The organism is Brachybacterium horti (assembly GCF_054777615.1).
In genome coordinates this window covers 1,011,202-1,124,577 of the sequence record NZ_BAAHAM010000001.1, presented here as the reverse complement: position 1 = coordinate 1,124,577, position 113,376 = coordinate 1,011,202, and the positions used below count along the sequence as shown (strand labels likewise).

Genomic DNA, 113,376 nt, shown 5'->3' with positions numbered 1-113,376 from the left:
CCTCGGCCACCCGCACGCTCGAGGACCAGGAGGTGGACGGCGAGGCGGATCTGGGCGACCTGGGCCGCGCCTTCACCCTCGAGATGGACCTGACCTGGGAGGACGCGAGCGCCGTGGGCCTCGTGGTGCTCGGCTCCGAGGACGCCGCGCGCGGCACCCGGATCACGATCGGCGGGGGCGCGCTCACGGTGGACCGCAGCGGGAGCGCCGCGACCGACGGGACCCTGGGCGAGGGCGATCCCTTCGCCGGGCTCACCGCGGCGAGCGCCCCGGTGGACGAGGCGGCGCGATCGGCGCACCTGCACGTCGTCGTGGACACGCAGAGCGTCGAGGTGTTCCTCGACGACGGCCGCACGGTGATCTCGCTGGGCGCGCATCCCGCGGAGGGCGAGCAGCAGGTGCGGCTGCTCGCCGAGGGCGGGACCGCGCAGGTCACGGGGATGGTGCTGCGCTCGCACTGAGCGGCCCTGGCCCGGCTCCGCGAATCCGATGTGATCAAACGCTTGACCACACGACGACCGGAGATCTACAGTCCGTGATCAAACGATTGATCACGAGGATGTGACATGCACCGAGCACCGTTCTTCACCCCCGCGCCGGACTGGGTGGGCGACACGATCCCCTTCGTCCACGAGGACACGCTGTACGTCTACTACCTGCACCATCGCCGCGAGGCGATCGGCGAGGGCACCTCCTGGCACCTGCTCACCACGACCGATCTGGTGACCTGGACGGACCACGGCGAGGTGCTCCCCCACGGCGGCCCCGAGGACGAGGACCTCAACTGCTACACCGGCAGCGTCGTCACCGACGACGACGGCCTCCACCACCTCTTCTCCACCGCCCAGAACCCCGCGCGCACCGCACCGGACGGCCGGCCCCTCCAGCTCGTCGCCCACGCCACGAGCACCGACCTCCTGCACTGGGACAAGCAGCCCGCGCACACCTTCGGCGCCCCCGAGGGCTGGGACCCCGCGGACTTCCGCGACCCCTTCGTGCACCGCACCGCCCCCGGCGAGCCCTGGCAGATGCTGCTCGCCGCCCGCCGCAGCACGGGTCCCGAGCGCCGTCGCGGCATCGTCGGCCGCCTCACGAGCGCCGACCTGCAGCGCTGGGAGCCGGCCGCCCCGCTCTGGGACCCGCGCCGCTTCCTCACCCAGGAGTGCCCCGAGGTGTTCCGCATCGGCGAGTGGTGGTACCTCGTGTACTCCGAGTTCACCGACGCCTTCGTCACCCGCTACCGCATGTCCCGCTCCCCCGGGGGCCCCTGGCACGCACCCCGCCACGACTCCCTCGACGCCCGCTCCTTCTACGCCGCGAAGTCCGCGACCTGGAAGGGCCGGCGGATCTTCGCCGGCTGGATCGCGACCCGCGAGGGACGCCGCGACGACGGCCCCTGGCAGTGGGCCGGCACGCTCTCCCTGCTCGAGGCCGTGCAGCAGGCCGACGGCACCCTCGACCTGCGCCTCCCGCCCGAGGTGCTCGCTGCGGACGCCGCCCCCGTCGAGGCCGGGCTCGCCCCCACCACGATCGCGGCGCCCACCCACTACGAGTCCGCCGTCGGCTCCCACGAGCTCCCCTCCCGCGCCACGATCCGCGCCCGCCTGCGGCTCGACCCCGAGGGTCGCGCGGGCGGGCTGCTGCTGCGCACCGACGCCGAGGGCGAGCGCGGCTACGTGCTGCGGCTCGAGCCGCGCGCCGGGCGCATGGTCCTGGACCGCTGGCCCCGCACCGTCACCGGCACCGAGCAGTGGCAGATCTCCGGCGACGTCCCCCACCTCATCGAGCTCGAGCGCCCCGCGGACCTCTCCTCCCCCGAGCACTGCCTGGACCTCGTTCTCGAGGAGGACCTGCTCGTCGCCGTCCTCGACGAGAAGGTCGCCCTCTCCACCCGGATCTACGACCACCCCGTCGGCCGCCTCGGCGTCTTCGCCGAGGACGCCACCCTCAGCCTCACCGATCTGCACGTCACCACCGCCTGACCCGCTCGGACCTGTCGAAGGAGACACTCATGAAGCGCAAGCAGTTCCTGGCCCTCGCCGCCGGTGCGGCCTCCCTCCCCCTCGTCGCCGCGTGCGGCGGCTCCTCCGGGGGCGCCGCCTCCACGGCCGCCGCCGTCGACGGCGAGATCGAGCCCCGCGCGATCTCGTGGCTGCTCTCGCGGCCCGCGAACGGCCCGGTCATCGAGATCATGACGGCCCTCGCGGAGGACTACGCCGCCGAGCACGACGGCTTCTCCCTGAAGCTCATCACCACCCCGGACCGCCCCAGCTACATCCAGAAGTACGAGACCCTCGCCGCCGCGAACGAGCTGCCCGAGCTCTTCGACACCGACGCCACGCCCTTCGCCGCGAAGCTCAACAGCGCCGGGCGCATGATCGACGTCGAGGACCTGCTCACCCAGCTCGGGGTGCTCGAGGACTTCCGGCCCGCGGCGCTCGACTACCAGCGCTTCGACGACGGCTCCCTGCGGATGATCCCGCTCGAGTTCGGCGTCGAGCTGTTCTGGTACAACAAGGGCCTCTTCGAGGAGGCCGGCGTCGAGGTGCCCTCCACGCTCGACGAGCTGACCTCCGTGTGCGAGGCGCTCGCGGCGACGGGCGCCACCCCGATCGCCGTGGGCGGGCAGGACGCCTGGCCGCTCGAGCGGTACGTCGCCTATCAGCCCTTCCGCATCGCCGGCCCGGACTACGTCACGAAGCTGAAGTCCGCCGACGCCGCCTTCGCGGACGAGCCCGGCGCGGCCTCCGCCGCCTGGCTCGCGAAGCTCGGGGAGGTGGGCGCCTTCCAGCAGGGCTTCTCCTCCGTGGGCTACGCGGACGCCCAGGCGCTGTTCACCTCCGGGAAGGCCGCGATCTACAACATGGGCACCTGGGAGCTGCCGAACCTCGCGACCTCCGCGCTGCCCGAGGCGATGCGCGAGCAGATCGGCTTCTTCACCCTCCCCGTGACCGACGGCTCCGTCACCGGGGCCGACGAGTTCGTCGCCCCCTCCGGCATCGGCGTCGCCGTCAACGCGCAGACCTACGACCCGCTCGTGCGGGACTTCCTCGCCTTCGTCCTCGAGCGCTACCCCGCGGAGTACGCGAAGAGCGGCCTGCTGGGCCCCACCGGCATCGACCCGGTGGTCCCCGAGGACGCGCTGCCGATCTACCAGGAGGCGATCGATGTCGCCGCGGAGCTCGGCGAGGCGACCCTCATGCCCTGGGACACGCAGCTGGACCCGGCGACGAACTCGCGCCTCCAGCAGGAGCTCGTGCTGCTGGTCCAGGGGGACGTCACCCCGGAGCAGTTCCTCTCCACGATGGACGAGGCCCTGACCACCAACGCCCCGAAGTATTTCGAGGACTGAGCGGCTCCCGCTCGTCATGGAAGGAGGAGGCATGCTCCCCCATCGCTCACGGCTCTCCGTGCTCGTGTTCCTCGCCCCGCCCCTGCTGCTCTTCGGCGGCGGCGTGCTGCTGCCGATCGTGCAGTCGCTCGTGCTGAGCTTCTTCGAGTGGGACGGCATCACGGGCCTCGACTTCGTGGGGCTCGAGAACTACCGCGCGCTGCTGCTGCACGACGACGTGTTCCGCACGGCCTTCGGCAACCAGCTCGTCTACCTCGTCATCTGCCTGCTGCTGCAGGTGGGCGGCGGCCTGCTCGTCGCGACGCTGCTCATGACGATCACCCGCGGCCGCGAGGTGCTCAAGGTGCTCTACCTGATGCCGGCCGTGATCTCGACCCCCGCGATCGCCCTGCTCTTCCAGCGCATCTATTCCTTCGAGCCCGAGGGGCTCGTGAACACGCTGCTGGGGGCCGTGGGCCTCGACGCGCTCGCGCGGCCCTGGCTCTCCGATGTCTCCACGGTGCTCACCGCGGTCTCCGTCCCCGAGGGCTGGAGGTTCCTGGGCCTGTACACGGTGATCCTCTACGCGGCGCTGCTCTCCGTGCCCCGCGAGCTCGAGGAGGCCGCGTCGCTGGACGGCGCGAACGCCTGGCAGGTGTTCGCCCGGATCCGCTTCCCGCACATCATGCCGGTGTTCGTCACGACGCTGATCATGGCGACGACCTACGCGCTGCGCGGCTTCGACATCCCGTTCCTGCTCACGAACGGCGGGCCCGGCCAGGCCTCCGAGCTCGTGACCACCTACACGTACAAGACGGCGTTCACCTCCGGGCACTACGGCTCCGCGAGCGCGATCTCCGTGATCATCGTCCTCGAGTGCCTGGTCGCGGTGGGTCTGATCCTGCTGGTCCTGCGCAGGAAGGCGGACTGACATGACCTCCGCACCGCTCGCTCCCCCCGTCCCCGCCCGTGAGGCGGCGGCCCCCGCCCTCGGGCGCCGTCCCCCGGCCCGCCGCCGTCGGGAGCGCCCCACCGGCCTGCGGATCTCCCGCATCGTCTCCCGGGTGCTCATCGCGGCCGTGCTCGTGATGCAGGTGTACCCGTTCCTGTGGCTGCTGCAGACGAGCCTCCGGGACCGGGAGGACTTCGCCGCCGCGAACCCCTTCTCGATCCCCACGCAGCTCACGCTCGACAACTTCTCCCGGGCGTTCGAGCAGGGGCATCTGCTGCGCAGCATCCTCAACAGCCTGATCATCACGGGCGGTGCGTGCCTGCTGCTCGTGGTGTGCGGCATGGCGGGCGCCTACGCGATCGCCGTGCTGGGCTTCCGCTTCTCCGGCCTCGTGCGGGGACTGTTCCTGCTGGGCATCGTGGTGCCGGTGCAGGTGGCGCTCGTGCCCCTGTTCATCGACTACTCGCGGATCGGGATGCTGGACACGCACCTGTCGGTGATGATCCCGCTCGCGGGCTTCGCCCTGCCGATGGCGCTGTACCTGTTCCTCTCCTTCTACAGCTACATCCCGCGCGAGCTGTACGAGGCGGCGATGCTCGACGGCGCCGGCCCGTACCGGATCTTCGCGCGGATCACGCTGCCGATGTCCTGGAACACCGTGGTGACGGTCGTGATGGTCAACGCGATCTTCATCTGGAACGACTTCGTCTTCGCGAACACCTTCATCCTCAGCGAGGAGCTCAAGACGATCCCGCTGGGCCTGCAGGACTACGTGGGGGCGATGGGCAACACGGACTGGACGGCGACCTTCGCGGCCGTGTCGATCACGGTGACGCCGCTGCTGCTGGTCTTCCTCGTGCTCAACCGCGCCATGATCTATGGTCTCGAGAGCGGAGCGAGCAAGGGATGACGGGAATGACGAGCACGGGGCGAGCGGACCGCACGGTCACGATGCGCGAGGTCGCCGAGCGCGCCGGCGTCTCGGTGACCACGGTCTCCCACGTCGTCAACGACAAGGCCGGCGCCCGGATCGGCGCCGAGGCCCGGGCCCGCGTGCAGCAGGCGGTCGTGGACCTCGGCTACCGGCCCAACGTCCTCGCGAAGAACCTCGTGCAGGGCACGAGCGCCTTCATCGGCCTGGTCGCGGATTCGATCGCGACCACGCCCTTCGCGGGGCAGATCATCCGCGGCGCCCAGGAGGAGGCCTGGCGGCACGGTCACGTGCTGCTGGTCGCCAACACCGAGGCCGACGAGGCCGCCGAGCGGGACGCGCTCGCGATGATGCTCGAGTACAAGGTGCGCGGCATCCTCTACTCGACCTGGACGCACCGGGCCACGCAGCTGCCGCCGGCGCTCGCGGAGACGGACCACGTGCTCGTGAACTGCTACGCCCCGGGCACCGCGACCCGGGCCGTGGTGCCGGACGAGGTCGCGGGCGGCCGCTCGGCGACGGCGCTGCTGCTCGCGCAGGGGCACCGTCGGATCGCCTTCGTCAACACGACCTCGCCCTCCCCGGCCCGGGAGGGCCGCCTGCAGGGCTACCGGGAGGCGCATGCGGAGGCGGGCGTCGAGGTGGACGAGGCGCTGGTCCTCGACGCCTCCCCCGAGCAGGAGGGCGGCTACGGCGCCGCGGAGCGGATCCTCGCGCTCGGCGCCACGGGCGTGTTCTGCCACAACGACCGGGTCGCGATGGGCCTGTACGACGCCCTGCGCGAGCGGGGCCTGCGGGTGCCGCGGGACATGGCGGTCGTCGGCTTCGACAACCAGGAGGTCATCGCCGGGCACCTGCGCCCGCCGCTGTCCACCGTGGCCCTGCCGCACTACGAGCTGGGCGCCGCCGGGGTGCGGGTCCTGCTGGGCGAGCAGCGGGTGGAGCCGGGCGCATCGCTGCGCGTGGCCTGCCCCGTGATCGCGCGGGACTCGGTCGCCGCGCGCTGAGCCGCGCGCCGCTCCCCCTCCACCGCAAACCCCGGACCCCGGTCGCCGCCGTCGGCGCCCGGCTGTTCGCCGCACCCCTCAGATCCCCGCTGTGCCGATCCCACCGACGATGATGGAGAACGCCCGATGATCCGACCCACCCGACGCGACCTCCTCCGCAGCACCGGCTGCGGGGCCCTCGCGCTCACCGGAGCCCTCATGACCACTCCGCCCACCGCCCGCGCCGAGGGACCCGAGTCCCTGCGGGCCCGCTTCCACCTCACCCCGCCGCAGGGCTGGCTGTGCGACCCGCAGCGTCCCGTCGTCACCGGCGGCGCGACCCAGCTGTACTACCTGCACTCCGCGGAGAACTCCGGGGACGGCGGCTGGGACCGCGCCTCGACCACGGACCTCGTCACCTTCACGCACCACGGCGAGGCGATCCCGCTGCGCCCCGACTTCCCCGCCTGGAGCGGCTCCCTCGTCATCGACGAGGAGGACGACGCCGGGTTCGGGGCGGGAGCCGTGCTCGCCTTCGCGACCCAGCCCACCGACGGCGTGCGCCGGTACCAGGAGCAGTACCTGTACTGGTCCCTCGACGGCGGGGCGACGTTCACGCAGGTCGAGCAGCCGGTCATCGTCAACGAGGACGGCCGCGAGGCGAGCACCCCGGAGGAGGTCGAGAACGCGGAGTGGTTCCGCGACCCGAAGATCCACCGGGACACCGCGCGCGGCGAGTGGGTGTGCGTGATCGGCCGCCACCGCTACGCGGCCTTCTCCACGTCCACGGACCTGCGCACCTGGACCCTGCGCCGCAACTTCGACTACCGCCTCGACGCCGCGGAGCCGGACCTCGGCGGCATCGAGTGTCCGGACCTGTTCGAGATGACGGCGAGCGACGGCAGCTCCCACTGGGTGCTCGGCGCCTCGATGGACGCCTACGGCGCGGGCCTGCCGATGACCTACGCCTACTGGACCGGCAGCTGGGACGGGGAGCAGTTCCTCCCCGACTCCCGCACCCCGCAGTGGCTCGACCACGGCTGGGACTGGTACGCGGCGGTCACCTGGCCCTCGGAGGAGGACCCGGCGGGCGTGCGGTACGCGATCGGCTGGATGAACAACTGGAAGTACGCGAACCGCGAGGTCCCCACCGATGCGAGCGACGGCTACAACGGTCAGTTCTAGGTGGTGCGGGAGCTGCGCCTGCGGCGGGAGGCCGACGGCCGCTGCGCGCTCGTCTCCACCCCCGTCCCCGCCCTCGCCGCCGCGGCGACCGCGGAGCGCACCCTGCCCGACGTGACGGTCGAGGATGCCGCCGTGCTCGACGTCGACGCCCGCGCGTACGAGCTCGAGCTCGACCTGACCTGGGACGCGGCGAGCAACGTCGGCCTCTCCGTGGGCCGCTCGGCGGACGGCGCCCGTCACACGAACATCGGGATCACGGGCGGCCGGGTCTACGTGGACCGGGGCCCGTCGGACCTCGAGGGCTTCTCCTTCGGGGAGTTCCGCCAGGCGGAGGCCCCGATCGACCCGGCGGCCCGCGCGGTGCACCTGCGGGTGCTCGTGGATACGCAGAGCGTCGAGGTGTTCGTGGACGACGGGTACACGGTGCTGTCCCAGCAGGTGCACCTGCTGCCCGGGGACACGGGCGCCTCGCTCTACGCCGACGGCGGGCCGCTGCAGGTCACCGGGGTGACGCTGCGCGAGCACTGACGCCGCCCGCGCAGCGACGCGGCGCCGCCCCCGTTCCCGGGGACGGCGCCGCGCGCGTCAGCTCAGCAGGGGCCGCCGATCACTTGTAGTGGCCGACGCCGCCCTTGCGCTTGTTGGTGGGGATGTAGGCGTACGGGCCGAGGCCGTTGTCGCCGAAGGAGTAGTCCACCGCGGAGGTCGCGGTCGCGCCGTCGACGTCCACCTTCACGGTGGGCGAGAGGGTGCCGCCGCGGCGGCCGTCGACGTTGTCGATGAAGGACTGCACGAGCCCGCCGGGCTGGATGTAGTGCGAGTACGCCTGGAACTGGCGCGGGTTCTGGCCCGCGGTGGGCGCCTCGGGGGCGTCGGCCGGGAGGTTGAGGTCCACGGGGCTGCCGAGCACCACGCCGGAGGAGTTCAGCGGCTGGAAGTCGGAGCGGATGCCGTCGCCAACGAAGCCGTAGACGCCGTCGGGGCCGCGCAGGCCGGCCGCGTAGGTGAACTGGTGGGAGATGGTGAAGAGGAAGTACTTGCCGTCCTCGATGATCATCTGGGGGCGCTCGGTCTGATCGTTCACGCCGTAGGCGGTGAGGATCGGGGGGAGCATCGTCCAGGAGGTGAGGTCGCTCGAGTCCGCCCAGGCCAGGCCGATGTTGCCGCGCTGGTACTGGACGCCCTTGGCGTTGACCTCGTCGACGGTCTCCGCGAAGGGGTCGCCGTCCACGTAGCCGAGGTCCTCGGCGGTCGCGTTCGTCTCCTCGGTGCCGGGGACGCCGGCGCCGCAGCCCTCGAAGAGCATGAAGGTGATCCCGGGGGTCGCCGGGTCCTCGAAGGTGAAGGGGTCGCGGAACGAGAAGTACTGGTTCTGCTCCTGGGTCTGGTACCAGGTGCCGTCGGGCTCCGCGATCTCGACGTGCTCGCCGAAATCGGAGAAGCTCACGCCCTTCTTGGTGGCCTTGATCTTGCCGAGCACGGTCGCGAGCACGGCGGGCTTGCCGTCGGTGCCGGGGCGCTTCTCGCCGAAGGTGGTGGCGGTGTAGAAGACGCGGATCTTGTTGCCCTGGAGCAGGCGAGCGGAGCCGGACCACTCGGTGTTGGACAGGGAGGTCTCGTCCTCGAAGAGGTAGCCGCCGTAGGTCCACGCCTCGTCGGGATCGGCGCTCGAGGGGCGGGTGAAGTAGCCGATGCGGGCGCTCCAGTGGCGCTCGTCGAAGGGGATGTCGCGCGGGGCGACGAGGGAGAAGATGACGTCCCAGCCCTTGTAGCTCATCTGGTTGGAGTGCTCGTCCGTCAGCGACCAGGTGTCCCAGACCCAGACCTCGTCGGTCATGATCGGGAAGTCCTTGGGGATCTCCGGCATGGTGATCGACTCCGGCATGGAGTTCTCGCCGCGCGCCACGGAGGCGTCGTTCTGGGTGCGCATGATCTGGCGGGCGTCGGCGCGGGTCCAGCGGGCGTGGAAGTCGCTGTCGATCGGGTCGTACGCCTTCTGCGTGTGCGGCGTGGGCTGGGGACCCTCGGCGGCCGGGGCGGCGGGGGCGGCCGCGGCGCGGGGGGCGGAGAGCGCCGAGGCGGTGCCGGCGGCGGCGAGGGTGCCGAGCGCGAGGGCGCCGAATCCGCGGCGGGTGGGGTTCAGGGGGGTCATGTGGGAGGACACGTCTTCTCCTGGGGTGGGGGATGGCGGTGACGTGATCCGGGGCTGACGGCGGGACTGCGGCCGTCGACCTCCGGCGCTCGTCGGCCACGACATTGACACGTGGCGAAGTGGGGCCGTCAAACCCCTGTGAGGTGACCCACGCGTCACTGAAACCCTTCAACCGCGCATCGTGAACGTGACCGACGAACGCGACGTGAACGGTAACGCCGCAGGTCAGAGCTTTACGTCGGGAAGCGCTCCGCGAGCCCAGCGCGCGGCTCCCGCGAGATCGCGGAAATCACCCGTCGGCGTCCCCATCGCGCGCAGCAGCGCGCGCTCCGCCGCCGGGATCCGGTCCATCAGCACCCAGCCGGGGAGGTTCGCCGTCGCGACGGGGCGCAGCGGGCTCCGCTCGAGGAAGCGGTCCATCGCCCGCTGCCGCCCCCGCTTCGCGGGATCCGCCGCGGAGCCCGAGCACGTGAACACAGCGAACGGCCGGCCGGCGAGGGCCTCGCCATGGTGGCGGGTCCAGCGCGCGAAGGACTTCTCGACGGACTCCCCGCGCACCGCGGAGCCCGCGATCACCGCCTCGTGCTGGGCGGGGTCCGGATCCTCGGCGACGTCCGCGAGGACGACCTCCCGCCCCTCCTCCTCGAGGGCCGCGGCCATGGCCTCGGCGAGGCTGCGGGTGGCGCCGGAGTGGGTCGCATAGGCCAGGAGCACGCTCATGCGTCCATCCTCGAGCGACCCTCCCCCGGCATGCCAGGGACCGAAGGCCCGATCGTCCCCGGACACCGTCGCCCCGGAGGTGCCCGGGCGGTCACGTCACGATCCGGTGGTCATCGCCCCCTGCCCTCTCGCGCTCCGCGCGCCGGAAAGGGACAATCCAGGCACGGTCCTGGTCGCAGGGGCCCGGACCCGGGCACGAAGGAGTGCACCATGACACGGTTCCTCGCGGCCCTCGCCGGCGTGCTGCTGCTCGTCGGCCTCGGCGCCGTCGCCCCCACGGCCGCCACTGCCGCTCCCTCCTGCGGCATCGGCTGGGGCTCCGTCACGAAGGTGAGGGCGGGCACGTCCGCCGCCCATCTCACCGACCTGCGCACCGGCGAGCACACGTGCTACGACCGGCTCGTCATCGACCTCGACCACAAGGCGACCGGGTACACGGTGCGCTACGTGAGCGCGGTCCACCGCCCAGGCTCCGGTCAGGTGGTGCCGCTCGCCGGCGCCGCGGACCTCGAGATCATCGTGCGCGCCCCCGCGTACGACGACGCCGGGCGTCCCACCTTCCCCGTCTCCCGCTGGTCCCGCGCCGCGGACGTCACCGGCTACGCCACCTTCGAACAGGTGACCGTCGCCGGGAGCTTCGAGGGCGAGACCACGATCGGCCTGGGCGTGCGTGCCCGGCTGCCCATGAGGGTCCTCGTGCTCGACGGCCCCGGGACCGGCTCCCGGATCGTCGTGGACGTCGCCCATCGCTGGTGAGCACACCACCCACCGACGCCCGTGCGCCGTGCCCCCGCGGAGGAGGGCACGGCGCACGCGGCCGTCCGGGGGCGAGGTGCTCAGGCGGCCTGCTGCCGGCGGTCCTCCCGGGCATGGCGCAGGTGCTGGACCACGGAGACCACGACGATGCCGATCAGCACGATGTACACGCCGATCGTGATCGGGCTCGAGACGAGGATCGAGGGATCCCCCTCCGAGACCGCGAGCGCGCGCCGCAGCTCCGTCTCCGCGAGCGGGCCCAGGATCACGCCGATCATGAGCGGGGCGAGCGGCATGCCGAAGCGGCGCATGAGGAAGCCGAGCACACCGAGCCCCACCAGCAAGTAGAGGTCCACGTAGGAGGAGGACGTCGCGTACACGCCGAGCATGGCGAGCACCGTGATCCCCGCGTAGAGGTAGTGCTGGGGGATGAACAGCAGCCGCGCCCACACCGGGGCGAGCAGCATGTTCAGCAGCAGCAGCACCACGAGGCCGATGAACAGCGAGGCCAGCAGCGTCCACACGAGCTCACCGGAGCGCTGGAAGAGCAGCGGCCCGGGCTGCATGCCGTACTGCTGGAAGGCGGCGAGCAGGATCGCGGCCGTCGCGGAGGTGGGCAGGCCCAGGGCGAGCAGCGTGCCGAGCGCCGTGCCGGCGGTCGCGTTCGCAGCGGCCTCCGGGGCGGCGAGGCCCTTGATCGACCCGCTCTTCCCGAACTCCGGGTCCTGGCGGCGGTCGGCGAGGCGCTTCTCCGTGCCGTAGGCGAGGAACGTCGGGACCTCGGCGCCGCCCGCGGGGATCATGCCGAAGGGGGCGCCGAAGGCGCTGCCGCGCAGCCAGGCGGGCAGGGCCTTGCGGAAGTCCTTCTTCCCGATCCGGGCGATGCCGCCCGTGGGCAGCGTGATCGAGGAGGGGTCGCGGTGGATCCGGGAGGCCGCGTGGAGCACCTCGCCGAGGGCCAGCAGGCCGACGGTGACGACCACGATGTCGATGCCGTCGAAGAGGTTCGGGATGCCGAAGGAGTAGCGCTCGGTGCCGCTCGGGCCGTCGATGCCCACGAGGGCGAGGGCGACGCCGAGCAGCAGCGCGCCGATGCCGCGCAGCACGGACTCGGAGACCACCGAGGAGATCGCGAGGAACGCGAAGACGGCGAGGGCGAAGTACTCCGCGGGACCGAACTCCGTCGCCATGGTGACGAGCACGGGCGAGAAGAACACGACGATCGTGGTGGAGATGAGCCCGCCGATGAACGCGCCGATCGCGGCGGTCGCGAGGGCGACGGCGGCGCGGCCGTTGCGGGCCATGCGGTGGCCCTCGAAGGTCGAGGCGATCGCGGAGGACTGCCCGGGCGTGTTCAGCAGGATGCCGGCGGTGGAGTCGCCGAACAGGCCGCCGAAGTACACGCCCGCGAACATGATGAACGCGGCGGTGGGGTCCAGGGCGAAGGTGATCGGCAGCAGCAGGGCGACGGCCATCGAGGAGCCGAGCCCCGGCAGGACGCCGACGGCGGTGCCGAGCACCGCGCCGATGAGCACGAACAGCAGGTTGTACGGGGTGAGGGCGGAGGCGAAGCCGTCGAGCAGCAGGGGGATCTGTTCCATCAGAGGACACCTCCGAGCAGGACGGGGAGCGAGAGGCCCAGCAGGCCGCCGAACACGAGCTGGATGAACGAGGAGAGCAGGAGGGCCACGCCGAGGTCGATCCAGGTGCGGCGGGAGCCGAGCGCCCGGGCGACGCACCAGAACAGGGCGGCGGCGGAGAGCACCCAGCCGGCCCAGGGCAGGATCAGCACGAAGCCGACGAGGCTCGCGAGGACGTACCCGGTGGTGCGCAGATCGCTCGCGACGGGCTTCTTCGCGGTGTCCTCGGCGGCGTCCGACGTGGCGGCGGTGGTCGTCGGGTCAGCGGGGCTCGCGTCCTCGGCGAGGTCGGCGACGCCGACGGCGCGGAACTCCGCGGTCCCGGTGTCGGAGAGGTCCTGGAGGAGGTCGCGGGAGATGTCACGGCCCTCGTCGGGCAGGACCCGCTCCTCCTCGGGGTGGCGGATCACCTCGGTCGCGAGGATCACGGCGACCACGAGCAGGGCGACGCCCACGATGACGGGCACGAACTGGGGCCCGGGCGCGGAGTCGCCGAGAACATGCATGGTCTGCGCGCCGATCAGCAGCACGAGGCCCACGATCAGCAGGATCGCGGCCATGACCAGCTCCTTGCGGCGCCAGAGGGCGCCGCGGCCGGAGGGGCGGGTGGGGGTGGATGTGCTCACGGTGCTCCTCACAGCCCGAGGTCCGAGACGATGCCCCGGGCCTGCTCGGTCTCGTCGGCGATGTACTGGGCGAAGTCGTCGCCGGTGAGGAAGGAGTCCGTCCAGTCGTTGCGCTGGAGGGTGTCCTTCCACTCGGCGCTCTCGCGCATCTCGGTGATGATCGCGGTGAACTCCGCGCGGGCCTCCTCGGTGATCCCGGGGGCGGCGACGAGGCCGCGCCAGTTGGACATGGCGATGTCCACGCCGAGCTCGGTGAAGGTGGGCACGTCGATGCCGTCCAGGCGCTCCGGGGAGGAGATCGCGAGGGCGCGCAGGGTGCCCGCCTCGATCTGGTCGGAGAGCTCGTTGTACCCGGAGCTGCCGGCCGTCGTGGTGTGGGAGAGCAGGGAGTTCAGGGCCTCGCCGCCGCCGGAGTAGGCGATGTAGTTGAGGTCCTTCGGGTCGATCCCGGCGAGCTGGGCGAGGCGCCCGCTCATGAGGTGGTCGATCGAGCCGAGGGAGCCGCCGCCGATCGAGGTGCCGCGGGGGTTCTCCTTCCAGGCCGCGAGGAAGCCGTCGAGGTCCTGGATCTCGGAGTCCGCGGGGACCACGAGGGCGGCGAAGTCGTCGGCGAGGCGGGCGATGGGGACGACGTCGGCGAGGGTCGTGTCGCCCTCGTCGAGGGCGATCGCGCCGACCATGACGCCGCCGGTGACGAGCAGGGTGTCCTCGGAGCCGGTCTGGCCCACGAACTGGCTGAGGCCGATCGTGCCGCCCGCGCCGGGGATGTTCACCACCTGCACGTTGTTGACGATCGAGGCGCCGCGCAGCACCTGCTGGGCCTCGCGGGCGAAGCCGTCCCAGCCGCCGCCGGGGGCGGCGGGGGCGATCAGGGTCAGGGTGCTGCGGGCCTCGGCGCGCCCGCTGGATCCGGCGGCGCTGGCGAGGGCCGCTCCCGTGGTCACGGCGACCACCGCCCCGAAGGCGCCATGGAGGAGGGTCCTCCGCTGCATGCTCCACTCTCCTCGAACATCGTCGTCCCGCCGGTCTGGCGGAGTGGTCCGGTGAGTGTATGCACGGCGAGGAAGCGGCGCGCAACACGCTTGCCGTCTGTTCTCCCTGGACACACGTGTATCCGCCTGAGAACATCAGGATGCGCGACGAGGACCTGTCGCGACCGGACCGAAGGGATGCCCCATGCAGCACGACGCCGACGTCATCGTGGTGGGAGGCGGCAACGCCGGCTTCAGCGCGGCCCACGCCGCCGCGGAGCGCGGCCGCTCCGTGATCGTCCTCGAGCGCGGCGAGGGCCCCACGGCCGGCGGCAACAGCTTCTTCACCGCGGGCGCCACCCGCATCGCCCACGAGGGCCTCGCCCAGCTCCAGGAGTTCGTCGAGCCGGACGACCGCCACGCCGTCTCCACCGTCCCGCCCTACTCCGAGCAGGAGTACCTCGCGGATCTCGAGCGCGTCACCGAGGGCCGCAACGACCCGGAGCTCAGCGCCGTGCTCGTCGCCGAGGCCCAGCCCACCCTGCGCTGGCTCGCGGGCCTGGGCCTGCGCTACCGCCTCATGTACGAGCGCCAGGCCTACGCCCGGCCGGACGGCACGTACCTCTTCTGGGGCGGACTGCACGTGGGCAACGTCGGCGGCGGCGAGGGCCTCGTCGCCGATCACACCGCCGTCGCCGCGCGCCTCGGGGAGGACGTCCGCTACGGGCACCGCGCGCTCGAGCTCGTCGTCGAGGACGGCGCCGTGGTGGGCGTGGTCGCCGAGCACGCGGGCGAGCGGGTGACCCTCCGCGCCGAGTCCGTGGTCCTCGCCGCAGGCGGCTTCGAGGCGAGCGCGGAGCTGCGCGCCGAGCACCTCGGCGAGCGCTGGGCCGCCGCGAAGGTGCGCGGCACGGCCTTCGACGTCGGGGACATGATCACCGCGGGGCTCGCCGTCGGCGCCGCGAAGGGCGGGGACTGGTCCACCTGCCACAGCGTCCAGTGGGACGCCTTCCACCCCCGCAACGAGGGCAACCTCGCACTCACCAACCGCCTCACCCGGCAGTCCTACCCGCTGGGGATCCTCGTGAACACCGAAGGCCGCCGCTTCCTCGACGAGGGCGCGGACTTCCGCAACTACACCTACGCCAAGTACGGCAAGGTCATCCTCGAGCAGCCCGGCTCCCTCGCCTTCCAGGTGTTCGACGCCGCGACCCGGCCGCTGCTGCGCGCCGAGGAGTGCGAGATGCCCGGCGTCTCCGAGCTGCGCGCGGAGACCCTCGAGGAGCTCGCCGCCCTCATGGAGGTCCCTGCGGAGCAGCTGCGCTGCACGGTCGAGGACTTCAACGCCTCGATCGTGGAGGCGCCGCTGGATCCCACGGTCAAGGACGGCCGACGTGCCGCGACCACGCCGCCGAAGTCGAACTGGGCGAGCGCGATCGCCGAGGCGCCCTTCTACGCCTACCCCGTGACCTGCGGGATCACCTTCACCTTCGGCGGGCTCAAGGGGGACACGGAGGGCCGGGTGCTCGATGCGCAGGGCGCGCCGATCCCGGGCCTGCTCGTGTGCGGGGAGATGCTCGGCGGGCTGTTCTCCACGAACTACCCCGGCGGCTCGGGTCTCGCCGCGGGCGCCGTCCTCGGCCGCCGCGCAGGGTCGATCGCATAGCGCCCACTAGGCTCACCGCTCAGCACACCCCGCACCCGCCAGGAGGACCGGAATGAGTGGTCGTCACGACCGCGAGAGCATCTTCGCGCTCCTGCACGCGGAGATCCTCGACGGCACCCTCGCCCCCGGCACGCCCCTGCGCGAGGTGGCGCTCGCGGAGCGCTTCGAGGTCTCCCGCACCCCCGTGCGGGACGCCCTGTCCCGCCTCGAGCAGGCGGGGCTGCTCACCCGCGCCCAGCGGGGCCTCGAGGTGCAGAGCGTGGACCCGCAGACGATCATGCAGGTCTACGACGCGCGCATCCTGCTCGAGGAGCAGGTCGCAGGGGACGCGGCCCTGCAGCGCACGGTGAGCGACGTGCTGCGCATCGAGGCCCTGCTCGAGCGGGACCGCGCGCTCATCGCCCGGGACGACGCCGCGCTCATCCGCGCGAACCTCGAGTTCCATCACGCCGTGTGGACGGCGAGCCATAACCCGGTGCTGCAGGACCTGCTCGCCCAGCTCTCCCGCCACCTCGTCCACGCCCCCCATTCGACGCTCACCGTCGAGGGCCGCTGGGAGCAGGCGCTCGAGGAGCACGCCCGGCTCGTCGCGGCGATCTCCGCGCGGGACGCGGACGCCGCCCGCGCGACCGCCCGTGCGCACTTCGAGACCGCCCGCGCGATCCGCCTGGACCTGCTGCGCGCCTCCGCGCGCGAGGAGACCACGGCCTCCGCCGCCGGCTGACCTCGTGCGCACCGCGCGCACGTCGGCGCCGGCAGGTCCGAGGACCCGCCGGCGCCGAGGTGCTCCGGCTCAGCTGAGGAAGCGGTCGTAGGCGGCGTTGGTGAGGAAGGCCGGGAAGTCCTCGCCGAGGACGGCGTCCCGCAGCAGCTCGGCGGCGTCGGCCGCGCGGCTGCCCTCCTCGCGGCCCATCTCCTCCGCGTAGCGCTCGATGAGGAACTCGACCTTCTCGCGCACCACGGGCATCCCGTCGGCCGTGGTCATGCCCTGGTTGATCCACAGCCACAGCTGCGAGCGGGAGATCTCCGCGGTCGCGGCGTCCTCCATGAGGTGGTCGATCGCCGCGGCGCCCTGGCCGCGCAGCCAGCTGTCGAGGTAGCGCAGCGCGACCCGCACGTTCTGGCGGACCCCGGTCTCGGTGATCGCGGCGCCCTCCACGGACATGTCCAGCAGGTCCTCCGCGGTGACGTGCACGTCCTCGCGCAGGCGGTGGCGCTGGTCGGGGTCGGTGCCGAGCACGGCGTCGAACTCCGCCTGGGCCGCGGGCACGAGGTCCGGGTGCGCCACCCAGGTGCCGTCGAAGCCGTCGGTCGCCTCGCGGCGCTTGTCCTCGGAGACCATCTCGAGCGCCTGCCGGGTGACCTCCGGGTCGCGGCGGTCCGGGATGAAGGCGCTCATGCCGCCGATCGCGTGGGCCCCGCGCTGGTGGCAGGTGCTCACCAGCAGCTCCGTGTACGCCCGCATGAACGGGACGGACATGGTGAGCTCGCCGCGGTCCGGCAGCACGCGGCGGCGGCCGCGATCGCGGAACATCTTGATGACGCTGAAGAGGTAGTCCCAGCGGCCCGCGTTCAGGCCCGCGCAGTGGTCGCGCAGCTCGTAGAGGATCTCCTCCATCTCGAAGGCCGCGGGGAGGGTCTCGATGAGCACGGTCGCGCGGATCGTGCCGTGCTCGAGGCCCAGCTCCCGCTCGGTCTTCGTGAACACCTCGTCCCAGAGCCGCGCCTCCTGGTGGGACTCGAGCTTGGGGAGGTAGAAGTACGGGCCGCGGCCGCGCTCGATCAGCTCGCGGGCGTTGTGGAAGGCGTAGAGGCCGAAGTCCACGAGGCCGGCGACGGCCCGTCCGGTGCGGCCGCGGGGGCAGGTGTAGCGCAGGTGCGCCTCGCTCAGGTGCCAGCCGCGGGGGCGCAGCACGATCGTCGGGGTCTCCTCGCCGAGGCGGTACTCCTTGCCCTGCGGGGAGGTGAAGTCGATCTGCCGACGGATCGCGTCGAACAGGTTCACCTGCCCGCCGACGATGTTCTCCCAGGTGGGGCTGAGGGCGTCCTCGTGGTCGGCGAGCCAGACGCGGGCGCCGGAGTTCATGGCGTTGATCGCCATCTTCCGGTCGGTGGGGCCGGTGATCTCCACGCGGCGGTCCTCGAGGCCGGGGCCGGGGCCCGCGACCCTCCAGCCCGGGTCATCGCGGATCGCGGCGGTCTCGGGGAGGAAGTCGAACATGGAGCCCGCGCCGATCGCGTCGCGGCGCAGCTCGCGGGTGCGCAGCAGCTGGTAGCGGCGGTTCTCGTAGAGGTCGTGGAGGTGGGCGACGAAGTCGAGCGCCTCGGGGGTGAGGATCTCGTCGAACCGGTCGTGCATCGGGCCCAGCACGGTGAGCGTGCCGCGGGGCTCGTCGCCCCGCTCGGTGGTGGTGGTCGTGGTGCGGTCCTGGGTGATGGTCATCGTTCTGCTCCTGCTCGGGAGGTGGGGCCGGGTGGTCGGGGGCCGGCGAGCGCTCAGTGGAACTGGGCGGTCTCGGTGGAGCCGGCGAGGGCGAGGGTGCTGCTGCCCGGGTTCAGCGCGGTCGCGACCCGGTCGAAGTACCCGGTGCCCACCTCGGCCTGGTGGCGATGGGCGGTGAAGCCGGCGGCGGCGGAGGCGAACTCCGCCTCCTGGAGGTCCACGAAGGCGCTCATCTGGCGCTCCTCGTAGCCCCGGGCCAGCTCGAACATGCCGTGGTTGAGGGAGTGGAACCCGGCGAGGGTGATGAACTGGAAGGCGTAGCCCATGGCGGCGAGCTCGCGCTGGAAGCGGGCGATCTCGTCGTCGTCGAGGTGGCGCTTCCAGTTGAAGCTGGGCGAGCAGTTGTAGGCGAGGCGCTGCTCGGGGAAGTCCGCGTGGATCCGCTCGGCGAAGGCGCGGGCCAGCTCGAGGTCCGGCTCCGCGGACTCCACCCACAGCAGGTCCGCGTAGGGGGCGTAGGCGAGGCCGCGAGCGATGACGGGCTCGATGCCCGGTCGCACCTCGTAGAAGCCCTCCGCGGTGCGCTCCCCGGTGAGGAACTCGCGGTCCCGCTCGTCGATGTCGCTGGTCAGCAGGTTCGCGGCGAGGGCGTCGGTGCGGGCGATGATGACGGAGGGCACGCCGGCGACGTCCGCGGCGAGGCGGGCGGCGTTCAGGGTGCGCACGTGCTGGGAGGTGGGGATGAGGACCTTGCCGCCCATGTGCCCGCACTTCTTCTCGCTCGCGAGCTGGTCCTCCCAGTGCACGCCCGCGGCGCCCGCCTCGATCATCGAGAGCATGAGCTCGTAGGCGTTCAGCGGGCCGCCGAACCCGGCCTCGGCGTCGGCGACGACGGGCGCGAGCCAGTCGCGGCTCGTGGTGCCGGCCTCCGCGTGCTCGATCTGGGCGGCGCGCATGAGCGCGTTGTTGATGCGCCGCACGACGTGGGGGACCGAGTTGGCGGGGTAGAGGGACTGGTCGGGGTAGGTCTTGCCGGAGAGGTTCGCGTCGGCCGCGACCTGCCAGCCGGAGAGGTAGATGGCCTTGAGGCCGGCGCGCACCTGCTGCACGGCCTGGTTGCCGGTGAGGGCGCCGAGCGCCCGGACCCAGCGGGTGGGGTCCTCGGCGTTCTCCTCGACGAGCTGCCAGAGGGTCTCGGCCCCGCGGCGGGCGAGGGTGTGCTCCTCGCGGACGGGGCCGGCGAGGGAGAGGACGTCCTCCGCGGTGTGGTCGCGGCGGACGCCGCGCCAGCGGGGGTCCACCTCCCAGGAGGCGGCGAGCTCGGCGGCGGTGACGTCCTGGTCTCCGTGGCGACGGGTGAACTGGTCCATGATGGCCTCCTTCGGCCGCAGCGTTGCGGGGGAACACCGGTGAACTTCACCGGGTGCTCCCACCCTGGTGCCCCCGCAACCCCCTGCGAAGGGGAGATTCCGAAGAACTTTTCCCGAAGTTCTGTCCTGGAGAACTTCCACGTGGCACCCTGCCTCCATGGCGCACGACGACGTGACCCCCGCCCCCGGCCGCTCCCCCGCGGCCACGTTCCCCGACGAGGACCCCACCGACCAGCTCACCGTCGGCCGGCGCATCCGCGCCCGCCGCCTCGAGCAGGGGCTCTCCCTGCGCGAGCTCGCGCAGGCGCTGGACCGCGCCCCCTCCCAGCTCTCCGTCATCGAGAACGGCCGCCGCGAGCTGCGACTCGGCGAGCTGCGCCGCATCGCCGCGGTGCTCGAGGTGGAGGTCGCGGACCTCCTGCGCCCCGAGCCGCCCACGCGCCGCGCGGCCCTCGAGATCGCCCTCGAACGGGCCCAGGCCGGCGCCCTCTACCAGGGCCTCGACCTGCCCGAGCTGCCCGTGCGCCGCTCGCTGAGCGACGCCGCGATCGAGACGATCCTCGGGCTGCACGAGGAGCTGCGACGGCTCCATGAGGAGCGCGCGGCGACCCCGGAGGAGGCCCGCCGCGTCAACGGCCAGCTGCGCGAGGAGCAGTCCCGCAGCGGCAACTACTCCCCCGAGCTCGAGGCCACCGCCCGGGAGCTGCTGGACCGGATCGACCACGCCGGCGGCCCCCTCTCCCACCGCAAGGTCTCCCTGCTCGCCGGGGAGCTCGGCTTCACCCTGCACTCGGTGCCGGACCTCCCCCACTCCACCCGCTCGATCACCGACGCGGAGACGATGCGGATCTACCTGCCGCTCGAGCGGGGCGGTGCCGACCCGCGGATCACGGTGCTGCAGGCGATCGCCGCGCACGTGCTCGGCGAGCAGGAGCCCGCGGACTACGGCGAGCTGCTGCGCCAGCGGGTCGAGGTCAACTACCTCGCCTCCGCGCTGCTGCTGCCGGAGGAGGGCGCGGCGGAGTTCCTGCGGGCCGCGAAGGCGCAGCGGGAGCTGTCCGTGGAGGACCTCCGGGACGAGTTCGCGGTGAGCTACGAGATGGCCGCGCACCGCTTCACGAACCTCGTCACCCGCCACCTCGACATCCCCGTGCACTTCCTCAAGACCCATTCGAGCGGGGCGATCCTCAAGGCGTACCAGAACGACGAGGTGCGCTTCCCGACGGACGCCCTCGGTGCCGTCGAGGGCCAGGTCGTGTGCCGCTGGTGGAGCGCACGGCAGGTGTTCATGAGCGAGGACCGGATGAGCCCGTACTGCCAGTACACGGACAAGCCCGGCGGCACGTACTGGTGCACGTCGCACATCGAGTCCGGGCAGGGCGGGGAGTACTCGATCTCGGTGGGCACGCGCTTCGAGCACACGCGCTGGTTCCGCGGCCGGGAGACGACGCGCCGCTTCGCCTCCTCGTGCCCCGATCCCACGTGCTGCCGTCGCCCCCGGCCCGAGCTCGCGGAGCGCTGGCAGGGCTCCGCGTGGCCCGTGGCGCGGCTGCACGCCTCGCTGCTCGCGGCGATGCCGTCGGGCACCTTCACCGGGGTGGACCGGGTCGCGATGCTCGAGTTCCTGGACCGGCACGCCCCGCAGCAGCAGTAGGGCGGGAGCTCAGCGGCTCAGAGGAGACTGCCCAGCAGCAGCCCGATCGCGGCCGACGTGGTCGCCGCGACGAGCGTGCCCAGCGCGTTCACGATCCCGTCACGGCGCCGGCCCGCCTGCAGCAGCCGCACCGTCTCGAGGCTCGCGGTGGAGAAGGTCGTGTACCCGCCGAGGAACCCCGTGCCGAGCACGAGCTGCGCCGATCCGGCCAGCAGGTGCTGGCCGACCATCCCCGTGACCAGGCCCAGCAGGAAGGAGCCGGTCACGTTGATGAGGATCGTGCCCCAGGGCAGCGACTCCCCCGCCCGGGAGCGGATCACGCCATCCAGGGCGAAGCGGGTCGCGGCGCCGAGCCCGCCCGCGAGGGAGAGCAGCACGAACAGCAGCGGGCTCATCGCTCACCCCGGGGCCGGGCGAGGGCGGCGCCGGCCATGATGCCGGCGAGGCTCGCCCCGGCGCCCAGCAGCAGCGTCGCCGCGACGTAGGCGAGCGCGAGCAGCGGCCGGCCCGCGCCGAGCAGGCCGGCGGTCGCGACCGCGAAGGTCGAGTAGGTGGTGAAGCCGCCGAGCACGCCCGTGCCGAGGCCCAGGCGCAGCAGGCGGCGCCGTCCCGCGTCCGGTCCGCTGCGGGCGAGGGCCTCGAGCAGCAGGCCCAGCAGGAACGCGCCGAGGACGTTGATGCCGACGATCACCCAGGCCACGCCGCCCGTGGCGGGGACGGCGAGGCTCAGCGCCTCCCGGGCCGCCGTGCCGAGCGTGCCGCCCGCGAGGACCACGGCGAGCAGGCCGGGCCGCAGGTGCGCGGGGCGGCTCTCCGACGTCGTCACGCGCTCTCCCCGGCGAGGATCGCGGCGTACCCCGCGCGATGGTCGGGCACCTCGAGGTGTCCGAGGAGGCGATGGAGCGCGGCGCCGTCGAGCACGGTGCCCGAGCCCGGGTCCGGGAGAGCCCGAGGAGGCACCGGAAGGTCCAGCTGCGCGGCGATGTGGCCCACGACCTCGCCGAGCGGTGCCGGTGCGGCGTCCACCGCGTGCAGCAGTCGGGGCGGGTCCGCGGCCTCGAGCAGGGCGACGACGGCCCGGGCGAGATCCTGCTCGTAGATGCGGTTGGTGCGACGGTCGTGCTCGACGGGCCGCTGCTCGCGCACGGCGCGGATCAGGCGGTCACGGCCGGGACCGTAGATCCCGGCAGCGCGCAGCACGATCGCGTCGAAGAGCTCCCGCGCCGCCTCCTCCCCCTCCACGAGCCGGCGCGCGCGCTCCGATCGGGGGCGTGGAGGATCCGCCTCGGTGAGCGGACGGCTCGCGTCGTACCCCTCGAGCACCCGCGTCGAGGAGATCAGGACCGTGCGGACGGGCAGCGCCGGCACGGCGTCGCGGAGATGCTGCAGCGGCGCGCGGAGGTCGGCGAAGCCCGAGGGCGGCAACGCGATGACCAGGGCATCCGCCGGCGGCAACGGGGACGTGAGCGGTGCGGAGAGATCTGCGGCGACCGGGATGATCCCCTCCGGCAGATCGCGGGGATCACGCCGGAGCCCCAGGACCTCACCGCCGGCCTCCTGGAGCAGCGCGGCGATGCGCAGACCGAGCCGCCCGCAGCCCGCGATCAGCGTCGTCCGTCCCATCAGGCGCCTCCCTCTCCGTGCTCTGCCGACGTTCCCGCCGCAGGACCTGCGGCGATGGCCGACACTACCCCGCACCTCAGTCCGGCCCGGCCCATGGGCCCGGCGCACCGTGCCGCGGCGCGCCGGGCGCTCCCGGGAACGCCGAGACGGCCGCGCCGTGCTCCTGGCAGAACGCACCGGTTTCCCGCGAGCACCAGCACCCCACACCATCCGCAGATCCTCTCGTGGTTCCGCTGAGTCGTAACGCGCGTAGCGCTTCTGCCGCTACGTGCGTTACGTGCGATAGGCTGACGGAGCGCGGAGAGATCGGCACGCGCCGGACCAGGGAGAACGTCATGACCGAGCAGAACAGCACCGAGACCCAGCCCCTCTCGGAGGCCGAGGAGCGGGCGCTGCAGGCCGCCGAGGCCCTCGCCGCCGCCGATCAGCCGGTCACCGCACGCTCCGTCCGCGAACGGGCCGGCGTCGCCATGGCCGTCGCGAGCGCCGCCGCCACCGCCTGGAACGAGAAGGTCGCCGCCGCGGAGGCCGTCCCGGACATGCCCGACGACGTGCTGCGCCGCTTCGCCGGCGTCTGGGCGGCCGCCCACGAGCAGGCCAAGGGCGCCTTCACCGAGGAGCGGGACGGCCTCCGCGCCTACGTGCGGGAGGTCGAGGCCGAGCGCGACGGCCTGATCTCCGACCTCGAGCAGGAGGAGAGCCGGCGCGAGCAAGAGGTCGCCGCCGTCGAGGACCAGCTCGAGGAGGCGCGGCTCGTGATCACGGACCGCGAGCGCCAGCTCGAGGAGCAGCGTGAGCGGTACGAGGAGCAGGTCACCGCCCTGCAGGACGAGCTGATCGAGACCCGCACCCGGGCCGAGCGCGCGGAGGCGGCGCTCACGGCGCTGCAGGACGTCCTGGGGCCCGCACTGGCCCCGCTCATCGCCGCGGCGCAGAAGAACACCGCCGAGGCGCCCTCGGCGGGCTGACGACCGCACCCCAGACGGACATGCAGAAGGCCCCTCCTCCGGGAGGGGCCTTCTGGTGGATCTGTCCGTGGAGACTAGGGGGGTCGAACCCCTGACCTGAAGCTTGCAAAGCTACCGCTCTACCAACTGAGCTAAGTCCCCTGATGCAGTTGTGGTGCTGCAGCCCGTGGCCGCGTCCCGCCGGGAGGTCAGGCCCGCGGTGCGGGGACGGACTCCGTGGTGTAGACGGTCTCGGCGCGAGGAGCATCCTGCTCGGAGGAGATCTTCTCGGCCTCGGCCCAGAGATCGTCGCGGTGCTGGTCCGCCTCGACCTTGCGCCAGACGAGGACTCCTGCGACGGCGCTTCCGGCCAGCAGGGCGGTGTACGCGAGAAGCTTCTTCACGAGTCCTCCGATCATGGGAGTGGGCCTAACTGGACTTGAACCAGTGACCTCTGTCTTATCAGGACAGCGCTCTAACCGACTGAGCTATAGGCCCATGGGGGCTGGAACCGGATCGTACCGGGTGGGCCACCGACGCACTACTGTACGGGCGCCCCGCCTGCACGTCCAACCGAGAGCCCGTGCTGTACCCGAGGTCACAGCGGATTCGGAGCCTGGGGGCGCACGCTGGCCCTCGCAGCCCGCACGACCACCGCAGGGAAGGGGAGCCCATGACCGCCTCACCGCACATTGTGCGCATCCGCTCCACCCTCGCGGGCGTGGCCGCGGGGCTCGTGCTCGTCGCCGTCGCGGAGCTCGCGTCCCTGCTGTTCAGCGCCTCCTCCGCACCCTTCGTCGCCGTCGGCGGCGCCTTCGTGGACCTGATCCCGGGCGCCCTGAAGGATGTGGTCGTCGCCCTGTTCGGCACGGCGGACAAGCTCGTCCTGTTCCTCTGCATGGGGGTCGTCTACCTCGCGCTCACGGCCGGGATCGGCCTGCTCGGTGTGCGCCGCATCGGGGACGCGGTGCTCGCGCTCACCGCGCTCGGGGTGCTCGCCGCCGTCGTCGTCATGACCCGGCCGGAGAACGCCCCGGCAAGCATGCTGCCCACGCTGCTCGGCACCGCCGTCGGCGCCCCCGCCCTGCTGCTGCTCCTGCGCGGCGCCGCCCGGGAGCGGGAGCCCGGTGACGGCGCCGGCCGGCGCGACCTGCTCGTCAGCGGCGCCGTCGCGATCGGTGCGGTGCTGCTGGGCGCCGGCGCGCGGGTCGTGAACGCCGGGCGCTCCGCCGCGGAGGCCGCGGCCCGCCGCTTCACGATCCCCACGCCCACAGCGCCGGCCCCCGCGGTCCCGGCGAGCGCGCAGGTCACTCTCGCGGGCATGCCCGACGTCGTCACCGCGAACACTGACTTCTACCGCATCGACACGGCCCTCGCCGTGCCGCGCGTGGACCCCTCGACCTGGTCCCTGCGCATCGTGGGCCTCGTGGACCAGGAGCTCACCCTCAGCTTCGAGGAGCTGCTCGCCGAGCCCGCGATCGAGACGACGGTGACGCTCACCTGCGTCTCCAACACCGTCGGCGGGGACCTCGCCGGCAACGCCCGCTGGATCGGGGTGCCCGTGCGCACCCTGCTCGCGCGCGCCGGGGTGCAGGACGGCGCGGACATGGTCCTCTCCCGCTCGGTGGACGGCTTCACCGCCTCCACCCCGCTCGAGGCGCTCACGGATGACCGCGACGCGATCCTCGCGGTCGCCATGAACGGCGAGGCGCTGCCCGCGGAGCACGGATACCCGGTGCGGATGGTCGTGCCGGGGCTGTACGGCTACGTCTCCGCCACGAAGTGGGTCGAGGAGCTGCGGGTGACGACCTTCGCCCAGGAGACGGCCTACTGGACCACCCGCGGCTGGTCGGAGAAGGGGCCGATCAAGACGGCCTCACGCATCGACGTGCCCCGCGACGGGGACCGCCTCGAGGCGGACGACGCCGGCGCCGTGACCCTGGGCGGGACGGCCTGGGCGCAGCACCGGGGCGTGGAGGGCGTGCAGGTGCAGGTCGACGACGGCCCCTGGCAGGACGCGACCCTCGCGACCTCGATCAGCGCCGACACCTGGGTGCAGTGGTCGCTGCCCTGGAACGGGGCGACACCCGGCGAGCACACGGCTCGGGTGCGCGCGACCGACGCGACCGGGGAGCAGCAGACCTCGACCGAGGCACCGCCAGCGCCGGACGGCGCGAGCGGCTGGCACGAGGTGTCCTTCAGCGTGCGGTGAGCCTCAGGCGCGGGGCAGGCCGTCCGGCAGGTCGAGGCCGTGGGAGGCGAGCAGGGCGCGGGCGTCCTCCGGGTCCGCGGCGAGGCGCGCGCAGACCTCCGCCGCGTCCCCCTCGAAGGGGTCGGGGTCCACGAGCGCGGCGAGCCGGTCGAACAGCTCCTGCTGGCTCGCGTGCAGCGGCAGCGGGCGCAGACGGCCGATCACCCCGTGGAGGCTCGCGTAGACCTCCGCCGCCGCAGGCGCGTCCCCGGCGGCGAGCTCGATCGGGAAGCGGTCGGCGGGCAGGGCGAGGCGCTCGTAGTTGGGCTCGGTGACGTCGATCGCCTCGCGCTGCTCGGTGGTGACCCACAGCCCGGTGACCTCCGTGCGCACGCCCGGCGCGGCGAAGGGAGCGGCGGGGACGTAGCCGGGGGCGGAGGCGTGCGCGCTGTGGCCGACGGCGAGACCGCTGACGTGTGCGGTGACCAGCACCGTCGCGGCCTGCGCGTCCTGCAGCAGTCCGGCGCGGGCGTACTTCGCGGCGATCACCTGCGGGTTCCGGTTGGATCCGACGGCGAGCACGAGGTGGCGGGCCTCGAGCCCTGCGGCGCCGAGGCGGGCGAGCGCGGCCTCGGCGGCGGGGAGGTCCGCGGCGGGCTCGGCGGCGCCGCCGGCCCCGAGGACGGCGAGCGGCGGGAGCGCCTCGGGCCAGGGGTAGTCCTGCGGGGGGCGGGGCGCGGCGTCATGCATGTCGCCGAGCGTAGCGGTGGAGGGCGCCGCCGGGCGCGCCGCATCCTGGCCGTCGCCGCAGGGCAGGCTCGTCGCCGCGGAGACTGGTGCCATGACCTCCCCCGCCGCCCTGGATCCCGCCTACGTGCTCACGACGGAGCGCGACCGCATCGACGTCGCGCGCGTGCACCGGCTGCTGCTGGACCACGCGTACTGGGCGGCCGGTCGGAGCCGCGAGCAGCAGGAGGCGATCGTCGCGGCGTCCCGCAACTACGGCCTGCTCGAGCGGGCCACGGGGCAGCAGGTCGGTTACGCGCGCATCGTCACCGACGGCGTGACCTTCGCCTGGCTCGCCGACGTCGTCGTCGACCCCGCCCATCGATCCCGGGGCCTCGGCGCCGCCCTCGTGGACGGGATCCTCGCGGACCTCGAGCCCTTGGGTGTGAAGCGGGTGCTGCTCAAGGCCTCGCCGGAGGGGGCGCCGCTCTATGTCCGTACCGGCTTCGAGGCGCTCGAGGACCCCGAGGCGTGGATGGTGCGGCGGCGGCACTGAGCCGCTCGGGCGGGCGCGCGCCTAGGCTGGCGGCATGAACGAGCAGCGCGCGATCGACGCCCTGGAGGCCTCGGGCCTCGACTTCGAGATCACCCGCCACGGGCGGGTGGGTTCCCTCGCGGAGGCGGCGGCCGCTCGCGGCGTTCAGCCGCGGGACATCGTGAAGTCGCTCGTGGTGCGCCGCGGGGAGGGCGACTTCCTGTTCGTGCTGGTCCCCGGGGACCGGGAGATCTCCTGGCCGCTGCTGCGATCGCTGCTCGGGGTGAACCGCCTGTCCATGCCGGACAAGGAGGTCGCGAAGGACGTGACCGGCTACGAGCGCGGCACCATCACGCCCTTCGGGTCGACGACGGCCTGGCCGGTCGTCGCGGACGCCTCCCTCGTGGGGGACCCGGAGCGCCGGATCTCCGTGGGCGCGGGGGCGCACGGCACGGCCGCGACGGTGAACGCCGAGGCCGCGCTCGCGTTCCTGGATGCGCAGGTCGCCGCGGTCACCGAGCTCCAGCAGGACTGAGCACCCGCCTCCCGACCGCGCAGCCCCGGCAGCCCGGGGACGACGACAGCGGGCGCGCACCCCCGGGGGGTGCGCGCCCGCTGCTCTCCGCGCCGGGGCCCGGATCAGTCGTCGGTGAAGGTGAACTTCAGCCCGCCCAGCAGGGCGGCGACGAGGTTGTACAGGAACGCCAGCAGCGTGCCGAGCGCCGTGATGATCACGACGTTCACCACGGCCACCACGGTCCCGTAGGAGACGAACTTCGAGAAGCTGAAGAAGTCCATGAACGGCAGCGCGTCACCGCCGTTGAGGTCCTTGCCCAGCTGGTCGATCTGCGCCCACAGGCCGATCGCGTCGACGAGGTTCCACAGCAGCACCACGGCCACCACGGTCGCCAGGCCGATCGCGAGCGCGACGAGGAAGGACAGCTTCATCACCGAGAACGGGTCGATCCGGGCGAGGGTCAGCCGCACACGGCGCGGGCCGCGGCGCTCGGCGTCCCCGGCGGGCTTCTTTACGGGACTACGGGAGGCGCCCTTGCCGGCGGACCCCCTGCCGCTGCCCAGGCCGGCCTCGGAGGGCGAGGGCGCGCTGCCCGTGCGGGCGGCCTTCCCCTTCTCCTGGAAGGCGGGAAGCGACGAGGTCTCGTCGGGCGAGGTCCCCTTGGAGGTGCTCGAGGTCACGGATCACTCCTCGGTGATGTCGGCGTCGGTCCCGGCGTCGGCCGGGTCGGACTGGTCAGAGCCTAGCCCGTCAGCGGTCCCCGGCTCCTCACCGGCGTCGCCCTCGGACGGAGCCTTCACAGCATCGCCACCCGCGGCCGGCTCGAGATCGGGCCGCTCCGCGGGGTCGACCTCGTCCTCGTCCACCTCGGACTCGGCGCTCGTGGTGACCAGCAGGATGGTGTCGGCCTTGTCGGGCTTGGCGAACGTGACTCCCATGGTGGTGCGGCCCTTCGCGGGGACCTCCGCCACCTTCGAACGGACCACGCGACCCTTGGCCATGACGACGAGCAGCTCGTCGGACTCCTGGACCACGGCCGCGCCCACGAGGTGACCGCGGTCGTCGGGCAGCTTCGCGACCCGGATGCCCAGGCCGCCGCGGCCCTGCACGCGGTACTCGTCGACATCGGTGCGCTTGGCGAAGCCGCCGTCTGTCACGGTGACCACGAAGGTGCCGGGGCGGACCACGTCCATGGCCAGCAGCTCGTCGTCCTCACGGAACTTCATGCCGGTGACGCCGCTGGTGGAGCGGCCCATCGGACGGAGCACGTCATCGGATGCGGGCATGCGCACGCTCTGGCCGTTGCGGGAGACCAGCAGCAGCTGGTCGTCGCCGTTCACGGCCCGGGCGGCGATCACGCGGTCCGGCTCCGGACCGTCGGGGCCGTCGACGTCGCGCAGGTTGATCGCGATGATGCCGCCGGTGCGGTTGGAGTCGTAGGCCGGCATGGCGGTCTTCTTCACCAGGCCCGAGCGGGTCGCGAGGACCAGGTACTCGGCGTCCTCGTAGCCGTCGATCGCGAGCACGGAGGCGATGTTCTCGTCCGGCTGGAAGGCCATGAGGTTCGCGACGTGCTGGCCCTTGGCGTCACGCGGCGCCTCGGGGAGCTCGTAGCCCTTGGCACGGTAGACGCGCCCCTGGTTGGTGAAGAACAGGATCCACTGGTGGGTGGTCGTGGTGAAGAAGTGCTCGACCACGTCGTCCGTGCGCAGGGACGCGCCGCGCACGCCCTTGCCGCCGCGCTTCTGGGCGCGGTACTGGTCGGTGCGGGTGCGCTTGACGTAGCCGCCCCGCGTGATCGTGACGACCACGTCCTCCTCGGGGATGAGGTCCTCCATCGACATGTCGCCGTCGAAGGGCAGGATGCGCGTGCGGCGGTCGTCGCCGTACTTGTCGACGATCTCGCCGAGCTCCTCGGAGACGATCTGCCGCTGCCGCTCGGGGGAGGCGAGGATCTCCTTGTACTCCTCGATGAGGGCCTGCAGGCGGTCGTGCTCCTCGATGATCTTCTGGCGCTCCAGGGCGGCCAGGCGGCGCAGCTGCATGGCGAGGATGGCGTTGGCCTGGATCTCGTCGATCTCGAGCAGGCCCATGAGGCCCGTGCGCGCCTCGTCGGCGTCCGGGGAGCGGCGGATCAGCGCGATGACCTCGTCGAGCGCGTCGAGCGCCTTGAGGTAGCCGCGGTAGATGTGGATCTGCTCCTCGGCCTTGCGCAGGCGGTACCGGGTGCGCCGCACGATGACCTCGATCTGGTGCTTTGTCCACTCGCGGACGAAGGAGTCGATCGAGAGCGTGCGCGGCACGCCGCCCGCGAGGGCCAGCATGTTCGCGGAGAAGTTCTCCTGCAGCTGGGTGTGCTTGTAGAGGTTGTTCAGCACCACCTTCGCGACGGCGTCCCGCTTGAGGGTCAGCACGAGGCGCTGGCCGGTGCGGCCCGAGGTCTCGTCGGTGATGTCCGCGATGCCCTGCAGGCGGCCCAGCTTCACGAGCTCGGCGATCTTGCGGGCGAGGGTGTCGGGGTTGACCTGGTAGGGCAGCTCCGTGACGACGAGCGACATGCGCCCGTTGATCTCCTCGGTGGAGACGACGGCGCGCTGGGTGATCGAGCCGCGGCCGGTGCGGTACGCCTCCTCGATGCCCTTCGTGCCCACGATCGTCGCGCCCGTGGGGAAGTCGGGGCCCTTGATGAAGCGCAGGCACGCCTCGAGCAGCTCCGGCTTCGTCGCCTCCGGGTTCGTCAGCAGCCACTGCACGGCCTCGGCGACCTCGCGCAGGTTGTGCGGCGGGATGTTCGTCGCCATGCCGACGGCGATGCCGGCGGAGCCGTTGACCAGCAGGTTCGGGAAGCGGGCCGGGAGGATCATCGGCTCGTCGACGGTGCCGTCGTAGTTGTCCTGCATGTCGACCGTGTCCTGGTCGATGTCGCGGACGAGCTCGAGGGCGAGCGGCGCCATCTTGCACTCGGTGTACCGGGGGGCGGCCGCGCCGTCGTCGCCGGCCGAGCCGAAGTTGCCCTGGCCCAGGATCAGCGGGTACCGCATCGACCACGGCTGCACGAGGCGCACCATGGCGTCGTAGATCGCCGAGTCGCCGTGGGGGTGGTAGTTGCCCATGACCTCGCCGACGACCTTCGCGCACTTCGAGAAGGAGCGGTCGGGGCGGTAGCCGCCGTCGTACATCGCGTAGACGATGCGGCGGTGCACGGGCTTCATGCCGTCGCGGACGTCCGGGAGCGCACGCCCCACGATCACGCTCATCGCGTAGTCGAGGTAGGACCTCTGCATCTCCTGGTTGAGGTCGACCTGCGTGACGCGGTCGCCCTCGCCCTCGTCGAGCGGGTCGACGAGGGTGACGGTGCGGGCCTCGGCCTCCGCGGCGGAGACCTCCGTCGCGCCCTCGGGGGTGGGGCCGGCGGGGGCGCCCGGCAGGGCGGAGTCGCCGACCCCGCTCATGGCGGCGTCGGCCGCGCCGTCCTCGGGGACGACGGGCTCATCGGGGGTCGTGGGGTCCTGAGGCGTGTCAGGGGTGTCGCTCATGGAAGGCCTTTCAGCGGTGGCCGGTCAGGGGAGGGACCGCGGGCGCGCGGGGCGCTGCGCCGGGGTCCGGGATCAGATGTCGAGGAAGCGGACGTCCTTCGCGTTCTCCTGGATGAAGCGACGGCGCGCATCGACGTCGTCGCCCATGAGCACGGAGAAGATGGTGTCGGCGTCGGCCGCCTCGTCCACGGTGACCTGCTTGAGGGTGCGGGAGTCGCGGTCCATGGTGGTGGTCTGCAGCTCCTTCCAGTCCATCTCGCCGAGGCCCTTGTAGCGCTGGATGCCGTTGTCCTTGGGGATCCGCTTGCCGGCCGCGCGGCCCGCCTCGAGGTTCGCGTTGCGCTCCTCGTCGCTGAACACGTACTCGTGCGGGGCGTTGGACCACTTCAGGCGGTACAGCGGCGGCATCGCGATGAACACGTGGCCGAGCTCGATGAGCGGGCGCATATAGCGGAAGAGCAGGGTCAGCAGCAGGGTGCAGATGTGCTGGCCGTCGACGTCGGCATCCGCCATGAGGATGATCTTGTGGTAGCGGAGCTTGGTGGCGTCGAAGTCCTCGCCGATCCCCGTGCCGAAGGCCGTGATCAGGGAGCGGACCTCCTGGTTGTCCAGGGCGCGGTCCAGCCGCGCCTTCTCGACGTTGAGGATCTTGCCGCGGATCGGGAGGATCGCCTGGGTGCGCGGGTCGCGCCCGGAGACGGCGGAGCCGCCGGCCGAGTCGCCCTCGACGATGAAGATCTCGCACTCCCCGGGATTGCGGGAGGAGCAGTCGCGCAGCTTGCCCGGCATGCCGCCGGTCTCGAGCGGGGACTTCCGACGGGTCGCGTCGCGCGCCTTGCGGGCCGCCTCGCGGGCGGCGGCGGAGGCCTGGGACTTGATGACGATGGCCTTGGCCTCGGCCGGGTGGGACTCGAACCAGTCCTGCAGCTGGTCCGTCATCACCTTGACCATGAAGGTGCGGGCCACGGTGTTGCCGAGCTTGGTCTTGGTCTGGCCCTCGAACTGGGGCTCGCCGAGCTTGACGGAGACGACGGCCGTGAGGCCCTCGCGGATGTCCTCGCCGGTGAGGTTCGGGTCCTTGTCCTTGAGGATGCCCTGCGCCTTCGCGTAGCGGTTGACGATGGAGGTCAGCGCGCTGCGGAAGCCCTCCTCGTGGGTGCCTCCCTCGTGGGTGTTGATCGTGTTGGCGTAGGTGTGCACCGACTCCGAGAAGGCGGTGGTCCACTGCATCGCGACCTCGACGCTGATCTGCGCCTCGGTGTCCTCGGACTCGAAGGAGACGACCTCGGGGTGGATGACCTCGGCGCGCTTGGCGGAGTTGATGAACTCGACGTAGTCCTGCAGCCCCCGCTCGTAGCGGTAGGAGACGGTGCGCGGGCCCTTGTCCTTCGCCTCGGCGGCGTCGGGGCCGTCGATCTCGACGTCGACGAGGTCCGGGTCCTCCTCGGCCTCGGGGGTGCGCTCGTCGGTGAGCGAGATCCGCAGCCCCTTGTTGAGGAAGGCCATCTGCTGGAAGCGCTTGCGGAGGGTCTCGAAGTCGTAGACGGTCTCGTCGAAGATCTCGCCGTCCGCCCAGAAGGTGATCGTGGTGCCGGTCTCCTCGGTCTCCTCGCCCTTCTCGAGCGGGACCTCGGGCACGCCGCGCGCGTAGGACTGGCGCCAGACGTGGCCGTCGCGGCGGATCTCCACCGCCATCCGGGTCGAGAGGGCGTTGACGACGGAGGAGCCCACGCCGTGCAGGCCGCCGGAGACGGCGTAGCCGCCGCCGCCGAACTTGCCGCCCGCGTGGAGGACGGTGAGCACGAGCTCGACGGCCGGCTTGCCCTCGGTGGGGTGCATGGCGACGGGGATGCCGCGGGCGTGGTCGACGACGCGGACGCCGCCGTCCTCGAGCAGCGTGACCTCGATCGAGTCGCCGTGGCCCGCCATGGCCTCGTCCACGGAGTTGTCGACGATCTCCTGCACCATGTGGTGCAGGCCGCGCTCACCGGTGGAGCCGATGTACATGCCGGGGCGCTTGCGCACCGCCTCGAGGCCCTCGAGCACGGTGATGTCCGAGGCGTCGTAGTGGGTGGGCGCGTGCGCCGCGACCTCACCTGCGGAGAGCGTCGCCTCCGGTCCCGGGGTGCCGGAGGCGGGTGCGCCTCCTGCGGGGGCTCCGGGGACAGTGCCCTCGGGGCCGGCTGCCTGCTCGGCCGTGCTGCGGTCGCTCTCGCTCACCTGTTGCTGCTCCTCGCGATCTGGGACCCCCGGCGGGTGGAGCTCCGGGGGCGGGCGGTCCGGCGTGACCGACGATCGGCATCTCCGCACGACGACGGCCCACGATGGCGACGCGCGCGCACGCGCGCGAGCACCGCGGGCCGCGGTGGCGGGATGCCGGTTGCATCCGGTCCCCTCGCGAGGGCCGGAGGCTCGGGGCGGCGGCAGGCGCGCACCCGGCTCCCGGGCGTCGCCGGCGACCGTCGGCCGGACCTCTCCCAGTCTACCGGACAGAAAGGGCCCATAGCCGCAGGAACACCCCGGAACTGTGGACGACGCAACGCCCAGATCCCCTCAGGCGGTCCGTGACGGCCGCTGGGACCGTTTCGCAGGGGTGAGGATGAGGCCCCGTACCCCTCCCGGGGTCCTGACGCGGCAGCGGGGCGCCTGCGGGGACGGTCCCTCCCGCGGACGGCGCTCAGCCGTAGGTGTCCCGCGGGCCCCTCCACTGGACGGTGCGCCGCCCCTTCTTCCAGCTGCGCTCCGCCGCGGCGGGGCCGGTCACGCGCAGCTCGGAGACCACGTGCGCACCCACGTGCTCCTCGATCGAGGTGATCAGCTGCGGGGTGAGCATGCGCATCTGCGCCGCCCACGCGGAGGAGCTCGCGCTCACCACGAGCACGCCCTCCTCGAAGGAGACGGGCCGGCAGTGGGTCGCGACGCGCTCGCCCACGATCTCGTCCCACTCCTCGAGCACGCGTCCCGTGCTCATCCCCGCGTTCCAGCCCAGGTTCCCGAGCACCTTGCGCAGCACCGACTCGATGCCCTGGGGGTCGCGCGGATCGGGGCGCGCGCCCGAGTAGCCGGGCGAGCGTCCCGAGCGGTCGCGCGCGTCCCGCGCCTGGGTCTTCGCGGAGATCGGGAAGAGACCGCGGTCGCGCGCGGCGGCGCGCGAGCGGTTCACGGCGCGGCGGGCGAGCTCGAAGGGATCGTCCGCTCGCGGCAGCGGCGGCGGGTCCACCTCCTCCTCGGCGACGGGGGACGGCTCGGCGTCCTCCCGTGCCTCCTCCCACGGCTCCGGGTCGCGGTGCGCGCTCGGTGCGGAGCCACGCGTGCCCCGCGACGAGGAGCGGCGGTCACCTGTGGTCCGTGCGGGGGCCGCGACGGGCTCGGGCGCCGGTTCCGGCTCGGGATCCGGTGCCGCGGCAGGGGTCCCGGACCAGGTCGAGAGGTCGTAGGGGTTCGCGAGCCGCGGTCGCCGCGGTCCGTGGGCGGGCGGCCGCCCGCTCATGACGCGGTGCCCCGCGCCGCGCCGTCACCCCGCGGGACCGCATGCCCGAGGGTCACGTCCACGAGCTGGATCGACCCCTCGAGGGAGGTGGGGATGTCGCTGTCGTTCGCGGTCGTGATGAGCACCTGCGAGGCGCCCGTGACGATGCGGCCCAGACGCTCCCGACGGTGCACGTCGAGCTCGCTGAAGACGTCGTCGAGCACGAGGATCGGCTCGCCGTCCCCGAGGTCCCCCTCCTCCAGGCGCAGCAGGTCGTAGCTGGCCAGACGCAGGGCGAGCGCGAGCGACCAGGACTCGCCGTGGCTCGCATAGCCCTTTGCGGGGAAGTCGTGGAGACGGATCTCGAGGTCGTCGCGGTGCGGTCCGGTCAGGGTGACGCCGCGGTCGATCTCCTCGTCGTGCCGGGCGGCGATCAGGGCCAGCAGCGCGTCATGGATCTGCGCGGTCGCGGGCAGCTCGCCAGGGGCCGCGCCCAGCTCGTCGAGCACGGCGGAGCGATAGGCGACATCGGCCGGGGAGCTCACCTCGCCGCGCTGGGCGGGCGGGAGGTCGAGCGCGGAGTCGGCGCCCTCGTCGGTCGCGACCCGCAGGTAGGAGTAGCCGAGGTGCGGGCGGAGCCGGTTCACGAGGTGCAGGCGCGCGCGCAGCAGCTCCGCGCCGTGGCGGGCGAGCTGCTGGTCCCACACCTCGAGCGTGCTCGCCGCGGACTCGGCCGGGTCCAGCCCTCCCACGCTGCGACCGCTGCCGCCGCGGCGCATCGAGCGCATCTGCTTGAGCAGGTTCGAGCGCTGCTTGAGCACCCGGTCGTAGTCCGCCTTGACCGAAGCGTAGCGGGGGGCGATGACGAAGAGCAGCTCGTCGAGGAAACGTCGCCGGCCCTCGGGATCGCCCTTGACCAGGCCCAGGTCCTCGGGGGCGAAGAGCACGGCGCGCACCTCGCCCAGGAGGTCACGCAGGCGCGGGACGTTCTGCCCCTGCAGTCGGGCGCGGTTCGCGCGGCCCGGCGTGATCTCGAGGTCCACCTGGAGCGGTCGCCCCGCGCGCACGAACGAGGCGCGGACGATCGCGGTCGAGGAACCGCGGTGCACGAGGGCCGCGTCGTGGGGGACGCGGTGGCTCGAGAGCGTCGCGAGGTACCACAGCGCCTCGACGACATTGGTCTTGCCCTGGCCGTTCCGGCCCACGAGCACGGTGATGCCGGGGCGGACGGGCAGGTCGAGACGGGGGTACGAGCGGAAATCGGTGAGCTCGAGGGAGGTCAGCTGCACGGAGGGAAGTCTCCCTCCCTCAGATCCGCATCGGCATGATCAGGTACCGGTACGAGGTGTCCGGGGTGCCCTCGAGGGACTCCTGGCCACACATGACGGAGGGCTTGATCGAGTCGGTGAAGGTGAGCCGGGCGAAGTCCTTGCCCAGCGCGCCGAGGCCGTCGAGCAGGAAGCCGGAGTTGAAGCCCACCACGAGGTCCTCGCCCTCGAGCTGCGCCTCGAGCACCTCGCTGGCCTGGGCGTCGTCACCGGCGCCGGCCTCGAGGGCGACCTGGCCCTCGGTGAAGGACAGCCGCACGGGGGTGTTGCGCTCGGCGACGAGGGAGACGCGCTTGACCGCGTCGATCAGGGCGGCGGTGGAGACGACGGCGGTGATCGCGGTGGTCTCGGGGAACAGCCGGCGCACGGGCGGGTACTCGCCGTCCACGAGGGTCGACGTGGTGCGGCGACCGCCGGCCTCGAAGCCGATGAGGTTCGCGGAGGACTCCTGCGCGAGGGCGATCTCGACGCTGCCGCCGGTGGAGAGCGAGCGGGCGACCTCGTGGAGGGTGCGGCCGCGCACCAGGGCGGTGTGCTCGGTGCCGGGGGTGTCCGGGTTCCAGGTCAGCTCGCGCAGCGCGAGGCGGTAGCGGTCGGTCGCCATGAGCGTCATGGTCTCGCCGCTGGTCTCGACCTTCACGCCGGTCAGCAGGGGGAGCGTGTCGTCCTTCGAGGCGGCGACGGTGACCTGCGAGATCGCCTCGGAGAAGACGTCCGCGGGCACGGATCCGGCGCGGTCGGGCATCGTCGGCAGCTGCGGGTACTCCTCGACCGGGAGGGTCGCGAGGGCGAAGCGCGCCGATCCGCAGCGGACCTGCAGCTTCGTGCCCTCGAGGGCGATGCTCACGTTCTTGTTCGGGAGGGCGCGGACGATGTCGGAGAGCATGCGGCCCTGCACGAGCACCTCGCCGGGCTGCTCCACCTCGGCGTCGAGCGAGATCTGCGCGCTGACCTCGTAGTCGAAGGTCGAGAGCTGCAGCTGGCCGGCGGCATCGGCCACGATCCGCACACCCTGCAGGATCGGCATCGCCGGGCGGACGGGGAGGGTGCGGGTGGCCCAGGTGACGGCGTCCCCGAGGACGCCGCGGTCGAGGTGGAACTTCACCGTTGCCACTCCTTCGCAGTGGTCGATCGTCAGAACGGGGCCCAGCGTATCGGTAACTCCGCGCTCCCGACGACACACCGGCGAGGATCCTTGACATCCGCGCTCGCGCTGATGCGGCGAACCGCCCACCCTCGAGCCTTCTCCGTCCTTGCCGCCCTCCCCGCGCCCCGCGATCACCGCCGCCGGATCACACGTCCCGGCAGCGCCCCCTCATCCACATCCCCGTCGAGCTAGAGAACTACAGACCTCTTCTTCACGGCTGTGGATCCGGTGGACAACCCTCATCCGTGCAGGTCGTACGCGGAACATGTCATCCCGGCGATCTGTGGAGACCTCGATCCCCGACGTGGGCGGAGTGTGCACACCCTCCGCTCGTCGACGGATTCCTGTCATTCATCCGTGCACATCGGCTCCTGCGGGAACATCCGTCGATCCACACTGTCCACAGAGTTGTCCACATTGGGGACGACGAGGGCTCTCGGAGACCTGTCATCTCCCGCCCCCCGCGCAGGTCGGAGCGCTGCCGCGGCCGGATCCGCGGCATCCCTCAGGAGCGGGAGGCGGAGTTCGAGCTCTTGATCTTCGCGGTGAGCTCGGTGACCTGGTTGAAGATCGCGCGACGCTCCTTCATGAGCTCCGAGATCTTCTTGTTGGCGTGCATCACGGTCGTGTGATCGCGGCCGCCGAACTCCTCGCCGATCCGGATCAGGGGCATGTCCGTGAGCTCGCGGCACAGGTACATCGCGATCTGCCGCGCCGAGACGAGCCGGCGGCTGCGGCCGGTGCCCACGATCTCCTCGACGGAGAGCCCGAAGTAGGTGGCCGTCTGCGCGATGATCGTCGAGGCCGTGATCTGCGTGCCGTCGTCGTGGGAGAGCAGGTCCTTGAGGACGCTCGCGGCGAGGGTGACGTCCATCGGCTGCCGGGAGAGGGAGTGCAGCGCCTGCACGCGGATCAGCGCCCCCTCGAGCTCGCGGATGTTCGTCGCGATGTGGGAGGCGATGTACTCGAGGACGTCGTGCGGGACCTCGCCCGTGTTCTCCTGCGCGACCTTTTTGCGGAGGATCGCGATGCGCGTCTCGAGGTCGGGCGGCTGCACGTCGGTCATGAGCCCCATCTCGAAGCGGGAGCGCATGCGGTCCTCGAAGCCCCCGAGCTCCTTGGGAGGGAGGTCCGAGGTGATGACGATCTGCTTGTCCGTGTTGTGCAGCGAGTTGAACGTGTGGAAGAAGGCCTCCATCGTCTCCGGGGCCCGCTGCAGGAACTGGATGTCGTCGATGAGCAGGATGTCGATGTCCCGGTACCGCCGCTGGAACTCCTGCGCCTTGCCGAACTGGCCGGACTGCACGGAGTTGATGAAGTCGTTGGTGAACTCCTCGGAGTTCACGTACCGCACGACGACGTCCGGGTAGAGGCTCTTGGCGTAGTGGCCGACCGCGTGCAGCAGGTGCGTCTTGCCCAGCCCCGAGCCGCCATAGATGAACAGCGGGTTGTAGGCCTTCGCGGGGGTCTCCGCGACGGCGGAGGCCGCGGCCTGCGCGAAGCGGTTCGAGGAGCCGATGACGAAGGTGTCGAAGGTGTACTTGGCGTTGAGCCGCGAGTCCTCGCCGAGGGTCGAGCCGCCCGGGTCCACCGGACGGGGTCGGCGCGGGGCCGGCATCGGGGAGGGGGCGGAGGCGCCCGAGTAGCCCGTGTAGGGGGAGGTCTCGGAGAAGCCGCGACCGGCCTCGGCGACGTCCGCCGGGGCGATCGCGCCGTCGGCCTCGGCGCTCGTGGAGGCGGCGCTCGAGGAGGACGGCGTGACGGGGAGCACGGCGCGGGCGCCGTCGCGCCTGTCGGGCCGGACGGACCCGTTCGCGCGGAACGGGGCCTCGCGGTGGACCTCCGCCGCAGCGCTGTCCACAGAGTTGTCCACATCCTGTGCATTCCGCGGGGCGGAACCCGAGGTCGCGGCGGGGGGACGTGCCGGCTCGTCGTCGTCCTCGAGCATGAGCGACTCGTCGACCGTGACGGCGAAGCGGGTCTCGCGTCCCGTCGCCTCCCGCAGCGCGTCCTTCAGGGCGCCCGCGATGCGGTTCTCGAAGAGCTCCTTCGCGGAGGTGTTCGGCGCTGCGAGCAGGGCGGTGTCCGCCACGACGGCCATCAGGCGGGACAGGCTGAGCATCGCGAACGCGCGCGTGGAGACGGCGCTGTCCTGGCGCAGGGTCGCCAGGGTGCGATCCCAGATCGCATCGGGCTGCGCGTCGTTCATCTCTGTCTCCATCGCGGGGCGGGTGTCGGGGTAGTTTTCCACAGGTTCGCCGTCCATTGTGGACCGGGACTGTGGAGAACTGTGGATCCTCGGGGCCCCTCACGAGGGAGAGGTGCACCACGAGCGACACGTGAGAATCGGGCCACACCGGGCGCTCCGGCGCCCGGGATCCGTTGACCCCCTGTGCACCCGCCCCTAAACTCGTGCAGTCAGCGCTGCGCGTCGGCCCGACGGTTCCCCGGTCCCCTCCGGACCCGCCGTCGGACCGTGTGAATCGTCCGCCGGTCGGTCCTTCCCCCGGCTCACGTCCTGCCTCCCCGGCAGGAGAACCGATCCGTCCGTGCAGCGGACCACACGCCACCGTGAGGGGCACGTCAGTGCCCACGACCGAGGAGAACCGATGTCCAAGCGCACGTTCCAGCCGAACAACCGCCGCCGCGCCAAGAAGCACGGCTTCCGCGCCCGCATGCGCACCCGCGCCGGCCGCGCCATCGTCAACGCCCGCCGCGCCAAGGGCCGCTCCGAGCTCTCCGCCTGAGGCTCGGCGACCGCGAGCGGGTTCCCGTGGCCGGCTCGACCTGGTCCCGGCACCGCCTGCGCTCCTCCGACGACTTCAGCGCCGTCACCCGAGGAGGCGCCCGCAGCGCCCGATCCCACGTGGTCGTGCATCTCGCCCTGCTCGAGCAGGGCGATGATGCACCCCGCGTGGGATTCGTCGTGTCCAAGAAGGTCGGCAACTCGGTGATCCGCCACCGGGTGGCCCGCCGCTTCCGGGAGATCGTCCGCCATCACCTCGCGGAGTTCCCGGCCGGGTCGACCACCGTGCTGCGAGCCCTGCCCGGCATCGAGCAGATCCCGTTCACGGACCTCGAGGACGAGGTCCTGGGGGCGCTCGGGACCGCGACCCGCAAGCTCGAGAAGCGTCGCGCCGCCGCGTCGAGCGCGTCATGAGCGTCCTGCGCGCGATCGCCCGGGCGCCGCGACGGCTGCTCATGCTGCCGGTGCGCGCCTACCAGGTGGGGATCTCGCCCTACACCCCTCCGGCCTGCCGGTACTCCCCGGTGTGCTCGGCGTACGGCATCGAGGCCCTGCACGTGCACGGCGCCGTCAAGGGGACCCTGCTGACCACGTACCGGATCCTGCGGTGCAACCCCCTCACCCGAGGGGGGCACGATCCGGTGCCCGCCCCGGGCATGTGGAGCAATCCACGCCGTCTGCGGCGCCCTGCCGCCGAGGGCCTACCCTTGTCCGAGACTCCCGACCACAGCCGTCACATCGCATGAACGACATGCGCATCCGGGCGGCAGGAAGACCAGGCCGATGAATCCCCTGTACCCCATCGAGTGGGCCGTCGCATGGATCATGGTGAAGTTCCATGCGCTCCTGGGCCTCGTCATGGACCCGAACTCCGGCTGGACGTGGATGCTCTCCATCGTGGGCCTCACGGTCGTGGTCCGCGTCATCATCACGCCGCTGTTCATCCGGCAGATCCGCTCCTCGCGCGCGATGCAGGCGGTCTCCCCGCAGCTGCAGGCGCTGCAGAAGAAGTACAAGGGCAAGACCGACCCGGAGTCCCGCCAGAAGATGGCGACGGAGATGCAGGCGGTCTACAAGGAGGCCGGGGCCTCCCCGCTCTCCTCGTGCCTGCCGCTGCTGCTGCAGATGCCGATCTTCTTCGCCCTGTTCCGCGTGCTCTTCTACAAGCTGCCCGAGGCGGCCGGCGGCGCGGCCTTCGGCCCGCTCACCGTGGACCTCGCGAAGAGCGCCTACCACGCGACCCTGCTGGGCAGCACGACCATCGCGGACAGCTTCCTCAAAACCGGTGACGGCGGAATCACGTCGAAGATCGTCGCCGGCGTCATCATCGCGCTCATGTGTCTGACGACCTTCATCACCCAGAAGGAGCTGACCATGCGCAACATGCCGCCGTCGGCCCTCGAGGGCCCGATGGCGAGCACGCAGAAGATGATGATGTACATGCTCCCGTTCATCTACGTGATCACGGGACCGGGTATGCCGATCGGTGTGCTCATGTACTGGCTCACGACGAGCCTGTGGACCCTGGCCCAGCAGCTCATCGTGGTCCTCACCTACCCCACCCCGGGCTCCCCGGCGGAGGCCTCGCGCCACCGCCGCATCAACGCCAAGCGCGAGCGCAAGGGCCTCGAGCCCCTCGACTTCACGCCGAAGAAGCCGGCCGTGGTCGTCGAGGAGGAGACCGCGCCGATCCGCGTGCAGCCCAAGAAGGCCGCCGGCGGCAAGAAGCTCTCCGACCAGGAGCGCCTCGAGCAGGCCCGCGCCGCCCGTGAGAAGGCGCAGGCGGACCGCCGCGCCGCGCAGGCCGCGAAGGCCGCTGAGGAGAAGGACAAGCCCTCCTCCGGCTCCGCGCTCTCGAAGAAAAACCAGGGCGGCAAGAAGCGCCGCAAGTGACCTCCGACGGCGGGAGCACCGGAGCTCCCGCCGTCGACCGCACCGCCTCCCCGCATCCCGAGCACCACGGAGATCCCCATGACTGACACCACCGTCGACCCGACCCCGGGCGAGGACCGCACCGACGTCGAGAACCCTGCCGTCGAGAGCGCCGCCGCCCCGACCTCCGCGGCCGCGGCCCCCGCGGCCCCTTCGGCTGAGGGAGCCGAGGTCGAGCAGCCCGAGTCCGCCGTCACCGAGGAGGAGCCGCGCGAGAGCGCGGAGGAGCGCATGCGCCGTCTCGAGGAGGAGGGCGACATCGCCGCCGACTACCTCGAGGAGCTGCTCGACATCGCGGACCTCGACGGTGACATCGACATCGACGTGGACGGCGACCGGGCCTCGGTCGAGATCGCCGGCGCCGAGCGCCTCGCGAAGCTCAACCGCCCGCGCGGCGAGCTGCTGGACGCGCTGCAGGAGCTGACCCGCCTCGCGGTGCAGACCCGCACCGGCAACCGCTCGCGCCTCATGCTCGACATCGGCGGCTTCCGCGCCGAGCACAAGGGCGACCTCGAGCAGCTCGCCGAGGACGCCGTGGAGCAGGCGCGCACGGGCGGGGAGCCGGTGCCGCTGCGCCCGATGAACCCCTTCGAGCGCAAGGTGGTCCATGACGTCGCGAAGGGCGCGGGGCTGCGCTCCGAGTCCGACGGTGACGGCAAGAACCGCCACGTCGTGATCTACCCGGCGTCCTGAGGCCCGTCGTGCTGGCGCTTCCCGAGCACCTGCGCGCCCCGGCGGAGCGCCTCTTCGGCGACCGTCTGGAGCTCGCGCAGCGCTACACCGACCTCCTCGCCGAGCAGGGCGTGGAGCGCGGCCTCATCGGCCCGCGCGAGGTGGAGCGGCTGTGGGAGCGCCACATCATCAACTGCGCCCTGCTGAGCGACGCGATCCCGGAGGACGCCGCCTCCCTGGCCGACGTCGGCTCCGGGGCAGGGCTGCCCGGCGTGGTCATCGCGATCGCCCGCCCCGACCTGCCCGTGACCCTCATCGAGACGATGCAGCGGCGCACGACGTGGCTCGAGGAGGTCGACGCCGAGCTGGACCTGGGCCTCGAGGTGGTCCGCGCCCGCGCGGAGGAGCTGCACGGGGACCGCGACTTCGCCGTCGTGACCGCCCGGGCGGTCGCGGCCCTCGACAAGCTCGCCAAGTGGACGATGCCGCTCGTGGCCGACGGGGGCTCGCTCATCGCCATGAAGGGCTCCTCCGCGCAGGACGAGCTCGACGCCGCGCAGAAGGTGCTGCGGCGACTCGGCGGGGACGAGGGGACCGTGCTCCGCTGCGGGGAAGGGGAGGTCGACCTTCCCACTACAGTGGTCCACGTGCGCCGCCGCGCACGAGCAACCAGGAAGGGAGACCCCCGTGGCTGATCGGCCAGGCGACGCCTCCGCGACCGGGGGCGCCCTCGACGACACCCCGCTCATGCGGGAGCTGACGCGGGACCATGCCCGGCGCCGGGAGCTCGAGAAGGCGGCCTTCTCCGCTCCGGAGACGACCCGCATCATCACCGTCGCGAACCAGAAGGGCGGCGTGGGGAAGACCTCCACGACCGTGAACCTGGCGGCGGCGCTGGCGATGGGCGGCCTGCACGTGCTCGTGATCGACGCGGACCCGCAGGGCAACGCCTCGACCGCCCTTGGCATCGCGCACCACGCCGAGGTGCCGAGCATGTACGAGGTGCTCGTGGACTCCGCCCCGATCGCGGACGTCGTCCAGGACGTGCCGGACATGCCGCGCCTGCAGTGCGCCCCCGCGACGATCAACCTCTCCGGTGCGGAGATCGAGCTGGTCTCGCTCGTGGCGCGGGAGAACCGCCTGCGGAACGCCATCCGGGACTTCCTCGCGCACCGCGAGGAGGAGGGCCTGCCGCGGCTGGACTACGTGCTCGTGGACTGCCCGCCCTCGCTGGGCCTGCTGACGGTCAACGCGCTGGTCGCCGCCCGAGAGGTGCTCATCCCGATCCAGGCGGAGTACTACGCCCTCGAGGGGCTCACGCTGCTGCTGAACAACATCGATCTGATCCGGCAGCACCTGAACCCGGATCTGCAGGTCTCCTCGATCCTCATGACGATGTACGACGCCCGTACGCGGCTCGCCGCGCAGGTCGCCGCGGAGGTGCGGGAGCACTTCCCCGAGCAGACCCTCGTGACGACGATCCCGCGCTCGGTGCGGATCTCGGAGGCGCCGAGCTACGGGCAGACCGTCCTCACGTACGATCCCGGGTCGAGCGGGGCCCTGGCCTACCGGGCCGCGGCGCACGAGATCACCGTGCGCCCCGCCCCGTGACACCCCTCTTCCGGTCCGCCGTTCGGCCGTCCCCTGCGGACCGGGATCGACTTCGGCCCATGCACGTTCGCTTCTCGGAAGGACCACGGAGATGACGCAGAAACGAGGACTCGGACGCGGACTCGGCGCCCTGATCCCCGGCGCGGGATCGGCACCGGCGGCCGCGCCGACCCCGGAGCTGCGCACCCGCACGCCCCGCACCGATTCCCCGAGCGAGCGCGCTGCGACGGAGCGCCCTGTGGACATGTTCTTCAGCGGGGACCGTGTGGGCGAGGACGACGCCGCCTCCCGCGGGCGCAGCAACCCCCGTGACCTCGCCGGCGACATGGCCAAGGCCGCCGCCGAGCGCCGCGGCCGGGGCACGCGCACCGCCTCCCGCGCCGCCGCGGAGGAGGAGAGGGCGCCGAGCACCCGCCGCCGCAGCTCCTCCACGAGCGCGCCGGCGAAGAGCGCCCCCGCGAAGAAGAGCGCCCCGGCGAAGAAGGGCGCCGCGGCGTCCTCTGCATCGAAGTCCACCTCTTCGAAGGTGTCCTCGTCGAGGACCACCGGCTCGAAGCCGGCTGCTGCGAAGAGCTCCTCCTCGAAGTCCACGCCGTCGGAGCCCGCCGCCACGACGAGCACCGCCTCCAAGGAGACCTCGGCGTCGGCGGCCGCTCCCTCGACGGCCGCCGCCGAGAAGCCCTCGTCGTCCTCGAAGGCCGCCGGGTCCACGTCAGTCGATGAGTCCTCGACGCCCTCCGCGTCCACGACGGCTGCGGAGACCCCGGCGAGCACGGCCCCGGCGCCCGCCGCCGAGAGCGCCCCGTCGGCCCCGGTCGAGCCGACCACCCGGGTGACCGCTCCCCCGGAGGAGGAGACAGCTCCGGAGGTGTCGACGGCGGAGAGCACCGAGGCCCCGGCGGCGGAGGAGGCCCTCTCCTCGCCCGCCGAGTCGAGCCCCGTGGTCGACGTGCAGCCGGTCGAGTCGACGCCTGCCCAGGCCCGCGCCGCGGCGTCGGGGACCGAGGAGATCGAGGAGGCCGCCGCTCCGGAGGAGCCCTCGACGACCGAGGAGCCCGTCGCGTCCGCCTCGGATGACGGCAGCCTGCTCCCCGTCCCCGGTGCGGAGTTCGCCGAGATCCCGATCCACGAGATCCGGGAGAACCCGCGGAACCCCCGGACGCTCTTCGATGACGACGAGCTCGACGAGCTCGCCTTCTCCGTGCGCCACGTCGGCGTGCTGCAGCCCGTCGTCGTCCGGCCGATCCCGGTCACCGAGGACGGCGAATCCTTCGAGCTCGTCATGGGCGAGCGCCGCTGGCGCGCCGCGCGCCGTGCCGGCCTCCCCTCGATCCCGGCGATCATCCGGGAGACGAGCGATGACGACCTCCTGCGGGACGCGCTGCTCGAGAACCTCCATCGGTCCCAGCTGAACCCGCTCGAGGAGGCCGCCGCCTACCAGCAGCTGCTCGACGACTTCGGCTGCACGCAGGACGAGCTCGGTGAGCGGATCGGTCGCTCGCGGCCCCAGATCACCAACACCCTGCGGCTGCTGCGCCTCCCCGCGCTGGTCCAGCGCCGGCTCGCGAGCGGCGCCCTGAGCGCCGGTCACGCCCGTGCCCTGCTCTCCCTGGACGATCCCTCGCTCATGGAGGAGCTCGCGCAGCGCATCGTCTCGGAGGGGCTCTCCGTGCGCGCCGTGGAGCGTCTGGTGGCCCGTGGTGGGCAGCAGGCCCCCGCACGCACCGTGCGCCGCTCCAGCTACGATCCGCACGTCGTGGACCTCACCAGCCGGCTCTCCAACCGCCTGGAGACCCAGGTGCGTATCGACGTGGGCAAGCGCAAGGGCAAGATCACCCTGGAGTTCACCAACCTCGAGGACCTCGAGCGCCTGGTGGAGACCATGGGGCTCGAGACCTCCGTGGAGGACTGACCCTCCCCGACTGCTCTGCACGTCTCGGAGAACCTGCAGCGACTCTTCGTGCCACGGGCCCGCACCCACAGGGGTGCGGGCCCGTCGCGCATCCCCGGGAGGGGAGAGGGTGACGGGTGTGATGTACCGATACACCCCAGAAGTCCGATGTGTACGGTTCACCACCGAGGCAAGAGCTGGAGTCCCCGAGAGCGCCCGTGGGATCCATGCGGCGAGGGCGGGGGTCGGCGCGGGTGAGGTCACTCGCTCGACGTTGTCCACCGATGTGCACAACTCTGTGGATTCGGCTCCCGACCCGGCGATGAGCTCCCGTCGCCGACCGTGAGCTCGGTTCGCGTACCGCATGACTGCCAGTCGAGAGGAGCGGTGGCGCTCGCGAGTGAGCGACCTGGACGTCAGCCGCCGGGTGGGCGCTCCTGTCCGGCGTCATGTGGGGCCGTGGCGTCTCGGGGTCGCCGCGGGTGTCGGCACGTTCTTCGGACACACGTGAAACCCTCCCCCCTGGGAGAGGGATCGGTGGCCGGGCAGCACGCCGTTCCTCCCGGCACCTGTGGTGCGGCCCGACATTCTTGCAGGTCACCGGTAAGTTCCCCGTGAAACATGAACGGCTTGCCCCGTGGGCATGGGGTCCGAACGAGCTGGGAACACACTCTTGCTCCATTCGACCCCACCCTGCTGCCCCCGCGAACCGCTCACATCTGACACAGCGAGGGGTGGGGTCGGCTGCCGAGGGGAGGGTGCGATGGGTGAGTTTCCCGTGAAACGGAACGGAATGCTGGATGGTCACAGCAGGAGCAGAGGAAGCAATGCCCCCTTTCTCAGAGCCGTTGGCCATGTCGTAGCTCTCTCCGCTCAACGGCGCTTCGAAGTCGTTCGTGCACGCGCAGACCAGAACGGCCGAAGAGTGAACTGCGGGTGTCGAAGCTTCACGTGAAACGCGTGCGGTAGGCCCACCGATGGCCCGCAACGCGGCGCCGGCCGACGTGCTCGCTGATCGGCTCAGTGCGTTCCCGCCCGATGAGGAGCACGTGAACAGTGATGTGCCCACTCCCCCCAGACGATGCTCTGCCGCGATGCGACGGCTGCCCACGCGGGACGCGAGAACCTCGCGCCTCGGCGACGTCGTTTCCCGTGAAACACAGCTGCATCCATACGCGGTCCGGAGAGTTTCCCGTGAAACTCGCGTCGGTGTAGAGCGGTTCTGTCGTGTTTCCCGTGGAACACAACATGCTCCGCGTACGACGCTCCACCCGTGACTCGGAGAGGGGGCATCATCGTCGGGTGCGCATGGGCCCGCCATGCTCACGCTGATGTGCAGCACGGGGCAGATCGTAAAGGGCTGCGAGTTCGCAGCTTCACGACACGGCAGCAACGCGCTAGGCGCCAACCTCGGTGTTTCCCGTGGAACTCGCCCGCCGAGCTGTCTCCCCTGGACGGAGACAGCCACGCATGGCAATCAGTGGGAGGAGTGGCCAGGTGCTTGTTGCCGAGACATCACTTCCGGAGGAGTTGGCAGTACCCATGAGAACTCCTGACATCGCCTCTCCTCTTCTGAAGAGTGTTCACGAGCGTTGATCAACGGCAGACGCCTTGTTTCACGGGAAACTCGCCCCAAGGTCGCTCTCGTGCGGGGACGCGCGGGTCCAGTCCGGGGAGCGCACACTCGCCTACCGTGCGTTTCACGCGAAACTTTCGCCCTTTCCCGAAATGACGTGCAGTGGGCGTCGAGGGCGACGGTGCCCGAGGCTGTCGATGGAGACGATTCGGACCACACTCCATGTCGACGGAGTCTCTCGGGAAGCCACGATGCTGTTCCTCGGCATGCAGCTGGCTCAGCGCCGGAGACCGGCGACCGAGGTTTCACGCGAAACCAGTCCTGGCGAGGGGCCGTAGCGCGGCAGAGGCGCTGTCTTTCTCGTCCAGGTCATCTCTGCTGGTGAGCATGCGCATGGGCTCGGCGCGACGAGGCCATCGACTGCTGCGGCCAGAGAAGCAGCTCGACGCGCAGAATCGACGTTTCACGGGGAACGGAAATCGGCGCCCGGTCCTTCACCCGAGCGAGAGAGCAGGAGACGACCACCAGCGTCTCTCCCGCGTGCGCACTAGGTGCCCGAGACAGGCCCCCGAGGGTTTCACGTCGAACCATGAGGACGCGGGACCAGGTCAGGTGGGACAGAGGCAACCCGGGTAGGACGCGCTAAGCCGGAGCGGAGGGACGGGTCCTGTTTCGCGTGAAACCCGAGAAGAACGACATGATGAGTTGTTGTCGTTGATGGGAGAAGTCCCGCCGTGGTGCAGATGACGAGGTGGTGGACGGCAGCTGGTCGGACGGCGCGCAGTGTGGAGTGCCGGGGCGGGAGCGGTCGCGGTCAGCAGATGTCGTGAGCGCGCGACAGCGCTCGGATGTTCGTCGTGGAACCACTCCCCGGTTGCTCCGGCGATGTCCATACTCCGTTGGGAGATCAGGCAGAGAGGTCGGGGCAGCGGTGAGAGCTTGACGCCGCGCACACACGACATGAGTCGTCGCGACGTCACGACGATGCGGGGAGGGTGCTCCGACGCCACTTCTGCACACTGTGGGAAACGGTGTGGACAGCGATGGACGCGGTCCCCAAGAGATCCAACCAGATCGGAAGACTATGACCCATACCACAGGATCCGTCGCTGGGCACCCTTTCCTGGAGGTCAGTATCAGCGCAGGTCACAGCATGATCAGCCCGACACTCGGGCGATCAGAGTCTCGGTGCTCTCTCCACACACCAATGTGGATAACTCTGTGGAATGACCCCACGAGGGCTGTGGACATCGATGTGGACAACCATGTGGATGCGGGGATTGGTGCACGTCATCGCGGTGGGTCCGGGGCAACTTGACGCGCCCGTCGGCGGCACTCCATGGACTGCTGTACAGCGGTCTCTCAGCTCCGCAAGGGGCCGAACTCCTCGTCGATGATGTGCTTCGGGAGAGCCCCCGTGCGTCGATGCAGCTCCGTCCAGGAGCCGCGGAGCTCGATCCGCTCCCCCGTGGGGGTCCGGAGGAGCGTGGAGTCGCAGACGGTCCGGTGGACGGCGGTGCGGACAGTCGTGGAACGCTCCGCGTCGGGAGCGTCGGGAGCGTCGGGAGCGTCGGGAGGGCTGGGCTGTGCGGAGGTGTCCGGGGCGGCGGAGGGGTCGGCGGGCCTCGCGTGCTCGAGCAGCAGCCAGGTGGGCAGCACCTCGACTCCGAGGGCATCCAGGAGGGCCGGTTCGGGGTCCAGGAGGTGCACGGCGGTGCGATCGGGTCCCCAGCGGCGGGAGAGCTCCCTCAGGATCGTCACCGCAGGGCGCGCCGGAGCGCACCACGACGCCGTGACGAGGACGAGCAGCTCAGAGCCCGCAGGGGCGGCTCCCTGCTCGGGAGCCGCCCCTGCGGCCGGATCGGTGCTGTTCATCGATCGTTGCTGCTCATCGTGCCTCGTGCGGTCGGTGCGCCTCAGGCGCGGGCGGCGGCCTCGGAGACGAAGGCGGCGGTGGCGTCGGTCGGCGCGTCGGCGACGTCGGCCGTCTCCTCCGCCTCCGCGTCGCGATCCGCGAGCCAGCGCTCGGCGTCCAGCGCCGCCTGGCAGCCGGAGCCCGCGGCGGTGATCGCCTGGCGGTACGTGTGGTCGACGACGTCGCCGGCCGCGAAGACGCCCTCGACGGAGGTGCGGGTGGAGCGGCCCTCGACGACGATGTAGCCCTGCTCGTCGAGCTCGAGCTTGCCCTGGAACAGCTCCGTGCGCGGGAGGTGACCGATCGCCTCGAAGACGGCGGAGGTCGCGATCTCGCGCTCCTCACCGGTCTGCGTGTCGCGCACGGTGATCGACTCGACCTTCTCACCGCCGTTGATCGAGACCAGCTCGCTGTTCCACGCGAAGGACAGCTTCGGGTCGCTCTCCGCGCGGCGGGCCATGATCTTCGAGGCGCGCAGCGCGTCACGACGGTGCACGAGGGTCACCGTGCGACCGAAGCGCGTGAGGAAGGTGGCCTCCTCGACGGCGCTGTCTCCGCCGCCGACCACGACGATGTCCTGGTCCTTGAAGAAGAACCCGTCGCACGTGGCGCACCAGCTGACGCCCTTGCCGGAGAGGCGGTCCTCGCCGGTCACGTCGAGACGGCGGTACGCGGAACCGGTCGCGATGATCACCGACTTCGCCCGGTACACGGTGCCGTCCTCGAGCGTGATCGTCTTGACGTCGCCCTCGAGCTGCACGTCGACGACGTCCTCGAACTCGATCTGCGCGCCGAAGCGCTCGGCCTGCTCCTGCATGGTCGTCATGAGCTCGGGGCCCTGGATCCCCTCGGCGAAGCCGGGGAAGTTCTCGACGTCCGTCGTGGTCATCAGCGCGCCGCCGGCGTCGAGCGCCCCCGCGAGGACGATCGGCTTCATCTCGGCGCGGGCCGTGTAGATCGCGGCCGTGTAGCCCGCGGGACCGGAGCCGACGATGACGACCTCGTGCACCGTGCTGTCCTGCGCCGCGCCGTCCTGCGCGGTCTCGGGGGCCTCGCAGCCCTCGGGCCCGCAGGCCTGCGCGGAGGCGGCGGAGGCGCCGAGGATGTTGAGAGCCTGGATCGGCTGGGTCATGGGAGGTCCTTCCGGAGGTGGACGGGAACGGCGCGGCGACGCAGACGAGCGTACGGCGCGAAGGGGTCGGAGGGGGCGGGCGAGGGACGAGGCGGGACGGCGCTCACACACCCTCGATGAGCACGGTGCCGCTCCAGAGGCCCACCTGGGACGGATCCGCCTGCGTCGAGGCGTCGCCGCAGGTGGGGCGCACCACGGTCACCGAGACCGTGCCGCCCGTGGCCTGGAGCGTGTCGCGGTCCACGGGACCGTGCACGAGCAGCCAGGCCGACGTCTGGTCGGTTCCCCACGCGACCTCCTCCATGATCAGCACCGCATCGGAGCTCCCGAGGGCCTGCAGGCAGGTCGCGGCGTCGAAGCTCGTCATCGGCTGGATGGTGCCGGCGTCGACGAGCCTCTGGACCTCGGTGCCCAGGGAGCTCTCCGTGACAACGGGCAGACCCGCCGAATTCTTCCCGGCACCGTTCTCCGTGTCGACCGCGACACCTGCCCGCGGGTGCGTGGTGCTCGACTGCTCGAGCGCCGTGGACAGCTGCAGCCCGATCAGCGCGGCCACGACCAGCACCGCGAGGATCACCACGACCGGGATCCCGAGGAAGTTCGGGAGCCGGGAGTACAGCCCGTGCACCCGCCGGAGGGCCGGGCGCGGGCTCATTCGACGCGGACCTCGGCGATCCGGCCGCGGTAGCGATCGGTCTCGACGCTGTCCTGCGGGAGGTCGGGGATCCACAGCGCGGCGCCGTCGGCCTCGAGGGGCTCCTTCGGGGTGAGGACGGCCTCGCCGTCCCCGTTGAACTGAGCGGTCGCGGCGACGTCGCGGAGGCTGCCGTCGGCGTTCACCGCGTGCAGCTCGATCGTCCCGCCCGTGTTGCGGGCGGTCGTCACGGTGACCTTCGTGATCGTGGACTCCTCCGCGAAGGTCAGCTTGATGCCCGTGCCGTCCTTGAGCCCGCCGAAGTCGGAGCTCGTGTACAGCTTCGTGGACCAGAAGGTGCCGGTGTCGCCATCCGTGATGCGCGAGGCCTGCTCCGGATGGTCGAGGGTGCTCGAGTTGAACTCCTCGACCCCGGTCACCTCGGGCGCGGGCAGGGTGGCGGTGGGCGACGGGCTCTCCTCCTCGGTGGTGGGGCTCGCCTCCTCGCTCGGTGCGGCGGTGGTCGCGGTCGCGACCGGCTGCGTGTTCAGCGGGTTCTCGACCCGCTGGCGCAGCCCCGAGGTGATCGACGTGATCGCGAAGACCATCGCGATGATGACCAGCAGCACGGCGCCCAGCAGGATCCATTGGGCCTGGCGCGAGCGGGCGGCGGGCTGTGCGGGGCCGAGGCCCCAGGTCTGCGGGTCGTCCGCATCGACCGCGACGCCGACGACCTCCCGCAGCAGGGAGCTGCGGGAGGCGGGGACCGTGTCCTCCGGGACGTCCGACTCGAGGGCGGAGCGGTCGCGGCCGCGCACGACGATCGGACCGGAGTCGACCGGGGCGAGCGACTCGGTGCGCCCGGAGACGGCGAGCGGGCCCGTGCCCTCCGCCGCGGAGGACGCGGAGTCATGACGATGATGCGTGGCAGGGGTGAGCGCGGTGCTCGCGGTGGCGCCGGCGGCCGCGGGGAGGGCGGCCGTGCCGGGCTCCGCCGCGGCGGGGGCCACCCCGGACTCGGCGGCCTCCGGTGCGGAGGTGCCCGGCGCGTCGGCCGGGGTCGAGGGACTCACCGGGGTCGACGGGCTCGTCGAGGCCGACGGGTCGGCCGGTGAGGACGGGCCGGAGGGGGCGGCTGCGGCGGCGGCCGCCGCGACGCCGACGGTCGCGGCACCGGCCGCACCCGCGCCGGCGGCGAGGGGCGCGGCGTCACGAGCCGCGGCCGCGTCGGTATCCGCGGCGGATCCCGTCGTTGCGGCGGCGTCGGTCTCGGCAGGGCGAGAGGCAGGGGCGGCGACGTCGAGATGGCCCGGGAAGACGCTCGAGGAGCGCCGCTCGTCCAGGTGCAGCTCCTTCACCAGCGCCTTCGCCTCGCCCTCGGCCGCGGAGGAGGAGGCCTGAGCAGTCTGCTCCTGCTCCTCGGCGGGCACCGAGGACTCGGGGGCCCCGGGGTTCTCGGGGTCGACGGCGGCCGAAGCCGCGCCGGCGCCGACGACCCCGGCCGTCGCCGCGGCGGCCGCGCCGGGGGTGCGGGAGACGGTGTCCTCCTCCGGGAGGCCGCCGTCGGTGGGGAGCGGCTCGAACGACTCGGTGGCCGGATCAGCGGCGGCCCGCCCCGGACCGGTCGGGTCCGACGTCGGCGCCTCCTCCCCGTCGGCGACGGGAGCCGCGGAGCCCGCGCTCACCGAGGTCTCCCGGCCGGGGACGACGACGGGCGCGGACGGAGCGGCATCGCGGGAGGAGGCAGCGGGGGTCTCCCCGCGACCCGCATAGGCCTCGAGGGTCACCGGGATCGACTGCCACGGCTCGAGGGCCTCGACCAGGTCACGCGTGGTCTCCGGGCCCTCCTCCGCGGCGCCGCCCAGCACGAGCTCGCACAGCAGGTCGAGGTCCTCGGGGATCGGCGGGGCGCCCTCCGCTCGCAGCGCGGACGGCCGTGGGATCGTCCCGTCGGCCCCCGGTCGCGGGCTCCGGCCCGTGAGCGCCCGGAACAGCAGCGCGACGAGGGCGCGCGTGTCCTGGAAGGAGGCGATCTCCCGCGAGCGGTCCAGATCGGTGTGCGCGGCGGCCTCGACGCCCACACCGAGCACGGAGACCGCCCCGGAGGCCGTGTCGACGAAGACGCGGTTGGAGTCGAGCAGCTGATGGCGGAGGCCACGACGGCGCGCGACCTCGAGCCCGGTCGCGGCCTCGCCGATCACGGCGCGCGCGGTCTCGGGGTGCAGGGGGCCGTCGGCGAGCAGCGCCGCGAGCGGCGGGGACGTGGGCAGCGGGTACTCGACGACCGTCGTCGGCTCGCCCGCGGTCCCGTCCGTCGCGCTCTCCTCACGGGGATCCTCGAGCACGACGATCTCGCGGACCGGCACGAGGTGCGGGTCCTCCACCAGGTACGCGCGGCGCACGGCGTCGGCGGCCTCGAGCGCGGCCGGGCCGTGCACGACCAGCAGCGCCACGTCCTCCCCGCTCGCGACCGTGCGGGCCCGGTGCCACGAGGCGCCCTCGGCGACCCCGGACAGGGGGATCCGCCCCTCCAGGGTCCACCGGGAGCGCAGCGCGTCCAGATGAGAGTTCGTGTCCACGGACCGTCCTTGTCGTCGGTGTTCGCCCTCGCTGCGAGCTCGGGCGGCTTCCATGCTACGAGGTCGCCCCGCGCAGGCGGCCGAGGGCCCGGGTTCCGGTGCCCACCATGCGCTGGACCTCCTCGACCCGCAGCAGCCAGGCCACGGCCAGGAACACCGCGGAGACCACCGCGCCGATCACGACGCCGAGGGCGATGGCGACCGATCGGTGGGACCAGATGGCCCCGTCCAGCAGCTGCACGAGCCCCGCCCCCACGGCCCAGGAGACGAGCGCCGCGAGGGCGAGCTTCCCCGCGAGCACCAGACCCTCCCGTGTGCCCGGCACGGCCTCGCCGAGGGCAGCGGCACGGCGCCGCAGGAACCACAGGGCCATGAGCCATCCGGCGAGGTTGCCGACGCTGCTCACCGTCGCCGCGGTCGCCGTCGCCCACGCCGGGTCCACCACGGCGAGGATGATCGGCGCACCCACGAGGGAGGCGAGCGTGTTCGGGATCTGCGTGTAGAAGGGCACGCGGGCGTCCTCGTACGCGTAGAACACGCGCTTGACGAGGTAGAGGGCCGCGAAGGGCACGAGGCCCAGCATGTAGCCGACGAGCACCGCGCCGTTCGCCCGGGCGCCGATCGGCCCCGTGCCGCCGCCGATCGCCCACATGATCGGGCCGGCGAGGGCGATGAAGAGGACCGTGCACAGCACCATCGGCACCGCGAGCAGGCGGTTCGTGCGGGCGTACGCGGCGAGCGCCGCGGCGTGGTCCCCCGCGGCGGCGCTGCGCGAGATCGCCGGGAAGGCGGCCGTGACCAGGGAGACCGCGATGATGCCCTGCGGGATCATGAACGCGAGGTACGCCCAGTCGATCGAGAGCAGCCCCGGATAGCGGGCCGCGAGGTCGGAGTCCTTCCCGGCCGCCTCCGCCGCGTGCACCGCACCGCCGGTGGACCAGCGGGTCGCCCACACGCCGAGCTGGCCGAGGCCCAGCATCGCGAGGGTCCACAGGCCGATCCTGCTGAGCTTGCCCAGGCCCAGCCCGCGGAAGCCCCACCGCGGCCGCAGCCGCAGGTCGAGCTTCTTGACGAACCAGGTGAGGAAGACGACCTGGCCCGCCGAGCCGCCCACGTTGATCGCCGCCATCGCCACGATCATCGCGAGGGTCCACTGCGACGGGTCGCCGACGGCGCCCCACATGCCCAGGAACAGGGCCGCGCCGACGATGCCGATGAGATTGTTGACCACCGGCGCCCACTGGTACGGGCCGAAGGAGTCGTGCGCGTTCAGCAGCTGCCCGCACATGACGTACAGGGCGGAGAAGAAGACCTGCGGCATCATCCAGTAGCCCAGCTGCACCGCGAGCGCGTAGGTCGCCGGCGGCAGGCTGCCGCTCGTGAGCACGAGCAGCACGGGCACGAGCAGCATGCACAGCCCCGTGAGCACGAGCGACACGAGGGACACGAGGGTCATGAGGCGCGAGACGTAGTCGCTGCCGCGGTCCGGCCGCTTCACGGCGCGCACGATCGCGGGCACCAGGATCGCGTTGAGCGTGCCGCCGCCCACGAACAGCCACACCGTGTTGGGCAGGGCGTTCGCGGCGCTGAAGGCGCTGCCGGCGGAGGACATGGAGCCCGCGAGGATCGAGCCGAACAGGAAGTTCCGCACGAAGCCGAGCAGCCGCGAGACGATCGATCCCGAGGCCATGACCACGGAGGCCTTCATGAGGCGGGAGCTGCTCCCGGGGGTGCCGTGGCGGCGGTGGCGGGGAACGTGATGGGTGCGGAGCTCGCGGGGACGTGACGTCACGGGCGCTCCTCCTTCTGCTCCGGGTCCTCGGCCGCGGCGGCGGCCTCGTCCCCGGTCTCGGTCGTGGGGTCGGGATGGGTCTCGGCGTCGTCGGCGTCGTCGGCGGTGGGGGGCAGCGGCTCGGTGGTGGGCTCGGAGCGGCCGGTGCGGGCGAGGACCACCGGGTCCTCGGGGCCGTGCACGGCCGGGGCGCGGTGCGAGGAGCCCGTGCGGCGGGCGCGCGCGACGCCCACCACCACGAGCGCGCCCATGCCGATCACGAGCAGCAGCGTCGTCCAGTTCTCCCACGCCGGGTTCACCGTGAGCGGCACCTCGGAGGTCGAGGTGAGCGCCTGCGCCCCGCCGTCCGGGGCGTCCTCGGCGTCAGGATCGCTGGTCAGCTGCACGGAGAGGGTCACAGTGCCGTTCGCGATCGCCTCGACCGGGACCGTCTTGTCGATCTGGCCGCGGGCGGGGACCGTCACGACGGGCTGCTCGCCCACCCGCACGATCGGGCGGTCCGAGGACACCGCGATCCGCACCGTGATCGGCGTGTCCAGGGAGTTCTTCACCGTGATCGGCACGCCCGCCGAGTCGGAGATGAGGTTGTAGCCGGAGGTCGGGACGACGGAGATCGCCTCGGTGAGGTCCGTGACGGCGGTCTCCGCCAGGTCCGCCCGCGCGGAGGAGTCCGCGGCGGAGCCCCAGTGCTCCGAGGCGGCGGAGAGCACCTCGAGGCGGGGACCGTCGAGCGCGGCGTCGTCCTCCATGACCGCGCCGAGCGTGTCGAGCTCGCCCCAGAGGTCCTGCAGCCGGCGGGCGAGGGCGGGCTCGACGTCCGTCGCGGCGACGTCGGCCGGGTCGGTGCGCGTCCAGGTGCCGTCCTCGGACTCCGCCGAGGGAGCCACGGTCGCCGCATCGATCACCCCGAGGGCGTAGAGGTCGTCCCCGGGTGTCGAGGGGTTCGTCGTGACCGCGTCCTGCTCCGCGGCGGAGAGCAGGGCATCGGTGGTCCCGCGGGTGAGCCAGGGGGCCTCGTCGAGGGCGTCGAGCGCGGTGCCCGCGGCCTCTGCGTCCAGGGCCGCCTCCGGGTCCGGGCTGATCAGCAGGTGCCGCGGTGCCTGCGAGTACTCCGAGGCGATCGTCGCGGTCTCCGCGAGCATCCGCTGGGTCACGAGCTCCGGGTCGGTGCTGCCGTCGAGCGAGGCGAACTCGGCGGAGAGCTCCGGATCCGGCGCGAGCACCCGCAGGTCCCGCCCGGACCCCGTCGCGCCTGTCGCCTCGTAGGTGCCGATCGAGCTGGGGGTGACGGCCGATCCCGGATCCTCCCGCACCGACGTGGAGGGCACGATGACGGTGTCCGCCCCCGTCGCGGCCGCCTCGTCGAGGGCGTCGGCGGTGACCTCGTCACCGGGGATGCCGACGGCCCGCGAGCGCAGGACGATCCCCGACTCCTGCCAGGTGTCCCGGCCCAGGGCGTCGGCCGCGTCCGCGAGGTCCGTGGCGCCGCCTTCGCGGAGTCCCGCGAGGTCCGTGCGCGCATAGGGCATGGCGAGCACGGTGCGGGAGCCGACGGCGTCCTGCAGCGTCGAGGCGATCGCCTGCGCGGTCTCCGGGACGGCGTACTCGGCGGCCGCGTCGCCGTTCGTGGTCTGCGGATCGCCCTCCTCGGCGATCGCGAGCCGCGGCGGGTCCAGCAGCTGCGGGTCCAGCCACCAGTCCACGTCCTCGCGCGCGGCGAGGGCCTGCAGGGAGGCGAGGTGCCCGGAGGCGGCGGAGTCCGCGTAGGCGGAGGGATCGGCCGCCGCGGCCCCCGGATCCGTGCCGGTCATGGGCAGCAGCACCGACTCGGTGATGCTGCCGCTCGCCCCCTCGGGGCGCCACACCACGAAGGTGCGGATCGCGTCCTGGGGACCGTCGGACGTGGAGAGCGTGAGCGAGATGCGGCGCGTGCCCCACAGATAGGACTCCCCGCTGAAGCCGAGGTCCTCCGCGGGCACGCGGATCTGCAGCGTCGCGGAGTCCCCCGGCGCGATGACCGCCGGATCGGAGGAGGCGACGGGCTCACCCGCCGTGTCCGGTCCCGTGAGTCCCTCCCACTGCGAGAGCTGCGCACGGTCGGTGACGCGCGAGCTGCGGGTGCGCAGCTCGAGGGACGCCGCGTCGAGCGGCTCATCGGAGGTGTTGGTCACCCTCACCCGCGCGGTGAGCGTGCCGCCGGGCGCGAGGGAGGTGGGATCCAGGGAGGTGAGCGTGAGGTCGACGGCGGAATCCCCACCCTCCGACGGGGCCGACGGGGCCACGGGTGCGGCGGGGGACGCGGGCGCGGCGGCGCTCGCCGGGCTCGCGGCGCCGGCCAGCAGCGCGGGAGCGAGGAGCATCGTCACCGTCAGCAGCGCCGCGAGGACCGGGCGCAGCAGCGGACGGGTGGACGGCATGGGGACACTGTATGCGGCCGCTACCGTAGTTCCCTGCGCGGGCGCGCCTGCTCCGCAGACCCTCGCACCACCTTCACATCGACCGCAGGACAGGACCCCCGTGACCGAACCCGCCGCCGAGGCCGCCCACCGCCTCGAGAACGCCCGCACCCGGGCCGCCGCCATGTTCGAGGCGCTGCCCGCGGAGATCCACGACCTCGGCCGCCGCTTCGAGGCGGCCGGTCTCGAGCTGGCCCTCGTGGGCGGCCCCGTGCGCGACGCCGTCCTGGGCAGGGTGAGCGCCGACCTCGACTTCACGACCTCCGCCCGCCCCGAGCAGACCGAGGAGATCCTGCGCGGCTGGACCCACGACGGCGGCATCTGGGAGATGGGCCGCGAGTTCGGGACCCTCGGCGGGATCCGCGACGGGGTCAAGGTCGAGATCACGACCTACCGCACCGAGACCTACGACCCCACCTCCCGCAAGCCCCAGGTCGCCTACGGGGACACGCTCGAGGGGGACCTCTCCCGCCGCGACTTCACCGTCAACGCGATGGCCGTGCGCCTGCCCTCGCTCGAGCTCGTCGACCCCTTCGACGGCCTCGAGGACCTCGCCAAGGGCGTGCTGCGCACCCCGGTCGCCCCCGAGCAGTCCTTCGACGACGACCCGCTGCGGATGATGCGCGCGGTGCGCTTCGTCTCCCAGCTCGACCTGCGGATCGAGCCGATGACCGCCGCCGCCGTCGCGGACCTCGCCGAGCGCATCACCATCGTCTCCGCCGAGCGGGTCAAGGACGAGCTGGTCAAGCTCATGACCGGCGTCGTGCCCCGCCGCGGCCTCGAGCTCATGGTCGAGCTGGGCCTCGCCGACCACGTGCTGCCCGAGCTGCCCGAGATGCGGCTCGCGATCGACGAGCACCACCGCCACAAGGACGTCTACGAGCACTCCCTCACCGTGCTCGACCAGGCGATGGACCTCGAGAGCCCCGCCGGCTCCGGCGGCCCCTGCGAGGCGCCGGACCTCGTGCTGCGCCTCGCCGCGCTGCTCCACGACATCGGCAAGCCCGCCACCCGCCGCTACGAGGACGGCGGGGTCGTCACCTTCCGCTTCCACGAGACCGTGGGCGCGAAGATGGCCGCCAAGCGGCTGCGGGCCCTCGCCTTCGACAAGGACACCATCAAGAAGGTCTCCCGGCTCGTCGAGCTGCACCTGCGCTTCCACGGCTACGCGGACTCCCCGTGGACCGACTCCGCGGTGCGCCGCTACGTCACCGACGCCGGGGACCTGCTCCAGCGCCTGCACCGGCTCACCCGGGCGGACGTCACCACCCGCAACCAGCGCAAGGCCCGCGCCCTCTCCCGCGCCTACGACGAGCTCGAGGAGCGGATCGACCGCCTCGCCGAGCAGGAGGAGATCGGGCGGATCCGCCCGGACCTCGACGGCAACGCGATCATGTCGATCCTCGACCTCCCCCCGGGCCGCGAGGTGGGCGAGGCCTACAAGCACCTCCTCGAGCTGCGCATGGAGCACGGCCCGCTGGGCGCCGAGCGCGCCGAGGCGGAGCTGCGCGCCTGGTGGGCGGCCCGCGCCGAGGGCTGAGCGGGCGGTCGGCGCGCGCCGGTGGTGACACGCGCCGCACGGACGCTGGATGCCTCCCCGCCTCCGTGTGAGGAGGATGTGAGGGACCGCCCGGCAGACGTGCACACCGTGTGTGCTTCGCCGCCGGGGCTTCCCGTCGGCGGGGGTGGGATGCTCATACTGTGAGGTCGCCTGCCCGTCGGCAGTCGCGTCCCCGACCCCTTCAGACCAGGAGCAGCAGCCATGAGCGATTCCGGACGCTCGTCCCGCGGCTCGTCGCGCCGCACGAACCCGTCGGCCGGCAATCGTCGCGCCGCAGGTGTACGTCGCGCCTCCGGGGCCTCCGACGCGAAGAAGCCGGCGCAGGGCGCCGCGGCCTCCGCGAGCAAGGGCACGAGCCGCACGCCGAAGAAGGCCGGCGCCGCCGCGGGCGGTGCGGCCGCGGCGGGGGCAGGCAGCCGCTCGGCGGCGTCCCGCCACGCCGCACCGGCGCGCAGCGGGCGCGGGAAGGGCCGCGGCAAGGTCGCCGCGACGAACTTCCTGAACTACCCGCGGGCCGGGAAGAAGGGCTTCTGGCGCTGGCTTCCGTCCTTCCGCCTGCTCGCCGGCGCCTTCGCGCTGATCGTGCTGCTGGGCCTCGCCGGCACCGTCTGGCTGTACAAGACCACCGAGGTCCCCGAGCCCTCCGACTTCGCCCTCGCCCAGTCCTCCCGCGTCTACTTCTCCGACGGCGAGACGGAGATGGGCAAGTTCAGCGACATCAACCGCACCCCGATCGCGAACGACGAGATCCCGCAGACCGTCAAGGACGCCGTCGTCGCGAGCGAGGACGCGACCTTCTACGAGAACCGCGGCATCTCGCCCAAGGGCATTCTCCGAGCCCTGGTCAACAACCTCTCCGGCGGTGCCCGCCAGGGCGGCTCGACCATCACGCAGCAGTACGTGGAGCGGTACTACACCGGGACCAACACGAGCTACGTGGGCAAGGTCAAGGAGATGTTCATGGCGATCAAGATCGACCAGGAGCTCCCCAAGGACGAGATCCTCTCCCGCTACCTCAACACCATCTACTTCGGTCGCGGCGCGTACGGCATCGAGGAGGCCTCCCAGGCCTACTTCGGCAAGCCCGCCTCCGAGATGGACGAGTCCGAGGCCGCGCTGCTGGTCGCCGTGATCCCCGGCCCCTCGTCCTACGACCCCGCGGTCAACGAGGAGAAGGCGCAGTCGCTGTGGGCGCGCGTGATCGAGCGCGAGGTCAACGACACCGGGGTGCTCACGGCCCAGCAGGCCGACGCCCTCGAGTTCCCGAAGACCGTCGAGCCCAAGAAGCAGAACAGCCTCGGCGGCACCAACGGCTACCTCCTGGACCAGGTGCGCACCGAGCTCATCAACCAGGGCTACACGCAGGACGAGCTCAACACCGGCGGCTTCAAGATCGTCTCCACGGTGGACAAGAGCGTCCAGGACAACACCGTCCAGTCGATCGAGGACCTCGGCGACCGCCCTGAGAACAACCGCGTGGGCACGATGACGCTGGACCCGTCCAGCGGCGCGATCCGCGGCATGTACGGCGGCGAGGACTACGTGAAGCAGTCCATCAACGACGCGACCCAGTCGCGCATGCAGGCCGGATCGATCTTCAAGACCTTCACGCTCGTCGCGGCCCTCCAGGACGGCTACTCGCTCTACTCGACCTGGGACGGCAACTCGCCGAAGTCCTTCCCCGGCTGGACCGTGAACAACTTCAACAAGGTCGACTACGGCACCGTGAGCCTCGCGCAGGCGACCACGAACTCGATCAACACGGCCTTCGCCGAGCTGAACGTCGAGATGGGCCCCACGAAGACCAAGGAGGCCGCGATCGAGCTGGGCCTCCCGGAGACCACGCCGGGCCTGGACGACTACGCCTCGAACGTGCTCGGCAGCGCCTCGCCGACCGTCCGCGAGATGGCGGAGGCCTATGCGACGATCGCCTCCGGCGGCATCTACCACTCCGCGTACATCGTCGAGACGATGACCAACGCCGACGGCTCCAAGGAGTACGAGCACAAGGACACCGCCAAGCGCGTGCTCGACGAGGGCGTGGCCACCAACGCCACCGTCGCCCTCCAGGGCCCGCCCAGCACGGGCTCCGCGAAGGCGCTCGTCGACATCATGGACGGCCGCCCCGTGGCCGGGAAGACCGGCACCTCGGAGTCCTTCCGCTCCGCATGGTTCGTGGGCTTCACCCCGCAGCTCGTGACCGGCGTGGGCATGTTCCAGCCGAACGCGGACGGCGGCGAGGACCCGCTCACCCCGTGGGGCGACTACTCGAACATCACCGGCGGCTCGTACCCCACGGAGATCTGGGGCTCGATCATGTCCCGCTCCCTCGAGGGCCAGGACTTCGAGGACTTCCCCGAGGCCGTGCGGCTGGACAACCAGAAGGCCGTCGCGAGCACCACGACGACCCGCAAGTCGACCCGGACCCAGGCCCCGACGACGAAGGCCCCCACCACCGAGGCGCCGACCACGGAGGAGCCCACCACGGAGGAGCCGACGACGGAGGAGCCCACCACCGAGGAGCCCACCACGGAGGAGCCGACGACGGAGGAGCCCACCACCGAGGAGCCCACCACGGAGGAGCCCGCGGAGGAGGAGCCCACCACGGAGAAGTCGACGACGCCGGCGGAGAAGTCGACGACGACGAAGAAGCCCGCGGAGGAGACCACCACCGACTCCGAGGGCGACGACGAGGCCCGGGGCACGACCACCGGCCAGGGCACCGGGAAGGGCACGAGCAAGGGCTCGAGCACCGGCAACGGCTAGGGATCGGGCGGCGGGGACTGATCCCCGGGCCCCGGTCCACGACGCGGCCCGCTCGTCCTCCGGGACGGGCGGGCCGCGTCGTCGTCGGCCCCGGCTGTGATCCCCCGCGCAGCTCCCGCCCCGCTCTTCTCCCCACCGCCCGGGACCGGTAGGGTTGCACGGTCCGTGACATGCGCCGCCGGCGGCTGCGCGGATGGCATGAACCCTCCTGCCACGGAGAGACCGTGGCCGTTGAGACCACAGGAGGTGGGTACCGAAACATGCGCGCTTACGAAATGGTCGTGATCCTCGACCCGTCCGTCGATGAGCGGACCGTCAGCGGGACCTTCGAGAAGCTGGTCCAGGTCGTCCCCACCGAGGGCGGCACCATCGACAACGTCGACGTCTGGGGCAAGCGGAAGTTCGCCTACGAGATCGACAAGAAGTCCGAGGGCATTTACATCGTCCTCACCTTCACCTCGACCCCCGCCACCGCGCAGGAGCTCGATCGTCAGCTGGGGCTCAACGAGTCCGTGCTGCGCACGAAGCTCATGCGGGCCGACGCCAAGTGATCCCCCGGGACGCGCCCCCGCACCGCGGCGGCTCGTCCCTCCCGATCGCCCCCGGCTCGCGCCGACGGGCGACCAGCGGCCCCCGGGCCGTCTCCCAGTGACACCACTGACCCCACCGAACTCGGAGCAGAGGAGCACCCATGGCGAATGACACCGTCATCACGGTGATCGGCAACCTCACCGCCGACCCGGAGCTGCGTTTCACCAACTCCGGAGCGGCCGTGGCGTCGTTCACCGTCGCGTCCACCCCCCGCACCTTCGACCGTCAGGCGAACGAGTGGAAGGACGGCGAGGCGCTGTTCCTGCGCTGCTCGGTCTGGCGCGATGCCGCCGAGAACGTGGCGGAGTCGCTGGAGAAGGGCACGCGCGTCGTCGTGCAGGGCCGTCTCCAGCAGCGCTCCTACACCGACCGTGAGGGCAACAACCGCACGTCCGTGGAGCTCCAGGTCGACGAGGTCGGCCCGTCGCTCCGCTACGCCACCGCCAAGCCCACCAAGGTGCAGCGCGGCGGAGGCGGCGGCGGTCGCGGCTTCAACGGCGGCGGTGGTCAGCAGGGCGGCGGCTTCAACGGCGGCGGCCAGGGTGGCTACGGCCAGCAGGGCGGCGGTCAGGGCGGCTACAACGGCGGCCAGCAGGGTGGCTACGGCAACGCTCCTCAGGGCGGCGCCGACCAGGACCCGTGGGCCGGCGGCAACCAGGGCGGGTACGACGACCCTCCCTTCTGATCCGCAGAGGGCTCACCGGAGCCCGCTGACCAGGATCGACACTCATCCATTCCATCCCGGGTGCATGCCCGGGCTCCACAGAAAGAAGGAGCACCACGATGGCCAAGCCTGTTCTTCGTAAGCCGAAGAAGAAGCTGAACCCGCTGAAGGCTGCGGGTCTCGAGACCGTGGACTACAAGGACGCGGCGCTGCTGCGCAAGTTCATCTCCGACCGCGGCAAGATCCGCGCGCGCCGGGTGACGGGCGTGTCCGTGCAGGAGCAGCGCAAGATCGCGAAGGCCGTGAAGAACGCCCGCGAGATCGCGCTCCTGCCCTACTCGACCTCCGGTCGCTGAGCAAGGAAGGCATTCACATGACCACCAAGCTCATCCTCACGCACGAGGTCTCCGGCCTCGGTGCCGCCGGCGACGTCGTCGAGGTCAAGGACGGCTACGCCCGCAACTACCTGCAGCCCCGCGGTCTCGCGACCCCGTGGACCAACGGCGGTCAGCGTCAGCTCGACCAGATCCGCGCCGCCCGCGGCAAGCGCTCGATCACGAACCTCGAGGACGCCCAGGCGCTCAAGGCGACGCTCGAGTCGAAGCCGGTCGTCGTCTCCGAGCGCGCCGGCGAGAACGGCCGCCTCTTCGGCGCCGTCTCCTCCAAGGAGATCGCCGACGGCGTCAAGGCCGTGTTCGACAAGGACATCGACCGTCGCACGGTCGAGTTCCCCGCCCCCATCAAGGCGCTGGGCGAGCACAAGGCGACCGTGCGTCTGCATGACGACGTCTTCGCGAACCTGGTCATCCAGGTCGTCGCCGCCAAGGGGTCCGTGAAGGCCTGATCCAAGGCTCTCGCACCCTGCGCTCGACGCCCCGTCCACCGTTCCGGTGGGCGGGCGTCGTCGCGTGCGGGGAGTGCCCCGGGCTCCTGCCCCGCGCTCCAGCCCCGCCCCGGCCCGCGCGCCGGCCTCCTGCCCCCGGCCCCGCCTCCCGGAAATGGTCCGATTCCGTTCCAGATCCGACGCCGACCTGGAACGGAATCGGACCATCGTCCCGGGGAGGGGGCGGCCCGCTCGGAGAAGCGGAGGCGCAGCGCATGCGGCCAGCCGGTGCCGCGCGGGGAGGACGGAGCGCCGGTCCCTGCGACGACCGCTCTCGCCGACTAGGGTCGGGCAGGGTGAACACCCCTTCCCCCGCCCCCTCCCACCCGGACGCCGGCTCCTCACCGGCCGCCGGGCACACCCTCGCGAGGTCCCTCGGCCACGGCCAGATGGCGATGATCGCCATGGGCTCCGCCCTCGGCACCGGCCTGTTCCTGGGCTCCGGCGAGGCGATCGGCTACGCCGGCCCCGCCGTCATCGTCGCCTTCGCCGTGGGCTCCCTCATCGCCGCGACGATCGCGCTCGCGATGGGCGAGATGGCCTCCCGCCACCCCGTGCGCGGCGGCTTCGGCACCCTCGCCGCCCGCTACCTCTCCCCGTTCTGGGGCTACCTCAGCCGCTGGCTGTACTGGATCGTCACGGTCGCCGTGACCGGCGCGGAGCTCGTCGCCTGCGCCGCCTACCTCGCCTACTGGTTCCCGGTCGTGCCGATCTGGGCGGGGATCCTGCTCTTCGCCGTCGTGATCGTGGGCATCAACCTCGCGACCGTCGGCTCCTTCGGCGTCATCGAGTTCGCGCTGAGCTCGATCAAGGTCGTCGCCGTCCTCGTCTTCATCCTCATCGGCCTGTTCCTCGTGCTGTTCGGCATGCCCGGGGAGAGCGCCCCCGGGCTCTCCCTCCTCACGTCCGACGGGGGCTTCGCCCCCAACGGCTGGGGCGCCGTCTGGATCGCGCTCTCGGTCGTCATGTTCTCCTTCGGCGGGATCGAGCTGCTCTCGATCACCGCCGCCGAGGCGAAGGACCCGGCCCGCTCGATCCGCACCGCAGCGCGCACCACCATCGTGCGCCTCGCGTTCTTCTACGTGCTGTGCATCGGCATCGTCGTGAGCCTCGTGCCGTGGCAGGAGGCCGCCGGCACCGGCGAGGACGTCGCGACCTCCCCGTTCGTGATGGTCTTCGACAGGATCGGCGTGCCCGGCGCCGCGAGCATCACGAACCTCCTGGTGCTCGTCGCCGCGCTCTCCGCGGCGAACGCGAACCTCTACGCCGGCAGCCGCATGCTCCACTCCCTCGCCTCCGACGGCCTCGCCCCGCGCGTCTTCGCGCGCACCACGCGCCGTCACGTGCCCTACGTGGGCATCGTCGCGAGCTCCGTGGGCCTGCTCGCCGCCGCGATCCTCGCGTTCTCCGGGGTCGGCGGCGTGTTCGGCTACATGATGAGCCTCGTCGTGTTCGCGGTGCTGCTCGTGTGGTTCCTGATCCTCGCGACCTTCGTCGCCTACCGGCGTCGCGGCGTCGAGGGCGCGACCTTCCGGGTGCCCGGCGGCGTCGTCACGGCGGTCGTGGGCATGGTCGGCCTGCTCACCGTTCTCTCCACGGTGTTCGTGCGCGAGAGCATGCAGATCGCCGCGGCCGTCGGCGTGCCCGCCGTGCTGCTCGCGACGCTCCTCTACTTCATCGTCGTGCGGCGCCGTCTCGACACGGCCGCGATCGAGGAGGCCTTCGACGAGGCCGAGTCGATGCGCTGACGTCGCTGTCGCGGACGTCCGTCGGGACCGGCTCGGACGGACGTCGCGGCCGGTCCCGGCGTCCCGGTCGCTAGTGTTGGGGCATGTTCGGATCCTCGAAGCAGCTCCAGGCCCAGCAGGCCCACATCGCGCGGCTCGAGGAGGAGGTGCGCGGCCTGCGCGGGCTCGTGGAGCGTCTGGCCGACCGCTCCGACGTGGGACCCGCGGAGCTCGAGGAGCTGCGGGCCCAGCTGCGCCCGGCCTTCCCGCCGCGGGTGGACGAGCTGATCGCGCAGGACCAGCTCATCGCCGCGATCAAGGAGTACCGCACCGCGACCGGTGCCGGGCTCAAGGAGGCGAAGGACGCCGTCGAGGCGCGGCGCGACGGCCTGCGCTGACGTGCCCCGACGCCCCGGCCGGCGGGGTGACCGCACGGGAACGTGTCGTCCGCAACACTCCCTCGGACGGATTGGGTCCCCCGGTGAACGCGGGGTACCCTGGGAGGACCTTCGGCGTTGGTGTGTACGTACCTGGTGTCGGAGACATGCGCGAGTGGCGGAATTGGTAGACGCGCACGGTTCAGGTCCGTGTGCTCGAAAGGGCGTGGGGGTTCGAGTCCCCCCTCGCGCACGCATGGAAGAGCCCCTGGTCGGTGAGAGCCGGCGCAGGGGCTTCTTCGTGTCCGGGGCGCGTCACGCCGGTCGCTGCGGCGGTCGAGGTGCACCGGCCCGAAGGCCGGCGGTCACTCCCGCTCGCGGGCGGCGAGGAGGGCGAAGCCGCCCGCGATCGCGATGAGCGCGGCGACCATGCCGATGAGCGCCGGCCAGCCGCCCGCCACGAAGAACATGCCGCCCACGAAGCCGAACACGCTCGAGCCCACGTAATACCAGAGGTTGTAGAGGCTCGTCGCCTGGGCGCGATCCTGCGTGGCCTGCACGCCGGCCCAGCCCGAGGCGATCGCGTGCGCGCCGAACAGCCCGGCGGTCATGACCACGAGCCCCGTCACCACGAGCACGAGCGGCTGCGCGAGGGTGAGCAGCGCGCCGGCGAGCATGATCCCCATCGACGTGAGCAGCACCCGCCGACGGCCGTGCCGGGCGACGAGGCCGCCCGCGATCCGCGAGGACGCTGTGCCGGAGAGGTAGGCGATGAACAGCAGGCTCGTGAGGCTCGAGGGCATCGCGTACGGGGCGCCCTCGAGGCGGAAGCCCAGGTAGTTGTAGACCGCGACGAAGGCCCCCATGAGCAGGAAGCCCTGCGCGTAGAGCACGAGCAGGCGTGGCGTGCGCAGGTGACGGCCGACGGCGGCGACCACGTGCCGCACGGAGACCGGGTGCGGGGAGAAGCCGCGCGGCGGCGGGGTGATCGTGAAGAAGACGAGCGCCGCGGCGGAGGCCATGAGGGCGACGGCGAAGGTGCCCACGCGCCAGTCGGTGAGGTCCGCGACGGGGCCAGCGACGAGGCGACCCAGCAGCCCGCCGATCGTCGTGCCGGAGACATAGGTGCCGGCCGCGATCGCGGCGTGCCGGCGGTCGATCTCCTCGCCGAGATAGACGACGGCGATCGCGGGGATCCCGCCGAGGGCCGCGCCCTCGAGGACCCGCACCACCATGAGCGTGCCGAACCAGGGGATCCACGGCATGAGCAGGCCCAGCGCGGTCGCGGCGACGAGGCTCACGCGCATGGCGGAGACCCGGCCGATCCTGTCCGCGACGAGCGACCACGGCAGCACGGAGGCGGCGAGGCCCAGGGTCGCCGCGGAGACGGTGAGGCTCGCGCGAGAGGCGTCGACCCCCATGTCCGCGGCGAGGATCGGCAGCACCCCCTGCGGGGAGTAGAGCTGGGCGAAGGTCGCGATGCCCGCGCACAGCAGCGCGAGCAGGATCCGGCGGTAGGCCGCGGAGCCGCGGTCGTGGCCGGTCCACGGGGCGGGCGTCGGCGCCGGTGCGACGGGCGGTGCGACGGCGGGGGCGTCGTCGGTGAGGTCCGACGGCCGGAGGACGGGGGTGGGGAGGGTGGGGGTGGTCGACATGTGCGGGAGGCGCTCCTCGGGAGATCGCCGCTCACGCTAGGAGCCGTCGCGCCCCCGCACAAAGGTCATGGAGCGATGCTCGGCATAGCGATACCGGCATAGGATCGTGTGACCGGCGACGACGATCCCGTGCGGGCCGGCCGACGCGCCCGCGGAGTGAGCGAGCAGACGTCACGGGCGGAGGAGGAGGGCCGATGGAGCAGCAGGGCGACGCATCCGGCCGCGCCCGTCACGAGGCGGCCGAGGGTCTCGAGGGCGCGGACCGCGGCCGTGTGCTGCGGGACCTCCCCGTGTTCTGCGCCGTCGCGGAGGCCGGACAGGTCACGCTCGCCGCCGCGGAGCTCGGCCAGCCGCAGTCGATGGTCTCCCGCACGCTGGGCCGTCTCGAGGCGGCCCTCGGGGTGCGCCTGTTCGAGCGCCGGGGCCGCGGGATGGAGCTGACCGAGGCGGGGCGGCACCTCCTGCCCTACGCGCAGGCCGGACTGCAGCAGCTCGACGCGGGCCTGCGCGAGGTGCAGGGGCAGCAGGTGATCGGCCGGGACACGCTGCGGGTGGCGGTGCAGTCGCTGCTGGGCCTGCGCGTGGTCCCGCCGCTCATCGCACGCTTCCGCGCCTCCTACCCGGAGGTGGATTTCGAGCTCGTGCAGGGCTCCCGCCGTCGCGGCCTCACCCTGCTCGAGGAGGGGAGGATCGACATGGCCCTGCTCTCCTCGCCGCCGCGGATGCCGCGCACCACCACCATCGAGATGGCCGCGGAGCCGCTCGTCGCGCTCGTGCCGGCGGGCCACCCGCTGCAGCGGAGCGCACCGGTCGCGGTCGAGGAGCTCGCCGACGAGGAGCTCATCATGCTCTCCGCGGACTTCGACGTGCACGGGCTCGTCCACGCCATGTTCGCCTCCGTCGGCCGGACCCCGAGGATCGGGATGACGACCGAGGACTACTACACGGTGCGCGGCCTGGTCTCGGCGCGGCTCGGGGTGAGCATCATGCCGCCGATGCCGACGGTCTCCGACGAGGTCCGTGAGCTGCGGATCGACTCGCCGATGGCGCGCCGCACGATCGGCGCGGTCGTGCACGAGGACGCGGGCCGGCCGGCGCTCACGGCCTTCGTGCGGATGCTCGCCGCCTCGGACGGTCCTCGCTGAGGACCGTCCCCGGGGGCCCGGCTCAGGCCGGGCCGACGTGCAGGATCGTCGTCAGCAGAGCGCGGGCGCGGTCGAGCACGTCGTCGTAGCTGCGCTCCGCGCCCTCGGGCGCCGAATCCGTCACCTGATGGGCGAGATGGCCGAGGGAGCGGATCATCCCCGCGATGAGGCTCGTGATCATCTCCGCCGTCGGCTCGAGCTCCTCCTCGGGGAGGTCGGGGTGCTCGGTGCGCACGCGGAGCTGGATGATCTCGCCGAGCTCCTCCTCGAGGGCGAGGACCCGCCGCATCTGGGCCACGAGGAGATCGGGGTGCGAGGTGACCACCCGCATCCGCTCCTCGAGGGAGAAGGGGAGGTCCATCGGCGGCGGTGTGACGATGCCGACCGCGTCGAGCAGCACCGGCCCCGTGCCCACGATGAAGCGGCGGGCGGCGCTCTGGTCGATCCGGGGCATGTGCCGGCCCAGGAGCGCGTCCTCCTTGGTGGGGTAGTGGTTGAAGAAGGTGCGCTGGCTGATGCCGGCGGCCTCGCTGATCATCGCGACGGTGACGTCGGCGTAGCCGTGCTCGGCGACGAGCTCCAGGGCGGCCTTCTCGATGGCGTCGGCCGTGCGCTCGCCGCGACTCCTCGCCACAGGGGCGGACTTCTCGCTCATGGGGCCACAGTACGGCGCGCCACACCTCTCTGGACGCTCCTAGTGGCAGTCGCTACAGTTCTGAGTTGCAGTCACTGCAGTTCTGAGCGTGAGTCGATGAAAGGCACCCCATGACCACCACAGCCGCACCGATGGTGCTGACCCGTCGCAGGGTCTGGACGATCTTCGCCGCGCTGCTCGCGGCGATGTTCCTCTCGAGCCTCGACCAGACCATCGTCTCCACCGCCATGCCCACGATCGTCGGCCAGCTGGGCGGCGTCGAGCACCAGATGTGGATCACCACCTCCTACCTGCTCGCCTCGACGATCGTCATGCCGATCTACGGCAAGTTCGGCGACGTCCTCGGTCGCCGCCACCTCTTCCTCATCGCGATCGCCCTGTTCACGCTCGCCTCGCTCGGCGCCGCGCTCTCGAGCACCTTCTGGGCCTTCGTGATCTTCCGCGGCCTGCAGGGCCTCGGCGGCGGCGGGCTCATGATCCTCTCCCAGGCGATCATCGCCGACGTCACCCCGGCTGACCAGCGCGGCAAGTACATGGGCGTGCTCGGCGCCGCCTTCGGCGTCTCCGCGATCGCCGGCCCGCTCCTCGGCGGCTACTTCGTCGACCACCTGACCTGGCACTGGGCCTTCTACATCAACATCCCCGTCGGCATCGCCGCGTTCTTCGTCGGCGTGTTCGCCCTGCAGCTGCCCAGCAAGCGCGCCACCCACCGCATCGACGTCCCCGGCGTCGTCGCGCTCTCCGCCGCGACCGCGAGCCTCATCCTCTTCGCCGACCTCGGCGGGGACGACGCCCACGGCTGGGACTCGCCGCTCACCTGGGGCCTCGGCGCGCTCTTCCTCCTCGCCGCCGCGGCGTTCGTGCTCATCGAGTCCCGCGCCGAGGACCCGATCATCCCGCTCTCGCTCTTCCGCAACCGGCTGTTCGTGCAGTCCACCGCGATCGGCCTCGCCCTCGGCATCGGCATGTTCTCCGTGCTCGGCTTCATGCCCACCTTCCTGCAGATGGCCTCGGGCACCTCCGCCGCGGAGTCCGGGCTGCTCATGATCCCGATGATGGCCGGCATGATGGCGACCTCGATCGCCTCCGGCGCCTACGTCTCCCGCACCGGGCGCTACCGGATCATCAGTGCCGCCGGCGTGCTCGTCATGATCGGCGCGGTGCTGCTGTTCACCACCATGACCGCGCAGACCCCGATCTGGGTGATCATCGCCTACCTCATGGTCTTCGGCGCCGGCCTCGGCCTGGTCATGCAGAACATCGTCCTCGTCGCCCAGAACGCCGTCAGCGCGACCGTCGTCGGCACCGCGACCAGCACCACGAACTACTTCCGCGAGGTCGGCGCGACCCTCGGCACGGCGGTCTTCGGCACCGTCTTCGCCAGCCGCCTCACCGAGCGCCTCGTCGCCGTGTTCAGCGGGAGCGGGGCGAGCGCCGACCAGGCCTCCTCCGCGGCCTCCTCGATCGACCCCTCGACCCTCGCGGAGCTCCCGCAGACGATGCGGGACGCGATCGTCGACGCCTACGCCGAGGCCCTCTCCCCGGTGTTCTGGTACGTGCTGCCCTTCCTCGCCGCGGCCGTGCTGCTCGCGATCACCCTCAAGCAGGTCCCGCTCTCCCACGAGGCCGGGCTCGTGGCCCGCGGCGAGGCCGTCCTCGAGGAGCCCGCCGACGGGACGCCGGCCGACGGCGGCCCCGTGGGGACCCCTGCGCAGGAGGCCTCCCGCACGGGCGAGGACCCGGTGCCCGCGACCCTGCGCTGAGGCCCGCGCACCGGAGTGCGCTCGCGCTCGCCACACGCCCCGTCGGGGGCCGCAGCGTCGACGCGGGCGGCAGGGACGTCCGCCCGCTCGCCGGACGCACCCGGGACGGCCCTGCTCAGCGGCCGGGCGCGGTGAGCAGGAGCTCCACGTTCCGGTCCTGGGCCTCGCCCTCCTGGGAGAGGTCCGCGTGGAGGTCGTTGAAGGACAGCTCCCGGTAGAGCGTCGCGAGGGAGTCGCCCTGGTACGGCGCCGCGGACTCGATGATCGTCGAGAGCAGGGACAGGGTCCCGTCGCGGTTGTCGACCACCTCGATCACCCGCGCCTGCTGCGGGAAGTCCACGTGCGAGGCGGTGTTGACCGTCCAGTAGCGCCGCTCGGGCACGTCGTGCCCGCGCAGCTCGACGGCGTTGGTGTGCGTGTGCCCGTTGACCCAGGCGAGCACGTTCGGGAAGCGGCCCAGCAGGTTCGCCACGTCCCAGCCGGCGTGCCGCAGCTCGGGCTCGCCCGGCGCGAGCAGGAGGTTGTTCATCGTGTCCGGCGTGTGGTGGCTGAACACGAGGAAGTAGGTGTCCTCCGCCTGCCGGGTCACGAGCCGCCCGAGCGCGTCGTAGGAGCGGCTCGAGCCCTCGGTGAGCACCCGCTCGAGCCAGCGGTACTGGGTGTGGCCCAGCGACCCCTCGGTGAAGCCGGCCCGGTTCGTCGAGTCCAGCGCGATGCCGACCACGCCCTCGGCGATCTCGAAGGTGTAGTAGCCGGTGCGCTCGGCGACGTTCTGCTCGGTGTACCCGTGGCCCGGCGCGCCCACCCGGGGCACCGAGTCGAGGTGCGCGCGCAGGTACTCCTCGATCGTGAACGGGGCGCGGCGCTCGTCCGGCGTGACCTCGTGGTCGTGGCGCGGATCGGCGCTCGCGGTGATCTCCGGGGTGCGCGTGCCCTCGATCGAGGAGGTCGCGGCGGTGCGCACACGGGACTCGAGCTGGCGATTCGCGGCGTCGGAGGTGAAGCCCGTGAACTTCCACGAGCCGGTGTAGATCTCCGCGAGGAAGCCCCAGTCCGACGGCAGCGTGCCGGAGACGGAGTCGTCGTGGTTGCCGAACACGCTGAACCAGGGCACGTCGAGGCCCGGGCTGCGGTGGCTCGCCGTGGCGCGGTCCAGGAGGTCGGGGATCGGGGCGAAGCCGGCCTGCTCGTAGCGGTCGTCCACGCCGCCGGCGGGGTTCCAGTAGTTCCGGTCGCCGCTGGTCTGCACGCCCTCCCAGGTCCCGTCGGCCCCGGTGCTCGCGGTGATCTCGCCGCCGTCCATGACGGTGAGGAACCAGTCGAGCTCGACGGTCTCGTGGTTGTCGGTGTTGTCCCCGGTGGTGACGACGCAGTCGAGGGGGCGGCGCGTGTGCGGGCCCTTCCCCAGGGCGTTCACGCGCTCGACGAGGGAGACGGAGCCCTGGGTGGTGAGCGACTCCTGCGGGCGGAAGGCGGACCCGGTCACGTCGTGGAGGTACTCGAAGCGCATGGGGGACTGGGCGTCGAGCAGGTGCTGGTCGGTGAACTGGACGAGGGCGGCGAGCGGGACGCGGGTGTCGGTGCGGGCCTTCCGCGGAGGGTTCTCGAGCGCGTCCTCCCGCACGAGGAAGGGGGAGGGGTCCCCGGCGGTGAGGCGGCGGTAGGACCCCTCGGGCCCGGCCTCGGGAACGGCGCGGCCGGCGAGGGTGGTGCCGGTGGGGTCGAGCCCGGCGTCCTCGGCGAAGGCCCGCTGGGCGGGGAGGGTCGCGGCGGCGGTGCCGGCGAGGGTGAGGGCGGAGCCGGCGAGCAGCGTGCGCCGGCGCAGCGTGGAGGAGGGGGCGGGGACGGGGGGATGCGCCATGACCCCCAGCCCAGCAGCCCAGGGTTACCCCTGGGTAAAGACGGAGGGAGCGGCACGTGGCGACCGCGCGGCCCGCCGGCGACGGGCCCCGCGGCACCGCGTCAGCGTCAGAGGATGAACTCGAGCGGGTCGAACTCGTCGATCTCGATGATCCGCACGCGCGGCAGCTTCGAGGTGAAGGCGTGGACGTCGTGCTCGAGGTCGAAGAACTCGATCCCCGGGATGTTGCGGAGATCCGCGGCCATGAACTCCTGGAAGCCGACGATCCCCGTGCGGCGCTCCGGATCGGCGGCCAGCGCCTCCATCTGCGGCACGAAGTCCTTGTCGTGGCTGACGAGCAGGACATCCGCCTCGCGCTCCGCGAGGGCCTCGGCGGTGCGCTGGATCGCGATGTCCACGACCTTGCCCTCGCCGCGCAGCGGGACGGTGCGGTAGCCGATCGCGATGAGCGCCTGCACGAAGCCGAGCGGCAGCGTGTCGCCCACGGCCAGGAAGAACAGGCCGGTCACCGGCTGCTGCCAGGCGGACTCGGCGTGCTCGAGGAGCTTGTTCCAGCGGGGCCGCTCATCGGGCTGGGGCCGGCGGTTCAGCACCGACACCCCCAGGGTGGCGTCGATGTTCTCCCCGTCGACCAGCATGTACGTGCGGCGATCGCTCATGGGACGAGCCTACGCGCTCCCCGCCCCGCCCCCGCCCGGACGGCGACGACGACCGTAGGCTGGACCGATGGCGACCACCCGGAACGCGCTGCCCGCCCTCGCCCAGTCCACCGCCGTGGCATTGCCGGCGCTCTCCGTGCCCTGGCAGGCCGATCCCGTGCCCGCAGCACGGATCGTGTGGCTGAACGAGGCGCTCGCCGCGGAGCTCGGCATCGACCCGGACCTTCTGCGCGGCCCCGAGGGCCTCGCCCTGCTCACCGGCAGGATCGGGGCCGACGGCCGCCCGCTCGCCCCCGGCGAGGCACCGCCGGAGCCGCCCTTCACCACCGCGCAGGCCTACGCGGGCCACCAGTTCGGCCAGCCGAACCCGCAGCTCGGCGACGGCCGCGCCGTGCTGCTCGGCGACCTCGAGGACGGACGCGGGCGCCGCGTCGACCTGCACCTCAAGGGCTCCGGCCGCACGCCCTTCGCCCGCGGCGGCGACGGGAAGGCGCCGCTCGGACCGATGCTCCGCGAGGCGATCATCGGCGAGTTCCTGCACGCCGCCGGGGTCCCGACCACGCGCGCGCTCGCCGTGCTCGCGACCGGGGAGCGGATCGCGCCGCGCCGCGGGGACGAGCCCGAGCCGGGCGCGCTGCTGGTGCGGGTCGCCGCGAGCCACCTGCGCGTGGGGACCGTGCAGCACGCCGCCTGGCACCACGGGGAGGGGGCCGTGCGGGCCGTCGTCGACCTCGCGATCGCCCGCCACCACCCCCGCGCCGCGGAGGCGGAGAACCCGCCGCTCGCGCTGCTCGAGGCGGTGACGCAGGCGCAGGCGGAGCTCCTGGCGCGGTGGATGCTGCTGGGCTTCGTGCACGGCGTCATGAACACCGACAACATGGCGCTCTCGGGGCAGAGCATCGACCACGGACCCTGCGCCTTCCTCGACGCCCACGTGCCGGGAGCCGTGTTCAGCTCGATCGACCGGCAGGGCCGCTACGCCTACGGCAACCAGCCGGGGATCGCGCTGTGGAACCTCTCCCGCCTCGCCGAGGCGCTGCTCCCGGCCATCGACCCCGAGGATCCCGAGCGGGGCGTCGGCGCCGCGACCGCCGTGCTCGAGGGCTTCGAGCCGGCGTACCTCGAGGCGCGTGCCCGGGGGTTCGCGCGGAAGCTCGGCGTGCCCGGCGTCGAGGACCCGCAGCGGCTCGCCGCGGCGGGGGAGCTCGGCGAGGAGCTGCTCGCCCTGCTCACCGAGCACGGGGCGGACCACACGCTCGCGTTCCGCGCGGTCGCGGAGTCGCAGCCGGGCGCGGTCCTGCCCGGGGCGCCGTCGGCCGCGATCGAGGCGTGGTAAGCGCGGCTGCTCGCGCTGCGCGGGGAGGGCCCGGAGGCCCGCGCCGCGCTCGCGGAGGCGGGGCGGGCGAACCCCCGCCGGATCCCCCGCAACCGGCTGCTCGAGGACGCGCTCGCCGCGGCCCAGGCCGGCGAGGAGGCGGCCGCGCTGCGCGTGCTCGACGGGGTGGCCGAGCCGTTCCGGGAGCGTCCGGAATATGCCGATATGGAGTTCCCCGGTGACGCCCCGGAACCCGTCGTCACCTTCTGCGGCACCTGACCTGCAGAATTGACGAACCCTTTATCTTGTTAATTCAATAATATGTGTGTCACCAGTGATTCTGGACGATCGTCGCAGGTGGGGTCCATGCTGTCCGGTGTGAAGGACCCGTGAAGGTCGCTTCCCGGGACTTCCCGGATCTCCGCCGTGATTCGTCGCGTCGTGGACCCGTCCATCGAAACCGACGTCCGGAGGACACCGTGAATTCCCTGGCGAACTACGACTGGGCGGGACTGGGCCTCAAGGTCCTCTCCGCCCTCGTCGTCCTGATCATCACCGCGATCCTCGCGACCGTGCTGAAGAACGCGGTCGCGAAGCTCAGCGGGCGCATCCCCGCCCTCCAGCGGCAGGGGGCCGACGGCGCGAAGCTCGGCAGCGCCCTCGGCACCATCGTCTCGATGGTCGTCTGGCTGCTGGGCCTCGTCATCGTGCTCGGCATCTTCCAGCTGACCCAGGTCCTCACCCCGGTCACCACGATGCTCGAGCAGGGCCTCGGCTTCATCCCGAACATCATCGGCGCCGGCTTCGTGTTCGTCATCGGCCTGATGATCGCCAAGATCGTCAAGGCGCTCATCGTCACCGCGCTCAACGCGGTGGACTTCGGCAAGCTCCTCGGCACCGCCCAGGCCGGCTTCGACAAGGCCACCGGCGGCGTCACCGGCAGCACCCAGCGCCCCGCCGCCGCGCAGGCCGCACCCGGTCAGCAGCAGACTCCCGGTCAGCAGGGCGCTCCCGCCCAGCGCTCGAAGGTCCCCGAGATCCTCGGCTCCGTCGTGTTCGCGCTGATCATGATCGTCGTCTCGATCGCCGCCCTGCAGATCCTCGGCATCGCCTCGATCTCCGAGCCCGCCTCGCAGATGCTCACCACGGTGTTCACCGCGATCCCGAACATCATCGCCGCGGTCGCCCTCGTCGCGATCGGCGTGCTCATCGCCCGCTTCGTCACCGGCCTGATCCGCCCGATCCTCGACGGGACCGGCGTGGACGCCTGGCTGCAGAAGCAGGAGATCCTGCCCGCCGGCTCCTCCGCGACCCCGACGGTCCTCAAGGTCGTCGAGATCGCCGTGATCCTCTTCTTCGCCGTCATGGGCGCCCAGGTGCTCGGCTTCCCGCAGGTCACCGCGATCCTCTCCGAGATCCTGGCGCTCGGCGGGAACGTCCTGTTCGGCGGCGTGATCGTCGCCGCCGGCTTCTTCATCGCCACGATCGTGGGCAAGATGCTCTCCGGCACCGCCGCGACCGTCGTGAAGTGGGCGATCATCATCCTCTTCACCGCCATGGGCCTGCAGTCCATGGGCGTCGCCGACTCGATCATCGAGATGGCCTTCGGCGCCCTCGTCATCGGCGGCGCCGCCGCCGCGGTGCTCGCCTTCGGCCTCGGCGGCCGCGACGCCGCCGCGCGCCAGCTCGCCAAGCTCGAGAACGCCCAGGCCTCTCCCGCGAAGGCCGCCCCGGCCCCCTCCGGCCCCGCGGCCGGCGGCACGACCGTCGTCCCGCCCCGTCCCGACGAGCAGGGCTGACGCACCCCCCTCAGGTGCCTCTGACCTGCGTGTTCTCCCCACGGTTAAATGCCTTGTGAGTCCTGCCGGGCAGGCCTACCGTGGTGGTACACGGAAAGGAGGTGATCCGAGGAATGATTTCCCATCGGACATGTGAGGTGGCTCGCCGCTGAGGCGACCATCGACTCTGACCCGCAGCAGCGGGCCCCCAGATCGACGGACCGCAGCGAATACCACCGAGCTGCCCGGACCCGCAGGGGTCGGCCATCGTCCAGCCGGCACGCGCACCGCGCACCCTGCGGGTCCGCCCATGTCGGAGCCCGGATCGCGGCACTAGGCTCGGGGCGTGAGCACCCCCCGCTTCCCGCCGGTCACCCGGCTGACCCCGTTCCCCTCCGCGATCGACGACGCCGCCGTGCGCTTCCACCCCCGCCCGCCCGGTCCCGAGGACAGGGTCGTCCTGCTGCTCCACGGCCTCGGCAGCCACGAGGAGGACCTCCTCGGCCTCGCCCCGATGCTGCCGCCCGGCCCCGTCTACGCCTCCCTGCGCGGCGTGCTCGCCTGCGGCGCGGGCTACGCCTGGATGGCCCCGCCACCCGTGGACCCGCGCGACCCGTCCCTCATCGACGAGTCCGCCGCCGCCGTCGAGGACTGGATCGCCCGCACCCCCGGGACCGTCGTCGGCGCGATCGGCTTCTCGCAGGGCGGCATGCTCGCCCTCCACCTGCTGCGTCGCGACGCCCGCGCGCTCGAGTGGATCGTCCAGCTCTCCGGCCGTCCCTTCGGCGCCCCGCAGCCGGGGGACGCCGCGCTCGCCGAGCGCCGGCCCCCGGCGCTCTGGGGCCACGGCGGGCTGGATCCCCTGTTCGACGCCGCCGCGGAGGACGAGGTGCGCGCGTTCATGACCGCGCACACCGCCCTCGAGGAGGTGCACCGCCCGTACCTCGGGCACGGCATCGACCAGGAGGAGCTCGCCGCGATCGCAGGCTTCGTCGGCCGCATGCTCGAGGGGGCCGACGGGGGCACCGCCGGCGGCTCCGCCGAGGGCTGAACGCCCCAGCGGCGCGGTCCCGCCCCTGGTCACGGTGCGGACCGTCGAGGATCGGAGGAAGGTGCCCGATCCCATCGGTGCGCGGGTGCACAATCCTCTGCCGCGGTCCAGGGGAGGCGCTGTACGCTTCCCTCATCCCGCGCCGAGAGACGGCGCCGGAGTCGAGGAGAACAAGGAGACCATGAGCGCCGCCAGCGACGCCCCCGGTGACAGTCCCAGGCCTTCGGGCCACCCAGAAACTCACCTCCCGGACGGGGGGAACCGATGGAACTGATCGGTCCGCTCCTGTCCCTCGCAGCCACACTGCTGCTGATCCTCGCGTGCGGCGCCTTCGTCGCCGCCGAGTTCTCCCTCATCACCGTCTCGCGCAATGAGGTCGAGGCCGCCGCCGGCAAGGGCGACCGCCGCGCCGCGAGCGTGCTCGAAGGGATGAAGACCCTCTCCACGCAGCTCTCCGGGGCGCAGCTGGGGATCACGGTCACCAACCTCGCGATCGGCTTCCTCGCGGAGCCCGCGATCGCCGCGATCGTCGCGCCGCCGCTCGAGGGCTGGGGCTTCAGCCCCGTCGCCGCGCGCAGCGTCTCGGTCGCGATCGCGCTGATCCTCGCCACGGGTCTGACGATGATCTTCGGCGAGCTCGTGCCCAAGAACCTCGCGATCGCGAAGCCGCTGGGCACGGCCAAGGCCGTCGTCGGCTTCCAGCGGATCTTCTCGCGGATCCTGCACTGGCCGATCCGTCTGTTCAACGGCAACGCGAACGCGATCGTGCGCCGCCTCGGCATCGAGCCGCAGGAGGAGCTCGGCTCCGCCCGGAGTGCCGAGGAGCTCTCCGTGCTCGTGCGCCGCAGCGCGGACGAGGGCGCCCTCGCCGCGGAGACCGCGACGCTCGTCCAGCGCACCCTCGCCTTCGGCGACCGGCGCGCCCACGACGCGATGGTCCCGCGCGGCCGCATGGACGTGCTAGGGACCGACCAGACCGTCCAGGACCTGCTCGAGCTCGCCCGCGAGTCCGGGCACTCCCGCTTCCCCGTGCTCGACCCGGAGAACGAGATCGCTGGGGTCGCCCACGTGCGCCGCGGCCTCGCCGTCCCCTTCGCCGATCGCGCCACGACGCCCATCACGGCCGTGATGGGGGAGGCGACCTTCGTGCCGGACACCGTCCCGCTCGACGACCTGATGGACACGCTCCGCGCCGGCCACCTGCAGATGGCCGTCGTCATCGACGAGTTCGGCGACCACGCCGGCCTCATCACCCTCGAGGACCTCGTCGAGGAGATCGTCGGCGAGGTGCGCGACGAGCACGACGAGGAGCCGGACGACGCCCCCGAGCCCGACGGCTCGTGGGAGTTCTCCGCCCGGATCCGGCCCGACGAGGCCACCGACCGCCTCGGCGTCACCGTCCCCGAGCACGAGGACTACGACACCCTCGGCGGCCTGGTCACCATGGAGCTCGGCCGCCTGGCGGAGGTGGGCGACGAGGTCGTGGTCGACACCGACCCCGCCCCCGGTGAGGACCCGGCCCGGCTGCGGATCGAGGTGCTCGAGGTCGACGGCCTCCGCATCGAGACCCTGCACGTGCACGTCGAGCCCGCTGCCGAGGACGAGGACGGCGAGACCGCCTCCGGCGGCGCGGCCGCGGAGAAGGGAGGCGAGCATTGAGCGACCTCGGCGGCATCGCCCTCACCCTCGTCCTGCTGCTCGCGAACGCCTTCTTCGTGGGCGCGGAGTTCTCGCTGATCTCCGCGCGCCGCTCCGTCATCGAGCCCAAGGCCCTCGAGGGCAACTGGGCCGCGAAGGTGACGATCAGCGCGATGGAGCAGGTCAGCCTCATGATGGCGGGCGCCCAGCTCGGCATCACCGTGTGCTCGCTCGCGCTCGGCGCGATCAGCGAGCCCGCGATCGCGCACCTGCTCGAGGTGCCCTTCGGCGCGCTCGGCATCCCCGAGGGCTTCCAGCACCCGATCGCCTTCGCGATCGCGCTGTCCCTCGTGACCTACCTGCACGTGGTCTTCGGCGAGATGGTCCCCAAGAACATCGCGCTCGCCGGCCCCGAGCGGATGGCGATGATCCTGGGCCCCGTGCTCATGGGCGTCGTCACCGTGCTGCGGCCGCTGCTGTGGCTGTTCAACGGGATCGGCAACCTGGCCCTGCGGATCCTGGGCGTCGAGCCCAAGGACGAGGTCACCAGCGTGTTCACCCGGGACGAGGTCGCCGCGATGGTGAGCGAGTCCAAGGAGGGCGGCTATCTCGAGGACAACGACGAGGCCCTGCTGCTGGGCGCGCTCACCTTCGAGCAGCGCTCCGTCGCGAACCTCGTCATCCCGCTCGCGAAGGTCTCCACCCTCCCGGTGGGGGTCAGCCCCGCCGGGGCGGAGGCCGCCGCGGTGGACGGCTTCTCCCGCTTCCCCGTGCTGGGGGAGGACGGCGCGCTCGCCGGGTACATCCACATCAAGGACGTGCTCGAGGCCTCCGAGGAGGCCCGCGACCAGCCGATCCCCGCCGAGCGGATCCGCAGCCTGCCGCGCATCGGCGCCGATCAGCCGCTGCGGCAGGCGCTCGCGAACATGCAGGGCTCCGGCGCGCACCTCGGTGCCGCGACCGATGCGGACGGCACCGTGATCGGCATCGTCACCCTGGAGGACATGCTCGAGGAGCTCGTGGGCCAGATCCGCGACGACTCGCGCGTCGCCGCCTGACGCCCGGGCCCCGGCCCGTCACCCACCGCCCCGTCGGCCGTCCTGGCCGGCGGGGCGGTGCCCGTCGCGGCGCCGTCGGAGCGCCCTGCCCGGAGGTGACCGAAGCGGGCAGGACCCGTCACGGTTCGCGCAGTCGCGCCGCGGAACGACGTGACCTGGACCACCGACACGGTGAATGTCCTGGCCCGTGACCTGTCCCCCGCTACGGTGGCGCCACACGACGACGTGACCCGGCGGGAGCTCCTGCCGAGGGGAGGTGCCCGATGACCCGTCCGCTGCCCGTCCCACCGCCGCTGCCGCGCCCCGCCGCGCGCCCGGAGCCCGCCCCCGATCCCTCGGCGGCGCCCGCCTCGGACCCCGTGGCGACGGAGCAGGACCACCCGCCCGCGGTGCCCGTCTACTTCGTCTCCGACTCCACCGGCATCAGCGCCGAGACGATGGGCAACGCCCTGCTGCTGCAGTTCCCCTCGGTGCCCTTCGAGCGGCACCTCTTCCCCTTCCTGCGCACCCCGGCCGACGCCGAGCGGGTGCGCGAGCAGCTCGACACGGCCGCCGGCGGCCCCGTCCCGCCGATCGTGTTCCTCACCGTGGTCGACGACGCCGTGCGCGAGGTGCTGCTGGGCACCGTCGCCCCCGTCGTCGACTTCGTCTCCGCCCCGCTCGCGCAGCTCGAGGCGCAGCTCGGCGTGACCGGCGACCACGCCCCGGCCCGCCTCCACGGCGTGGGCGACGTGCGCCGCTACAACCGCCGCATGCAGGCCGTCGAGTTCGCGATCGAGCACGACGACGGCCAGTCCGTGCGGGCCCTCGAGCGGGCCGACGTCATCCTCATCGCCCCCTCCCGCTGCGGGAAGACCCCCACCAGCATGTACCTCGCGCTCATGCACGGCGTGTTCGTCGCGAACTACCCCCTCGTGGACGAGGACTTCGCGGCGGGAGCGCTGCCCGGGGCGATCCGGCACCTCGCCGATCGCTGCTTCGGCCTCGTGACGAGCCCCGAGCGGCTCGCCGAGGTGCGCGGGGAGCGCCGCGCCGCCTCCCGCTACGCCTCGATCGAGCAGACCCGCTGGGAGCTCGACGCCGCCCGCCGCCTCTACGACCGCCATCGCATCCCCTCGATCGACTCCTCCTCCACGAGCGTCGAGGAGATGTCCACCCACATCCTGCAGACCCTCACCGGCCGCAGGCCGCCGAGCTGACCCGTCCCCACCCCCATCCCCGCAGACGGCGCCGCCGTCGGAAGGAGCCCCTCATGAGCCGCACGATCCGCTGGTACTCCGAGCTCGGCATGGACGACCTCGAGCAGGTGGGGGGCAAGAACGCCTCCCTGGGCGAGATGGTCTCGCACCTGGCCGACCTGGGGGTGAGCGTGCCCGACGGCTTCGCGACCACCGCGGAGGCCTATCGGGAGTTCCTCGGCGCGACCGGGCTCGCGGAGCGGATCGACGAGGAGCTGCGGGCGCTCGACACGGAGGACACGCAGGCGCTCGCCGCGACCGGCCGCCGGATCCGCGAGCTCGTCATCGACCAGCCCTTCCCCGCCGAGCTCGAGGCGGGGATCCGGGAGGCGTACGAGACGCTCTCCGCGGGCAGCGGGGACGAGACCTCCTTCGCGGTGCGCTCCTCCGCCACCGCGGAAGACCTCCCAGACGCCTCCTTCGCCGGCCAGCAGGAGACCTTCCTCAACGTGCGCGGCATCGACGCGGTGCTGCTCGCGATCCGGGAGGTGTTCGCCTCCCTCTACAACGACCGCGCGATCGCGTACCGGGTCCACCACGACTTCGAGCACGCGGCCGTGGCGCTCAGCGCCGGCGTGCAGAAGATGGTGCGCTCCGACATCGGCGCGGCGGGCGTCATGTTCACGATGGACACCGAGTCCGGCTTCGACGGCGCCGTGTTCGTGACCTCCGCGTACGGCCTCGGCGAGGGCGTCGTGCAGGGCGCCGTGAACCCCGACGAGTTCTACGTCCACAAGACCGGTCTCGAGGCGGGCCGGCCGGCGATCCTCGCCCGACAGGTGGGGGAGAAGGCCCTGAAGATGGTCTACACCGACGACGCCGCCGTCGGCCGGACGACCGCCTTCGTCGACGTCGACCCCGAGCAGCGGCGCCGTCTCTCCCTGACGGACGAGCAGGTCGAGGGGCTCGCCCGGCAGGCGCTCGTCATCGAGAAGCACTACGGCCGGCCGATGGACATCGAATGGGGCCTCGACGGGGCCGACGGGGAGCTGTACATCCTCCAGGCCCGCCCCGAGACGGTGCAGTCCCGCGCCGGCACCATGATCGAGAAGCACCGCCTCGCCGAGCGCGGCGAGGTGCGGGTCGAAGGCCGCGCGATCGGCGCGCGGATCGGCGCGGGCCCGGTGCGGGTGCTCACCTCGATCGAGCAGATGCACGACTTCGTGCCCGGCGAGGTGCTCGTCGCGGACATGACGGACCCGGACTGGGAGCCGATCATGAAGCGGGCCAGCGCGATCGTCACCAACCGCGGCGGCCGCACCTGCCACGCGGCGATCATCGCGCGCGAGCTGGGGATCCCGGCCGTCGTCGGCACCGGGAGCGCCACGCGGATCCTGCAGGACGGGGAGACGGTGACCGTCTCCGCCGCGGAGGGGGACACCGGCTACGTCTACGCCGGGGAGCTCGAGTTCTCGGTGACCAGCACCGACGCGGGCGCCATGCCGGAGATCCCCACCCGGATCATGATGAATGTGGGCAACCCCGAGCAGGCCTTCGCCTTCTCGCGCCTGCCGCACCAGGGCGTGGGCCTCGCCCGCCTCGAGTTCATCGTGAACCGGCAGATCGGCATCCACCCGCGGGCGCTGCTCGAGCTCGAGTCGCTCGAGGCGGAGCATCCGGACCTCGCCGCGCAGGTGCGTGAGCGCACCGCCGCCTACGACTCCCCGCGCGAGTACTTCGTGCGGCGCGTCGCGGAGGGCGTCTCGATGATCGCGGCGGCCTTCGCGCCGGAGCCCGTGATCGTGCGGATGAGCGACTTCAAGTCCAACGAGTACGCGAACCTGCTGGGCGGGGAGGTGTTCGAGCCCGAGGAGGAGAATCCGATGATCGGCTACCGCGGCGCCTCCCGCTACGTCTCCGCGGACTTCGCCGAGTGCTTCGCGATGGAGTGCGAGGCCCTGCGCTACGTGCGCGAGGAGATGGGCCTGACGAACCTCAAGCTCATGATCCCCTTCGTGCGCACCCCCGCCGAGGGCAAGGCCGTCGTGGACCTGCTCGCCTCGCATGGCCTGCGCCGCGGGGAGAACGGGCTCGAGGTCGTCATGATGTGCGAGATCCCGTCGAACGCGCTCGTGCCGGAGGCGTTCCTCGAGCACTTCGACGGCTTCTCGATCGGCTCGAACGACATGACCCAGCTGGTGCTGGGCCTGGACCGGGACTCGGCGCTCGTCGCGGACGGGTTCGACGAGCGGGACCCGGCCGTGAAGATCATGCTGCAGCGGGCGATCGAGGCGTGCCGCGCGGCGGGGAAGTACGTGGGGATCTGCGGGCAGGGTCCCTCCGACCACCCGGACCTCGCGGAATGGCTCGTGGAGCAGGGCATCGCCTCGATGTCCCTGAACCCGGACACGGTCGTGGAGACCTGGCAGCGGATCGCGGCGATGCCCGCCGCTCGCTGAGTCCGGCCCCTCCGTTCCTTCGCGGCGGGGTGCTCAGAGCTCCAGGTGCGCCCCGCCGTACGACTCCGTGCCGGGCACGGAGGTGACCGTGGTCAGCAGGAACACCGTGTCGTCGAGGGACTCGACGGCGTGGCGCTGGTGGGTGAGCGCCTCGATCTGACCGGGGGCGACCTCGACCGGCTCGTCCCCCGTGATCCGCAGGCGCCCGCGGACCACGTAGATCGAGGCGGCGGGCGGGGAGTTGTGCTCGGCGAGGGTGATGCCCTGGCGCAGCGCGATGACGCTCTGGCGCAGCGGGCCGTCGTGGACGAGGACCTCGGCGTGGCGGCCGTTGGAGGCCTTGCGGGCCTCGGCGACGGCGCGGTTGATCGCATCGGACAGGGCGGCCATGGGGTTCCTCCTCGCGCGGCGGCTGTGTCTCCAGTATGACCGGCGTCACAGCGCGCGTCAGGGGAACCGGGAGGTCCGACGGCGGGGCCGACGGGCGCGCCCGTCGGACGGGCTCAGCCGCGCAGGGCCTCCGCGGCCGCGCGGGCGCGGCCCAGCATCTCCCGCTCGCTGATCCCGAGGGCCACGGCGGCCGCGGCGACGTCCCGGAACTCCGGCTCGCGGCGCACGACGGCGCCGTCCGGGGCATGGGCGAGCTTCACGGCGATCCGCTGGCCCTCGACCGTGACCTCGGTGAACGCGCGGCGGCGGATGATCCGCTCGACGTGGTGCGAGCGCACTCCGAGGGTCCCGGTGCGGTCCATGACCAGCTCCGCGATCGCCTCGCGGTCCTCCCTGCGGGCGAGGACGTGCAGTGTCGTCGCGGGGCGGCCGCGCTTCATGACGATCGGCGTGGTCCAGGCGTCGAGCGCGCCCGCGTCCAGGAGCGCGTCGATCGTCCCGGGCCAGAGCCGCGGGTCGAGGTCGTCGACGTTCGCCTCGAGCTGCACGGCCGCGGTGGGGGTCGCGTGGGCGTCCGCCGCGGTCTCGCCGAGCAGGACCCGCACCACGTTGGGGCGCCCGGGGGTGTCCTTCGTGCCCGCGCCCACGCCGAGCGCGGCGAGGGTCATCGCGGGCTGCGGGCCGGCGGTCGCGGCGAGGCCCCGGACGAGGGCGACGCCGGTGGGGGTCGCGAGCTCGCCGATGCCGGGGGCGACGCCGCCCGGGACCCGCCGGCCGCCGTGCTCGTGCGGGCCGCCCTGCATGTGAGCGGGGAGCTCGGCGTCGGAGCCCGGGACCGGTGCCGGGTGCTCGTGCGGCGTGTGCTCATGACCGTGCGGGTGGTCGTGCGCGTGCGGGTGGGTGTGGCCGCGGGGCGGGAGGATCTCCCCGGCGACCGTCGGCCAGCCGAGGGCGAGCCGCGCGACGGCCGGGACCGGCACCGGGATGTCCCCGTGGGCGGCGCGGATCCGGCCGCTGCCCACCGCGATGACGCTCGCCGCGCCCTCGGTGATCCCCAGCTGCCGCCACGCCTCGCACGCGCCGATGACGTCCGCGAGGGAATCCAGTGCGCCCACCTCGTGGAAGTGCACCTCGTCCGCCGGGACGCCGTGGGTCGCGCCCTCGGCGTCGGCGAGCCGGCCGAACACCGCGAGGGCCAGGTCGATCGTGCGACCCGGTACCGCCTCGTCCTCGCGCGCCTGCTCCAGCATGTCCCGGATAGAGGCCCAGGTGCGGTGCGGCGGGTCCTCGACGAGCACCTCGACGTCCACCTTCAACGCGCGCTGGCCGCCGCGGTCCACGACCGTGGGTGTGAAGCGCACCGACCCCGGGACCAGGACGTCGAGCACCCGCTGGACGCCGTCGAGATCCGCGCCCGCGTCCACGAGCGCCGCGAGCAGCATGTCCCCGGCCACGCCGGCCGTGGCGTCGATGTAGGCGAGACGGCGGGGCACGGCGGGCGCGGAGGTCATGGGCTCGATCGTAGGCGGGCTCGGGCGGAGCGGCGCGGGGTGGCCGGGTGTTGCAGCGAGCCACGGCGAGCGTCGGCCCGCGCACTACCGTGGCCCCATGGAGACCAGTCCCGCGACCAACCCCTTCACCCCCGGGTTCGGGCTCACCCCGCGGGTGCTCGCCCTGCAGGGCTCCCCGGTCGAGGAGTTCGCCGAGGCCCTCGCCGGGCGCCGCGCCGCCGGGGAGCGCTCCGTGCTCATCGCGGGGGCGCGCGGCGTGGGCAAGACCGTGCTGCTCAGCCAGCTGCGGGACGCGGCCGCACTCGCCCGCTGGCGGACGATCGTGCTGCACACCTCCTCCACCTCGATGGTCGAGGAGCTGCGCGGATCGGCGGCGGACCTGCTGCGCGAGCTGGACCCCGACGCGGAGCAGGTGCGCGCCACCTCCGCCGAGGGCGGCGCCTTCGGCGTGCGTGCCGGGGCCGACGTCGAGTACGTGGACCGCTACGCGGGGGAGAAGGTGCCGCTCGGGCGGCTGCTCGACCGCCTCGCCGGCCTGCTCACGAGTGCGGGCGGCGGCCTGCTGGTGAGCGTGGACGAGGTGCAGTCCGCGGACCGCGACCAGCTCCACGAGGTCGCCCAGCACATGCAGGACCTGATCGGCGAGGGGCACGGCGCAGGCTTCGTCGCCGCTGGGATCCGCGCCGGGGTGGACGAGCTGCTCGCCCATCCGGGCACCACCTTCCTGCGCCGCGCGCACCGCGTGGACGCCGGCTCCGTGGACGTGGGCACCGCGGCGGAGGTCATCCGTCAGACCGTCGCGGACACGCCCCGCTCGATCACCGTCGAGGCCGCGGTACGGGCCGGGGAGATCTCCCAGGGCTATCCGTACCTCATCCAGGTGATCGGCGCGGAGGCGTGGCAGCGCGCCGACGATGCCCCCGTCATCGAGGTGGAGGACGTCGAGGCGGCCCGCGCGGCGGCGGTGGACGCGATGGTCGTCAACGTGCACGGCCCCGCCCTGCGGGACGTGACCGGGCGCCGCGTGGACTACCTGCTCGCCATGCTCGAGGACGACGGCCCGAGCGCCGTCGGGGATGTGGCCGCCCGCCTGGGCCTCGAGGTGGGCGCCGCGAACGCGCACCGCAGCCGGCTGATCCGCGAGGAGCTGCTCGAGGTGCCGGAGACGGGCCGCGTCGCCTTCGCCCTGCCCTATCTGCGTGAGGCGCTCGAGCGGGTGCGGGAGACCGGCTCGACCCGCCGCCTCGCCGCCCCGGCGCGGGTGGCCCGGCCGGTGCGCCGGCTCGAGGGCTGAGATCGCCCCTCGACCCGCGGGAACAGAACCCGGCGCGGCGGAGTTCGGCCCGGCATGACCACACTGGGAATCATCGGAGCAGGCAACATCGGCAGCCAGGTCGCCCGGGCGGCGATCGGCGCGGGGTACGACGTCGTGATCGCGAACTCGCGAGGCCCGGAGACCCTCGCGGGCCTCGTCGAGGAGCTCGGGCCGCGCGCCCGCGCCGCCACCGCCGCGGAGGCCGGCGCCGCCGGCGACGTGGTCGTGGTGACCGTGCCGCTGCACGCGATCGAGAAGCTCCCCGTCGAACCGCTCGCCGGGAAGATCGTGCTGGACACGAACAACTACTACTGGGAGCGCGACGGGCGGATCCCGGCGCTCGAGAACGGAGAGACCACGACCTCCCAGCTGCTCCAGGAGCACCTGCCCACCTCGCAGGTCGTCAAGGCCTTCAACCACATCCCTGCCGCGGACATCACCACCGACACCGCGCCCGCGGGCACCCCGGGCCGTCGCGCGCTCGCCGTCTCGAGCGACCATCCCGAGGCGGTGGCGTTCGCGACCCGGCTGTACGACGAGCTCGGCTTCGACGCCGTCGACGTGAGCCCGCTCAGCGAATCCTGGCGGGTCGAGCGGGACCGCCCCGCGTACGTGGTGCGCCAGAGTGCTGCGGAGCTGCGCGAGAACCTGGACCGGGCTTCCCGCCTGCCCTGATCCCTGCGTACGCTCGTCCTCATGAGTCCGATCGTCCCGACCCTGCGCCGCCGCCGCTGGGCCCTGTTCGCGCTGTTCCTGCTGCCGGGCCTGTCGATGGCGGCGTGGGTGACGCGCACCCCGGACGTACGCGACCTGCTCGGCGCCTCCACCGCCCAGATGGGACTGGTGCTGTTCGGCCTCTCCGTCGGCTCGATGACCGGCATCCTCTCCTCCGGTCCGCTCGTCATGCGGCTCGGCACCCGGCCCGTGGTGCTGCTCGGCTCGGCGCTCGTGGTCCTCGCCCTGCCCACCATCGCCGTGGGCGCCGTGACCGGGCAGGCGCTGCTCACCGCGTTCGGCCTCGCCTTGTTCGGCGCCGGCATGGGCGGCGGCGAGGTCGCCATGAACGTCGAGGGTGCGGAGGTCGAGCGCCTGAGCGGGCGCCCCTTCCTCCCCGCGCTGCACGGCTGCTTCAGCCTGGGCACCGTGATCGGCGCGGGCCTGGGCATCCTCGCCAACGCCGTGCGCTTCCCCGTGATCGCCCACCTCGGCCTCACCGCCCTGGTGGGGGCCGGCCTGCTCGTCTGGGCCGTGCGCGCGATCCCCGCCGGCACGGGGCGGCTCAGTGCGGAGGACCGCGCCGCGCAGGCCACCGGCCCGCGGCTCACGCTCCTGAAGGACGTGCGGCTGCTGATGATCGGCGGCGTCGTGCTCGCCATGGCGCTCGCCGAGGGCACCGCCAACGACTGGCTGCCGCTCGTCATGGTCGACGGCCACGGCTTCGGCGCGACCATGGGCTCGACCGTGTTCGCCCTGTTCGCCGCCGCCATGACCGTGGGCCGCTTCGCCGGCGGGCCGATCGTGGCGCGGGTGGGCCGCGCCCGCGTGCTCACCGTCAGCGCGCTCTTCGCCGACGCCGGCCTCGCCCTCATCTCCGCCGTGGACAGCCAGGCCGTGGCCGTCGCCGCGGTGGTGCTGTGGGGCCTCGGCGCCTCCCTCGGCTTCCCGCTCGCGCTCTCCGCCGCGGGCGACTCCGGGGCGAACCCCGCCGCCCGCGTAGCCCTCGCCTCGACGATCGGCTACCTCGCGTTCCTCGTCGGCCCGCCCACCCTCGGCATGCTCGGCGAGCACGTGGGCCTGCGCGGCGCGCTCGTGGTCCCGCTCGCGGTGGTCCTGCTCGCCGTCGGCCTCGCCCGCGCCACGGGCGAGCGGCCCGTCCGCGAGGACTCGAGCACCGGGGAGCTCGAGACCGTCCGCTGATCAGCGGCGGTCCTCGCCCTGCTCCTCGAGCCCCAGGAAGTCCCGGCAGCGCCGCACCAGCTCCGTGTTCGACGCGGCGACCGTCCCGTCGGCGCAGGTCAGCGTGTCTTCGAGGCCGATCCGGGTGTCCACCCCGATCTCGAGGGCGAGCAGGACAGCGGACCAGGTCGAGCGCTCCTCCCCGTGCAGCTGCAGCGGGAGGTGCGGCGCCACTCCGTCGAGCTCCGCGACGATCGCCTGCGCGGCCGCGCGGATCCGCCCCGCAGGCAGGTCCGGCACCTCGACCAGCGCCCGACGGCAGGAGGGCGCGAGCGGGGACCGGGTCCACTCCCGTGCGGCCTCGGGCGTCCACAGCCCCGCCTCGACGCCCACGCCGCGGGAGAGCAGCAGGGCCGCGAGCTCCTCCGCGCCCTCCTCGTGCCAGTTCACGGTCGCGAGGCCCGGCAGCACCGTCCAGGCCTCGACCGCGGAGAGCCTCTCCTCCGCCGCGCCCGCGGCCCACGGCCCCGTCGTCACCGACAGCGCCACCCCCGGCACCGCCGCCCGGAAGGCCGCGAGCCAGCGCGCCACGTCCTCACTGCGCAGGGAGTCACGGCCGTCCGCGTCCTGGGGGTGGAGGTGCACGTCATGGGCCCCCGCGGCCACGGCGCACGCGGCATCGGCCGCCACGACGTCGGGGTCCGCGGAGAGCGCGGGGTGCTCCTCGGGGGTGCGGGCGCCGTTCACGCAGACCGTCAGCAGCATGCGACGAGCGTACGGGGCCGACGGGAGGTGGCGGGCGCGGGGCCGGTCTAGCGTGGGGACCCCACCGGGCGAGGAGGCCCCATGACGTACCCCGTGCTGAGCAACACCCCGATCGACGCCCGCGACGCCCGCGCGCTCGCCGAGTTCTACCGGGAGCTGCTGGGCGTGCGCTACCGCGCCGGCGACGAGCCGCCCGCCCCGCCGCAGGCCGACGACTCCGACTGGCTCGTGCTCGTGGACGAGCAGGACCACCGTGTGCTCGCCGTGCAGGCCGAGCCCGACCTGCGCCCCTCCACCTGGCCCAGCGAGGAGGTGCCCATGCAGATGCACATGGACTTCCGGGTGCCCGACGCGGCGGAGCTCGAGACCCAGCGGGCCCGCGCCGTGCAGCTCGGCGCGCGGATGCTCATGGACCGCAGCGCCGACCCCGACGAGCCCCCTTACGTCATGGGCGACCCCGAGGGGCACCCGTTCTGCCTGCTCGTGGGCTGAGCGCGGGCGACGTCGCGGTGGTGCCGGTGGACACGTCCCCCTCCTGAACCACCGTGCCGTTCGCCGGGGGTGGGTAGGGTGACCGCCGCCGGATCCCCGCGAGAAAGTGAGCCCCGGTGTACCTCGCACTCAACGTCCTCGGCGTGGCCGTGTTCCTCGCCCTCGGCTGGCTGTTCTCGAAGGACCGCCGGGCCATCCGCTGGCACTCCGTGGGTCTCATGGTGGCGCTGAACCTGGTCATCGCCTGGTTCCTCACGAGCTTCCCCGCCGGCCGCGCCGTGGTCCGCGGTGCCGCCGACGGCTTCGCCTGGCTCGTCGCCATCGCCTACGAGGGGATCAACTTCGCCCTGCAGGACTGGGTCGGAGCCGACGGCACGGACCCTGCCCCGGTGAACTTCGTGGTCAGCGCCCTGCTGCCGATCCTGCTGATCGTCCCCCTCTTCGACATCCTCAGCTACATCGGGTTCCTGCCCTGGCTGATCCGCTGGGTGGGCCGTGGCCTGAGCTTCGTGACCCGCCAGCCGAAGTTCGAGACCTTCTTCGCGGTCGAGATGATGTTCCTGGGCAACACCGAGGCCCTCGCCGTCTCCCGTGCGCAGCTCAAGCAGATGTCCGCGCAGCGCGTCGTCACGATCGCCATGATGTCGATGAGCTGCGTGACCGCCGCGCTGATCGGCGCCTACACGCAGCTGGTCCCGGGCGAGTTCGTGCTCACCGCCGTGCCGCTGAACTGCATCAACGCCCTGCTCGTGGCGAGCCTGCTGTTCCCCGTGCACGTCCCCGAGGAGGAGGACGTGATCGTCGGCGTCGGCGCCGTCGAGGCGACCACCGCCGGGACCGCCGCGGCGTCGACCGAGGCTGCTCCGTCGGCCACGACGACCCTCGAGACGGAGGGCGCCGACGGGGAGACCACCGAGAAGAAGCCCGCCCGCCCCGCGCGCGAGCCGTTCTTCTCCTTCCTCGGCGACTCGATCCTCGGCGCCGGCAAGATCGTGCTGATCGTGCTCGCGAACGTCATCGCCTTCGTGGCCCTCGCCGCGCTCGTGAACCACCTGCTGGGGCTCATCAACCCGGCGCTGTCGCTGCAGGCGATCCTCGGCGTGGTGCTGTTCGTGCCCGCGCTGCTGCTGGGCCTGGACCCGGCGACCGCCTTCGACGTCTCCCAGATGATGGGCCTGAAGCTCGTCACGAACGAGTTCGTGGTGATGGGGCAGATCACCGGGGACATCGGCGGCTTCGACCGTCACCACCAGGCGGTGCTGACGGTCTTCCTCACCTCGTTCGCGAACCTCTCCACGGTGGGCATGATCATCGGCGCCCTCAAGGGGCTCGTGGACGGGGAGAAGAACGACGTGATCTCCCGCAACGTGTGGCGGATGCTGGTCGCCGGCATCCTCGTCTCGCTGCTCTCGGCGAGCCTCGTGGGGCTGTTCGTCTGGTGAGGGCCGGCGGCCCGGCTCACCAGGCGTGGGCCTCCGGGGCCGGGGAAGATCTCGTCGAGCGCGGCGAGGTCCTCCTCCGTCAGGCTGATGTCGACGGCGCCGATCGCCGAGTCCAGGGAGAGGTGGGCCTGCTCATCGACACCGGCGACGGGGACGCCGAGGAGAAGTACCACCGGATCGGCGCGGTCGCCGGTGTCGCGGAGAGCGAGATCGGCTGAGCCGACGGGGGAGGGGCGGCGTGTTCGCCGGCGATGCCCCCACCCTTTCCCTGATGCCCCGAGGGGGTATACCTTCGGGGCATGGACGCACGGCGAAGGATGCCGCCGGAGCACGCGGAGCACGACCCGCACGCCGGACACGAGATGCACGGCGGTCACGACATGCCCGCCGAGCACGACATGCATGCGGGTCACGACATGCATGCGGGCCATGACATGCACGTCGGGCATGACATGCATGCGGGCCATGACATGCACGGAGGGCACGGGGGTCACGGCGGGCACGGCGACCACGTCGGCCGGTTCCGTCGGCTGTTCTGGATCATGCTCGCCCTCGCGGTGCCCGTCGTCGGCCTCTCGCCGATGTTCGCGGACCTCCTCGGCTACACGATCCCGGGCGTGCCCGGCCTGCGCTGGGTCGCGCCGCTGCTCGGCACCGTCATGTACGCCTGGGGTGGGCGGCCCTTCCTCACCGGCGCCGTCTCCGAGCTGCGTGCCCGCCGGCCCGGGATGATGCTCCTCATCGCGCTCGCGATCACCGTCGCGTTCCTCGCCTCCTGGGGCGCCACGCTGGGCCTGCTCCACCACGAGCTCGAGTTCTGGTGGGAGCTCGCGCTGCTCATCGTGATCATGCTGCTCGGGCACTGGATCGAGATGCGCTCCCTCGCACAGACCTCCTCCGCCCTCGACTCCCTCGCCGCGCTGCTGCCCGACGAGGCCGAGCGTGTGGAGGGCGAGCAGATCGTGCGCGTCAGCCCCGCCGAGCTGCGCGCCGGCGACCTGGTCCTCGTGCGGCCCGGCGCTGCGATCCCGGCCGACGGCACCGTCGCGAGCGGCCGCGCCGAGGTCGACGAGTCCATGGTCACCGGCGAGTCCCGCCCCGTGGAGCGCAGGGCGGGCGACCGCGTGGTGGCGGGCACCGTCGCGACGGACTCGAACCTGCGCGTCGAGGTCACCGCCACCGGGGAGGACACGGCGCTCGCCGGGATCCGCCGGCTCGTCGCCGAGGCCCAGGCCTCCACCTCCCGCGCCCAGCGTGTGGCGGACACGGCCGCCGCCTGGCTGTTCTGGTTCGCCCTCGGCGCGGCCGTGATCACCGCGATCGTCTGGTCGCTGCTGGGGATGCCCGACGAGGCCGTGATCCGCACGGTCACCGTGCTCGTCATCGCCTGCCCCCACGCGCTGGGCCTCGCGATCCCGCTGGTCGTCGCCATCGCAACCGAGCGTGCGGCCCGCGGCGGCGTGCTCGTCACCGACCGCCTCGCGCTCGAGGCGATGCGCACCGTGGACACCGTGCTCATGGACAAGACCGGCACCCTCACCCGCGGCGAGCCCGCCCTCACCGGGGTCCTCGCGGCGCCGGGCACCGGGCTCGACGAGCCGCAGCTGCTGTCCCTCGCGGCCGCCGCGGAGGCGGAGAGCGAGCACCCGCTCGCCCGCGCCGTCCTCGGGCGCGCCGAGCACGACGGCCTCGCCGTCCCGGCGGGCGCCGACCACGGCTCGACCCCCGCGCTCGGTGTGAGCGCCCGCGTGGACGGGCACGTGATCCGGGTGGGCGGCCCGCGCCTGCTCGAGGAGTCCGGGCTCGACCCGCTGCCCGGCACCGCGACCTGGCGGGAGGAGGGCGCGATCGTCCTGCACGTGCTGCGGGACGGGGAGGTCGCCGGGGCCCTGCGGCTCGCCGATGCCGTGCGCGAGGAGTCCCGCGAGGCGGTCGAGGCGCTGCACGCCCTCGACATCGAGGTCGTCATGATCACCGGCGACGCGCGCTCCGTCGCAGAGCGCGTGGGGGCGGAGCTGGGGATCGGCCGGGTCCTCGCCGAGGTGCGCCCCGAGGACAAGGAGCAGGCGGTCGCCTCGCTCCAGGCCGAGGGGCGGAGGGTCGCGATGGTGGGCGACGGCGTGAACGATGCCCCGGCCCTCGCCCGGGCGGACGTCGGCATCGCGATCGGCGCCGGGACCGACGTCGCGATCGCCTCCGCCGGGGTGGTGCTCGCGAGCTCCGACCCGCGCTCGGTGCTCTCCGTCATCGCGCTCTCCCGCGCCGCCTACCGCAAGATGCGCCAGAACCTCTGGTGGGCGGCCGGTTACAACCTGCTGTCCGTCCCGCTCGCCGCGGGGGTGCTCGCCCCGATCGGGTTCGTCATGCCGATGTCCGTGGGGGCGCTGCTGATGTCCGCCTCGACCGTGGTGGTGGCGCTGAACGCGCAGCTGCTGCGGCGCCTGGACCTGCGCCCCGCCGCAGGCGTCGCCGCCGCCCTCGCGCGCCGGTGACGGGGGAGGGGTAAGGAGGCTCCAGGAGTGGTCGCGAAGCGAGCCAGGGCCGTCGGGGACCGATCGCCGGCGGCGTCACGGCGAACGGGCTCGTTTCCGCGCCACCTCTGGAACGCTGCGACACAACCCGTTGACCTGCGCGCGGGCCGGGCGGGTCGAGGTGGCCACATGCCTTGACTCATACCCCCTAGGGGTATAAACTCCCCCATGGGCGGGAATCCAGGAGGGGTTCCCCGCATGATCGTCGAAGGAGGCCCACGATGGCTGCACAGGAGTACCAGGTGACCGGGATGACCTGCGGGCACTGCGAGATGTCCGTGCGCGAGGAGGTCGGCGAGATCCCCGGCGTCACCGACGTCCAGGTGAGTCACCAGACCGGCAGGCTCGTCGTCACCGCCGCCTCGCCCCTCGAGGACACGGCCGTCATCAGCGCCGTCGAGGAGGCCGGCTACACCGCCGTCCCCGCCTGATCGGCGCCGCCTGCTCGGCACGCCCCGACCTCGCACAGCCCACTCCGCAGCCCACACGCACAGCAGGACAGGAGCACCATGGACAGCCGCGCCCCGCTCATCGCCGACTCCGGCATCGAGCTCGAGATCGGCGGGATGACCTGCGCCTCCTGTGCGAACCGGATCGAGCGCAAGCTCAACAAGCTCGACGGCGTGAGCGCCACGGTGAACTACGCGACCGAGAAGGCGAAGGTCACCGCCCCCAGCGGCTACGACCCGCAGCTGCTCGTCGCGGAGGTCGAGAAGGCCGGGTACACCGCCGCCCTCCCCGCGCCCCCGGCGCCGGAGGCCGACGACGCCGCGGAGGCGGAGGACCCCGAGCTGCGGTCCCTGCGCCAGCGGCTCATCGGCGCGGCCGTGCTCACCGTTCCCGTCATCGCCCTCGCGATGATCCCCGCCCTGCAGTTCGAGTACTGGCAGTGGCTGTCCCTCACCCTCGCCGCCCCTGTCATCACCTGGGGTGCCTGGCCCTTCCACAAGGCCGCGCTGACCAACCTCCGCCACGGCGCCGCCACCATGGACACGCTCATCTCGATGGGCACCTCCGCGGCGTTCCTGTGGTCCCTCTACGCACTGTTCCTCGGCACCGCCGGCATGCCCGGCATGACCCACGGCTTCTCCCTCGCGATCGCGCCGTCGGACGGCGCCGGGAACATCTACCTCGAGGTGGGCGCCGGGGTCACCCTGTTCATCCTCGCCGGCCGCTACTTCGAGAAGCGCTCCAAGCGGCAGGCCGGCGCTGCCCTGCGGGCCCTGCTCGAGCTCGGCGCGAAGGATGTCGCCGTGCTGCGGGACGGCATCGAGGTGCGCGTGCCCATCGCGCAGCTCGCCGTCGGCGACGAGTTCGTCGTGCGCCCCGGGGAGACCATCGCGACGGACGGCGTCGTCGTCTCCGGCACCTCCGCCGTGGACGCCTCGATGCTCACCGGCGAGTCCGTCCCCGTCGAGGTGGGGGAGGGGGACGCCGTCACCGGCGCGACCGTCAACGCGGGCGGCCGGCTCGTGGTCCGCGCCACCCGGATCGGTTCCGAGACCCAGCTCGCCCGCATGGCGCGGCTCGTCGAGGACGCCCAGACCGGCAAGGCCGAGGTGCAGCGCCTCGCGGACCGCATCTCCGGCGTGTTCGTGCCGATCGTCATCGCGATCGCCCTGGTCACCCTCGGTGCCTGGCTGATCGCCGGGTTCCCCGCGAGCGCCGCCTTCACCGCCGCCGTCGCCGTGCTCGTCATCGCCTGCCCCTGCGCCCTCGGCCTCGCCACGCCGACGGCCCTGCTCGTCGGCACCGGCCGCGGCGCCCAGCTGGGCGTGCTCATCAAGGGCCCCGAGGTGCTCGAGTCCACCCGCGCGGTGGACACCGTCGTCCTCGACAAGACCGGCACCGTCACCACCGGCCGTATGACCCTCACCGACGTCGTCACCGCGCCCGGCACCGACCGCGCCGAGCTGCTGCGCCGCGCGGGCGCCCTCGAGCACGCCTCCGAGCACCCCATCGCCCGCGCGATCGCCGCCGGCGCCGCCGAGGAGGCCGGGCCCCTGCCCGAGGTCACCGGCTTCACGAACCTCGAGGGCCGCGGCGTGCGCGGCACCGTGGAGGGTCACGAGGTCACCGTGGGTCGCGCGAGCCTGCTCGACGCCTCCGCCGCCGGCCTCCCCGATGATCTCGCCGCCGCGAAGGCCGACGCCGAGGCGCAGGGCCGCACCGTCGTCGCCGTCGCCTGGGACGGCGCGGCCCGCGGGCTGCTCGTCGTCGCCGACGCCGTGAAGCCCACGAGCGCCGAGGCGATCCGCGGCCTGAAGGACCTGGGCCTCACCCCCGTGCTCCTCACCGGCGACAACACCGCCGTCGCCCGGCAGGTCGCCGCCGAGGTCGGCATCGAGCAGGTCCTCGCCGAGGTGCTCCCCGAGGACAAGGTCGACGTCATCACCCGGCTCCAGGGGGAGGGGAAGGTCGTCGCGATGATCGGCGACGGCGTCAACGACGCCCCCGCCCTCGCCCAGGCGGACCTCGGCCTCGCGATGGGCACCGGTACCGACGTCGCGATCGAGGCGGCCGACGTGACCCTCGTACGCGGCGACCTCCGCAGCGCCGTCGACGCGATCCGCCTCTCCCGCCGCACCCTGCGCACCATCAAGGTGAACCTCTTCTGGGCCTTCGCCTACAACGTCGCGGCGATCCCGCTCGCCGCGCTGGGCCTGCTGAACCCGATGCTCGCCGGCGCCGCCATGGCGTTCTCGAGCGTGTTCGTCGTCGGCAACAGCCTGCGCCTGCGCGGCTTCCGCTCCGTCATCCCGCGCTGATCCCCCGGTGCGCGGCGGTGCCGCGCTCAGCCCTGCCCGAGGTGCTCCTCGATGAGCGCGGAGACCTGCGGCGGGCGGTCCTGGTTCGCGTTGTGCGCGGCGCCCGCGACCACCTCGAGCCGCACCTGCGGGTCCCGCTCCGCGAGGCGTCGCAGGGCCGCGGCGATGTTCCCCGAGCGGTCGCGCTCGCCGAGGACCGCGAGCACGGGCACGGGGAGCCGGTAGGCGGGATCCGGGGTCAGCGCCTCCCGCCAGAAGTCCATGACCTGCGCGAAGGCCTCCCGGCCGATGGCCTCGAGCCGCTGCCGCACGTAGGCGCGGGTGGCGGGCTCGGCGCCGCAGGCGCGCGCGGAGGCGGCGAGCGTCCAGCCCCACGGCAGCGACCGCAGCACCGGGCCCGTGCTGCGCAGGGCGAGCACGTCGCCGCGGCGCAGCGGGCCGTGGTTGTCCGTGCAGTCCACGAGCACGGCGCGGCGCGCGAGAGCCGGGTCCCGGGCGATCAGGGACTGGACGAGGTTCCCGCCGAGCGACTGGCCCACGAGGGTGACGTCGGCGCCGGCGAGCGGGGCGAGCAGCGCCTCGATCTCCTCGAGCGCCGCGCGGTAGCGGAACGGGCCCGCGACGGCCGAGCGCCCGTGCCCGGGCAGGTCCGGGCAGAGCACTCCCACGCCCGGCGGCAGGGCCTCGATCTGGGCGTCGAACATGGCGCCGTCCATGCCGGCCCCGTGCAGGAGCACCACCCAGCGACCGTCGGCCGATTCCCGCCTGCGCACGTGCAGCGCCGCCATCGGATCCCCCTGCCCTCGTCGGGCCCGGCCGGGCCCTGCGCCGAGCCTAGCGAGCGCCGCGCGGGAGCCGGGCGGCCACCTGGTCCACGACGAGGAAGGCGAGCAGGCCCAGGCCGATCATGGGGAGGAACAGACCGATCGCGACGGCGACAGCGGCGACGGCGAGCACGCCCCACCAGGGCGCCGCGCGCAGCGCACCCCGGGCGGGTATGCGGCCGGGGCGCGATCCCCGGCCCCGCTGCCACCACATGACGTAGCCGGTGACGACGACCCCTGCGATGCCGAGCGCGACGGCCGCGACCACCAGCTGGTTGACGAGCCCGAACAGGGTGCCCATGTGCAGGTCCACGCCCCAGCGGGCGAGCTTCGCCATGAGCGGGTAGTCCGCGAAGTCCGCCCGGTCCACGACCTCGAGGGTCGTGGGGTCGATCGCGACGGCGTCCACCTGGGTGGGGTAGCTGCGGTGGATCTCCTGGACGACCCAGGCGGTGCCCGGGGAGCCCGACGGGCGGATCTCCACCTGCGAGGAGTCGATGCCGGCCTGCCGCGCGGCCGCGAGCACCCGGTCGTAGAGCGCAGGGGAGTCCTCGCTCCTGTCCATCCCGGCCATGTCACCCATGCCCATGCTGCTCATGCCCGCGCCGTGCCCGGCGTACTCGCCGGCACCCGATCCGCTGCCGGTCCCGTCCAGGGTGGTGTCCACCGCGGGCACCGTCCAGTCGAGCGCCGCGCGCAGGGCCGTGACGTTCGCGCCCGCATGCGCGGACCACGTGATGCCGGTGGCGGAGAGGAACAGCATGCCGAGCGCGAGCACCACTCCGGCGGGGGCGTGCCAGGAGGGCGTGCGGCGCCGCCCCGGTGCGCGCCGTCGCGGCCGGGTGACCGCGGCGCGGGTCGCCGGGCGGCGCACCCGCGCGATCCACAGGCCGATCCCCGCGACCGCGACCACCCCCAGCCAGGAGGCCGCGAACTCGCTGTACAGCCGGCCCGCCTCGCCGAGGTGCAGGTTCCGGTGGAGCTGGTCGATCCAGGTGCGCAGCGGCAGCGCGCCGCTCGTCCCGTACACGGTGAGATCGCCGCGGATCTCCCCGCTGCCGGGATCCACGAAGATCCCGCGGGACTCGCTCTCGCCGAGACCCTCCCCGGCGAGCATGACGCGGGTCGTGTCCCCGGGAGACGGGGCGGGGCGCACGGCGACCACGTCGCTCTCCCCGGCGTAGGCCGTGGCGGCGGCGACCTGATCGGCGAGGGGGAGCGGCGCATGGGTGGAGGGCGCCGTGAGCTCGTGCTTGTCGACCACGCGCTCGAGCGGGGTGGACAGGGCGTAGAGGGCGCCGCTCAGGGCGACGACGATGAGGAAGGGGCCCACCACGATCCCGGCGAGCGTGTGCAGCCGCAGCAGCAGCGGCACGAACCAGCGGGGACGGGCAGGGGGACGGGGTGACGGCATGGAAGGGCCTCGTGTCGGAGGAGGGAGAGCAGGGCAGGCTCCCGCCCGCCGGCCGAGGAACGGAGACCCCGGCCGGCGGGCGGGAGGTGGAGCGGGAGCGGCCTCAGGCGAGCACGGACTGGCCCAGGTACTCGCCCTCGGCGCAGCCCGGCGGGATCGCGAACACCGCGGAGCCGATCGGGCTCGTCCACTGGTTCAGCAGGTCCAGCTCCGCGACGCGCCGCTGGATGGGCAGGAACTGCCCCTCGAGATCCGCCTGGAAGGAGCAGAAGATCTGGCCCGCCTCGGAGATCGCGTCCGAGCCCGCGGGCGGCGGCACGTCGTAGTGGAACGGCCGGCGGAAGATCTCCTGGTGCTCGCCGTCGTCCACCCCGTTCGCCCGCCGCATGTGCGCGAACTCCGCGATCCGGGAGAAGCCGTTCTCGGTGAGCGCGGTGAAGTCCGCGTCGTCCGTCTCCTCGGTCCCGGTGAGCGGCGCGCCCGTGTCCAGGTGCGTGCCCACCGCCTCCTCCCGGGCGGTGCGATCCGCCTCGTCCCAGGTGTCGAGGTCCATCCGGATCCGGCGGATCACCATCGAGGTGCCGCCCGCGAAGGGCCCCTCCGAAATCCACACGATCCGGGAGAAGTCCTCACTGCCCAGCGCCGCGTTCGCGGAGCCGTCGAGCTGGCCGAAGAGGTTCCGCTGCGTGGTCGCGGGCCGCTGCACGCCGTGCGCGCGACGGAACCCGTGCTGCACCCAGCGGAGGGTCGTGAACGAGCGGGCGTCCTTCAGCAGCATCCGCACCGTGTGGGACAGGGTGACGGGGTCATCGGACCCCACCTGCAGCAGCAGGTCGCCGTCGCAGAAGGCGTCCTGGAGCTCGTCGATGTCGAAGGCCGGGAGCGGGGCGAGCCACGAGGGCACCTCCCGCTCCGCCCGCCGCAGCAGGCCCGGGCCGAACCCGGCCGTCACCGTGAGGTGGGCCGGGGCGGTGACCATCTCCGGCTCCACGTCCGCGAGCGGCGCCTGCCCCGTGGTGAGGCGGGCGGCGTCGTCGGTGAGCAGCCGCAGCAGGCGCAGCACCGCGTCCCGGTCCACGCCGTCCCGAAGGTCGAGGGCGAGGAACGTGGCGTGGGCCTGCGGCTCCGTCTCCACGCCCGCCTGGTGGGCGCCGTGGAAGGGGAGCGTCCCTGCACCCATGAGCGCGGGCTCGGCGGGCGCGGCGGGGGTGGTCGCTCCGCGGGCGGAGCCGACGGCCCGGTCCAGGAGCGCCCCCGCGGCGCCGGCCCCCACGAGCCCGGCCCCGGTGGTGCCGGCGAGCAGGAGCCGGCGCCGGCCGCGGTCCGCGGTGTCCTGTGGCTCAGGGGCGTCGCGGCGGGTCACTCGTCGCCGCCGTCCGAGGCCATGGAGCCGTGGTCCATGCCCTCCATGCCCTCCATGCCCTCCATCTCGCCGCCGCCGTCGGAGGGGCTGTAGTTCTCCTGCGCCCCCGCGAAGTCCTTCACGGTCGCGGTGATCGGCAGCTCGGCCCCGCCCGCGAACTGCAGCGTCACCTCGACCGCGTCCCCGGCGAGCAGGGGCGCAGTGAGGTCCATGAGCATGATGTGGTCCCCGCCCGGCTCGAGCCGCAGCTCGCCGCCCGCGGAGATCGCGAAGCCGCCCTCCTTCTCCTTCATGCTCATGCCGCCGGAGCCGTCGGCGTTGGTCTCGTGCAGCTGGACCATGCCCGCCGCGGAGGACGCCGCGCCCACGAGCGTCACGGCGCTCGACGAGGCGTTGGTGAGGGTGCCGAACAGCCCGGACATGCCGGACTCCACCGCCTTCACCCACGCGTCGGCGAGGGAGAGGTCAGCGGTGTCGACAGTGTCGACGGCGCCGTCCGAGGCGGAGGAGCCGGTGGAGCCGCCGTCGGAGCCGGCGTCGTCGGAGCCGCCGGCGCTGCAGGCGGCGAGGGGGAGGGCGAGCGCGCCGAGCAGGGCCGCGCGCCGCGAGAGGGACGAGCGGAGAAGGGTCGGGGGCAGGGTGGTGCGAGACATGGGAGTCCTTCGGTGAGGGCCGGGCTCGCGCGGTCACCGGGCTCTGCGCCGTCGGCGTCGCACCCGGGGGTGCGTCGCCGCCCACCCGCAGGGCCGCGGGGCCGACGGGGACCGTCGGCGCGGCGACCTGCAGGGCAGGGGCAGGCAGGGATGACCGGGGGAGGTCCCGGTGCGGGGCGCGGAGCAGGGGCTCCGCGCGTGATCGTCCGCGTGCCGCCGAGCAGCACCCGCGACACGGGGTCGGGGGCGCGAGGGGAGGGCCCGTGGGCCTGGGCTCAGGCGGCGAGGAGCAGCGGGGGACCCCGCAGGACCTGCTCGGAGAGGACGGCCCGCTGGGCGTGGTCGAGGTGCGTGAGATCCGGGACCGGGCGCGGCCGGGCGGCCGGCACGAGCACCGGCGCGGCAGGCGCGGGGAGGCGGCCCAGCACGCCGATCAGGCGCCGGGCGGCCCCGAAGGCGCGGAACAGGAAGCGCTCCCCGCGGTGCAGGAGCACCGTGGTGAGCAGGCCGGCGAGCACGTGGCCCAGCAGCATCCGCGGGTCCATGACGAGCCCGTGCGCGGCGTGCGTCGAGGCCGTGCCGCCGATCTGGGCGAGGTGCCCGGCGTGCGTGCTCGGGGCCGTGCCGGCCGTGGTGAGCGTGTGCTGGTGGTGGTAGAGCTGCGAGCCGGGCGGGTCCACCATCGTCACGGTGCCGCTGCCACCGGTGGTGACGACGAACAGGGCATGGAAGAGGGCCTGGCTGCCCAGCACCGCCGCGCTCAGGCGCAGCAGGGAGAAGCGGGCGCCGGCGAGCACGGTGCACGCGGTGACCGCGAGCCACCAGGTGATCGCGATCCCGAGCAGCGCGGGCAGCTCGCCGCCGCCCAGGAGGTGGCCCGTGAGCGCCACGGCGGTCGTGACCGTCGCCGCGGCCGCGCCCCGCACGAGGCGCAGCGGCTCCCGGCTCGAGGTCATGGCGTCCATTCTGCCCCGGTGTCGCACGGCCCTGCCACCATGGCGCCATGACCTCGCCCTCCCCGCGACTCACCCTCGACGCCCCCGTGCCGGGCGACCTCGAGGACCTCCACCGGATCTACTCCGACGCCCGCACCTGGACCCACCTGCCGAGCGGCCGCTTCGCCGGCCCCGGCACGACCCGGGCGGCGCTCGCGCGCTGGCTCGAGGACTGGGAGCGCGAGGGCCTCGGCGCCTGGGTGGTGCGGGAGGGAGGACAGGTCGTGGGGCACGGCGGCTGCGCGGTGCGGGGCGGCGCCTTCTGGAACCTCGGCTACCGCTTGGCGCCCGAGGCGCAGGGCCGCGGCCTCGCCACGCAGGTCGCCCGCGCCGCCGTGGACGCCGCCCGGGAGCGGCGCCCCGAGCTGCCCGTCGTCGCCTACCTCCTCGAGCACAACGCGGCCTCCGCCGCGGTGGCCCGGAAGGTGGGGCTCACGCTGCGCCACCGCGCCCCGGACGCCGGGAACCCGGATCCGACGGCGATCCGGCTCGTCATGGCCGATCGGGAGCTCAGCGAGCAGGAGCTCGCCGCGACCCTGCGCTGAGCCCGGCCCGCGCCCGCCCCGACCGGGCGGATCGGCGAGGATGGCCCCGGTGCGCCCGACCGAGCGGCCCCGCAGCAGCGCGCGGCGACAGGTCGGCGGCGAGAGGAGACCCATGTCCGAGACCACGATGACGCCCCTGCTGGTGGGCGCATACGCGATGCTGCCCACGGATCCCGCGGAGCAGGTCGAGCTGTACGCGGGCCTGCGGGGGAGCGGGGCGGACGGCCTCGAGATCCCCGACCACCACCTCCGCGCCGAGGACGGCTCGCTGGTCGAGGGCCTGCTGGACGTGCTCGGCCTCGGCTTCACCTCGAGCGTCGTCACGGCGATCCCCTCCACCATGAAGCGCCAGGCCGGGAACCCCGGCGAGGGTCTCGCGAGCGCGCGGGAGGACCTCCGGCGCGCCGCGCTCGGCTTCCACGAGGAGATCGGCGCCGCGATCGAGCGGGTCAACGACCACCTGGGCCGCGCCGCGATCACCGGCGTGCTCGTCCACTCCGCCCCCACCGGCGCCGCGGACGCCGGCGCCTTCCGCCGCTCCCTCGAGGAGCTCGCCGCCACCACCGAGCGTCGCGGCATCCGGCTGATGGTCGAGCACTGCGACGCCGCGGACGGTGCCGGTCCCGGCGAGAAGCGCTTCCTGAGCCTCGCCGAGGAGCTCGAGGCGTCCGCCGGGCTCGGGGTGCCGCTCACCGTCAACTGGGGGCGCAGCGTCGTCGAGTCCCACGACCCCGCCACGCCCGAGCAGCAGATCCGCGAGCTCGCCGCCGCCGGCCTGCTGGGCGGCATCGCCTTCTCCGGCGCCTCCGGGGACACGACTCCCTACGGCGCCCCATGGGCGGACGTCCACCTGCCGCTCGACGCCGACGAGCCCGCCTCGCTCCTCACCGCCGGGACCGTCCGTGCGAGCCTCGACGCGGCGGGCGGCGCCGAGCGCTACCGGGCGATCAAGGTGCAGGCCCCGGCCGGGGCCGCCGTCGCCGAGCGCCTCGCGATCATCGGCTCGATCGTGGGCCTGCTGCGGTGACGCGCGGCGGACAACGATCAGGGCGCCGCTGCCAGCAAGTACTTTCGATTCCTACTCTGAGGAGGGGCCGTCGCGACGACCACTCCTTGTTCGACGAGTTCCCGCAGGAGGGGGCGCAGCGCATTCCGGTTCTTGCCCGTTGCTGTGGCGATGTCCCCGATCGAGCGCGGATTGGTGGCATCGAGCAGCGAGAGGATCTCCCACTGTGCGCCGGAGCTGGTGGGCGTGCTCCGCATGTCTGACAGCGCGTATGGACCATCGCCGATCCCGATGAGGAGTTCCTTCGCGACGAGCAGTGAGAGGACATTTCGGCATTCGTCGGAGTCGAGTCCCAGGTTGCTCCTGAGGTCGGGCACTGACACCTGACCCTTCGTCCGTGCGATCGCGAGCGCGACATCATGATGGTGCCCGCGTTCGTCCCTTGCAGGAAGCTGATCGAGCCAATCGCGGACCTCCGCGGAGATGAGCCCGAAACGTGCGAGGCGGACGACGACGTGGTCGATCGTCGATGCGCTGTAGTCAGGCGCAGGCAGTCCCCGTCCACGCATGGCATTGACCATGTGGAGGACCCCCGACCCCTGGTTCTCGGCGACCGTCGACCGGCCGTCAGGCGTGGGGACCGCCGTCATGAGCTGGACCAGGCTCTCGTTCCGCGCTTCGGAGTACCCCTCGGTCACGTTCTCCTTGGTGCGGTCACCCCAGAATCCGCCCGGGCTGCGCACTTCGACCCGGTCGGCGTAGATGTCCACCGCGACCTGCTGACCGCGGACATAGGTCGAGTAATCCCGATGCAGCACGGCATTCGTGACGGCCTCACGGATGACATCCGTGGGGATCTCCGGCTCGTCGGTGCCGGAGACGCCGTCGACTATTCGTCTGCTGCTGAGGTTCTTTTGGACAGCGGTGACCGCGTCGTCGATCGCTTGGGGGAGGGGACCGTCGCAGCGGCGCCGGTCCAGGAACCTCACGGTGGGATCCGTGGACTTCGCTGTGCCCGGGTGCGCGGTGACGTCGATGAAGAGCTGGGGGAACTCACGCTGTGGGTAGACGTCCAGGGCAAGGAATCCTGCCAGGGTTGGCGCACTGTGGGGGCCGAGGGCATTGACTCGTCGCAGTCCGCCTTCGATATCGCCCTCATCGATTCCCCGGAGAGCACGGGTGTTCCGTCGGAGGCCGTCGAGTGTTCGTGCGACGAGTTCGGAGTCGAGTTCGGCGACAGTGGCATCAGGCAGCTCTTCCCGATCTGTGCGGTCCGAGGCGTGTCGGGTGCGGAGCAGGTAGATCTCGTAGGGACTGAGGTGTCGATCTGCATCGCCCACTCTCTTGTAGCTGCCCTTCTCCATTCCGCGATCCGTGACGAAGCATGGTGCGGTGATTCCAGGGCCCTCGATGAGCGGGTGGATGCGGACTGTGACGACCTGTTCTCCGTCGACCTCGGCGAGTGATGGTTCGAACGGAGGCACGGGCGTGACCTTCGGGTGGGCTCCATCGGCACTGTCGAGCCCAGAGAGAAGGGTGGCGAGAATCCGGCTGGCCGCGAATCCGCCCGCATGGGTGAAGCCCGCCTGCTCATCGAGCCCCAGGATGAGCAGCCCGCCGTCCGTGTTCGCGAATGCAGAGATCGACTCCCACGTAGACTTCGGGAATCCGCCAGCGGCCGCCTTGACCTCGACGAAGGCGTCATCCTGCGACTGTCGTCGCAAGCGCGCGACGTGCTCATCCAGCTCGAGGTCGATCATCGGCTCACTGTAGATCAACTGATCCTCAGTGTATAGAGTGAGGCGCTCACTCTATAAAGTGAGCTCATCACTGTAGAAACTGAGAGACGAGAGAGGTGACGCGCGGTGGGCCGGCGCGTCACCGCCAGAGGAAGCAGTGCTCGACCCCGCTCGGCGCGGTGACCTTCTCGATCGTGAAACGGCCTGCGAGATCCTCCGGGGAGTCCCACAGCTTCAGCCCCTCGCCGTACTCGAGCGGGGCGATCGCCACGTGCATGTCGTCGATCAGATCCGCATCGAGGAACTGCCGCACGGTGCTCACCCCGCCGCCGATCCGCACGTCGAGCCCGCCCGCGGCCTCCTTCGCGAGGGCGAGCGCCTCCTCGGGGGTGCCGTCGACGAAGTGGAAGGTCGTCTCGCCGACCTGCAGCGGCTCCCGCTCGAAGTGGGTGAGCACGAAGACCGGTGTGTGGAACGGCGGCTCCTCGCCCCACCAGCCGCGCCAACCGTCCTCCGGCCACGGGCCGCGCTGCGGGCCGAACTTGTGGCGGCCCATGATCTCCGCACCGATGCCGTGCGCGAAGTCCCGCGTCAGGTAGTCCTCGATGCCGCGGGAGCCCTCCGGGTTCTCCATGCCCGGGAAGCTCACCGTCGTGAAGGCCCAGCCCATCAGCTGCATCGGGTCGACATGGCCGAAGGGCCGCTCGAGGGTCTGCTCCGCACCGGCACCGATGCCGTCACGGGAGACGCCGAAGTTCTGGACGCGCACGCGCTGTGCCATGGGAGGTCCTCTCGCCGAAGGGTGGGCCCATGCTCCTCCGCGGCGTCGCCCGTGTCACCACCTCAGGGTGACGAGGGTGCTCAGAAGCTGTGCTCGGGGCCGGGGAAGGACCCGCCCCGCAGCTCCTCGTCGAAGGCCCGCGCCGCGCCGGCGAGCGCGCCCCGCAGATCCGCGAACTGCTTCACGAAGCGGGGCAGCCGCCCCGAGTTCAGGCCCGCCATGTCCTGCCACACGAGCACCTGCGCATCGCAGCCCGCCCCGGCGCCGATCCCCACCGTCGGGATCCGCAGCTCGCCGCTGATGCGCGCGCCGAGCTCCGCCGGGATCATCTCGAGCAGCACCGCGAACGCGCCGGCCTCCTGCGCGGCGAGGGCGGAGGCCAGCAGGGCCTCGCCGCCGTCGGCCCGCCCCTGCACCCGGTACCCGCCGAGCGTGTGCTCCGACTGCGGGGTGAAGCCGAGGTGGGAGATGACGGGGATCCCGCGGGAGGTGAGCATCTCGATCTGCGGGAGCATCGGCTCCCCGCCCTCCATCTTGACCGCGTGCACCCCGGCCTCCTTCACGAAGCGCACCGCCGTTGCGAACGCCTGCTCCGGTGAGACCTCGTACGAGCCGAAGGGCAGATCGGAGATCACGAGGGCATGGCGCGCCGCGCGGGAGACCGCGCGCGCCATCGGCAGCATCTCCTCGACCGTGATCGGCTGCGTCGCGTCGTTGCCGAGCACCGTGTTCGAGGCGGAGTCGCCGATCAGCAGGGCCGGGATCCCCGCCTCGTCGAAGACCTCCGCGGAGAAGCGGGCGTACGCGGTGAGCATCGACCAGCGCTCACCGCGCTGCTTCATCTCCTGGAGGTGCGGGATCCGCACACGCCGCCGACGCGGGGACGAGGAGGCCGGGGTCGACGGGGCGCCGTAGGGCGCGGGCTGCTCGGTCACGCGCCCCGTGCTCGCACCGCCGTCGGTGCGCGCGGGAACGGGGTGGGCGTGATGAGGGCCGCGCCGGAAAGAAGAGGCACCGGACCTACCCCGACCCGGGGCCCGCCGCCCCGTTCGGGCGGAGGAGCCGTGACGCGGGGAGCGCGAGCAGCGAGATGCCGACCAGGGCGAACACGAGCCAGAGGGCGCTGCGCGTGGAGGTGGCCTGTGCGAAGACGCCCACCAGCGGGATCAGCGCCGGCCCCGCACCCATCGTGGCGATGCTCCAAGCCGCGCTGGACCGGGACATGAGGTGGTCCGGGGTCAGCTCCATGCGCAGGGCGGCCATGGCCGAGTTCGTGATCGAGGAGAAGAACAGCACCGCCGTGAAGGCCACGACGAGCAGCACGAGGCCCGGCGTCCCCGGGGCCGCCAGCGGGTACAGGGCGTACCAGGGGGTGCGCAGGAGGCTCGACCACCAGACCGTCGGGCCCAGGCGCCATCGTGCGGCGACGCGACCCGTCACCCATGCGCCCGCGAGCCCGCCGAGGGACGGGATCCCCATGTACAGCCCGTACTGCAGGGAGGTGAACTGGAGGTCGCGGAGGGCGAAGACCTGCGTGACGGGGGTCAGCGCGGCGACGGCACCCGCGAAGAGCAGCCAGGAGAGGAACAGGCGGCGAAGCATCGGCTCCCCGAGGAGGAAGCGGGCACCCGCGAGCGCCTCCCTCGAGCGCCGCGTGTGCGCGGAGCGCTGGGGCGGCGGCCCCTCGGGGCGCGGGATCGAGCGGACGAGGACTGCGCTGAGCACGAACGTCGCCGTGTTGACCAGGAGCAGCACCGCCGGGGAGGTGACGGAGGCGAGGACTCCGGCCGCCGAGGGCCCCAGGATCAACGCCGTCCAGGTGGCCGCCTGGAGCTTCCCCAGCCCGTCGGCCCGGATCGCCGGGGCCAGGAGTTCCTTCGTGTGCGCGGAGCTGGCGCTGCCGAAGAGGATCTGCAGGGCGGCGTTCACCGCGAGGGCGACGAACATCCAGGCGGCGTGGAGCGTCCCCGTGAGGAGCAGGACGGCGAGGAGCGAGAACATCGCGGCGCGGCCGAGGTCCGCCCCGATCATGAGCGGACGCTTGCGCCGGAACTCGGCGACGTAGCCGGCCGGAAGGGCGGAGACGAGGATCGTGACCGCGGCGGTCGTCGCGAGGAGAGCGACCGTCGCCGACGACAGCCCGAGCTCGCCGACCGCGATCAGCGGCACCGCGACGGAGCCCAGCGCCGACCCCGACTGCGCGAGCAGTGCCGCAATCCAGAGCCGCCGGAAGGAGGGGTCTGCCATGGCGTTCGCGGTCGGGGGATCCTCAGGCAAGCGCCTCTCCTCGTGGGGATGGTCGACAGGGCCCGTGGTACGCGACGAGCACTTCAACGTACAGGAGGACGAGGGCGCGCGGGCGCGGCGCGGTCGTCTTCGCTTCCCGTGGGTGAAGATGACCCAGGACCAGCGCCGAATCCGACGGCGCCATCTCGGGAGGAGCCGTCGATGTCAGGTGCAGCCGCCCGATGGCGCATGACCACGGTCGTCCTCTGCGTGCTCGCCGTCCTCGTTGCGAGTGCCGGGGCGTTCCTGGGTGGCCGTGCACTGGTGAGGGAGATCTTCCCGTGCACACAGCAGGTCCTCGAGCAGGCGGAGCAGACGGGAGCGTGGCTCGACGCGGCGCTCGACGAGGCCGACGGGTACGAGGTGCTCACCTACGACTGCGACTCGGGATCCCTGCCGTCGATCGCCTTGGACGTGCCTGATCAGGAACGGTTCGTCGCGGAGCTGACGGCGACCTTCTCCTGTCGTGAGGAGACCGCGCCATCGGCCGGGGAACCCCAGGGGTATATCTGTGATCTGCCGAGCGGGTCGGCCTACGTCGATGCCGAGGGTTTCGTGAGGCTCGTGGGGTGAAGCCGCCGGGCAAGGCGGAAAGTTGTGAGAACGGTCCGGACCGGCCGCGAGGGAGAGGTGGAATGTGGGCTCGAACCGATGTGCCCGAAGGAGGCCCTGATGACCGACACCGACACCCGCAGCACCGCCACCGGCACCGGCACCGGCCGAACCGTGACGCTCGAGACGAGCACCTACCGCTACGCCTGGCTCCGGCTCGACGAGCTCGACGGCCGCCGCTGAGCGGCAGCGCAGGGGAGCCCGGTCCTGCCGGGCCCGCGGGTCAGGCGTCCGGGGTGGTGGGCGCCGCGTGCTCGCGGGCCCGGCGGATCCCCGAGGTCACGGCCGCGCGGACCACGAAGTAGAGGATCCCGAAGAAGATCGTGAACACCACGACGATCGCGAACAGCGGGAACAGGATGGCGATGGCCTCGAAGCCGCCGATTCCGGTGTAGTCCATGGTCAGAGCCTAATCGCGGAGAGCCTGCTCCGCGGTCGGTTCGGGAAGGGTGCTCGGCGCGGGAGGCTGCTGGAGCGCGATCTGGACGGGATCCGCCAGGGGATCCGTCGGCGTCACCTGCCCCGTCGGGCCGCTGTGCCGGTTCATCACCGCGACGGCGACGATGACGAGCGCGCCGAGCACGAAGATCAGCAGCAGCACGAGCATCGAGGGGTCCCACGGCGTGGAGAGGCCGACGGGCATCAGCCCGGAATCGGGATCGCTCATGGCTCTGCCTCCACCTCTGCTCGGGGACCCGTGCGGCTCGCACGGAACAGGACCGGCGGCCCCTGCGGCCCGTCCATTCGGGACAAGGTAGCGGGAACCGGGCGGAGCGGACGAGCGGATCCCGCCGCCGAGACAGAGCCGAGACCTTCAGGGCTGGCGAGGAGGTCACCTGCTCGCCAGGGCAGGTGCGGACGATGTCGGAGCCACCGGGCTCCTCGAGATCCGCGGCTCACCGGAGCGTGGGCCCCGGATCCGGGCGAGCGCCCCCAGCAGCAGGGCCAGGGCGAGCAGCCCGCTGAGCGGGGAGATCCCCGCGGCGAGCAGCACCAGCAGGCCGGCGAGGCCCAGCAGCACCGCCTGCGCGGTGCGCCGAGGAGCGTGGGTGGGCCGCGCGGGGCGCAGGCGCTCGAGGGGACCGGCGAGCCAGGCCGCGGCGGCGGTGAGCGCGATCGACGCGGCGAGCCACAGGGGTCGGCTCGCCCACCAGGCGGCGCTCGAGGGCTCCGGCAGGGTGAGCAGGCCCTGCTGGGAGAGGAGCAGGGAGCCGCCCGCGAGGAGCAGCAGGGCGGAGAGGTTCCACAGGTAGAAGGTCATGGTGCGGGCGGTGACGAAGCCGGTGACCGCCGCGATGCGGGGCCGGGCGGCGAGGCGGGCGAGGTGCGGCCGGGCGAGGGAGAGCGCGAGGGTCTGCGCCGAGCCGATCACCAGCAGCGCCGTCGTCGGCGGGTTGAGGTGCGCGATGAGGTCCGGGGACCAGAACCCGCTGACGAATGCCGTCCCGAGCCCGGCGAGGGCCACGACGATGCCGGCCGCCCGCACGCGTCGGGGCAGGGCGTCGATGCGGCCGTCGGCCAGCAGGAATCCCGCCTGCTGCAGCGCGAGCCACACGAAGCCGAGGTTCGCGTAGCCGATCGCCTCGATCCCAGTCTGCCCGCGCAGCAGGTCCACGGCGACGGCGCCGCCGGCGAGGGCGGCGAGCGAGGCCCACGGGGCGCGCTCGTGGGCGCGCAACAGCAGCGGCAGCAGGGACTGCACACCGAGGAACACGGCGAGGAACCACAGCGGTTCGCGCCACCGCAGCCCCGCCTCGTCCAGCAGTCCGTCCGGGACGCCCGCGGCACCGAGCGCGGCGAGCACCACGACGGCCGCGGCGACCGGCGCGAGGAGGGGCACCAGCAGGCGATGGACCCGGGCGGTGACGAACGCCGTCGCCGTGCCGCCGCGCTCCCGGAGCCGGCGGTGCGCGATCGCCCCCGCGAAGCCGCTGACCACGAAGAACAGCGGCATGACCTGCAGCAGCCAGGTGAGCGGCGGGTACCAGGCGGCGCCGCGGGTCGCGTACTCGAGCACGGGGCCGGCGGCGCCGAGCGTGGCCGTGACCTGGAGGCCGTGCACGAGCATCACCGCCGGCACGCACAGGGCGCGCACGAGGTCGATGCCCGCGTCGCGACGGGACGGGACGGGCGGCGGGACGGGGACGGGCGCGGGGCGCGGGGGCGCGAGATCGATGACGGTCATGGGGGCTCCTCCTCGGGATGACGCCGAGGAGGCTAGGGACGAGATGCCCGCGGCCACGTCGCCCGCGGGAGCGGTCCCGGGATCGCCCCGAAGGGCGATGCGCGTGGTCCCTCCGAGGGACCCGCGCGGCTCAGCTCAGCGGCGAGACGAGGCCGTTGTCGTAGGCGAGGATCACCAGCTGCACCCGGTCGCGCGCCTCGAGCTTGGCCAGCAGCCGCCCCACGTGGGTCTTCACCGTGTGGTCCGAGATGAACAGCTCCTCGCCCACCTCCTTGTTCGAGCGGCCCTGCGCGACCAGCAGCAGCACCTCCCGCTCACGGTCCGTGAGCCGGGCCAGCAGCGCCGCGTCGCGCCGTGCGCGGGGCCGGCGGGTCGCGAACTGCTCGATCATCCGCCGCGTGATCCCGGGGGAGAGCAGCGCGTCCCCCGCGGCGACCACGCGCACGGCATGGACGAGCTCCTCGGGCGTCGCGTCCTTGAGCAGGAAGCCGCTCGCCCCGGCCTGCAGGGCGTCGTGGACGTAGTCGTCGATGTCGAACGTGGTGAGCATGAGGATCCGCGGCGGCGGGGAGGCGGGGAAGTCCGGTGCGCCGATGCGCCGCGTCGCCTCGATCCCGTCCATCTCCGGCATGCGCACGTCCATCAGCACCACGTCCGGCTGCAGCCGGGCCGCCTGCGCGACGGCCTCCTTGCCGGTCGTGGCCTGCCCGATGACGCGCACGTCGGGCTGCGCGTCGAGCA

98 protein-coding genes, 3 tRNA genes and 1 pseudogene (2 of these 102 cut by a window edge) are annotated in these 113,376 nt (G+C 72.6%); 55 read left to right on the top strand and 47 right to left on the bottom strand.

Features of this window, described 5'->3' with window-relative positions; all coding sequences use genetic code 11:
- From ACYVAP_RS05140 to ACYVAP_RS05105, 8 genes are all read left to right on the top strand, one after another.
- Positions 1–461, top strand: partial view of a glycoside hydrolase family 32 protein gene (locus ACYVAP_RS05140; RefSeq protein ID WP_498859829.1) — the 3' portion only. It extends 1,204 nt beyond the left edge of the window; only the last 461 of its 1,665 coding nucleotides appear in the window; its start codon lies beyond the left edge, outside the window; its stop codon occupies positions 459–461.
- A 105-nt stretch (positions 462–566) separates the two neighbouring features.
- The gene (locus ACYVAP_RS05135) at positions 567–1,982 is read left to right on the top strand and encodes a glycoside hydrolase family protein (protein ID WP_137769356.1); all 1,416 of its coding nucleotides are present in this window, start codon (positions 567–569) and stop codon (positions 1,980–1,982) included.
- 29 nt (positions 1,983–2,011) lie between these two features.
- Complete coding sequence (locus ACYVAP_RS05130; RefSeq protein ID WP_498859828.1) at positions 2,012–3,352, top strand: ABC transporter substrate-binding protein; 1,341 nt, start codon at positions 2,012–2,014, stop codon at positions 3,350–3,352.
- 31 nt (positions 3,353–3,383) lie between these two features.
- Complete coding sequence (locus ACYVAP_RS05125; protein ID WP_498859827.1) at positions 3,384–4,262, top strand: carbohydrate ABC transporter permease; 879 nt, start codon at positions 3,384–3,386, stop codon at positions 4,260–4,262.
- Position 4,263: 1 nt separating this feature from the next.
- Entirely contained in the window at positions 4,264–5,193 is a 930-nt protein-coding gene (locus ACYVAP_RS05120; protein WP_498859826.1) for a carbohydrate ABC transporter permease, read from the top strand.
- 5 nt (positions 5,194–5,198) lie between these two features.
- Positions 5,199–6,221 carry a LacI family DNA-binding transcriptional regulator gene (locus tag ACYVAP_RS05115; RefSeq protein ID WP_498859825.1) on the top strand — a complete coding sequence of 341 codons (1,023 nt, stop codon included), beginning with the start codon at positions 5,199–5,201 and terminating at the stop codon, positions 6,219–6,221.
- Positions 6,222–6,347: 126 nt separating this feature from the next.
- Complete coding sequence (locus tag ACYVAP_RS05110; RefSeq protein ID WP_498859824.1) at positions 6,348–7,385, top strand: glycoside hydrolase family 32 protein; 1,038 nt, start codon at positions 6,348–6,350, stop codon at positions 7,383–7,385.
- Positions 7,386–7,388: 3 nt separating this feature from the next.
- Positions 7,389–7,913 carry a GH32 C-terminal domain-containing protein gene (locus ACYVAP_RS05105; RefSeq protein ID WP_498859823.1) on the top strand — a complete coding sequence of 175 codons (525 nt, stop codon included), beginning with the start codon at positions 7,389–7,391 and terminating at the stop codon, positions 7,911–7,913.
- 79 nt (positions 7,914–7,992) lie between these two features.
- Here ACYVAP_RS05105 and ACYVAP_RS05100 read toward each other — a convergent pair whose 3' ends face one another.
- Both ACYVAP_RS05100 and ACYVAP_RS05095 read right to left on the bottom strand, forming a co-directional pair.
- Complete coding sequence (locus ACYVAP_RS05100) at positions 7,993–9,537, bottom strand: glycoside hydrolase family 68 protein (protein ID WP_498859855.1); 1,545 nt, start codon at positions 9,535–9,537, stop codon at positions 7,993–7,995.
- Positions 9,538–9,762: 225 nt separating this feature from the next.
- Positions 9,763–10,257, bottom strand: a complete 495-nt coding sequence (locus ACYVAP_RS05095) for a flavodoxin domain-containing protein (RefSeq protein ID WP_498859822.1) — start codon at positions 10,255–10,257, stop codon at positions 9,763–9,765.
- A gap of 210 nt (positions 10,258–10,467) precedes the next feature.
- Here ACYVAP_RS05095 and ACYVAP_RS05090 point away from each other — a divergent pair, with 210 nt between their 5' ends.
- Complete coding sequence (locus ACYVAP_RS05090) at positions 10,468–11,013, top strand: AMIN-like domain-containing (lipo)protein (RefSeq protein ID WP_498859821.1); 546 nt, start codon at positions 10,468–10,470, stop codon at positions 11,011–11,013.
- Positions 11,014–11,093: 80 nt separating this feature from the next.
- Here the strand turns inward: ACYVAP_RS05090 and ACYVAP_RS05085 are convergent, their stop codons facing one another.
- Genes ACYVAP_RS05085 through ACYVAP_RS05075 form a run of 3 tightly spaced genes read right to left on the bottom strand, consistent with a single transcriptional unit; the run spans position 11,094 to position 14,271 of the window.
- The gene (locus ACYVAP_RS05085) at positions 11,094–12,614 is read right to left on the bottom strand and encodes a tripartite tricarboxylate transporter permease (RefSeq protein WP_264451802.1); all 1,521 of its coding nucleotides are present in this window, start codon (positions 12,612–12,614) and stop codon (positions 11,094–11,096) included.
- Positions 12,614–13,279, bottom strand: a complete 666-nt coding sequence (locus tag ACYVAP_RS05080; RefSeq protein WP_498859820.1) for a tripartite tricarboxylate transporter TctB family protein — start codon at positions 13,277–13,279, stop codon at positions 12,614–12,616. The genes ACYVAP_RS05085 and ACYVAP_RS05080 overlap by 1 nt, the downstream gene beginning before the upstream one ends.
- 8 nt (positions 13,280–13,287) lie before the next feature.
- Positions 13,288–14,271 carry a Bug family tripartite tricarboxylate transporter substrate binding protein gene (locus ACYVAP_RS05075; protein WP_343903800.1) on the bottom strand — a complete coding sequence of 328 codons (984 nt, stop codon included), beginning with the start codon at positions 14,269–14,271 and terminating at the stop codon, positions 13,288–13,290.
- 184 nt (positions 14,272–14,455) lie between these two features.
- Here ACYVAP_RS05075 and tcuA point away from each other — a divergent pair, with 184 nt between their 5' ends.
- Complete coding sequence (gene tcuA, locus ACYVAP_RS05070) at positions 14,456–15,916, top strand: FAD-dependent tricarballylate dehydrogenase TcuA (RefSeq protein WP_498859819.1); 1,461 nt, start codon at positions 14,456–14,458, stop codon at positions 15,914–15,916.
- A gap of 52 nt (positions 15,917–15,968) precedes the next feature.
- Entirely contained in the window at positions 15,969–16,640 is a 672-nt protein-coding gene (locus ACYVAP_RS05065; protein WP_498859818.1) for a GntR family transcriptional regulator, read from the top strand.
- A 69-nt stretch (positions 16,641–16,709) separates the two neighbouring features.
- Here the strand turns inward: ACYVAP_RS05065 and aceB are convergent, their stop codons facing one another.
- Complete coding sequence (aceB, locus tag ACYVAP_RS05060) at positions 16,710–18,359, bottom strand: malate synthase (RefSeq protein ID WP_498859817.1); 1,650 nt, start codon at positions 18,357–18,359, stop codon at positions 16,710–16,712.
- Between the two features lie 53 nt (positions 18,360–18,412).
- On the bottom strand, positions 18,413–19,729 hold the full coding sequence (aceA, locus tag ACYVAP_RS05055) for an isocitrate lyase (RefSeq protein WP_498859816.1): 1,317 nt from the start codon (positions 19,727–19,729) through the stop codon (positions 18,413–18,415).
- Positions 19,730–19,886: 157 nt separating this feature from the next.
- Here aceA and ACYVAP_RS05050 point away from each other — a divergent pair, with 157 nt between their 5' ends.
- Positions 19,887–21,383 (top strand): helix-turn-helix transcriptional regulator, encoded by a 1,497-nt coding sequence (locus ACYVAP_RS05050; protein ID WP_137769372.1) that lies wholly within the window; start codon positions 19,887–19,889, stop codon positions 21,381–21,383.
- Positions 21,384–21,400: 17 nt separating this feature from the next.
- Here ACYVAP_RS05050 and crcB read toward each other — a convergent pair whose 3' ends face one another.
- From crcB to ACYVAP_RS05035, 3 genes are read right to left on the bottom strand one after another with little or no spacing between them, the layout of a single operon-like run.
- Positions 21,401–21,778: a fluoride efflux transporter CrcB gene (gene crcB, locus ACYVAP_RS05045; RefSeq protein ID WP_137769373.1), complete on the bottom strand. Its 378-nt coding sequence runs from the start codon at positions 21,776–21,778 to the stop codon at positions 21,401–21,403.
- On the bottom strand, positions 21,775–22,209 hold the full coding sequence (locus tag ACYVAP_RS05040; protein ID WP_498859815.1) for a CrcB family protein: 435 nt from the start codon (positions 22,207–22,209) through the stop codon (positions 21,775–21,777). The genes crcB and ACYVAP_RS05040 overlap by 4 nt, the downstream gene beginning before the upstream one ends.
- A complete protein-coding gene (locus tag ACYVAP_RS05035) occupies positions 22,206–23,006 on the bottom strand; it encodes a Rossmann-fold NAD(P)-binding domain-containing protein (RefSeq protein ID WP_498859814.1) in 801 nt (266 codons plus the stop codon). Before ACYVAP_RS05035 ends, ACYVAP_RS05040 begins: the two co-directional genes overlap by 4 nt.
- 335 nt (positions 23,007–23,341) lie before the next feature.
- Between ACYVAP_RS05035 and ACYVAP_RS05030 the strand changes: the two genes are divergently transcribed.
- On the top strand, positions 23,342–23,974 hold the full coding sequence (locus tag ACYVAP_RS05030; protein WP_498859813.1) for a DNA-binding protein: 633 nt from the start codon (positions 23,342–23,344) through the stop codon (positions 23,972–23,974).
- A gap of 68 nt (positions 23,975–24,042) precedes the next feature.
- Here the strand turns inward: ACYVAP_RS05030 and ACYVAP_RS05025 are convergent.
- From ACYVAP_RS05025 to ACYVAP_RS05015, 3 genes are all read right to left on the bottom strand, one after another.
- Positions 24,043–24,115, bottom strand: a tRNA-Ala gene (locus tag ACYVAP_RS05025).
- Positions 24,116–24,162: 47 nt separating this feature from the next.
- Entirely contained in the window at positions 24,163–24,372 is a 210-nt protein-coding gene (locus ACYVAP_RS05020) for a DLW-39 family protein (RefSeq protein WP_168197999.1), read from the bottom strand.
- A gap of 5 nt (positions 24,373–24,377) precedes the next feature.
- Positions 24,378–24,451: transfer RNA gene (locus ACYVAP_RS05015), tRNA-Ile, on the bottom strand.
- A gap of 175 nt (positions 24,452–24,626) precedes the next feature.
- Here ACYVAP_RS05015 and ACYVAP_RS05010 point away from each other — a divergent pair.
- Positions 24,627–26,165, top strand: coding sequence for a molybdopterin-binding protein (locus tag ACYVAP_RS05010; protein WP_498859812.1), 1,539 nt, complete (start codon positions 24,627–24,629; stop codon positions 26,163–26,165).
- A 3-nt stretch (positions 26,166–26,168) separates the two neighbouring features.
- Here ACYVAP_RS05010 and ACYVAP_RS05005 read toward each other — a convergent pair whose 3' ends face one another.
- Positions 26,169–26,894 carry a hypothetical protein gene (locus ACYVAP_RS05005; RefSeq protein WP_498859811.1) on the bottom strand — a complete coding sequence of 242 codons (726 nt, stop codon included), beginning with the start codon at positions 26,892–26,894 and terminating at the stop codon, positions 26,169–26,171.
- 91 nt (positions 26,895–26,985) lie between these two features.
- On the opposite strand from ACYVAP_RS05005, the gene ACYVAP_RS05000 reads away from it, so the two are divergent.
- Complete coding sequence (locus ACYVAP_RS05000; RefSeq protein WP_498859810.1) at positions 26,986–27,426, top strand: GNAT family N-acetyltransferase; 441 nt, start codon at positions 26,986–26,988, stop codon at positions 27,424–27,426.
- Positions 27,427–27,460: 34 nt separating this feature from the next.
- Entirely contained in the window at positions 27,461–27,940 is a 480-nt protein-coding gene (locus tag ACYVAP_RS04995; RefSeq protein WP_498859809.1) for an aminoacyl-tRNA deacylase, read from the top strand.
- A 104-nt stretch (positions 27,941–28,044) separates the two neighbouring features.
- Here the strand turns inward: ACYVAP_RS04995 and ACYVAP_RS04990 are convergent, their stop codons facing one another.
- The 7 genes from ACYVAP_RS04990 to dnaA form a co-directional block, all read right to left on the bottom strand.
- Positions 28,045–28,602 (bottom strand): DUF3566 domain-containing protein, encoded by a 558-nt coding sequence (locus tag ACYVAP_RS04990; RefSeq protein WP_103385031.1) that lies wholly within the window; start codon positions 28,600–28,602, stop codon positions 28,045–28,047.
- A gap of 3 nt (positions 28,603–28,605) precedes the next feature.
- Positions 28,606–31,458, bottom strand: a complete 2,853-nt coding sequence (gene gyrA, locus ACYVAP_RS04985; RefSeq protein ID WP_498859808.1) for a DNA gyrase subunit A — start codon at positions 31,456–31,458, stop codon at positions 28,606–28,608.
- A 72-nt stretch (positions 31,459–31,530) separates the two neighbouring features.
- Positions 31,531–33,678, bottom strand: coding sequence for a DNA topoisomerase subunit B (gene gyrB, locus ACYVAP_RS04980; protein WP_498859807.1), 2,148 nt, complete (start codon positions 33,676–33,678; stop codon positions 31,531–31,533).
- 457 nt (positions 33,679–34,135) lie between these two features.
- Positions 34,136–34,948 (bottom strand): DciA family protein, encoded by an 813-nt coding sequence (locus ACYVAP_RS04975; RefSeq protein ID WP_498859806.1) that lies wholly within the window; start codon positions 34,946–34,948, stop codon positions 34,136–34,138.
- On the bottom strand, positions 34,945–36,216 hold the full coding sequence (recF, locus tag ACYVAP_RS04970) for a DNA replication/repair protein RecF (protein ID WP_264450781.1): 1,272 nt from the start codon (positions 36,214–36,216) through the stop codon (positions 34,945–34,947). The genes ACYVAP_RS04975 and recF overlap by 4 nt, the downstream gene beginning before the upstream one ends.
- A gap of 19 nt (positions 36,217–36,235) precedes the next feature.
- Positions 36,236–37,360 (bottom strand): DNA polymerase III subunit beta, encoded by a 1,125-nt coding sequence (gene dnaN / locus ACYVAP_RS04965; RefSeq protein WP_498859805.1) that lies wholly within the window; start codon positions 37,358–37,360, stop codon positions 36,236–36,238.
- Between the two features lie 547 nt (positions 37,361–37,907).
- Positions 37,908–39,611 (bottom strand): chromosomal replication initiator protein DnaA, encoded by a 1,704-nt coding sequence (gene dnaA, locus ACYVAP_RS04960; protein WP_498859804.1) that lies wholly within the window; start codon positions 39,609–39,611, stop codon positions 37,908–37,910.
- 400 nt (positions 39,612–40,011) lie between these two features.
- Between dnaA and rpmH the strand changes: the two genes are divergently transcribed.
- From rpmH to ACYVAP_RS04920, 8 genes are all read left to right on the top strand, one after another.
- Positions 40,012–40,149 (top strand): 50S ribosomal protein L34, encoded by a 138-nt coding sequence (rpmH, locus tag ACYVAP_RS04955; RefSeq protein WP_137769387.1) that lies wholly within the window; start codon positions 40,012–40,014, stop codon positions 40,147–40,149.
- Between the two features lie 26 nt (positions 40,150–40,175).
- Entirely contained in the window at positions 40,176–40,562 is a 387-nt protein-coding gene (gene rnpA, locus ACYVAP_RS04950; protein WP_498859803.1) for a ribonuclease P protein component, read from the top strand.
- Entirely contained in the window at positions 40,559–40,894 is a 336-nt protein-coding gene (gene yidD, locus ACYVAP_RS04945; protein ID WP_498859802.1) for a membrane protein insertion efficiency factor YidD, read from the top strand. Before rnpA ends, yidD begins: the two co-directional genes overlap by 4 nt.
- A 37-nt stretch (positions 40,895–40,931) precedes the next feature.
- Positions 40,932–42,041, top strand: coding sequence for a membrane protein insertase YidC (gene yidC, locus ACYVAP_RS04940; protein WP_498859801.1), 1,110 nt, complete (start codon positions 40,932–40,934; stop codon positions 42,039–42,041).
- Between the two features lie 78 nt (positions 42,042–42,119).
- Entirely contained in the window at positions 42,120–42,773 is a 654-nt protein-coding gene (locus ACYVAP_RS04935) for a Jag family protein (protein ID WP_498859800.1), read from the top strand.
- A gap of 8 nt (positions 42,774–42,781) precedes the next feature.
- Positions 42,782–43,447 (top strand): 16S rRNA (guanine(527)-N(7))-methyltransferase RsmG, encoded by a 666-nt coding sequence (rsmG, locus tag ACYVAP_RS04930; protein WP_498859799.1) that lies wholly within the window; start codon positions 42,782–42,784, stop codon positions 43,445–43,447.
- Positions 43,448–43,499: 52 nt separating this feature from the next.
- The gene (locus ACYVAP_RS04925; protein ID WP_259362528.1) at positions 43,500–44,363 is read left to right on the top strand and encodes a ParA family protein; all 864 of its coding nucleotides are present in this window, start codon (positions 43,500–43,502) and stop codon (positions 44,361–44,363) included.
- Between the two features lie 91 nt (positions 44,364–44,454).
- Entirely contained in the window at positions 44,455–46,275 is a 1,821-nt protein-coding gene (locus tag ACYVAP_RS04920) for a ParB/RepB/Spo0J family partition protein (RefSeq protein WP_498859798.1), read from the top strand.
- Between the two features lie 2,917 nt (positions 46,276–49,192).
- Here the strand turns inward: ACYVAP_RS04920 and ACYVAP_RS04915 are convergent.
- The 6 genes from ACYVAP_RS04915 to ACYVAP_RS04890 form a co-directional block, all read right to left on the bottom strand.
- Positions 49,193–49,705 (bottom strand): YbbN family protein, encoded by a 513-nt coding sequence (locus ACYVAP_RS04915; protein ID WP_498859797.1) that lies wholly within the window; start codon positions 49,703–49,705, stop codon positions 49,193–49,195.
- 41 nt (positions 49,706–49,746) lie between these two features.
- Positions 49,747–50,877, bottom strand: a complete 1,131-nt coding sequence (trxB, locus tag ACYVAP_RS04910; RefSeq protein ID WP_498859796.1) for an NAD(P)/FAD-dependent oxidoreductase — start codon at positions 50,875–50,877, stop codon at positions 49,747–49,749.
- A gap of 103 nt (positions 50,878–50,980) precedes the next feature.
- Entirely contained in the window at positions 50,981–51,532 is a 552-nt protein-coding gene (locus ACYVAP_RS04905) for a hypothetical protein (protein ID WP_498859795.1), read from the bottom strand.
- Complete coding sequence (locus ACYVAP_RS04900) at positions 51,529–54,090, bottom strand: hypothetical protein (RefSeq protein WP_498859794.1); 2,562 nt, start codon at positions 54,088–54,090, stop codon at positions 51,529–51,531. The genes ACYVAP_RS04905 and ACYVAP_RS04900 overlap by 4 nt, the downstream gene beginning before the upstream one ends.
- A 55-nt stretch (positions 54,091–54,145) precedes the next feature.
- Complete coding sequence (gene murJ / locus ACYVAP_RS04895) at positions 54,146–55,882, bottom strand: murein biosynthesis integral membrane protein MurJ (RefSeq protein WP_498859793.1); 1,737 nt, start codon at positions 55,880–55,882, stop codon at positions 54,146–54,148.
- A complete protein-coding gene (locus tag ACYVAP_RS04890) occupies positions 55,879–58,299 on the bottom strand; it encodes a DUF6049 family protein (protein ID WP_498859792.1) in 2,421 nt (806 codons plus the stop codon). The genes murJ and ACYVAP_RS04890 overlap by 4 nt, the downstream gene beginning before the upstream one ends.
- 100 nt (positions 58,300–58,399) lie before the next feature.
- Here ACYVAP_RS04890 and ACYVAP_RS04885 point away from each other — a divergent pair, with 100 nt between their 5' ends.
- The 9 genes from ACYVAP_RS04885 to ACYVAP_RS04845 all read left to right on the top strand — a co-directional run bounded on the left by ACYVAP_RS04885 (position 58,400) and on the right by ACYVAP_RS04845 (position 67,160).
- Positions 58,400–59,878: a CCA tRNA nucleotidyltransferase gene (locus ACYVAP_RS04885; protein ID WP_498859791.1), complete on the top strand. Its 1,479-nt coding sequence runs from the start codon at positions 58,400–58,402 to the stop codon at positions 59,876–59,878.
- A gap of 222 nt (positions 59,879–60,100) precedes the next feature.
- Entirely contained in the window at positions 60,101–62,665 is a 2,565-nt protein-coding gene (locus ACYVAP_RS04880) for a transglycosylase domain-containing protein (protein ID WP_498859790.1), read from the top strand.
- A 260-nt stretch (positions 62,666–62,925) separates the two neighbouring features.
- Positions 62,926–63,216: a 30S ribosomal protein S6 gene (gene rpsF / locus ACYVAP_RS04875; RefSeq protein ID WP_137769398.1), complete on the top strand. Its 291-nt coding sequence runs from the start codon at positions 62,926–62,928 to the stop codon at positions 63,214–63,216.
- Positions 63,217–63,356: 140 nt separating this feature from the next.
- Positions 63,357–63,941 (top strand): single-stranded DNA-binding protein, encoded by a 585-nt coding sequence (locus ACYVAP_RS04870; protein WP_137769399.1) that lies wholly within the window; start codon positions 63,357–63,359, stop codon positions 63,939–63,941.
- 98 nt (positions 63,942–64,039) lie between these two features.
- Complete coding sequence (rpsR, locus tag ACYVAP_RS04865) at positions 64,040–64,276, top strand: 30S ribosomal protein S18 (RefSeq protein WP_137769400.1); 237 nt, start codon at positions 64,040–64,042, stop codon at positions 64,274–64,276.
- 17 nt (positions 64,277–64,293) lie between these two features.
- Positions 64,294–64,764 (top strand): 50S ribosomal protein L9, encoded by a 471-nt coding sequence (gene rplI / locus ACYVAP_RS04860; RefSeq protein WP_264450800.1) that lies wholly within the window; start codon positions 64,294–64,296, stop codon positions 64,762–64,764.
- A 428-nt stretch (positions 64,765–65,192) separates the two neighbouring features.
- A complete protein-coding gene (locus ACYVAP_RS04855; protein WP_498859854.1) occupies positions 65,193–66,551 on the top strand; it encodes an amino acid permease in 1,359 nt (452 codons plus the stop codon).
- A gap of 83 nt (positions 66,552–66,634) precedes the next feature.
- On the top strand, positions 66,635–66,928 hold the full coding sequence (locus ACYVAP_RS04850; protein WP_498859789.1) for a ribosomal protein L7/L12: 294 nt from the start codon (positions 66,635–66,637) through the stop codon (positions 66,926–66,928).
- Positions 66,929–67,076: 148 nt separating this feature from the next.
- Positions 67,077–67,160, top strand: a tRNA-Leu gene (locus ACYVAP_RS04845).
- A 112-nt stretch (positions 67,161–67,272) separates the two neighbouring features.
- Here ACYVAP_RS04845 and ACYVAP_RS04840 read toward each other — a convergent pair.
- Positions 67,273–68,562 (bottom strand): MFS transporter, encoded by a 1,290-nt coding sequence (locus ACYVAP_RS04840; protein WP_498859788.1) that lies wholly within the window; start codon positions 68,560–68,562, stop codon positions 67,273–67,275.
- 194 nt (positions 68,563–68,756) lie between these two features.
- Between ACYVAP_RS04840 and ACYVAP_RS04835 the strand changes: the two genes are divergently transcribed.
- Positions 68,757–69,707, top strand: coding sequence for a LysR family transcriptional regulator (locus ACYVAP_RS04835; RefSeq protein ID WP_264451898.1), 951 nt, complete (start codon positions 68,757–68,759; stop codon positions 69,705–69,707).
- 22 nt (positions 69,708–69,729) lie between these two features.
- Here the strand turns inward: ACYVAP_RS04835 and ACYVAP_RS04830 are convergent, their stop codons facing one another.
- Positions 69,730–70,362: a TetR/AcrR family transcriptional regulator gene (locus ACYVAP_RS04830; RefSeq protein ID WP_264451897.1), complete on the bottom strand. Its 633-nt coding sequence runs from the start codon at positions 70,360–70,362 to the stop codon at positions 69,730–69,732.
- Between the two features lie 110 nt (positions 70,363–70,472).
- Between ACYVAP_RS04830 and ACYVAP_RS04825 the strand changes: the two genes are divergently transcribed.
- Positions 70,473–72,125 carry an MDR family MFS transporter gene (locus ACYVAP_RS04825; RefSeq protein ID WP_498859787.1) on the top strand — a complete coding sequence of 551 codons (1,653 nt, stop codon included), beginning with the start codon at positions 70,473–70,475 and terminating at the stop codon, positions 72,123–72,125.
- A gap of 115 nt (positions 72,126–72,240) precedes the next feature.
- On the opposite strand, the gene ACYVAP_RS04820 is transcribed toward ACYVAP_RS04825, so the two are convergent.
- Both ACYVAP_RS04820 and ACYVAP_RS04815 read right to left on the bottom strand, forming a co-directional pair.
- Positions 72,241–73,986, bottom strand: coding sequence for a metallophosphoesterase family protein (locus ACYVAP_RS04820; protein WP_498859786.1), 1,746 nt, complete (start codon positions 73,984–73,986; stop codon positions 72,241–72,243).
- A 107-nt stretch (positions 73,987–74,093) separates the two neighbouring features.
- On the bottom strand, positions 74,094–74,645 hold the full coding sequence (locus ACYVAP_RS04815; protein ID WP_498859785.1) for an NYN domain-containing protein: 552 nt from the start codon (positions 74,643–74,645) through the stop codon (positions 74,094–74,096).
- 67 nt (positions 74,646–74,712) lie between these two features.
- Between ACYVAP_RS04815 and ACYVAP_RS04810 the strand changes: the two genes are divergently transcribed.
- From ACYVAP_RS04810 to ppsA, 7 genes are all read left to right on the top strand, one after another.
- On the top strand, positions 74,713–75,981 hold the full coding sequence (locus ACYVAP_RS04810) for a protein adenylyltransferase SelO family protein (RefSeq protein WP_498859784.1): 1,269 nt from the start codon (positions 74,713–74,715) through the stop codon (positions 75,979–75,981).
- A 458-nt stretch (positions 75,982–76,439) separates the two neighbouring features.
- Entirely contained in the window at positions 76,440–77,759 is a 1,320-nt protein-coding gene (locus ACYVAP_RS04805) for a mechanosensitive ion channel (RefSeq protein WP_498859783.1), read from the top strand.
- Between the two features lie 325 nt (positions 77,760–78,084).
- The gene (locus ACYVAP_RS04800; protein ID WP_498859782.1) at positions 78,085–78,789 is read left to right on the top strand and encodes an alpha/beta hydrolase; all 705 of its coding nucleotides are present in this window, start codon (positions 78,085–78,087) and stop codon (positions 78,787–78,789) included.
- 264 nt (positions 78,790–79,053) lie between these two features.
- Positions 79,054–80,448 carry a hemolysin family protein gene (locus ACYVAP_RS04795; protein WP_498859781.1) on the top strand — a complete coding sequence of 465 codons (1,395 nt, stop codon included), beginning with the start codon at positions 79,054–79,056 and terminating at the stop codon, positions 80,446–80,448.
- The gene (locus tag ACYVAP_RS04790) at positions 80,445–81,485 is read left to right on the top strand and encodes a hemolysin family protein (RefSeq protein ID WP_498859780.1); all 1,041 of its coding nucleotides are present in this window, start codon (positions 80,445–80,447) and stop codon (positions 81,483–81,485) included. The genes ACYVAP_RS04795 and ACYVAP_RS04790 overlap by 4 nt, the downstream gene beginning before the upstream one ends.
- Before the next feature lie 263 nt (positions 81,486–81,748).
- Entirely contained in the window at positions 81,749–82,684 is a 936-nt protein-coding gene (locus ACYVAP_RS04785) for a pyruvate, water dikinase regulatory protein (protein ID WP_264450316.1), read from the top strand.
- 53 nt (positions 82,685–82,737) lie between these two features.
- Positions 82,738–85,122 (top strand): phosphoenolpyruvate synthase, encoded by a 2,385-nt coding sequence (ppsA, locus tag ACYVAP_RS04780; protein WP_498859779.1) that lies wholly within the window; start codon positions 82,738–82,740, stop codon positions 85,120–85,122.
- 33 nt (positions 85,123–85,155) lie between these two features.
- Here ppsA and ACYVAP_RS04775 read toward each other — a convergent pair whose 3' ends face one another.
- Positions 85,156–85,512, bottom strand: a complete 357-nt coding sequence (locus ACYVAP_RS04775; RefSeq protein ID WP_264450318.1) for a cupin domain-containing protein — start codon at positions 85,510–85,512, stop codon at positions 85,156–85,158.
- 113 nt (positions 85,513–85,625) lie between these two features.
- Positions 85,626–87,023, bottom strand: a complete 1,398-nt coding sequence (larC, locus tag ACYVAP_RS04770) for a LarC family nickel insertion protein (RefSeq protein WP_498859778.1) — start codon at positions 87,021–87,023, stop codon at positions 85,626–85,628.
- Positions 87,024–87,120: 97 nt separating this feature from the next.
- Between larC and ACYVAP_RS04765 the strand changes: the two genes are divergently transcribed.
- From ACYVAP_RS04765 to ACYVAP_RS04755, 3 genes and pseudogenes are all read left to right on the top strand, one after another.
- Positions 87,121–88,317 (top strand): ATP-binding protein, encoded by a 1,197-nt coding sequence (locus ACYVAP_RS04765; protein WP_498859777.1) that lies wholly within the window; start codon positions 87,121–87,123, stop codon positions 88,315–88,317.
- Between the two features lie 51 nt (positions 88,318–88,368).
- Positions 88,369–89,013, top strand: a pseudogene (locus ACYVAP_RS04760) (NADPH-dependent F420 reductase); the annotation flags it as partial.
- 21 nt (positions 89,014–89,034) lie between these two features.
- Positions 89,035–90,255, top strand: a complete 1,221-nt coding sequence (locus ACYVAP_RS04755; protein WP_498859776.1) for an MFS transporter — start codon at positions 89,035–89,037, stop codon at positions 90,253–90,255.
- On the opposite strand, the gene ACYVAP_RS04750 is transcribed toward ACYVAP_RS04755, so the two are convergent.
- A complete protein-coding gene (locus ACYVAP_RS04750) occupies positions 90,256–90,999 on the bottom strand; it encodes a beta-keto acid cleavage family enzyme (protein WP_498859775.1) in 744 nt (247 codons plus the stop codon).
- An 81-nt stretch (positions 91,000–91,080) separates the two neighbouring features.
- On the opposite strand from ACYVAP_RS04750, the gene ACYVAP_RS04745 reads away from it, so the two are divergent.
- The 6 genes from ACYVAP_RS04745 to ACYVAP_RS04720 all read left to right on the top strand — a co-directional run bounded on the left by ACYVAP_RS04745 (position 91,081) and on the right by ACYVAP_RS04720 (position 98,232).
- Positions 91,081–91,491, top strand: a complete 411-nt coding sequence (locus ACYVAP_RS04745; RefSeq protein WP_498859774.1) for a VOC family protein — start codon at positions 91,081–91,083, stop codon at positions 91,489–91,491.
- Positions 91,492–91,607: 116 nt separating this feature from the next.
- The gene (locus tag ACYVAP_RS04740; RefSeq protein WP_498859773.1) at positions 91,608–92,933 is read left to right on the top strand and encodes a NupC/NupG family nucleoside CNT transporter; all 1,326 of its coding nucleotides are present in this window, start codon (positions 91,608–91,610) and stop codon (positions 92,931–92,933) included.
- Positions 92,930–93,151, top strand: a complete 222-nt coding sequence (locus ACYVAP_RS04735; RefSeq protein ID WP_498859772.1) for a hypothetical protein — start codon at positions 92,930–92,932, stop codon at positions 93,149–93,151. The genes ACYVAP_RS04740 and ACYVAP_RS04735 overlap by 4 nt, the downstream gene beginning before the upstream one ends.
- Before the next feature lie 81 nt (positions 93,152–93,232).
- Positions 93,233–95,425 carry a heavy metal translocating P-type ATPase gene (locus ACYVAP_RS04730; protein ID WP_498859771.1) on the top strand — a complete coding sequence of 731 codons (2,193 nt, stop codon included), beginning with the start codon at positions 93,233–93,235 and terminating at the stop codon, positions 95,423–95,425.
- Positions 95,426–95,685: 260 nt separating this feature from the next.
- The gene (locus ACYVAP_RS04725) at positions 95,686–95,895 is read left to right on the top strand and encodes a heavy-metal-associated domain-containing protein (RefSeq protein ID WP_264450327.1); all 210 of its coding nucleotides are present in this window, start codon (positions 95,686–95,688) and stop codon (positions 95,893–95,895) included.
- A 78-nt stretch (positions 95,896–95,973) separates the two neighbouring features.
- Positions 95,974–98,232, top strand: coding sequence for a heavy metal translocating P-type ATPase (locus ACYVAP_RS04720; protein ID WP_498859770.1), 2,259 nt, complete (start codon positions 95,974–95,976; stop codon positions 98,230–98,232).
- 26 nt (positions 98,233–98,258) lie between these two features.
- Here ACYVAP_RS04720 and ACYVAP_RS04715 read toward each other — a convergent pair whose 3' ends face one another.
- From ACYVAP_RS04715 to ACYVAP_RS04695, 5 genes are all read right to left on the bottom strand, one after another.
- Positions 98,259–99,020, bottom strand: coding sequence for an alpha/beta fold hydrolase (locus ACYVAP_RS04715; protein ID WP_498859769.1), 762 nt, complete (start codon positions 99,018–99,020; stop codon positions 98,259–98,261).
- Positions 99,021–99,066: 46 nt separating this feature from the next.
- Positions 99,067–100,470, bottom strand: coding sequence for a PepSY-associated TM helix domain-containing protein (locus tag ACYVAP_RS04710; protein WP_498859768.1), 1,404 nt, complete (start codon positions 100,468–100,470; stop codon positions 99,067–99,069).
- Between the two features lie 103 nt (positions 100,471–100,573).
- Complete coding sequence (locus ACYVAP_RS04705; RefSeq protein ID WP_498859767.1) at positions 100,574–101,833, bottom strand: Dyp-type peroxidase; 1,260 nt, start codon at positions 101,831–101,833, stop codon at positions 100,574–100,576.
- A complete protein-coding gene (locus ACYVAP_RS04700; RefSeq protein WP_498859766.1) occupies positions 101,830–102,486 on the bottom strand; it encodes a copper chaperone PCu(A)C in 657 nt (218 codons plus the stop codon). Before ACYVAP_RS04700 ends, ACYVAP_RS04705 begins: the two co-directional genes overlap by 4 nt.
- Before the next feature lie 275 nt (positions 102,487–102,761).
- The gene (locus tag ACYVAP_RS04695) at positions 102,762–103,442 is read right to left on the bottom strand and encodes a hypothetical protein (RefSeq protein WP_498859765.1); all 681 of its coding nucleotides are present in this window, start codon (positions 103,440–103,442) and stop codon (positions 102,762–102,764) included.
- A 47-nt stretch (positions 103,443–103,489) separates the two neighbouring features.
- Between ACYVAP_RS04695 and ACYVAP_RS04690 the strand changes: the two genes are divergently transcribed.
- Entirely contained in the window at positions 103,490–104,026 is a 537-nt protein-coding gene (locus ACYVAP_RS04690; RefSeq protein ID WP_498859764.1) for a GNAT family N-acetyltransferase, read from the top strand.
- 112 nt (positions 104,027–104,138) lie between these two features.
- Positions 104,139–105,053: a DUF4862 family protein gene (locus tag ACYVAP_RS04685; RefSeq protein WP_498859763.1), complete on the top strand. Its 915-nt coding sequence runs from the start codon at positions 104,139–104,141 to the stop codon at positions 105,051–105,053.
- A gap of 17 nt (positions 105,054–105,070) precedes the next feature.
- Here ACYVAP_RS04685 and ACYVAP_RS04680 read toward each other — a convergent pair whose 3' ends face one another.
- The 4 genes from ACYVAP_RS04680 to ACYVAP_RS04665 form a co-directional block, all read right to left on the bottom strand.
- Positions 105,071–106,792, bottom strand: coding sequence for an ATP-binding protein (locus ACYVAP_RS04680; protein WP_498859762.1), 1,722 nt, complete (start codon positions 106,790–106,792; stop codon positions 105,071–105,073).
- Between the two features lie 118 nt (positions 106,793–106,910).
- Entirely contained in the window at positions 106,911–107,552 is a 642-nt protein-coding gene (locus ACYVAP_RS04675; RefSeq protein ID WP_498859761.1) for a dihydrofolate reductase family protein, read from the bottom strand.
- A gap of 80 nt (positions 107,553–107,632) precedes the next feature.
- Positions 107,633–108,487 (bottom strand): 3-methyl-2-oxobutanoate hydroxymethyltransferase, encoded by an 855-nt coding sequence (panB, locus tag ACYVAP_RS04670; protein WP_498859760.1) that lies wholly within the window; start codon positions 108,485–108,487, stop codon positions 107,633–107,635.
- An 85-nt stretch (positions 108,488–108,572) separates the two neighbouring features.
- A complete protein-coding gene (locus ACYVAP_RS04665) occupies positions 108,573–109,829 on the bottom strand; it encodes an MFS transporter (RefSeq protein ID WP_498859759.1) in 1,257 nt (418 codons plus the stop codon).
- Between the two features lie 198 nt (positions 109,830–110,027).
- Here ACYVAP_RS04665 and ACYVAP_RS04660 point away from each other — a divergent pair, with 198 nt between their 5' ends.
- Entirely contained in the window at positions 110,028–110,411 is a 384-nt protein-coding gene (locus ACYVAP_RS04660) for a hypothetical protein (protein ID WP_498859758.1), read from the top strand.
- Positions 110,412–110,510: 99 nt separating this feature from the next.
- Positions 110,511–110,633 carry a hypothetical protein gene (locus ACYVAP_RS04655; RefSeq protein ID WP_498859757.1) on the top strand — a complete coding sequence of 41 codons (123 nt, stop codon included), beginning with the start codon at positions 110,511–110,513 and terminating at the stop codon, positions 110,631–110,633.
- A 40-nt stretch (positions 110,634–110,673) separates the two neighbouring features.
- On the opposite strand, the gene ACYVAP_RS04650 is transcribed toward ACYVAP_RS04655, so the two are convergent.
- The 4 genes from ACYVAP_RS04650 to ACYVAP_RS04635 all read right to left on the bottom strand — a co-directional run.
- Positions 110,674–110,850, bottom strand: a complete 177-nt coding sequence (locus tag ACYVAP_RS04650) for a hypothetical protein (RefSeq protein ID WP_498859756.1) — start codon at positions 110,848–110,850, stop codon at positions 110,674–110,676.
- A gap of 9 nt (positions 110,851–110,859) precedes the next feature.
- A complete protein-coding gene (locus ACYVAP_RS04645) occupies positions 110,860–111,117 on the bottom strand; it encodes a hypothetical protein (RefSeq protein WP_498859755.1) in 258 nt (85 codons plus the stop codon).
- Positions 111,118–111,282: 165 nt separating this feature from the next.
- Positions 111,283–112,635 (bottom strand): acyltransferase family protein, encoded by a 1,353-nt coding sequence (locus tag ACYVAP_RS04640; RefSeq protein WP_498859754.1) that lies wholly within the window; start codon positions 112,633–112,635, stop codon positions 111,283–111,285.
- Between the two features lie 130 nt (positions 112,636–112,765).
- Positions 112,766–113,376, bottom strand: partial view of a transcriptional regulator gene (locus ACYVAP_RS04635; protein ID WP_498859753.1) — the 3' portion only. 61 nt of this gene lie beyond the right edge of the window; only the last 611 of its 672 coding nucleotides appear in the window; its start codon lies beyond the right edge, outside the window — the gene reads right to left on this strand; it ends in the stop codon at positions 112,766–112,768.

Excerpts from the sequence above, each read along its gene's own strand:
- ACYVAP_RS05135 (WP_137769356.1), top strand. The coding sequence starts at position 567 with ATGCACCGAGCACCGTTCTTCACCCCCGCGCCGGACTGGGTGGGCGAC.
- ACYVAP_RS05130 (WP_498859828.1), top strand. The coding sequence starts at position 2,012 with ATGAAGCGCAAGCAGTTCCTGGCCCTCGCCGCCGGTGCGGCCTCCCTC.
- ACYVAP_RS05125 (WP_498859827.1), top strand. The coding sequence starts at position 3,384 with ATGCTCCCCCATCGCTCACGGCTCTCCGTGCTCGTGTTCCTCGCCCCG.
- ACYVAP_RS05120 (WP_498859826.1), top strand. The coding sequence starts at position 4,264 with ATGACCTCCGCACCGCTCGCTCCCCCCGTCCCCGCCCGTGAGGCGGCG.
- ACYVAP_RS05115 (WP_498859825.1), top strand. The coding sequence starts at position 5,199 with ATGACGAGCACGGGGCGAGCGGACCGCACGGTCACGATGCGCGAGGTC.
- ACYVAP_RS05110 (WP_498859824.1), top strand. The coding sequence starts at position 6,348 with ATGATCCGACCCACCCGACGCGACCTCCTCCGCAGCACCGGCTGCGGG.
- ACYVAP_RS05100 (WP_498859855.1), bottom strand. The coding sequence starts at position 9,537 with ATGACCCCCCTGAACCCCACCCGCCGCGGATTCGGCGCCCTCGCGCTC.
- ACYVAP_RS05095 (WP_498859822.1), bottom strand. The coding sequence starts at position 10,257 with ATGAGCGTGCTCCTGGCCTATGCGACCCACTCCGGCGCCACCCGCAGC.
- ACYVAP_RS05090 (WP_498859821.1), top strand. The coding sequence starts at position 10,468 with ATGACACGGTTCCTCGCGGCCCTCGCCGGCGTGCTGCTGCTCGTCGGC.
- ACYVAP_RS05085 (WP_264451802.1), bottom strand. The coding sequence starts at position 12,614 with ATGGAACAGATCCCCCTGCTGCTCGACGGCTTCGCCTCCGCCCTCACC.
- ACYVAP_RS05075 (WP_343903800.1), bottom strand. The coding sequence starts at position 14,271 with ATGCAGCGGAGGACCCTCCTCCATGGCGCCTTCGGGGCGGTGGTCGCC.
- tcuA (WP_498859819.1), top strand. The coding sequence starts at position 14,456 with ATGCAGCACGACGCCGACGTCATCGTGGTGGGAGGCGGCAACGCCGGC.
- ACYVAP_RS05065 (WP_498859818.1), top strand. The coding sequence starts at position 15,969 with ATGAGTGGTCGTCACGACCGCGAGAGCATCTTCGCGCTCCTGCACGCG.
- aceB (WP_498859817.1), bottom strand. The coding sequence starts at position 18,359 with ATGACCATCACCCAGGACCGCACCACGACCACCACCACCGAGCGGGGC.
- aceA (WP_498859816.1), bottom strand. The coding sequence starts at position 19,729 with ATGGACCAGTTCACCCGTCGCCACGGAGACCAGGACGTCACCGCCGCC.
- ACYVAP_RS05050 (WP_137769372.1), top strand. The coding sequence starts at position 19,887 with ATGGCGCACGACGACGTGACCCCCGCCCCCGGCCGCTCCCCCGCGGCC.
- crcB (WP_137769373.1), bottom strand. The coding sequence starts at position 21,778 with ATGAGCCCGCTGCTGTTCGTGCTGCTCTCCCTCGCGGGCGGGCTCGGC.
- ACYVAP_RS05035 (WP_498859814.1), bottom strand. The coding sequence starts at position 23,006 with ATGGGACGGACGACGCTGATCGCGGGCTGCGGGCGGCTCGGTCTGCGC.
- ACYVAP_RS05030 (WP_498859813.1), top strand. The coding sequence starts at position 23,342 with ATGACCGAGCAGAACAGCACCGAGACCCAGCCCCTCTCGGAGGCCGAG.
- ACYVAP_RS05020 (WP_168197999.1), bottom strand. The coding sequence starts at position 24,372 with ATGATCGGAGGACTCGTGAAGAAGCTTCTCGCGTACACCGCCCTGCTG.
- ACYVAP_RS05010 (WP_498859812.1), top strand. The coding sequence starts at position 24,627 with ATGACCGCCTCACCGCACATTGTGCGCATCCGCTCCACCCTCGCGGGC.
- ACYVAP_RS05005 (WP_498859811.1), bottom strand. The coding sequence starts at position 26,894 with ATGCATGACGCCGCGCCCCGCCCCCCGCAGGACTACCCCTGGCCCGAG.
- ACYVAP_RS05000 (WP_498859810.1), top strand. The coding sequence starts at position 26,986 with ATGACCTCCCCCGCCGCCCTGGATCCCGCCTACGTGCTCACGACGGAG.
- ACYVAP_RS04995 (WP_498859809.1), top strand. The coding sequence starts at position 27,461 with ATGAACGAGCAGCGCGCGATCGACGCCCTGGAGGCCTCGGGCCTCGAC.
- gyrA (WP_498859808.1), bottom strand. The coding sequence starts at position 31,458 with ATGAGCGACACCCCTGACACGCCTCAGGACCCCACGACCCCCGATGAG.
- ACYVAP_RS04975 (WP_498859806.1), bottom strand. The coding sequence starts at position 34,948 with ATGAGCGGGCGGCCGCCCGCCCACGGACCGCGGCGACCGCGGCTCGCG.
- dnaA (WP_498859804.1), bottom strand. The coding sequence starts at position 39,611 with ATGAACGACGCGCAGCCCGATGCGATCTGGGATCGCACCCTGGCGACC.
- rpmH (WP_137769387.1), top strand. The coding sequence starts at position 40,012 with ATGTCCAAGCGCACGTTCCAGCCGAACAACCGCCGCCGCGCCAAGAAG.
- yidD (WP_498859802.1), top strand. The coding sequence starts at position 40,559 with ATGAGCGTCCTGCGCGCGATCGCCCGGGCGCCGCGACGGCTGCTCATG.
- yidC (WP_498859801.1), top strand. The coding sequence starts at position 40,932 with ATGAATCCCCTGTACCCCATCGAGTGGGCCGTCGCATGGATCATGGTG.
- ACYVAP_RS04935 (WP_498859800.1), top strand. The coding sequence starts at position 42,120 with ATGACTGACACCACCGTCGACCCGACCCCGGGCGAGGACCGCACCGAC.
- ACYVAP_RS04925 (WP_259362528.1), top strand. The coding sequence starts at position 43,500 with ATGCGGGAGCTGACGCGGGACCATGCCCGGCGCCGGGAGCTCGAGAAG.
- ACYVAP_RS04920 (WP_498859798.1), top strand. The coding sequence starts at position 44,455 with ATGACGCAGAAACGAGGACTCGGACGCGGACTCGGCGCCCTGATCCCC.
- ACYVAP_RS04915 (WP_498859797.1), bottom strand. The coding sequence starts at position 49,705 with ATGAACAGCACCGATCCGGCCGCAGGGGCGGCTCCCGAGCAGGGAGCC.
- trxB (WP_498859796.1), bottom strand. The coding sequence starts at position 50,877 with ATGACCCAGCCGATCCAGGCTCTCAACATCCTCGGCGCCTCCGCCGCC.
- ACYVAP_RS04905 (WP_498859795.1), bottom strand. The coding sequence starts at position 51,532 with ATGAGCCCGCGCCCGGCCCTCCGGCGGGTGCACGGGCTGTACTCCCGG.
- ACYVAP_RS04890 (WP_498859792.1), bottom strand. The coding sequence starts at position 58,299 with ATGCCGTCCACCCGTCCGCTGCTGCGCCCGGTCCTCGCGGCGCTGCTG.
- ACYVAP_RS04880 (WP_498859790.1), top strand. The coding sequence starts at position 60,101 with ATGAGCGATTCCGGACGCTCGTCCCGCGGCTCGTCGCGCCGCACGAAC.
- rpsF (WP_137769398.1), top strand. The coding sequence starts at position 62,926 with ATGCGCGCTTACGAAATGGTCGTGATCCTCGACCCGTCCGTCGATGAG.
- ACYVAP_RS04870 (WP_137769399.1), top strand. The coding sequence starts at position 63,357 with ATGGCGAATGACACCGTCATCACGGTGATCGGCAACCTCACCGCCGAC.
- rpsR (WP_137769400.1), top strand. The coding sequence starts at position 64,040 with ATGGCCAAGCCTGTTCTTCGTAAGCCGAAGAAGAAGCTGAACCCGCTG.
- rplI (WP_264450800.1), top strand. The coding sequence starts at position 64,294 with ATGACCACCAAGCTCATCCTCACGCACGAGGTCTCCGGCCTCGGTGCC.
- ACYVAP_RS04855 (WP_498859854.1), top strand. The coding sequence starts at position 65,193 with ATGGCGATGATCGCCATGGGCTCCGCCCTCGGCACCGGCCTGTTCCTG.
- ACYVAP_RS04850 (WP_498859789.1), top strand. The coding sequence starts at position 66,635 with ATGTTCGGATCCTCGAAGCAGCTCCAGGCCCAGCAGGCCCACATCGCG.
- ACYVAP_RS04840 (WP_498859788.1), bottom strand. The coding sequence starts at position 68,562 with ATGTCGACCACCCCCACCCTCCCCACCCCCGTCCTCCGGCCGTCGGAC.
- ACYVAP_RS04835 (WP_264451898.1), top strand. The coding sequence starts at position 68,757 with ATGGAGCAGCAGGGCGACGCATCCGGCCGCGCCCGTCACGAGGCGGCC.
- ACYVAP_RS04830 (WP_264451897.1), bottom strand. The coding sequence starts at position 70,362 with ATGAGCGAGAAGTCCGCCCCTGTGGCGAGGAGTCGCGGCGAGCGCACG.
- ACYVAP_RS04825 (WP_498859787.1), top strand. The coding sequence starts at position 70,473 with ATGACCACCACAGCCGCACCGATGGTGCTGACCCGTCGCAGGGTCTGG.
- ACYVAP_RS04820 (WP_498859786.1), bottom strand. The coding sequence starts at position 73,986 with ATGGCGCATCCCCCCGTCCCCGCCCCCTCCTCCACGCTGCGCCGGCGC.
- ACYVAP_RS04815 (WP_498859785.1), bottom strand. The coding sequence starts at position 74,645 with ATGAGCGATCGCCGCACGTACATGCTGGTCGACGGGGAGAACATCGAC.
- ACYVAP_RS04810 (WP_498859784.1), top strand. The coding sequence starts at position 74,713 with ATGGCGACCACCCGGAACGCGCTGCCCGCCCTCGCCCAGTCCACCGCC.
- ACYVAP_RS04795 (WP_498859781.1), top strand. The coding sequence starts at position 79,054 with ATGGAACTGATCGGTCCGCTCCTGTCCCTCGCAGCCACACTGCTGCTG.
- ACYVAP_RS04785 (WP_264450316.1), top strand. The coding sequence starts at position 81,749 with ATGACCCGTCCGCTGCCCGTCCCACCGCCGCTGCCGCGCCCCGCCGCG.
- ppsA (WP_498859779.1), top strand. The coding sequence starts at position 82,738 with ATGAGCCGCACGATCCGCTGGTACTCCGAGCTCGGCATGGACGACCTC.
- ACYVAP_RS04775 (WP_264450318.1), bottom strand. The coding sequence starts at position 85,512 with ATGGCCGCCCTGTCCGATGCGATCAACCGCGCCGTCGCCGAGGCCCGC.
- larC (WP_498859778.1), bottom strand. The coding sequence starts at position 87,023 with ATGACCTCCGCGCCCGCCGTGCCCCGCCGTCTCGCCTACATCGACGCC.
- ACYVAP_RS04765 (WP_498859777.1), top strand. The coding sequence starts at position 87,121 with ATGGAGACCAGTCCCGCGACCAACCCCTTCACCCCCGGGTTCGGGCTC.
- ACYVAP_RS04755 (WP_498859776.1), top strand. The coding sequence starts at position 89,035 with ATGAGTCCGATCGTCCCGACCCTGCGCCGCCGCCGCTGGGCCCTGTTC.
- ACYVAP_RS04750 (WP_498859775.1), bottom strand. The coding sequence starts at position 90,999 with ATGCTGCTGACGGTCTGCGTGAACGGCGCCCGCACCCCCGAGGAGCAC.
- ACYVAP_RS04745 (WP_498859774.1), top strand. The coding sequence starts at position 91,081 with ATGACGTACCCCGTGCTGAGCAACACCCCGATCGACGCCCGCGACGCC.
- ACYVAP_RS04730 (WP_498859771.1), top strand. The coding sequence starts at position 93,233 with ATGGACGCACGGCGAAGGATGCCGCCGGAGCACGCGGAGCACGACCCG.
- ACYVAP_RS04725 (WP_264450327.1), top strand. The coding sequence starts at position 95,686 with ATGGCTGCACAGGAGTACCAGGTGACCGGGATGACCTGCGGGCACTGC.
- ACYVAP_RS04720 (WP_498859770.1), top strand. The coding sequence starts at position 95,974 with ATGGACAGCCGCGCCCCGCTCATCGCCGACTCCGGCATCGAGCTCGAG.
- ACYVAP_RS04715 (WP_498859769.1), bottom strand. The coding sequence starts at position 99,020 with ATGGCGGCGCTGCACGTGCGCAGGCGGGAATCGGCCGACGGTCGCTGG.
- ACYVAP_RS04710 (WP_498859768.1), bottom strand. The coding sequence starts at position 100,470 with ATGCCGTCACCCCGTCCCCCTGCCCGTCCCCGCTGGTTCGTGCCGCTG.
- ACYVAP_RS04700 (WP_498859766.1), bottom strand. The coding sequence starts at position 102,486 with ATGTCTCGCACCACCCTGCCCCCGACCCTTCTCCGCTCGTCCCTCTCG.
- ACYVAP_RS04695 (WP_498859765.1), bottom strand. The coding sequence starts at position 103,442 with ATGACCTCGAGCCGGGAGCCGCTGCGCCTCGTGCGGGGCGCGGCCGCG.
- ACYVAP_RS04690 (WP_498859764.1), top strand. The coding sequence starts at position 103,490 with ATGACCTCGCCCTCCCCGCGACTCACCCTCGACGCCCCCGTGCCGGGC.
- ACYVAP_RS04685 (WP_498859763.1), top strand. The coding sequence starts at position 104,139 with ATGTCCGAGACCACGATGACGCCCCTGCTGGTGGGCGCATACGCGATG.
- ACYVAP_RS04680 (WP_498859762.1), bottom strand. The coding sequence starts at position 106,792 with ATGATCGACCTCGAGCTGGATGAGCACGTCGCGCGCTTGCGACGACAG.
- ACYVAP_RS04675 (WP_498859761.1), bottom strand. The coding sequence starts at position 107,552 with ATGGCACAGCGCGTGCGCGTCCAGAACTTCGGCGTCTCCCGTGACGGC.
- ACYVAP_RS04660 (WP_498859758.1), top strand. The coding sequence starts at position 110,028 with ATGACCACGGTCGTCCTCTGCGTGCTCGCCGTCCTCGTTGCGAGTGCC.
- ACYVAP_RS04655 (WP_498859757.1), top strand. The coding sequence starts at position 110,511 with ATGACCGACACCGACACCCGCAGCACCGCCACCGGCACCGGCACCGGC.
- ACYVAP_RS04650 (WP_498859756.1), bottom strand. The coding sequence starts at position 110,850 with ATGGACTACACCGGAATCGGCGGCTTCGAGGCCATCGCCATCCTGTTC.
- ACYVAP_RS04645 (WP_498859755.1), bottom strand. The coding sequence starts at position 111,117 with ATGAGCGATCCCGATTCCGGGCTGATGCCCGTCGGCCTCTCCACGCCG.
- ACYVAP_RS04640 (WP_498859754.1), bottom strand. The coding sequence starts at position 112,635 with ATGACCGTCATCGATCTCGCGCCCCCGCGCCCCGCGCCCGTCCCCGTC.